At 29.7% G+C, this 101,838-nt stretch carries 99 protein-coding genes, 1 other RNA gene, 1 riboswitch and 1 other annotated feature; of the genes, 19 read left to right on the top strand and 81 right to left on the bottom strand.

Annotation, left to right across the window (positions count from 1 at the left end):
- Positions 1-106: 106 nt before the first annotated feature.
- Entirely contained in the window at positions 107-556 is a 450-nt protein-coding gene (gene dtd, locus B5F09_RS05005) for a D-aminoacyl-tRNA deacylase (RefSeq protein WP_087300986.1), read from the bottom strand.
- Between the two features lie 76 nt (positions 557-632).
- Here dtd and B5F09_RS05000 point away from each other — a divergent pair, with 76 nt between their 5' ends.
- A complete protein-coding gene (locus B5F09_RS05000) occupies positions 633-1,904 on the top strand; it encodes a replication-associated recombination protein A (RefSeq protein ID WP_087372216.1) in 1,272 nt (423 codons plus the stop codon).
- Positions 1,905-1,917: 13 nt separating this feature from the next.
- On the opposite strand, the gene B5F09_RS04995 is transcribed toward B5F09_RS05000, so the two are convergent.
- From B5F09_RS04995 to rny, 12 genes are all read right to left on the bottom strand, one after another.
- Positions 1,918-2,736 (bottom strand): MBL fold metallo-hydrolase, encoded by an 819-nt coding sequence (locus tag B5F09_RS04995; protein ID WP_087372213.1) that lies wholly within the window; start codon positions 2,734-2,736, stop codon positions 1,918-1,920.
- A complete protein-coding gene (gene miaA, locus B5F09_RS04990) occupies positions 2,723-3,658 on the bottom strand; it encodes a tRNA (adenosine(37)-N6)-dimethylallyltransferase MiaA (RefSeq protein ID WP_087372210.1) in 936 nt (311 codons plus the stop codon). The genes B5F09_RS04995 and miaA overlap by 14 nt, the downstream gene beginning before the upstream one ends.
- A complete protein-coding gene (gene mutL, locus B5F09_RS04985; protein WP_087372207.1) occupies positions 3,658-5,511 on the bottom strand; it encodes a DNA mismatch repair endonuclease MutL in 1,854 nt (617 codons plus the stop codon). The genes miaA and mutL overlap by 1 nt, the downstream gene beginning before the upstream one ends.
- Positions 5,512-5,515: 4 nt before the next feature.
- The gene (mutS, locus tag B5F09_RS04980) at positions 5,516-8,029 is read right to left on the bottom strand and encodes a DNA mismatch repair protein MutS (RefSeq protein WP_087372203.1); all 2,514 of its coding nucleotides are present in this window, start codon (positions 8,027-8,029) and stop codon (positions 5,516-5,518) included.
- Between the two features lie 75 nt (positions 8,030-8,104).
- A complete protein-coding gene (gene cotE, locus B5F09_RS04975; RefSeq protein ID WP_087301004.1) occupies positions 8,105-8,599 on the bottom strand; it encodes an outer spore coat protein CotE in 495 nt (164 codons plus the stop codon).
- A gap of 104 nt (positions 8,600-8,703) precedes the next feature.
- Positions 8,704-10,218, bottom strand: coding sequence for an IMP dehydrogenase (locus B5F09_RS04970; RefSeq protein ID WP_087301007.1), 1,515 nt, complete (start codon positions 10,216-10,218; stop codon positions 8,704-8,706).
- Positions 10,219-10,291: 73 nt separating this feature from the next.
- Complete coding sequence (locus B5F09_RS04965) at positions 10,292-10,630, bottom strand: YlbF family regulator (protein WP_087301010.1); 339 nt, start codon at positions 10,628-10,630, stop codon at positions 10,292-10,294.
- Positions 10,611-12,056: a tRNA (N6-isopentenyl adenosine(37)-C2)-methylthiotransferase MiaB gene (miaB, locus tag B5F09_RS04960; RefSeq protein WP_087301013.1), complete on the bottom strand. Its 1,446-nt coding sequence runs from the start codon at positions 12,054-12,056 to the stop codon at positions 10,611-10,613. Before miaB ends, B5F09_RS04965 begins: the two co-directional genes overlap by 20 nt.
- A 138-nt stretch (positions 12,057-12,194) precedes the next feature.
- Complete coding sequence (locus B5F09_RS04955) at positions 12,195-12,440, bottom strand: hypothetical protein (RefSeq protein WP_087372200.1); 246 nt, start codon at positions 12,438-12,440, stop codon at positions 12,195-12,197.
- Positions 12,441-12,529: 89 nt separating this feature from the next.
- A complete protein-coding gene (locus B5F09_RS04950; protein WP_087301018.1) occupies positions 12,530-12,790 on the bottom strand; it encodes a stage V sporulation protein S in 261 nt (86 codons plus the stop codon).
- Between the two features lie 39 nt (positions 12,791-12,829).
- Complete coding sequence (locus B5F09_RS04945) at positions 12,830-13,609, bottom strand: TIGR00282 family metallophosphoesterase (RefSeq protein WP_087372198.1); 780 nt, start codon at positions 13,607-13,609, stop codon at positions 12,830-12,832.
- Between the two features lie 39 nt (positions 13,610-13,648).
- Positions 13,649-15,205, bottom strand: a complete 1,557-nt coding sequence (rny, locus tag B5F09_RS04940; RefSeq protein ID WP_087301024.1) for a ribonuclease Y — start codon at positions 15,203-15,205, stop codon at positions 13,649-13,651.
- 268 nt (positions 15,206-15,473) lie between these two features.
- Between rny and B5F09_RS04935 the strand changes: the two genes are divergently transcribed.
- The gene (locus tag B5F09_RS04935) at positions 15,474-17,648 is read left to right on the top strand and encodes a DNA topoisomerase III (RefSeq protein ID WP_087372195.1); all 2,175 of its coding nucleotides are present in this window, start codon (positions 15,474-15,476) and stop codon (positions 17,646-17,648) included.
- 15 nt (positions 17,649-17,663) lie between these two features.
- Here B5F09_RS04935 and B5F09_RS04930 read toward each other — a convergent pair whose 3' ends face one another.
- Positions 17,664-18,236 (bottom strand): DUF4352 domain-containing protein, encoded by a 573-nt coding sequence (locus B5F09_RS04930; protein WP_087301030.1) that lies wholly within the window; start codon positions 18,234-18,236, stop codon positions 17,664-17,666.
- A gap of 71 nt (positions 18,237-18,307) precedes the next feature.
- A complete protein-coding gene (locus B5F09_RS04925; protein ID WP_087372192.1) occupies positions 18,308-19,363 on the bottom strand; it encodes a protein kinase in 1,056 nt (351 codons plus the stop codon).
- Positions 19,364-19,420: 57 nt separating this feature from the next.
- Between B5F09_RS04925 and B5F09_RS04920 the strand changes: the two genes are divergently transcribed.
- Together B5F09_RS04920 and B5F09_RS04915 are read left to right on the top strand one after the other, a co-directional pair.
- On the top strand, positions 19,421-19,834 hold the full coding sequence (locus B5F09_RS04920) for a helix-turn-helix transcriptional regulator (RefSeq protein WP_087372188.1): 414 nt from the start codon (positions 19,421-19,423) through the stop codon (positions 19,832-19,834).
- A 31-nt stretch (positions 19,835-19,865) separates the two neighbouring features.
- Positions 19,866-20,453 carry a hypothetical protein gene (locus tag B5F09_RS04915; protein WP_087301039.1) on the top strand — a complete coding sequence of 196 codons (588 nt, stop codon included), beginning with the start codon at positions 19,866-19,868 and terminating at the stop codon, positions 20,451-20,453.
- 46 nt (positions 20,454-20,499) lie between these two features.
- Here B5F09_RS04915 and recA read toward each other — a convergent pair whose 3' ends face one another.
- Genes recA through B5F09_RS04895 form a run of 4 tightly spaced genes read right to left on the bottom strand, consistent with a single transcriptional unit; the run spans position 20,500 to position 23,640 of the window.
- Complete coding sequence (recA, locus tag B5F09_RS04910; RefSeq protein WP_087301042.1) at positions 20,500-21,558, bottom strand: recombinase RecA; 1,059 nt, start codon at positions 21,556-21,558, stop codon at positions 20,500-20,502.
- A 38-nt stretch (positions 21,559-21,596) separates the two neighbouring features.
- Positions 21,597-22,055, bottom strand: coding sequence for a CinA family protein (locus B5F09_RS04905; RefSeq protein WP_087372185.1), 459 nt, complete (start codon positions 22,053-22,055; stop codon positions 21,597-21,599).
- Positions 22,055-22,648: a CDP-diacylglycerol--glycerol-3-phosphate 3-phosphatidyltransferase gene (gene pgsA / locus B5F09_RS04900; RefSeq protein ID WP_087301048.1), complete on the bottom strand. Its 594-nt coding sequence runs from the start codon at positions 22,646-22,648 to the stop codon at positions 22,055-22,057. Before pgsA ends, B5F09_RS04905 begins: the two co-directional genes overlap by 1 nt.
- Positions 22,648-23,640 (bottom strand): RodZ family helix-turn-helix domain-containing protein, encoded by a 993-nt coding sequence (locus B5F09_RS04895; protein WP_087372182.1) that lies wholly within the window; start codon positions 23,638-23,640, stop codon positions 22,648-22,650. Before B5F09_RS04895 ends, pgsA begins: the two co-directional genes overlap by 1 nt.
- A 396-nt stretch (positions 23,641-24,036) precedes the next feature.
- Between B5F09_RS04895 and fucO the strand changes: the two genes are divergently transcribed.
- Entirely contained in the window at positions 24,037-25,182 is a 1,146-nt protein-coding gene (fucO, locus tag B5F09_RS04890; protein WP_087301053.1) for a lactaldehyde reductase, read from the top strand.
- A gap of 127 nt (positions 25,183-25,309) precedes the next feature.
- Here fucO and B5F09_RS04885 read toward each other — a convergent pair whose 3' ends face one another.
- From B5F09_RS04885 to gpsB, 5 genes are all read right to left on the bottom strand, one after another.
- Entirely contained in the window at positions 25,310-26,686 is a 1,377-nt protein-coding gene (locus B5F09_RS04885; protein ID WP_087372179.1) for an MATE family efflux transporter, read from the bottom strand.
- Positions 26,687-26,719: 33 nt separating this feature from the next.
- Complete coding sequence (locus B5F09_RS04880; RefSeq protein WP_087301059.1) at positions 26,720-27,172, bottom strand: MarR family winged helix-turn-helix transcriptional regulator; 453 nt, start codon at positions 27,170-27,172, stop codon at positions 26,720-26,722.
- Positions 27,173-27,301: 129 nt separating this feature from the next.
- Positions 27,302-27,856, bottom strand: coding sequence for a TetR/AcrR family transcriptional regulator C-terminal domain-containing protein (locus tag B5F09_RS04875; RefSeq protein ID WP_087301061.1), 555 nt, complete (start codon positions 27,854-27,856; stop codon positions 27,302-27,304).
- 86 nt (positions 27,857-27,942) lie between these two features.
- Positions 27,943-28,268: RNase P RNA component class B (gene rnpB, locus B5F09_RS04870), an RNA gene on the bottom strand.
- 104 nt (positions 28,269-28,372) lie between these two features.
- Positions 28,373-28,705, bottom strand: a complete 333-nt coding sequence (gene gpsB / locus B5F09_RS04865) for a cell division regulator GpsB (protein ID WP_239404252.1) — start codon at positions 28,703-28,705, stop codon at positions 28,373-28,375.
- A 195-nt stretch (positions 28,706-28,900) separates the two neighbouring features.
- Here gpsB and recU point away from each other — a divergent pair, with 195 nt between their 5' ends.
- Together recU and B5F09_RS04855 are read left to right on the top strand one after the other, a co-directional pair.
- A complete protein-coding gene (gene recU / locus B5F09_RS04860) occupies positions 28,901-29,500 on the top strand; it encodes a Holliday junction resolvase RecU (RefSeq protein WP_087301066.1) in 600 nt (199 codons plus the stop codon).
- A complete protein-coding gene (locus B5F09_RS04855) occupies positions 29,490-32,159 on the top strand; it encodes a transglycosylase domain-containing protein (RefSeq protein ID WP_087372175.1) in 2,670 nt (889 codons plus the stop codon). Before recU ends, B5F09_RS04855 begins: the two co-directional genes overlap by 11 nt.
- Positions 32,160-32,222: 63 nt before the next feature.
- On the opposite strand, the gene nth is transcribed toward B5F09_RS04855, so the two are convergent.
- The 6 genes from nth to spoIVA all read right to left on the bottom strand — a co-directional run bounded on the left by nth (position 32,223) and on the right by spoIVA (position 36,712).
- Positions 32,223-32,879, bottom strand: coding sequence for an endonuclease III (gene nth, locus B5F09_RS04850; protein ID WP_087301076.1), 657 nt, complete (start codon positions 32,877-32,879; stop codon positions 32,223-32,225).
- Entirely contained in the window at positions 32,872-33,462 is a 591-nt protein-coding gene (locus B5F09_RS04845) for a DnaD domain-containing protein (RefSeq protein WP_087372219.1), read from the bottom strand. The genes nth and B5F09_RS04845 overlap by 8 nt, the downstream gene beginning before the upstream one ends.
- A gap of 4 nt (positions 33,463-33,466) precedes the next feature.
- Positions 33,467-33,961, bottom strand: coding sequence for a hypothetical protein (locus tag B5F09_RS04840; protein ID WP_239404250.1), 495 nt, complete (start codon positions 33,959-33,961; stop codon positions 33,467-33,469).
- Between the two features lie 77 nt (positions 33,962-34,038).
- Positions 34,039-34,746 carry a zinc metallopeptidase gene (locus B5F09_RS04835; RefSeq protein WP_087301081.1) on the bottom strand — a complete coding sequence of 236 codons (708 nt, stop codon included), beginning with the start codon at positions 34,744-34,746 and terminating at the stop codon, positions 34,039-34,041.
- A gap of 73 nt (positions 34,747-34,819) precedes the next feature.
- Positions 34,820-35,092 (bottom strand): HU family DNA-binding protein, encoded by a 273-nt coding sequence (locus B5F09_RS04830; RefSeq protein ID WP_087301084.1) that lies wholly within the window; start codon positions 35,090-35,092, stop codon positions 34,820-34,822.
- Between the two features lie 144 nt (positions 35,093-35,236).
- The gene (gene spoIVA, locus B5F09_RS04825) at positions 35,237-36,712 is read right to left on the bottom strand and encodes a stage IV sporulation protein A (RefSeq protein WP_087301087.1); all 1,476 of its coding nucleotides are present in this window, start codon (positions 36,710-36,712) and stop codon (positions 35,237-35,239) included.
- 129 nt (positions 36,713-36,841) lie between these two features.
- Here spoIVA and rbr point away from each other — a divergent pair, with 129 nt between their 5' ends.
- The 4 genes from rbr (at position 36,842) to B5F09_RS04805 (ending at position 39,545) form a co-directional block, all read left to right on the top strand.
- A complete protein-coding gene (gene rbr, locus B5F09_RS04820) occupies positions 36,842-37,519 on the top strand; it encodes a rubrerythrin (protein WP_087301090.1) in 678 nt (225 codons plus the stop codon).
- A 126-nt stretch (positions 37,520-37,645) separates the two neighbouring features.
- Positions 37,646-38,467 (top strand): MurR/RpiR family transcriptional regulator, encoded by an 822-nt coding sequence (locus B5F09_RS04815; RefSeq protein WP_087372173.1) that lies wholly within the window; start codon positions 37,646-37,648, stop codon positions 38,465-38,467.
- A 143-nt stretch (positions 38,468-38,610) separates the two neighbouring features.
- On the top strand, positions 38,611-38,874 hold the full coding sequence (locus B5F09_RS04810) for a SemiSWEET transporter (RefSeq protein WP_204215224.1): 264 nt from the start codon (positions 38,611-38,613) through the stop codon (positions 38,872-38,874).
- Between the two features lie 320 nt (positions 38,875-39,194).
- Positions 39,195-39,545 carry a hypothetical protein gene (locus B5F09_RS04805; protein ID WP_087372170.1) on the top strand — a complete coding sequence of 117 codons (351 nt, stop codon included), beginning with the start codon at positions 39,195-39,197 and terminating at the stop codon, positions 39,543-39,545.
- Positions 39,546-39,726: 181 nt separating this feature from the next.
- Here the strand turns inward: B5F09_RS04805 and B5F09_RS04800 are convergent, their stop codons facing one another.
- The 6 genes from B5F09_RS04800 to B5F09_RS04775 all read right to left on the bottom strand — a co-directional run bounded on the left by B5F09_RS04800 (position 39,727) and on the right by B5F09_RS04775 (position 48,670).
- On the bottom strand, positions 39,727-41,958 hold the full coding sequence (locus B5F09_RS04800) for an alpha-galactosidase (RefSeq protein ID WP_087372167.1): 2,232 nt from the start codon (positions 41,956-41,958) through the stop codon (positions 39,727-39,729).
- Positions 41,959-41,995: 37 nt separating this feature from the next.
- Positions 41,996-42,898, bottom strand: coding sequence for an ROK family protein (locus B5F09_RS04795; protein WP_087372163.1), 903 nt, complete (start codon positions 42,896-42,898; stop codon positions 41,996-41,998).
- Between the two features lie 134 nt (positions 42,899-43,032).
- Positions 43,033-44,463 (bottom strand): pyruvate kinase, encoded by a 1,431-nt coding sequence (pyk, locus tag B5F09_RS04790; protein ID WP_087372160.1) that lies wholly within the window; start codon positions 44,461-44,463, stop codon positions 43,033-43,035.
- A 415-nt stretch (positions 44,464-44,878) separates the two neighbouring features.
- Positions 44,879-46,159, bottom strand: a complete 1,281-nt coding sequence (locus B5F09_RS04785; RefSeq protein ID WP_087372157.1) for a galactokinase family protein — start codon at positions 46,157-46,159, stop codon at positions 44,879-44,881.
- Positions 46,159-47,172, bottom strand: coding sequence for an aldose epimerase family protein (locus B5F09_RS04780; protein WP_087302216.1), 1,014 nt, complete (start codon positions 47,170-47,172; stop codon positions 46,159-46,161). Before B5F09_RS04780 ends, B5F09_RS04785 begins: the two co-directional genes overlap by 1 nt.
- Position 47,173: 1 nt before the next feature.
- Positions 47,174-48,670, bottom strand: a complete 1,497-nt coding sequence (locus B5F09_RS04775) for a UDP-glucose--hexose-1-phosphate uridylyltransferase (protein ID WP_087302266.1) — start codon at positions 48,668-48,670, stop codon at positions 47,174-47,176.
- A gap of 317 nt (positions 48,671-48,987) precedes the next feature.
- Between B5F09_RS04775 and B5F09_RS04770 the strand changes: the two genes are divergently transcribed.
- The 3 genes from B5F09_RS04770 to B5F09_RS04760 all read left to right on the top strand — a co-directional run bounded on the left by B5F09_RS04770 (position 48,988) and on the right by B5F09_RS04760 (position 52,378).
- Positions 48,988-50,004, top strand: coding sequence for a LacI family DNA-binding transcriptional regulator (locus tag B5F09_RS04770; protein ID WP_087302218.1), 1,017 nt, complete (start codon positions 48,988-48,990; stop codon positions 50,002-50,004).
- A gap of 194 nt (positions 50,005-50,198) precedes the next feature.
- Positions 50,199-50,762, top strand: a complete 564-nt coding sequence (gene ahpC, locus B5F09_RS04765; protein WP_087302221.1) for an alkyl hydroperoxide reductase subunit C — start codon at positions 50,199-50,201, stop codon at positions 50,760-50,762.
- Positions 50,762-52,378, top strand: a complete 1,617-nt coding sequence (locus tag B5F09_RS04760; protein WP_087372153.1) for an FAD-dependent oxidoreductase — start codon at positions 50,762-50,764, stop codon at positions 52,376-52,378. Before ahpC ends, B5F09_RS04760 begins: the two co-directional genes overlap by 1 nt.
- 24 nt (positions 52,379-52,402) lie before the next feature.
- Here B5F09_RS04760 and B5F09_RS04755 read toward each other — a convergent pair whose 3' ends face one another.
- The 3 genes from B5F09_RS04755 to B5F09_RS04745 all read right to left on the bottom strand — a co-directional run bounded on the left by B5F09_RS04755 (position 52,403) and on the right by B5F09_RS04745 (position 55,845).
- Positions 52,403-54,394 carry a penicillin-binding transpeptidase domain-containing protein gene (locus B5F09_RS04755; protein ID WP_087372150.1) on the bottom strand — a complete coding sequence of 664 codons (1,992 nt, stop codon included), beginning with the start codon at positions 54,392-54,394 and terminating at the stop codon, positions 52,403-52,405.
- Positions 54,395-54,472: 78 nt separating this feature from the next.
- Positions 54,473-55,396: a DUF1848 domain-containing protein gene (locus B5F09_RS04750; protein WP_087372147.1), complete on the bottom strand. Its 924-nt coding sequence runs from the start codon at positions 55,394-55,396 to the stop codon at positions 54,473-54,475.
- Entirely contained in the window at positions 55,396-55,845 is a 450-nt protein-coding gene (locus tag B5F09_RS04745) for a methylated-DNA--[protein]-cysteine S-methyltransferase (RefSeq protein WP_087302229.1), read from the bottom strand. Before B5F09_RS04745 ends, B5F09_RS04750 begins: the two co-directional genes overlap by 1 nt.
- 106 nt (positions 55,846-55,951) lie before the next feature.
- On the opposite strand from B5F09_RS04745, the gene B5F09_RS04740 reads away from it, so the two are divergent.
- From B5F09_RS04740 to B5F09_RS04730, 3 genes are all read left to right on the top strand, one after another.
- Complete coding sequence (locus B5F09_RS04740) at positions 55,952-56,701, top strand: threonine/serine exporter ThrE family protein (protein ID WP_087372143.1); 750 nt, start codon at positions 55,952-55,954, stop codon at positions 56,699-56,701.
- A 1-nt stretch (position 56,702) separates the two neighbouring features.
- Positions 56,703-57,146 carry a threonine/serine exporter family protein gene (locus tag B5F09_RS04735; protein WP_087302233.1) on the top strand — a complete coding sequence of 148 codons (444 nt, stop codon included), beginning with the start codon at positions 56,703-56,705 and terminating at the stop codon, positions 57,144-57,146.
- A gap of 84 nt (positions 57,147-57,230) precedes the next feature.
- On the top strand, positions 57,231-58,379 hold the full coding sequence (locus tag B5F09_RS04730) for a nucleotidyltransferase (protein ID WP_087372140.1): 1,149 nt from the start codon (positions 57,231-57,233) through the stop codon (positions 58,377-58,379).
- 2 nt (positions 58,380-58,381) lie between these two features.
- Here the strand turns inward: B5F09_RS04730 and B5F09_RS04725 are convergent, their stop codons facing one another.
- From B5F09_RS04725 to B5F09_RS04705, 5 genes are all read right to left on the bottom strand, one after another.
- Complete coding sequence (locus B5F09_RS04725; protein WP_087372137.1) at positions 58,382-59,944, bottom strand: hypothetical protein; 1,563 nt, start codon at positions 59,942-59,944, stop codon at positions 58,382-58,384.
- Between the two features lie 42 nt (positions 59,945-59,986).
- Entirely contained in the window at positions 59,987-62,377 is a 2,391-nt protein-coding gene (pheT, locus tag B5F09_RS04720; RefSeq protein WP_087372134.1) for a phenylalanine--tRNA ligase subunit beta, read from the bottom strand.
- Positions 62,378-62,381: 4 nt separating this feature from the next.
- Positions 62,382-63,419: a phenylalanine--tRNA ligase subunit alpha gene (gene pheS, locus B5F09_RS04715; protein ID WP_087302242.1), complete on the bottom strand. Its 1,038-nt coding sequence runs from the start codon at positions 63,417-63,419 to the stop codon at positions 62,382-62,384.
- Between the two features lie 34 nt (positions 63,420-63,453).
- Positions 63,454-63,653 (bottom strand) — a binding site (T-box leader).
- A 63-nt stretch (positions 63,654-63,716) separates the two neighbouring features.
- A complete protein-coding gene (locus B5F09_RS04710) occupies positions 63,717-64,436 on the bottom strand; it encodes an RNA methyltransferase (protein WP_087372129.1) in 720 nt (239 codons plus the stop codon).
- A complete protein-coding gene (locus B5F09_RS04705; protein WP_087372127.1) occupies positions 64,433-65,098 on the bottom strand; it encodes a M48 family metallopeptidase in 666 nt (221 codons plus the stop codon). Before B5F09_RS04705 ends, B5F09_RS04710 begins: the two co-directional genes overlap by 4 nt.
- A 56-nt stretch (positions 65,099-65,154) precedes the next feature.
- Between B5F09_RS04705 and sspI the strand changes: the two genes are divergently transcribed.
- The gene (gene sspI, locus B5F09_RS04700; RefSeq protein WP_087302248.1) at positions 65,155-65,355 is read left to right on the top strand and encodes a small acid-soluble spore protein SspI; all 201 of its coding nucleotides are present in this window, start codon (positions 65,155-65,157) and stop codon (positions 65,353-65,355) included.
- A gap of 11 nt (positions 65,356-65,366) precedes the next feature.
- Here sspI and B5F09_RS04695 read toward each other — a convergent pair whose 3' ends face one another.
- The 26 genes from B5F09_RS04695 to B5F09_RS04570 all read right to left on the bottom strand — a co-directional run bounded on the left by B5F09_RS04695 (position 65,367) and on the right by B5F09_RS04570 (position 93,009).
- A complete protein-coding gene (locus tag B5F09_RS04695) occupies positions 65,367-65,804 on the bottom strand; it encodes a hypothetical protein (RefSeq protein ID WP_087302250.1) in 438 nt (145 codons plus the stop codon).
- Positions 65,797-66,648: a hypothetical protein gene (locus B5F09_RS04690; RefSeq protein WP_087372124.1), complete on the bottom strand. Its 852-nt coding sequence runs from the start codon at positions 66,646-66,648 to the stop codon at positions 65,797-65,799. The genes B5F09_RS04695 and B5F09_RS04690 overlap by 8 nt, the downstream gene beginning before the upstream one ends.
- 121 nt (positions 66,649-66,769) lie before the next feature.
- Positions 66,770-68,206, bottom strand: coding sequence for a pyruvate kinase (gene pyk / locus B5F09_RS04685; RefSeq protein ID WP_087302254.1), 1,437 nt, complete (start codon positions 68,204-68,206; stop codon positions 66,770-66,772).
- Positions 68,207-68,245: 39 nt separating this feature from the next.
- Positions 68,246-69,205 carry a 6-phosphofructokinase gene (gene pfkA, locus B5F09_RS04680; protein ID WP_087302256.1) on the bottom strand — a complete coding sequence of 320 codons (960 nt, stop codon included), beginning with the start codon at positions 69,203-69,205 and terminating at the stop codon, positions 68,246-68,248.
- An 86-nt stretch (positions 69,206-69,291) separates the two neighbouring features.
- Complete coding sequence (locus B5F09_RS04675; protein WP_087302258.1) at positions 69,292-70,200, bottom strand: ATP-binding protein; 909 nt, start codon at positions 70,198-70,200, stop codon at positions 69,292-69,294.
- Between the two features lie 9 nt (positions 70,201-70,209).
- Entirely contained in the window at positions 70,210-71,457 is a 1,248-nt protein-coding gene (locus B5F09_RS04670) for a DnaD domain protein (protein ID WP_087372121.1), read from the bottom strand.
- Positions 71,450-72,028 (bottom strand): dephospho-CoA kinase, encoded by a 579-nt coding sequence (gene coaE, locus B5F09_RS04665; RefSeq protein WP_087302262.1) that lies wholly within the window; start codon positions 72,026-72,028, stop codon positions 71,450-71,452. The genes B5F09_RS04670 and coaE overlap by 8 nt, the downstream gene beginning before the upstream one ends.
- Positions 72,029-72,090: 62 nt before the next feature.
- Positions 72,091-72,903 carry a DNA-formamidopyrimidine glycosylase gene (mutM, locus tag B5F09_RS04660; protein WP_087372118.1) on the bottom strand — a complete coding sequence of 271 codons (813 nt, stop codon included), beginning with the start codon at positions 72,901-72,903 and terminating at the stop codon, positions 72,091-72,093.
- Positions 72,904-72,912: 9 nt separating this feature from the next.
- Entirely contained in the window at positions 72,913-75,525 is a 2,613-nt protein-coding gene (polA, locus tag B5F09_RS04655) for a DNA polymerase I (RefSeq protein ID WP_087372114.1), read from the bottom strand.
- Positions 75,526-75,540: 15 nt separating this feature from the next.
- Positions 75,541-78,594 carry a DNA polymerase III subunit alpha gene (gene dnaE / locus B5F09_RS04650; protein ID WP_087372110.1) on the bottom strand — a complete coding sequence of 1,018 codons (3,054 nt, stop codon included), beginning with the start codon at positions 78,592-78,594 and terminating at the stop codon, positions 75,541-75,543.
- 61 nt (positions 78,595-78,655) lie between these two features.
- On the bottom strand, positions 78,656-78,961 hold the full coding sequence (locus tag B5F09_RS04645; protein WP_087302143.1) for a hypothetical protein: 306 nt from the start codon (positions 78,959-78,961) through the stop codon (positions 78,656-78,658).
- 66 nt (positions 78,962-79,027) lie between these two features.
- Positions 79,028-79,273 carry a TIGR03905 family TSCPD domain-containing protein gene (locus B5F09_RS04640; RefSeq protein WP_087372107.1) on the bottom strand — a complete coding sequence of 82 codons (246 nt, stop codon included), beginning with the start codon at positions 79,271-79,273 and terminating at the stop codon, positions 79,028-79,030.
- Positions 79,274-79,288: 15 nt separating this feature from the next.
- Positions 79,289-80,605: a 23S rRNA (uracil(1939)-C(5))-methyltransferase RlmD gene (gene rlmD, locus B5F09_RS04635; protein ID WP_087372103.1), complete on the bottom strand. Its 1,317-nt coding sequence runs from the start codon at positions 80,603-80,605 to the stop codon at positions 79,289-79,291.
- Positions 80,606-80,638: 33 nt separating this feature from the next.
- Positions 80,639-81,919, bottom strand: coding sequence for an HlyC/CorC family transporter (locus tag B5F09_RS04630; protein WP_087302139.1), 1,281 nt, complete (start codon positions 81,917-81,919; stop codon positions 80,639-80,641).
- A gap of 108 nt (positions 81,920-82,027) precedes the next feature.
- Positions 82,028-83,932, bottom strand: a complete 1,905-nt coding sequence (locus tag B5F09_RS04625) for a penicillin-binding transpeptidase domain-containing protein (protein WP_087372100.1) — start codon at positions 83,930-83,932, stop codon at positions 82,028-82,030.
- A gap of 45 nt (positions 83,933-83,977) precedes the next feature.
- Positions 83,978-86,119, bottom strand: a complete 2,142-nt coding sequence (locus B5F09_RS04620; protein WP_087372097.1) for a penicillin-binding protein — start codon at positions 86,117-86,119, stop codon at positions 83,978-83,980.
- Positions 86,119-86,418 carry a hypothetical protein gene (locus B5F09_RS04615; RefSeq protein ID WP_087302133.1) on the bottom strand — a complete coding sequence of 100 codons (300 nt, stop codon included), beginning with the start codon at positions 86,416-86,418 and terminating at the stop codon, positions 86,119-86,121. The genes B5F09_RS04620 and B5F09_RS04615 overlap by 1 nt, the downstream gene beginning before the upstream one ends.
- A complete protein-coding gene (rsmH, locus tag B5F09_RS04610) occupies positions 86,408-87,352 on the bottom strand; it encodes a 16S rRNA (cytosine(1402)-N(4))-methyltransferase RsmH (RefSeq protein WP_087372094.1) in 945 nt (314 codons plus the stop codon). The genes B5F09_RS04615 and rsmH overlap by 11 nt, the downstream gene beginning before the upstream one ends.
- A gap of 9 nt (positions 87,353-87,361) precedes the next feature.
- A complete protein-coding gene (gene mraZ / locus B5F09_RS04605) occupies positions 87,362-87,799 on the bottom strand; it encodes a division/cell wall cluster transcriptional repressor MraZ (RefSeq protein ID WP_087372090.1) in 438 nt (145 codons plus the stop codon).
- Between the two features lie 215 nt (positions 87,800-88,014).
- A complete protein-coding gene (gene rpmF, locus B5F09_RS04600; protein WP_087302127.1) occupies positions 88,015-88,182 on the bottom strand; it encodes a 50S ribosomal protein L32 in 168 nt (55 codons plus the stop codon).
- 12 nt (positions 88,183-88,194) lie between these two features.
- A complete protein-coding gene (locus tag B5F09_RS04595) occupies positions 88,195-88,713 on the bottom strand; it encodes a DUF177 domain-containing protein (RefSeq protein WP_087302125.1) in 519 nt (172 codons plus the stop codon).
- A gap of 92 nt (positions 88,714-88,805) precedes the next feature.
- Positions 88,806-89,048 (bottom strand): stage VI sporulation protein F, encoded by a 243-nt coding sequence (locus B5F09_RS04590; RefSeq protein WP_087302123.1) that lies wholly within the window; start codon positions 89,046-89,048, stop codon positions 88,806-88,808.
- A gap of 39 nt (positions 89,049-89,087) precedes the next feature.
- Complete coding sequence (locus B5F09_RS04585; protein ID WP_087302121.1) at positions 89,088-90,092, bottom strand: NAD(P)H-dependent glycerol-3-phosphate dehydrogenase; 1,005 nt, start codon at positions 90,090-90,092, stop codon at positions 89,088-89,090.
- A gap of 16 nt (positions 90,093-90,108) precedes the next feature.
- Positions 90,109-91,413 carry a ribosome biogenesis GTPase Der gene (gene der, locus B5F09_RS04580; RefSeq protein ID WP_087302119.1) on the bottom strand — a complete coding sequence of 435 codons (1,305 nt, stop codon included), beginning with the start codon at positions 91,411-91,413 and terminating at the stop codon, positions 90,109-90,111.
- 1 nt (position 91,414) lies between these two features.
- A complete protein-coding gene (cmk, locus tag B5F09_RS04575) occupies positions 91,415-92,083 on the bottom strand; it encodes a (d)CMP kinase (RefSeq protein WP_087372088.1) in 669 nt (222 codons plus the stop codon).
- Between the two features lie 47 nt (positions 92,084-92,130).
- Positions 92,131-93,009: a hypothetical protein gene (locus tag B5F09_RS04570; protein ID WP_087372083.1), complete on the bottom strand. Its 879-nt coding sequence runs from the start codon at positions 93,007-93,009 to the stop codon at positions 92,131-92,133.
- Positions 93,010-93,120: 111 nt separating this feature from the next.
- Between B5F09_RS04570 and B5F09_RS04565 the strand changes: the two genes are divergently transcribed.
- Positions 93,121-93,300 carry a ferredoxin gene (locus B5F09_RS04565; protein WP_087302113.1) on the top strand — a complete coding sequence of 60 codons (180 nt, stop codon included), beginning with the start codon at positions 93,121-93,123 and terminating at the stop codon, positions 93,298-93,300.
- Positions 93,301-93,680: 380 nt separating this feature from the next.
- On the opposite strand, the gene B5F09_RS04560 is transcribed toward B5F09_RS04565, so the two are convergent.
- The 11 genes from B5F09_RS04560 to B5F09_RS04510 all read right to left on the bottom strand — a co-directional run.
- A complete protein-coding gene (locus tag B5F09_RS04560) occupies positions 93,681-94,040 on the bottom strand; it encodes a methylglyoxal synthase (protein WP_087372081.1) in 360 nt (119 codons plus the stop codon).
- Position 94,041: 1 nt separating this feature from the next.
- Positions 94,042-94,686 carry a Gx transporter family protein gene (locus B5F09_RS04555; RefSeq protein ID WP_087372078.1) on the bottom strand — a complete coding sequence of 215 codons (645 nt, stop codon included), beginning with the start codon at positions 94,684-94,686 and terminating at the stop codon, positions 94,042-94,044.
- Between the two features lie 65 nt (positions 94,687-94,751).
- Positions 94,752-94,864, bottom strand: a riboswitch (FMN riboswitch).
- Between the two features lie 72 nt (positions 94,865-94,936).
- Positions 94,937-95,485: a zinc-ribbon domain-containing protein gene (locus B5F09_RS04550; RefSeq protein WP_158095225.1), complete on the bottom strand. Its 549-nt coding sequence runs from the start codon at positions 95,483-95,485 to the stop codon at positions 94,937-94,939.
- Positions 95,486-95,577: 92 nt separating this feature from the next.
- Complete coding sequence (locus B5F09_RS04545) at positions 95,578-96,795, bottom strand: S1C family serine protease (protein ID WP_087372075.1); 1,218 nt, start codon at positions 96,793-96,795, stop codon at positions 95,578-95,580.
- Between the two features lie 102 nt (positions 96,796-96,897).
- Positions 96,898-98,121, bottom strand: a complete 1,224-nt coding sequence (locus tag B5F09_RS04540) for a cell wall metabolism sensor histidine kinase WalK (protein ID WP_087372071.1) — start codon at positions 98,119-98,121, stop codon at positions 96,898-96,900.
- A complete protein-coding gene (locus B5F09_RS04535; protein ID WP_087302100.1) occupies positions 98,114-98,788 on the bottom strand; it encodes a response regulator transcription factor in 675 nt (224 codons plus the stop codon). Before B5F09_RS04535 ends, B5F09_RS04540 begins: the two co-directional genes overlap by 8 nt.
- Positions 98,781-99,737, bottom strand: a complete 957-nt coding sequence (locus B5F09_RS04530; RefSeq protein WP_087302098.1) for a PhoH family protein — start codon at positions 99,735-99,737, stop codon at positions 98,781-98,783. Before B5F09_RS04530 ends, B5F09_RS04535 begins: the two co-directional genes overlap by 8 nt.
- Positions 99,738-100,658: a sporulation protein YqfD gene (locus tag B5F09_RS04525; RefSeq protein ID WP_087372067.1), complete on the bottom strand. Its 921-nt coding sequence runs from the start codon at positions 100,656-100,658 to the stop codon at positions 99,738-99,740.
- Positions 100,655-100,846, bottom strand: a complete 192-nt coding sequence (locus B5F09_RS04520; RefSeq protein WP_087302094.1) for a YabP/YqfC family sporulation protein — start codon at positions 100,844-100,846, stop codon at positions 100,655-100,657. Before B5F09_RS04520 ends, B5F09_RS04525 begins: the two co-directional genes overlap by 4 nt.
- Before the next feature lie 128 nt (positions 100,847-100,974).
- Positions 100,975-101,160, bottom strand: coding sequence for a 30S ribosomal protein S21 (rpsU, locus tag B5F09_RS04515; RefSeq protein ID WP_087302092.1), 186 nt, complete (start codon positions 101,158-101,160; stop codon positions 100,975-100,977).
- Positions 101,161-101,323: 163 nt separating this feature from the next.
- Positions 101,324-101,838: N-acetylneuraminate synthase family protein (locus B5F09_RS04510; RefSeq protein WP_239404247.1), on the bottom strand; the 515-nt coding region annotated here is incomplete at its 5' end.

Here is a 101,838-nt window from a genome sequence, read left to right as displayed (position 1 = left end):
TTTACTTTTTTCGCTCGGCCCTTCCTTTGAACCTCGCTCCTTCTCTCGAGTGCCCTATTAATCTACCACATCCTCTCTCCTTTGTAAATACCTTTTTTTACTTTTTTTAAAAAATTTCTTTACTATCTAAAATAATTGTTACTGGACCATCATTTACTAGTGATACTTCCATCATTGCTCCAAACACTCCAGTCTCTACCATTACACCTTTTTCTTTTAACTGTTGATTAAAGTATTCATATAAAGGTTTAGAAATATCTGGTTTTGCCGCTTCAATAAAACTTGGTCTCCGTCCCTTTTTACAATTAGCATATAGTGTAAATTGTGAAATTGATAAAATACTTCCCTTTACATCTAATAATGACAAATTCAACTTATCATTTTCATCTTCAAAAATACGTAAATTAATTAATTTATCAACCATCTTATCTACAATCATTTTATTATCACTATCAGTAATACCAACTAAAACCATAAAACCTTTGTCAATACTACCAACTACTTCATTATTTATTTTTACATTACTTGAACTTACCTTTTGAATAACTAATCTCATTTAATACACCTATCTTTCAATATCTAAAAATGCTATAATTATTATAACTGATTTTTAAAGTGAAAGGAAGATACTAATGTCTACTACTCTTGCAAATAAAATGAGACCAAAAAAATTATCTGATATCATTGGACAACAACACTTAGTAGGACCAAAATCAATCCTTACTAAATTTGTTGAAAAAAAACATCCTTTTTCAATTATCCTTTATGGTTCACCAGGATGTGGTAAAACTACTATCGCAATGTGTCTAGCCAATGATTTAAATATCCCATACCGTTTATTTAATGCTTCAACTGGCAATAAAAAAGAAATGGATGCGATAATTGCCGAAGCAAAACTTTCAAATGGTTTATTTGTAATTATTGATGAGGTCCACCGTTTAAATAAAGCTAGACAAGACGACTTGCTTTCCCATGTTGAAAGCGGCTTAATTACTATTGCTGGCTGTACAACAAGTAATCCATATCATTCAATCAATCCAGCAATTAGATCTCGCTGTCATATTCTTGAAGTCAAACCATTAACAACAAATGACATTATTGATGGATTAAAGCAAGCACTATCATCATCTGAAGGCTTTAATAATGAATATACCATCGAAGACTCTGTTTTAACTAAAATTGCTAAAGCAAGCAGTGGTGATATTCGTTTTGCATATAACTGTTTAGAAATCTGTTCTATCATTTGTGATAATAATCATATTGATGAAAATGTTTTAGAAGCAGCCATGATCAAAACTAATGTAATTTATGACCATGATGAAGATAACTATTATGATACTTTAAGTGGTTTACAAAAATCAATTCGTGGTAGTGATCCTAACGGTGCTATGTTTTATCTAGCTAAATTAATTGAAACTGGTGATTTTGAATCATTACAAAGACGATTAATGACAATCGCCTATGAAGATATTGGCTTAGCTAATCCTAATGCTTGTATGAGAACCGTAATCGCCTTACAAGCAGCTAAAACAATCGGTTTTCCAGAAGCACGAATTCCATTAGCTAGTGTTATTATTGATCTATGCTTATCACCAAAATCTAAATCAAGCGAAGCTGCAATTGATAGTGCAATCAGCGCTACTAGAGTACAATCATATCGAACTCCAGAATATTTAAGAATGACTCCTGTTGGTTTACAAGAAGATGAAAAATATGATTATAATCGACCTGAATTATGGGAATATATCCAATATCTTCCAAATGAACTAGCAAATCAACAATTCTATGTTCCTTGGATGACTAGTAAATATGAAAAAGCGTTAGCTGAAAATTATCGTCGTATTTTAAAACATGGTCGTACTAATAATATTAAAAAACTCAATCAAAGCAAAAAAGCTGGCTAAATTCCAGCTTTTTCTATTCAATTTCCATACCACTATGAATCAATACTAACTGTTCACCCATAATTTCTTTCATTATTGCAAACGCTTCTTTTCCGGTACAATGTCCGGTATAAAATACTGCGGGTACTTTAGTTAAGATATTAGCAGTTTCTTTAATCATCGTAATTTCATCTTGATCATATGGTATTTTTTTGATCATATGAAAACCACTAATAATTTTATCTGGATACTTTTTAAAAATCTGATCATACCGTTTTAATATATTAACAATACCATTATGAGCACAACCGGAAAATAAATACGAACAATTATTTTCATTTACAACTAAACACTGTTCATGATCAAAATCATCTTGAATCAAAACACCATTTTCTATTTTTTTCAATCTTTGATTAGTCTGTGGCCAAAATTTACGATCAGTAATATTTGAAAATATAGTTAATTCATCATCAATATTAAGCAAATCATCAATGTAAACTATATTTGACAACAATAAAATCTTTTTATCAATTCCAATATAAGCCGGCCCATTTTCACGAATACTATAATAATCATTCACAGCATTTTTTTGGATATAAATAGTCGCATTAGGATTAATTTTAACAAATGATAAAATACCACCACTATGATCGTAATGACCATGACTTAAAACTACAATATCCACTTGTTTTAAATCAATCCCCAATTGTGTCGCATTTTTTATAAAAGCATCACTAGCTCCAGTGTCCATTAATATCTTATGCTTTTTAGTTTCAATATAAAAACTTAAGCCATGTTCATATAAACAATTGCTACTTCCAGGAGTATCTTCAATTAAATTAATTATTTTCATTTTTAATACCCTGTTTTTTTAAATACCCTTTAACTTCATCAACAGTACTATCAAAATCATCAAGATTAACAGTAAACCAGTTCACTGGCACCTGATTATTAAACCAGGTATATTGTCTTTTAGCATAATTACGCGAATGTTTCTTTATTAATTCGATAGTTTCTTGTAAAGTTTGCTTTTTATCATAATAAGCAAACCATTCTTTATACCCTATTGCTTTCATGCTCTGTAAATCACTTGAATAATTTTTTTCCATCAATGATTCAATTTCTTTTAATAAACCTTGTTCCATCATTAAATCAACACGTTCATTGATTCTTTGATACAACAATTCACGATCTAATGTTAGCCCAATAAATTTAGCATCATAGATCATTTCGTGTTTTTGTTTAGCTAAAGTTTCACTCTTTTTAACTCCAGTACTTTCATAAATAGCAATTGCTCGCAATACTCTTTGACGGTTATTTGGATGCAATTCTTTAGCACTCAGTTCATCAATTTCTAATAAGTATTGATATAATTGTTCATTTGTATAATCTTGATATTTTTTTACATATTCTTGATGTTCAATTTGGCTATCACTAAACTGATAATCATAAAGAGCTGCTTTAATATATAGTCCTGTTCCTCCAACTATAATTGGCAGTTTATTACGCATAGTTATTTCTTTGATTTTCTTTCTAACTTCATCTTGAAAATCTTTAACACTATAACTTTCATCAGGATTTTTAATATCGATCAAATGATGAACTACCCCATCCATTTCCTGCTTTGTTACCTTAGCTGTACCAATATCCATTGTTTTATAGATTTGCATTGAATCGCCACTAATTACTTCGCCATTAAAATACTTAGCCAAAGCTACACCCATTTTAGTTTTTCCTACTCCCGTTGGTCCAACAACAACTATTACTTTATCCATTACGCTACCCGTTTAAACAATTTTTCAATTTCATAACTAGAATAATAAACTAAAGTAGGGCGACCATGAGGACAAACATAAGGGTTATCACAACGCATTAAATTATCAATAATATTTTGCATTCCTTCATTTGATAAATGGGTATTACCTTTTAATGACGCTTTACAACTCAATGTGGCAATCGCATGATCTTGTAATTTAACAACATCGACTTTATTATCTTTTAAAACCTGATCAACCATGTCTTCAATAAAAACCTGTTCATCAATATTTTGCATCCATAGTGGTAGTTGTTTAATTACATATCCACAATTACCAAAAACTTCTAGATTAATTCCAACCTGGCTCAACAATTGTTTTCGCTCTTCAATAATCAAAAATTCACTTAATGGATATTCTAATGTAATCGGTACTAATAAATCACGCATTGATAAATTTAAATGCTGATACTTATCTAAAAAATATTCGTAATTAATTCGTTCTTGTGCTGCATGTTGATCAACTAAATACATACCAGTTTCATCTTCACAAATAATATATGTACCATGTACCTGTCCTTTTACAAGTAGTTTCTTTTTCATTAATTTTTCACGAGATTCAACCTTAGTTTCAACTACTTGCTTATCAGGTACAATATATTCGATATTTTGTTCTTGAACTAAATTATAATTATTTTCTTTATCCACAACTTCATTTTCAATATTATCAAAAGTTTCGTTATTTTTATCATCTACATGATTAATATTTTCATTGTCTGTACTTTTTAAAATCGGGTCGATTTCATCTTCTACATCATAGTTAAATTCAAAAGCTGGCTGTTCAATATTTACTTTTGGTTTTTTATAATCAGCTACTGCATTATAAGTTAAATTAACATTTGCAAGCGCCTCGCTTATTCCTTGATATATTAATTCTTTTAATTTCATTTCTTTTGAAAACCGTACTTCTAATTTAGAAGGATGAACATTTACATCTACTAAATAAGGATCGATTTCAATATTAAGAATTGTAATCGGATAGCGTTTTTCAGCCAAATAACGTGAATAAGCATTTTTAATACTATCAATACTAACCTTATTTCTAACTACTCGTGAATTAACCATTGTAATCATATGATTCCTACTAGCACGATTTACATCAATTTTAGAAATAAATCCAGTTATATGAAATTCATCATCACCAAAATCAACCGGAATCATCGCTTTAGCAACATTCAATCCATAAATATTGGAAATTACTTCTAATAAATTACCATTACCATTAGTCTTATAGATTGTTCGTCCATTATGAACTAATAAAAAAGCAATATCTGGATGTGATAAAGATAACCGCTCTAAATAAGTTTGAATATTAGCAAATTCTGAATTCGTAGAACGTACATATTTTAAACGAGCTGGAACATTTTGAAATAATTTTTCAACTTTGATATTAGTTCCTTTTTTACTATCACTTTCTTTATTTTCAATATATTTACCATATTCATAAACCACACTAGTCCCTATTTGACCAGTACTAGTCTTTAATTCAAAATGACTAATAGAGGCAATTGATGGAATAGCCTCGCCACGAAATCCTAATGTTTGGATACAAAACAAATCCTGATCATCTTTGATTTTACTAGTTGCATGACGACTAAAACAAAGCAAAGCATCTTCTTTGTCCATTCCATCACCATTATCAATAACTTGAATTAATTTTAAGCCACCTTCTTCAATAATTACATCGATCTTGCTGCTATTGGCATCGATACTATTTTCAACTAATTCCTTAACAACATTCGCAGGTCGTTCGATTACTTCACCCGCTGCTATTTTATTAGCTAAAATATCATCAAGTTGTCTTATTTTTTGCATTTAATCACCTGCTTTCATTCAATTTCTTTAACTCGATTAAAGTCGATAAAGCATCAATCGGTGATAATGTCATTGGATCAATTCCATCAAGATATTTTTCTACCACACTAGGTGAATTTACTGGAACTTCTTTTAATGAATCATCACTCAAATGATTTTCAATATTGTTCTCTTCTAACGCTTCTAATAATACATTTGCCCGGTTTAAAACTTCATCTGGCAATTTTGCTAGCTTAGCAACATTTACACCATATGATTTATTAGAACGTCCTGGTTTAATACGATATAAAAAGACTAAATCATCATTTTCAATCGAAGCACTAGCATGGACATTTTTTATTCCTAAATTCTTATCTTCTAAGAATGTTAATTCATGATAATGCGTTGAAAATAATGTAATGCATTTAATTTTAGTTGCAATATATTCAATCATTGCTTGAGCGATAGCCATTCCATCAAATGTAGCAGTTCCTCGTCCAATTTCATCAAAAATAATCAATGAATTTTCAGTAGCAAAACGTAAAGCATTATTCGCTTCTAACATTTCAACCATAAAAGTTGATTGTCCAGATACTAAATCATCACTAGCACCAATTCTAGTAAAAATCTGATCAAAAATTGGTAAATTAGCCTGACTACAAGGAACAAAACATCCAATTTGGGCCATTAAAGCAATCAAAGCAATTGAACGCATATATGTTGATTTACCACCCATATTTGGTCCAGTAATCATTAAAACAGGATTTTTACTATCAATGTCGACATCATTTGCAACATAACTACCTTCACTCATAACCCGTTCAATAACCCCATGACGTCCATCAGTAACATTAAATATCTTTTCATGATTAAAAATAGGTCTTACATAACTATTTTCACTAGAAATCATTGCAAGTGATTGGAAAACATCAATTCGAGCAATTACTTTTGCAACATCCTGGATTAGATGAACATCTTTTTTTATTGTATTTCTAATTTGTGTAAAGATTGCATATTCTAGTTTAACCATTTTATCCTGAGCGTTTAATAACTTTGATTCCATCTCTTTTAATTCCGGTGTAACAAAACGTTCTGCGTTGGCTAAACTTTGTTTACGAGTATAGTTAAATTCATCTTTTACTAATGATAAATTTGCTTTAGTCACTTCTATGTAATAACCAAAAACACGATTATATCCTACTTTTAACCCTTTAATTCCAGTACGATCACGCTCTTTTTGTTCAAATTCAACAAGCCATTGTTTACCATGATTACGAATGTAACGAAGTTCATCTAACTCCTCATTAAATCCTTCTTTAATGATATTACCTTCTTTTACAGTTAATGGCGGATTATCAATGATTGCCTGGTCAATCAAATTAATAATATGATTTAAATCTATTAAATGATTAGCTAAATCATTTGTAAGCGGCTCATCTAATGATAATAGTTGATTTTTTAACTCCGGAATTACTTTTAAAGAAGCACTGATCCATTTCAAATCACGAGCATTTATATTACCAAAAGCAATTCGAGAAGATAAGCGCTCTAAATCATAAATATCTTTTAAAATCTCTTTGATACTTTCTCTTTGAATAAAATAATTAGTAAAAATTTCAACTACATCTAAACGTTGTTCAATTTGCTGTTGATTTAAAAGTGGTCTTTCAATCCATTGTTTAAGCATTCTTGAACCCATGGCTGTCTTAGTATGGTCTAATAACCAGTATAAACTACCATATTTATCATTACTTTTAGAGCCTGTTGTTAATTCTAATGCTTTTTTGGTATATTGATCCATTACTACATAGTCTTCATTTTTTATTTCTTCAATGATTTGTAAATGCTCTAATTCTCTTTTTTGAGTATCTAATAAATAGTTCAATAATAAAGATGCTGTTTTAATTTGTTTTAAATCATTTATCTTAGAAAAAATCTTATCATATTTTTCATTATATTTATCATGAGGAAATGGGGAATTTAAAATATTGTCAAAATTACGAATTTGATCAGGTAAAGTCACTAGCTCTTTAACTGCCATTGTTTCTAATTGATTCATCAATAACTTTTCTTTCTTTTCAATATTTACAACACTAAATTCTCCAGTTGTAATATCACAAAAAGCTAAAGTATAATTAAAATCAAATTCTTCTAAAGCGGCAATATAATTATTTCGATTATTTGTTAATGATTCATCAAAAATTGTACCAGGTGTAATTATTTGAACAACACCACGTTCAACGATCCCTCTTTTACCTGGTTCTGTTAATTGTTCAACGATAGCGACACGATGTCCATTATCTACTAATTTTTGAATATATCCACTTGCGGAATGAAAAGGTACCCCACACATTGGTACTCTTTCTTTAGCACCCGCATTTTTACCAGTTAATGCTATTTGTAATTCTTTGGAAACTAAAATAGCGTCATCAAAAAACATTTCATAAAAATCCCCCAATCGAAACATAACGATTGAATCTTGATTTTCTTCTTTAATAGATAAATACTGCATCATCATTGGACTATATTTTTGTTTCATAAATCAACCTCATTTCTAAAAAAATCATTTTCTATTATAACACAAGAATTATTAAAAGAAAAAAGGCTTACGCCTTTATTTAATAAAATTTTCATCAATCGTTATATTATCAAATTCATCCCACGATTCCATTTCATTTTTTGTTTCAACCCTAATAGTAGTTTTACCAACTACACTTAATGAAATCTCTTTTTCAACTTCAATGACGACTTTATCTTCTAAACAATTAACACCTATACATTTAGGTTCTTGATTACATGTAGCAATCAATTCATCTTGATCATTAAAACTGCGCTGTTCTTTTTTTACTAGATCAAGTTCATTTAAATAACTTACTGTTTGTTTTAAAATATTACTATCATCACGATAGTTATACCACAAGTGAACATCAAAGGTTCCTAAGACTACTGGTTTATCATCTCTAAAAGTTGCATTATAGCGATGATTAGTAATCCAGCAGCCTAAAACCTTATCAAAATTACTAATTTCAAAAGGATATTTATTAATAGTCCTTTTCTTTCCCTTAGCAATTACTGCTTGGGTAATAATCTCACGAATATTATTTGCCATGTTCTCACCTAATTTAATATATGTAAGGTAAGTGAAAAAATGTACTAAAAAGTGGAATATTTATTAGATTTGTCTAATTTAAAAGGTACTTCTAAGAAGTACCTTTAATTTTGATGACCATTTGAAGATGTTGAATCTTTTAAGACAACATCATGTGCTCCACCTTCAACGATACTTGTTGAAGATACAAGAGTAATTTTAGCTTTTTTCTGTAATTCAGGAATTGTTAAAGCACCACAATTACACATTGTTGATTTGATTTTACTTAAAGTTAAACCAACATTATCTTTTAAGCTACCTGCATATGGTACATATGAATCAACACCTTCTTCAAAAGAAAGTTTAGCATCTCCACCCAAGTCATAACGTTGCCAGTTACGAGCACGAGCAGAACCTTCTCCCCAGTATTCTTTCATATATTGACCATTAATACTTACTTTATTAGTTGGAGATTCATCGAATCTAGAGAAATAACGACCTAACATGATAAAATCAGAACCCATAGCCAAAGCTAAAGTCATATGATAATCGTGAACAATACCTCCATCAGAACAGATTGGTACATAAATACCAGTTTCTTTAAAGTATTCATCACGAGCTTTAGCAACTTCAATTGTCGCTGTTGCTTGGCCACGACCAATTCCTTTTTGTTCACGAGTGATACAAATTGATCCACCACCGATACCAACTTTGACAAAATCTGCACCAGCTTCAGCTAAAAATCTAAATCCTTCAGCATCAACAACATTTCCAGCTCCAACTTTTACACTGTCACCATAATGTTCTCTAATCCAATCAATAGTAATTTTTTGCCATTCAGTAAATCCTTCCGATGAATCGATACATAAAACATCTGCACCAGCTTCAATTAAAGCCGGAACACGCTTAGCAAAGTCACGAGTATTAATACCAGCACCAACTACATAACGTTTAGATGCATCTAATAATTCATTAGGATTTGATTTTTTAGTTTCATAATCTTTTCTAAAAACAAAATATGCTAATTTTTGATCATCATCAATAATTGGCAAAGCATTTAACTTATTGTCCCAAATTAAATCATTAGCTTCTTTTAAACTAATGCCTGTATGACCACAAATTAGTTTATCAAACGGAGTCATAAATTCAGACACTTTTGTATCTAAAGACATTCTAGATACTCGATAATCACGACCTGTAACAATACCTAATAATTTACCATTAGCACTGGCATCATCAGTTACTGCCATTGTTGAATGTCCTGTTTTTTCCTTTAAAGCGATAACATCAGCTAACGTATCGTTAACACTTAAGTTAGAATCACTTGGTACAAAACCAGCTTTATATGTTTTTGCACGTTTAACCATTGCTGCTTGACTTTCGATTGTTTGCGATCCATAGATAAATGAAACGCCTCCTTCGCGTGCTAAAGCAACAGCCATATTATCATCAGAAACAGCTTGCATAATTGCTGAAACTAATGGAATATTAAGTGATAATGCAGGTTCTTCACCTTTTTTAAATTTAACTAATGGTGTCTTTAAACTAACATTTTTAGGTTGACACTCTGTAGAAGAATATCCTGGTACTAATAGATATTCGTTAAATGTACGTGATGGTTCATCAAAAAAATATGCCATTTTCTATCTCCTTTTCTTTGTTTTTATTTAATATTTCATAAATTATAATTAGAAATAATTATGAAGTCAAGACCTATTTCAACAATTCTCTATTAATATATGCATTTATCGTTTGTAATAAATTATTTACTTCATCTTTTAAATATAAGTAATTAACTACTAAGGGATGATTTTCAAATTCATCTTTGAGCTGTTGATATTTTTTTATCGTATCAACAACATTACTATCCTGCTTTGCTTTTTGATTAACTATTTTTTTTTGATATGCTTTCATCTTATTTTCCAAAGCTTTTATTTCTTCATTATTACTTATTAAATCTTCATATTTTTGATATTCTTTAATAACATCCAAATTCAATAAATAATCATTTAGTTCTTTTGCATATTCAAAACTATGATTCAACAGCCTCACCCTTTAAAGCCCATGTTTTAGCTTCGGTAATTTTAACTTTAATTATCTTACCAATATCATCAGGGTTTCCTTTAAAATTAACTAATTTTTGATGACTTGTATAACCTGTCAACATTGTTTCATCACGTTTTGAAGTTCCATCAACTAAAACATCGACTACTTTATTTAAGAAACGTTGATTTTGTTTATACGCTTTTTCAGTAACAATTTCATTTAAGCGATATAAACGTTGATCTTTTTCTTCACTTGGAATATTATCAGCCATCTTAGCCGCTGGAGTTCCTTCACGAGGTGAATATACAAAAGTATAAGCTAAATCATATTCACACTCTTGATATAAAGATAATGTATCTAAAAACTGTTCATGAGTTTCATTAGGGAAACCAACAATAATATCAGTTGTGATGGTACAATCAGGAATATATTTTTTAATTTTGTAAAATAAATCTAAATACTGTTCACGAGTATACCGACGTCCCATTTGTTTTAAAACCTGGTTGTTACCAGATTGTACTGGTAAATGAATAGCAGGCATAATATTATCATACTTAGCAATGATTTTGATCATATCTTCACTAAAATCCCATGGATGACTAGTTGTAAATCTAATTCGATCAATTCCAGTTTTAGCAACATCTTCTAAAAGATTCGCAAAACTATAATCATCACCAAGATCTTTACCATAACTATTAACATTTTGACCTAATAAAGTTATTTCTTTATAACCTTGTTTGATCAAATCTTTTACTTCTTCAATAATATCACTAGCTAATCTTGAACGTTCTTTACCTCTAGTATATGGTACAATACAGTATGTACAAAACTTATTGCAGCCATACATAATATTTACCCATGCTTTATATTTATTAGCTCTTTTAACAGGAGTATTTTCTATTACATCGCCTTCTTTAGACCAAACTTCAACGACCATTTCTTTACTATACATAGCCTCTTTTAATAGTTCAGGTAAACGATGAATATTATGAGTTCCAAAAATCAAATCAACGTGCGGATGTTTCTCTAAAATTCTTTTAATAACAACTTCTTCTTGAGCCATGCAGCCACACATTCCAAAAATTAAATCAGGATTAGTCTTTTTTAAATTTTTTACATATCCAACTTTACCAAAAACCTTTTCTTCAGCATTTTCACGAATTGCACATGTATTTAAAATAATAACATCAGCTTCTTTAATATCTTCAGCTGGTTTATATGACATACTCTCTAAAATTCCCGATAAAGTCTCGCTATCACGCTCGTTTGCTTGACATCCATATGTTTGAATATAATATTTTTTCCCTACTCCGGCTTTAATCATATCAGCAGGAATATGATAAGCATCATCATATCTATTTACTCGATCATGACTCCTTTTTTTAGCTTCATTAAGTGAAGGTCCTTTAAAATAACTACTATAATCTTTCATTTGTTCACCACTTTTCCTAATTATTATATACATAATTATAACATTCCAACACTAATATCTGTATACATTTGACTATTCTAGTTGGTTTTTATTAATTTGTCTAGAAAAAAATAAGGACTTGCGTCCTTATTTGCTTAATTAACCAAAGAATCCATCTGGTTGAATAGAGAAATATAAAACTGCTCCTTCTTTAGTTTTCTTAAAAACACTTTTACAATGTCCAGCAGCTTCTTCAGGTGAAAGTTCAGTTTCACATTCTACTTCTGCTTTAATACCTGTTTTTTTAATGAATTTACATTTTACTTTATCATCTTCATATCCATCAAAAAAATCAATTAATTTTTGTGTTTGTGCTGTTTGCATTAATAATTTACATTTTGCCATACAAATTTCCTCCTATATCACTTCTTACATTATAACTCATGCACCAAAAAAAATAAAGCCCTTTCAACTAAGTACATTTAATTTTTATACTACCTTAATTCTAAGGTCAATCTTAATGCTGTTATCTCTTTATCATCGACAATTAAATCATGAAAAGAAGGGATACAGATAATCTCATTACCTGTAGGAATAATATAACCCCTAGCAATAGCAATTGCTTTTACAGCTTGATTTAACGCTGCGGCACCAATTACTTGAATTTGTAATTTTGAACTATTTCTTATCATACTTGCAATAGCGCCAGCAACATTATTCGGACATGATGATGATGATACTTTTATTGTTTCCATATTTTTCCTCCTAAAAGAATATATGAAAACAATTTTTAATTATGACAAATATGGATGATCTTGATTGATTAAAATTCGTTCTATTTTAATAGGACTATTATTTTCAAAAGTCATCACAACACCAGATAACTGGCCACTGCTTTTAGCAACAATAAACGGTGCCGATGACCCTTTTAATCTTTTTACAATAGAATCCAAATCACAACCAATAGCACTCATATACGGTCCTGTCATTCCAGCATCACTAATAAATGCTAGTTTACCATCAATTATTTTTTCATCAGCTGTTTGAACATGAGTATGGGTCCCAAGTACTGCACTAGCTTTATCTTTTACATAATGGGCAAAAGCAATTTTTTCACTTGTAGCCTCTCCATGAAAATCAATAATATGAATATCTTGTTTTAAATCTAAATATTCATCGATTGCTTCAAAAGGATTACTATAACGACTATCCATAAAAGCTACTCCTAAAACATTAGTAACTCGGATTTTTTTACCTTTTACATCAAAAACTCTTGTTTTAACACCTGGTAAAACTTTAGGCTGATTAATCGGAACGACTAGTTTATCAGCTTCATCAATATAATCATATAACTCTTTTTTATCAAAAGTATGATTTCCCATAGTCATTGCCTGAATACCACAAAATGATAATTCATCATAATGACGTTTTAATAGTCCTTTACCATGACTAGTATTTTCTACATTTGCAATTACAAAATCAATTTTTAAATCATTAACTAAGCGATGTAAATAATCATTAATCATATCTCGGCCAATTGAACCAAAAATATCGCCAATAAATAATATCTTCATTTTTCTTCCTTTCATAAAAAAGATAGGCAATGCCTATCCTTATTTTGCAATTTCACTTGCCCTAACTTCCCTAATGACTGTAACTTTAATATGTCCAGGATAAGTAAGTTCTTCTTCAATTTTATTTTTAATATCACGAGCAATTTTATGTGACATTAAATCATCTACTTTATCTGGCTTAACCACGATTCGTACTTCACGTCCAGCCTGGATAGCAAAGACACGATCAACACCTTCAAAACTTTTAGCCATTTCTTCTAATTTTTCAAGACGTTGAATATAATTTTCAATTGTTTCACTTCTACTTCCTGGTCTAGCAGCACTTAAAGTATCAGCTGCAGCAACCAAAACTGAAATAACACTAGTAGCTGGTACATCACCATGATGTGATTCAATAGCATTAACAACAGTAGCATTTTCACCATGCTTTTTAGCAAATTTAGCTCCTAATTCTACGTGGCTACCTTCCATTTCATGATCCATTGCTTTTCCTAAATCATGAAGTAACCCTGCTCTACGAGCCAATTGTTGGTTTAAACCTAATTCAGCTGCCATGATTCCTGCTAAGTGAGCAACCTCTAGCGAATGCTGCAAAGCGTTTTGACCATAGCTTGTACGATATTTAAGTTTACCAATCATCTTGACAATGTCTTTATCAATTCTTGAAATTCCTAACTCAAATATAGCATCTTCACCAGTTTTTCTAATTACTTCGTCTAATTCATTCTTAGTTTTTTGAACAACTTCTTCAATTCGTCCTGGTTGAATTCGTCCATCTCTAATCAAAGTTTCTAATGATAAACGAGCAATCTCTCGTCTTACTGGATCAAAACAAGAAATTGTAATTGCTTCTGGAGTATCATCAATTATTAAATCAACTCCAGTACATTGTTCAATCGCTTTAATATTTCGTCCCTCGCGACCAATAATTCGCCCTTTCATTTCCTCACTTGGTAAAGCTACTACCGAAACAGTTCTTTCTACTGTTTCTTCTTGAGCATAACGGTTTATCGCATTAGCAATAATATCTCGAGCAAGCAAACTTGCTTTTGATTTAGCTTCCTCTTCACGATCTTTTATGTAAGCCGTCATTTCTGTAGCTGTCTGCTGTTCAACCTGCTTAAATAATTCCTGCTTAGCTTCTTTAGCTGACATGGCAGCAATCTTTTCAAGTTCAACAACTTTGGCATCAATTTTTTCTTTCAATTGGTCTTCTAGTTTACCTAGTCTTGCTTCCCGTTCATCTAATTGTACTACTCTTTGCGCTAAAACATCTTCTTTTCCTTGAATAGCAATATCACGTCGATCAATTGTTTTTTCACGTTGTAAAAGTTTATTTTCATATTCATTAATCTCTTCTCTTTGCTCTTTAGCTTCTTTTTCTGCCTGAAGCTTTAATTCATAAACTTCGGTTTTGGCATCTAAAATAGCCTCTTTAACAAGGGTATCTGCCTTAGCAGTTGCATCATCTATAATTTTCGCAGCACTTACGTTAGCTTTAGAAATTTTTAGTTTATTAATTAAATAACTAACAAAAAAACCTATAGCTACAGCTAGAACATAGGTAAAGATAGAAACGACAATATTTCCTGACATATTTCGTCCTCCTCTTTTTACTATGTAATATATTATTATGAATCTATTTAAATTCATTGTGCGACAAGCACAATAACATTGTATAATATTTTGACATCTTTTACAATGAAAAGTGTTTGTCATAAATTTATTTTATCAATATATTATTTAGTTTATAACAACTGTAAATAGTATTTTTCTATCAAATATAATACTGAAATAGATTATAATTAGTTTTGCTATTAAAAAAGGATAATGCTAAAATAAACAAGAAATGAGGGATATAAAAATGACAAAAACACTTGTATTAGCTGAAAAACCATCGGTAGGAAAAGACATTGCTCGTGTATTACAATGTCACAAAAATATCAATGGCGGTTTAGAAGGAAATAAATATATCGTTACCTGGGCTCTTGGTCATCTTGTAACCTTAGCTGATCCAGAAATGTACGACCATAAATATCAAAAATGGAACTTAGATGATCTGCCAATTATGCCTGAAAGAATGAAATTAGTTGTTATCAAAAACACCGCCAAACAATTTAATGCAATAAAAAATCTTCTTAATCGAAATGACATCAAAGACATTATCATTGCAACTGATGCAGGACGTGAAGGAGAGTTGGTTGCTCGCTGGATTATTAATAAAGCCCATGTAAAAAAACCAATGAAACGTCTTTGGATATCATCAGTTACTGATAAAGCAATTAAAGATGGTTTTAAAAATTTAAAAAATGCTCGTGATTATGAGCCGTTATATCAAAGCGGCTACAGTCGTAGCGTAGCTGACTGGCTAGTCGGTATTAATGCTACCAGAGCTTTGACATGCAAATACAATGCCCAATTAGCTTGTGGTCGAGTTCAAACACCTACTTTAGCGATTATTGATAAAAGAGAAACAGAAATCAAAAATTTTCAACCCAAAAATTATTATGGCATTGAAATTTTAAGTAATAACATCTACTGGTCATGGCTTTCAAACAAAAATGAAAAACATATATTCAATCAAAATAAAATAGATAATATTATTGAACAATTACAAAATAGTAAATTGAAAATTACAAATATTACTACTAATAATCAAAAATCATATGCCCCTTTGCTTTATGATTTAACAGAATTACAACGTGACGCTAATAAAATATATGGATTTTCAGCCAAAGAAACATTATCAATCATGCAAAGCTTATATGAATATCATAAAGTGCTAACATATCCACGAACTGATTCTCGTTATTTGACTGAAGATATTGTACCTACTTTAAAAGAACGACTTATTGCAAGTAAAGGTGGCTATTTTGATGATGTTATCGATCAAATATTAGCCAATCCGATTAAAAAACAAAATCATTTTGTCAACAACAAAAAAGTAAGTGACCATCATGCAATTATTCCAACCGAACAGCCCGTCATGTTAGGAGCATTTAGTGATAGCGAATTTAAAATTTATGATTTAGTATTAAAACGATTTTTAGCAGTACTATTGCCACCATATATATACAAAAAAACAACGATCAAAGCTAAAGTCAACCAGGAAACATTTACTACTTCTGGAAAAATTGAAATCCAAAGCGGTTGGCAACAAATTTACAATCATGATAACACTGAACAGTTTGAACAAGTACTTCCACTGATGAAAGAAAACGATCAATATGTTGTTAGTGAAATTAAAAAAACCTGTGGTCAAACTACGCCGCCAGCATATTTTAACGAAGCTACACTTTTATCAGCAATGGAAAATCCGGTTCACTATACCAATAATAAATCTAAACAGCTAAATAGTACTTTAATTAACACTGGTGGGCTAGGTACTGTTGCTACTAGAGCTGACATTATTGATAAATTATTTAATACTTTTTTGATTGAAAAAAGAAATAATGAAATTCACGTTACCAATAAAGGAAAACAACTATTACAGTTAGTTCCACAAGATTTAAAAGAACCAGAATTAACAGCTAAATGGGAACTCCAACTCGCTAAAATTGCTAAAAAACAACAAAAGCCCGACCAATTCATTAATGAAATACGACAATACACAAAAAAAATAATTAATGAAATCAATAGCAGTCAGGCAACATTTAAACATGACAACCTAACAACTAAAAAATGTCCTGAATGTAATCATTTTATGTTAGAAGTTAATGGTAAAAAAGGTAAATTATTAGTTTGTTCCAATCCTGATTGCAAGCACAAAGAAACTGTATCAATCATTACCAATGCTCGCTGTCCTAACTGTCATAAAAAATTAGAGTTAGTTGGTAAAAAAGAAAAACAATTATTTGTTTGTAAAACTTGCGGTTATCGCCAATCAATGAATGCTTTTAAAAAAGAAAGAGCAACAAAAGGTAATGAAGCTCGTAAAAGTGATATCAAAAAATACTTGCAACAACAAAAAAAGCAGCAGACTAACATTGAAGATTCGCCTTTTGCTGCCTTATTAAATATTAAAGATGAGTTAAAATAGTACTACTATTTTAACTTATCTTGCAAGTGAAATAACATCCTTTTCACTTCCCCAAACTCCTGTTTGCACTTGTAATTCAGTTTTCATATCATTAGCAATAGTTTCTGGAACATCAAAAATTAATCTTCCTTGCAAAGTCACTTCAGGATTTATTTCCTGATATATAATTGAGCTATCTCCCAGATAAATTGCCCCATTATCATCAGTAGAATATTCATTACCGTTATTTAATAGTTTAAAGAAACTATCAGAGACTGTCAAAGCTTCTGTTTCATGATTAGTTATTGAAATATCAATAATTAAATATGTATCATTAGCTTCACTTTTTAAATATTCATCACCGACACTCTTAGTAATTTCAACACCGTTAATTAAATAATCAACTTTGCCCACTGTTACAGTTTCACCAATGCTATGATTTTCTTTTTCTTGAGTGCTTTCATTTGTTGTAGATTTATTTTCTGTTTTATTACTACTAGAATCCTCACTACTAGAACCAGCCGCTATAGCAACAATTCCAACAATCAAAACAATACATAAAATCTTTTTTATTAATGAAAGTTCTTTAAATTTAGTAAATATTTTCATCTATAATCCTCCCTCATTAAGGATTATAGCTTATTTAGATAATTTATCGGTATGCTAGTAGCAGACATTAATTAAATACTATTGATACATCCAACAATAAAGGCTTCTAAAAATATCCAGGCTGTCGCTGTAACAACAATCCCAATAACTCGTACAAGTTTCGATTTAGATTTTGCTAAAAAGCAACGATTCCAGATTTCTAAATAATTACCAGCAAATAAAATTATAGTCATTAAAACAATAAAAACTAATATTCGATTAAGCCATAAATCAAAACCAGTTAAAACTTTATTATCAACCGTCATTTCACTAATCATAGAAACTAAAAAAATTAATATATAACCAGCTAATGCTAGTATTTTTTTAATCAATGAATTAGTTTTAAATCCTGGTAAATTTATTAAATAATACTTTAATTTAAAACTTTTATCTTCTAAATTCAAATCCACTAACATCATCGAAACACTTTCATAACGCTGTTTGGGATCAATATTGATAGCTTTATTTATCACCTTACTTTCAAAGCCATCATATATTTTTTCATTTGGCAGCTTTTTAGTTAAAATAAAATTTAATAAAACTCCTAAAGCATAAATATCACTTTGCTGATTAGTTTGTCTAAAACCAAACTGTTCAGGAGCAGCGTAACCTACACTACCTAATATATAAGTATCTTTATTTTTATCACCTTGGTAATTTCGAGAGATATCAAAATCAAATAAATGTACTTTTGAACCATCGTAAAAAATATTACTTGGCTTGATATCACGATGAATTACTGGTGGTTTTAAATTATGAAGCTCTTTAACAATATTACATATTTGTTTAAATATTAATAAGGATTCTTGCTTATTTATTTTATTATTAAGTACATATTCTTCTAAGGTACTAGCATTAATATATTCTTCTATTACTACTATTTTATTACCAATTTCTTGAAGCTGGTAAATTTTAGGAATTTGTTTAATTTGATTTTTTGCTAATTGATAATAAACTTCCTTATTATATGCAGGTATTTCTCGTTTTAGATATAGTAAATGATCTATTTTATTTCTAACCAATACCAATCGTTTATTTTCATTTTCTTTTATTATTTCTAATTCATGATAGAGATTTCTTATATCCATTTTTTTCTCCTTGCATTATTAAATAGACCAAGCTAAGATATATTATAGGTGATTATGATGATTTCAACAACTCAATTATTAGATATAATCAAAAGTGATGAAAATCTGACTTTAGAACAATTACTTCTACAAGTTCCAGAAATAGATTTTGTTACTTATTTAGAAACATTGTTATTAAAAAAAGATGTTTCTAAAAGTGAATTAATAAAAATGACTAATTTACATCGAACATATTCTTATCAAATTTTTAATGGACAAAAAAAGCCTAGTCGTAGTAAAATAATTCAAATTGCTTTAGCATTGCAACTAGATATTCGTGAAACTAATAACTTATTATCGTTGTCTGATAATGGTTATTTATATCCCAAGGTTAGATATGATGCAATTATTTTATATGCATTAGAGCATAAAAAATCAATTATCGATACTAATCTTATTTTGGATATGTATAAATTACCAATTTTAGAGTAGTTTACGAATTTAATATTTTAGGAGGATATATATGACTAATAAAGAAAAATTATGGAACGTTATAAATCAAGAAGATACTTTAAATTCATTAAAAACAGCATTTGAAAATCGAATCAAACCTGTTTCTGACGAATTTAAAAAAGTTATTGATAAATGTTTAAATACTAAATTACAGCAAGATACTAGACTGATTATATGTGGTGAACCAATATATTCAAAATGGGGAGATTTTGTTGGCTATGACATTCAACTACAAGAAATGGATTTTGCTACTCAGATAGCTCAAGCTAATTTAATTTTAAGCGATACTTCTGATTATAAAAAATATTTTACTTTATCTCCAGAAAAATTTATTACTGATTTTCTAAAAAAATACATCTTACAACACACAAGTGATGCAATTGAGTTTGATGAAGAATTACCTGAAATATGTTCATGGGCTAAAGATTGTAAATATTGGGATGAACTCGCTTATACTTTGATTTGTGAAAGAATCCAGCAGAATATTGAATTTAAACTTGCTAGCAAATTTGAACCCTGCGAAGAAATGAACACTATAACTTTAAAACAAAACAATGAAGAATTAATTAGTTTTGGAGTATATTTTGATATATGCTAAAAATGGAAAGAGAGTTAATTACAACTTCTCTTTCCATTTTTTATAACTATTTTTTTGTTTTCTTATCAGTTTCTTCAACGTCATTTTCTAAAGTAGCAACAATTGCCTGAGTAATTTCTTCCATAATATCAGGATGTGTATTTAAAAAGTTTTTAGCATTTTCACGACCCTGACCAATTTTTTCGCCCTTATAGGCGTACCAGGCACCACTTTTTTCGACAATATCATGTTCTACTGCTAAATCTAACACTTCACCATCACGAGAGATACCTTTTCCATAAATAATATCAACTTGCGTAGATTTAAATGGTGGAGCAACTTTGTTTTTAACTACTTTAATATTAACTTTATTACCAACTATATCACTACCAGACTTTATAGCTTCACTACGACGAATTTCTACTCTAACTGATGAATAGAATTTCAATGCACGACCACCAGTAGTTGTTTCTGGATTTCCAAACATAACTCCAATTTTTTCTCTCAATTGGTTAATAAAAATAATTGTACATTCAGATTTATTTAACTCTGCAGCAATTTTACGTAATGCTTTAGACATTAAACGTGCCTGCAATCCCATTTGAGCATCACCCATTTCCCCATCTAATTCAACTTGAGGAACTAATGCAGCAACTGAGTCAACTACAACTAAATCAATCGCTCCAGAACGTACTAATGTTTCCGCAATTTCTAATCCTTGTTCACCAGAATCTGGCTGTGATAAAATCAATTCATCAATATTTACCCCTAAATTTTGAGCATATACAGGATCAATGGCATGTTCTGCATCAATAAAAGCAGCACGACCACCTTGTTTTTGACATTCAGCAATAGCATGAAGTGTCAATGTTGTCTTACCACTAGATTCCGGTCCGTATATTTCAATAATTCTCCCTTTAGGATATCCACCAATACCCAAAGCTAAATCTAAAGTTAATGAACCAGTAGGAATGACATCAACACTAACAGCAGCACGATCACCTAACTTCATTACTGATCCTTTTCCATATTTCTTTTCAATTGCTTTAATTGCATCTTCTAAAGCTTGGGCTTTTTTAGCTTCTTCTTTACTAGCTTTAGTTTCTTTTGTCTTTGCTTCTGCCATCTTTTTTCCCTCCTACTATATATATACTCCCAAAAATCTTAATTTACTTTTATCTTCTTTGTTAATTTTCTAATAACAAAATCAATTGCCTGCTTTTGAATTTCCTGGCGACTACCTTTTAAATTCAATTCATAAACATTAATACCATGATAATAGATACCAATATAGACTAAACCAACCGGTTTACCTTCCATGGCATCAGGTCCAGCATTGCCAGTAAACGAAATGCAAATATCGCTATCTAAAATCTGTTTTCCATTAATACACATTAAAGAAGCGATTTCTTTACTTACAACGCCATATTTTTGAATTATATCATGAGAAATTCCTAACAGTCTTTCCTTTGTAACACTTTGATATGTTACTAAACTACCCTTATAAACCTTAGAAATGCCAGGAATACTTCCTAGCATTGCGGCAAAGTTACCTACTGTAAAACTTTCTACACTAGATATACTTATATTATTGTCAATTAAAAATTTTGCTAATTCTTTCATCACATAGTCTCCATAAGCATTTCACGATTTTTCATAAAATAATCAATTCCACTAATTACAGATACTACCGTTGCTATCCAAGCAAAAATAGTTGCTACATCAATATTTAAAGCACTAAATGGAAAATTATTTAATAATAACATACAAATTGCAATTATTTGCGTTACAGTCTTAAGCTTTCCTAATTTACTAGCAGCAACTACTACTTGTTTACTAGCTGCAGACATCTTAATTGCATCAACAATAGTATCCCGAGATATCATAATAATCGGGATAATAATATTTATTACCTGGTTACTTGCTAATAATAGAAAGATAGTATTTATTAATAACTTATCAGCAATTGGGTCAACAAACTTACCAAATGTCGTAACCAGATCTTCTCGACGAGCAATTTGCCCATCTAAATAATCTGTAAACGAAGCGACAATAAAAATCACTAAAATAACTAAATTAACTAATGAAATATCTGTATTTAAAACATGAAAATTTGCTACTTCAATGCCAAAATCGGCATATGGAAACATATAAATGATAATTAATACCGGTACCAGTAAAATTCTGGTAATCGTGAGTCGATTTGGCAAATTCATTATTGCACCTTCGTTAAGACAAGAGTTTTCTTACCCCCATCGTATTCACTTGGATCAATTTCAATTTGCGTATCATTTATATAGAAACGATGCCCATAAAATGCCCCCATTGTCAATTCAAGAGTTTGGAATTCATCTTTATTAAATTCTAACTCTACTACTTCTGGCGTAGCATCTAATGAATTACTTGTATTTGCATCATTATAAATTCCAGTTCTAAAACCATCATATTCACTACCATTATAATCTAATTGACACCATGAACGCCCAACAAATTCAACTCTGAATTTAACAGTTGGTTGACTTTCATCTACACTAAAACTGTAATTTAATTCACCATTTTTAGTAATAGTAACTGCTGGTGTCTGCTCAGCTGGTTCTTGGTCAGCTGGATTATTATTGTTTTCTGTATCATTTTGTTCATCAGTATTTTGATTAGCTGCTTCGTTATTTCCTTCTACTGTAGGTGTATTATTGTTATTAAAATCACTACTATCATCTGATTTACTTGCAATAATTGTATACCAGACAACAAATACTAATGCTATGCAAATAACTCCTACTAACGCATATTTAAGATATCGTAATAAATAACGATCTTCGTAAACTCGTTTATTAGAAATCGGTTTCTTTGGTTTTATTTTTTTCAAATCTTTGAACGAATCACTAACCTTTTCAGAAATAGTAATGTTCTTTTTATTTTCATCAGCTAAACGTTTAGCCAAATCCTCTTGTCGTATTTCTTCTAATTGTATTTCTTGAGTTAATGCTTCAAAATCTGCATCAAGCTCTTTTTCTTCTAAACCTAAATATTTAGCGATTTTTCTTAAATACATTTTAAGATATAATTCATCACCTTTAAATGTATCAAAATTTCCAGATTCTATATCTTTCAAGACAGCCACTGAAATAAATGTTCCTTTAGCTAGTTCTTCAAGGGTAATCCCTCTAGCCTCACGTTCTTTTTTAACACGTTCGCTAATGTTTTCCATGAGCTATCCTCCTTTTTATTTTAAAAAAACGTCTTTAATAAACAAATAAATTATATCATAATTCTTACTTATGACAATAACCTAATCACATTTATTTTATGAAAGATTTATTTTAATATACATCTTTATTACTATTTTATTTTACCTTATAAATATAAACTTTTGATGTACTAATAACAAGTTTTTTTAGAAAAATTTTTTTATTATCTAAAAATAATATTTTTAACTATTTTCTTAAAAAAATATATAAACCACAAAAATTTGTTAAAAACATAAGTCATTAACAAATTTAAGTATTTAGTTAAATGTTACAAACGCTTACATTTGTAACTTGTTTTTATTTTCACAAGAATGATAAAATATAGACAGTTAAAACAAAGGAGGAGACTTAAAAATATGGCAAACAGATTTGTATTAAACGAAACAAGTTATCATGGAAAAGGAGCAATTAATGAAATTCCTAACGAAGCAAAAGCAAGAGGATTTAAAAAAGCATTAGTTTGTTCAGATCCTGATTTAATTAAATTTGGTGTTACCAAAAAAGTTACTGATTTATTAGATGAAGCTGGATTAGCTTATGAAGTTTATTCAGATATTAAAGCAAATCCAACAATCGAAAATGTACAACACGGAGTAGAAGCATTACACAACGCTAAAGCTGATTACATTATTGCAATCGGTGGAGGATCTTCAATGGATACTGCAAAAGCTGTTGGTATTATTGATAGAAACCCAGAATTTAGTGATGTTAGAAGCTTAGAAGGTGTTGCAGATACTAAAAACCCATGTACTCCTATCTTCGCAGTACCTACTACTGCAGGAACAGCTGCTGAAGTTACTATCAACTACGTAATCACAGATGCTCAAAAAGATAGAAAAATGGTTTGTGTAGATGTTCATGATATTCCAGTAGTTGCTTTTGTTGATCCAGATATGATGTCAACTATGCCAAAAGGTTTAACAGCAGCAACAGGTATGGATGCTTTAACTCATGCTATTGAAGGTTATATTACTAAAGGTGCTTGGGAATTATCTGATATGTTCCATTTAAAAGCAATTGAAATTATTTCTAGATCATTAAGAGGTGCTGTAGATAATACTCCTGAAGGTAGAGAAGGTATGGCTTTAGGACAATATGTTGCAGGTATGGGATTCTCTAATGTAGGTTTAGGTTTAGTTCACTCAATGGCTCACCCACTTGGAGCTTTATATGATACTCCTCATGGTGTAGCAAACGCAATTATCTTACCAACAGTTATGGAATATAATGCTGAATATACTGGTGAAAAATATAAAGATATCGCAGAAGCTATGGGTGTTGATACAACTGGTATGTCACAAGAAGAATACCGAAAAGCCGCTGTTGATGCAGTTAAAAAATTATCTCAAGATGTTGGTATCCCAACTGACTTAAAAGATATCGTAAAAGTTGAAGACTTAGATTTCTTAAGTGAATCTGCTCTAGCTGATGCTTGTTGTCCAGGTAACCCAAGAGACACTAGTGTTGAAGAAATCAAAGAATTATATAAATCATTATTATAACAATAAAACAGAATTTAATAAAAATCCCACCTCCGTAGATTGGTGGGGTTTTTATTATAACAAAGCTGGTCTAAATGCAAAAAATAAGTGATAGCTTTTTTAACTATCACTTTATTTATAAAATCAGTTATTTACTTTCATTCATCTTTTTCATCATATTTTTAAATTCAAAATAGAACATTATTGTAGTAGTTAACACCGCAATAGTATCTGCAATTGGTTCAGCTAAAAATACTGCGAAAACTTGATCTTCAATAAATAATGGTAAAATATAAATAAGTGGAATTAAAACAATAATTTTTCTAAATATTGCCAAAAATGCACTTTTTTTAGAATTACCAAAAGCAATGAATGATTGTTGACAAGAAACTTGAATTCCCATCAATAATACTCCTGCCATATAAATTCTTAATGCCCATTTTGTAATTTCCATTAATTGTGGATCACTTGTAAAAATAGAAACAAATAATGATGGTACTAACATTACTAAAGCCCATAATATAGATGAATAAGTAAAACAAGAAATAGTTTGCAATTTGAAAGCTTCTTTAACTCTACTAGCATTATTAGCACCATAGTTATAACTAATAATTGGTTGACCACCTTGAGTTAATCCTTGTAATGGTAACATCGCAAATTGCATAATACTTGATAAAATAGTCATCGCACCAACAGCTAAGTCGCCACCATATTTTAATAATGATGAGTTAAAGCATAACACTAAAATACTTTCTGTTGCTTGCATTACAAACGGAGCGATTCCTAATGCAATACATGGTGCTAAAATATGCATATCTATTTTTAAGTTTTCTTTTTTCAATTTTAAAATTGTATTTTTACCTGATAAAAACCAGATTGCCCAAACAGCACTTAAAGCTTGAGATAATACGGTAGCAACAGCTGCACCTTTTACTCCCATATCAAAACCAAAAATCAAAATTGGATCTAAGATAATATTAGTTACCGCACCAATAATAACTGTAAGCATACTAATTTTTGAAAAACCTTGTGCCGAAATAAATGAATTTAAACCTAATGTTAATTGAACAAATATTGTTCCTATTGCATAAATAGTAATATATTCAAGAGCATAAGGAATAGTATTCTTACTAGCTCCAAAAAGATATAACAACGGTTCTTTAAAAACTAATACAATTGCTGTTAATAAAATTGCAACAATAACTAACGCTGTAAAACAATTTCCTAATATTTTTTCTGCTGTTGAATTATCTTTTTTTCCCATATAGATACTAGCTCTAGGAGCACCACCCATACCTAATAAATAAGCAAAAGCAGAAACAATCATAATAATCGGAAAACAAACCCCAACACCTGTTAAAGCAGCAGAACCAATGTTTGGTATATGACCAATATACATACGATCAACCATATTATATAAAGCATTTACTACTTGTGAGGTAATTGCTGGAACTGCTAAAATAAATAATAAATGTTTAACTGGCTCTTTTCCAAGATCGACCTCTTTAGACATTTTTAATTTCATAAAACATACCCACCTTTCAACAATAAATCCTAATTATTTAAATTCAGATTCATCATTTTTACTTTTAAACGCATTTGCAATATCAATCATCGTTTCTTCCATAATTTTTATTCTTTCTTCTGGAATATCATCTAAAATTTCTGTATTAATTTTCTCTATTTCTAATTGTAATACTTTACTTACCTCATCTGCTTTATCAGTTAAATAAAGATGCACTACTCTTTTATCTTCACTATCTCTTTTACATTCAATTAGCTCTTTTTTTACTAGTGCATCAATGCTTCTACTTATTAATCCTTTAGAAACGCCAAGCAATACAACCAGCTGGCTACTAGTAGTAATAAAGTGATTATTTGATAGTAAAATTAAAATAGAAATTTCATTGGGCGATAAATTAATATCTTTCAAGCGTTTATTTAGCTCATTAGCATAATATCTTCTTATTTGAGTAAAATAGTTCAACATTGTTTCTAAATTTGTTGTCATATGTCACCACCTAATTTAGTTTACTTGTATATAATTTACTTGTAAACCTTTTCATAGTATAGTCTTGATTAAATAAAAAGTCAATCCATAATTAAAAATAAAAAGCAACAGTTTTCTGTTGCTCAAATATTATGAATTTACTATTAAAATAAATGGTTCTAATCGTTTTGGCAAAGCTTCAATTAATAAACTAACAATTTTTTCAATACTAATTGGCATATCATTTAATACCCAATCAACAGTCATATCAATCGATCCCTTGCAATACATTTTTAATAAAAAGTCTAAATCATCATCAACACTATGATTAAGATTCTTTTCAATTATCCCTTTATAAAACTCATAAATACAGTTAAAATCATAATTTACTAAATTATTATAATCATTAGACTTAAATGCTTCTTTAAAAAAAGAATGTTCGCTGTTAATAAAAGCAAACTTTAATTGTAAAGCTTCTTGTAAAGAACATCCGTTACCCATTTGACGAAATGATTGTAACACTAGTTTTTCAAAATACCAGTTAACTAGATCATATTTATCTTTAAAATAGCGATAAAAAGTTTGTCTAGTCATTCCACTTCTAGTTACAATATCAGTAACAGCAATTTTATCTAAAGGAACAACTTTAATTAAGTCTTTGATTGCTTGTGCAAAAATATATTTTGTTTCATCATGTCTGTCCATTTTACATACCTCTTTATTCTATTATAAACTAGTAGTAAAATTTAGACAAATAAAAAAAAGCTGAAAAATCAGCTAATTAAGACTCACTTTGTAAGCCAAGTTCTGTTTTTCAAACGATTATTTATCTATGCTTTAAGCATCCGTCTTTTAGTTCATTTCCCTCAAGACGATTCCCCTACCAAATTTGGGTTTCTTCCTTGCAGAGTTTACCTCTTTTCAGCTAGTTTTTCAACTAGAATTGTTTCTGTGGCACTTTATAGCTTATCAACCATGCAATAAAATTGTTTAGGTCTTAGGCTTGTCGTTAGCTCACGCTACCGTAACTTATTTATTCGTTACGTACAAACACTACAAGCATCGCAGCTTGTGGAAGCCTGGACTTTCCTCTGTATTACAGCAATCGTTTTCTATGAGTCACTACTATTTTACATATTTTTTTTAATAAAACAAGTTTTAAAATGATAAATATTAAAAAAGCTAAATAAATCATGATGATCATTTAGCCTTCTATTTCTTCTATTTTTTTCCAAAAACAGCTTTTTCTAATAAAGATAATCTTTTTAAAATATCAACATTAGTAGATAAATTTTCTTCCATTGCATGGATATTATCATCTTGTAATGTTTTTTCGCGTTCAAGTTTTGCAATTTTTACTTTTTGTTCACTTATTCTTCTTTCTAATTGATCAATTCGATCATAAGAAGCATTTAACATTGCTGCAAAAGCCTCATAGTCTTTTACAACTAAATCTAGAAAATGATCAACCTCTTCAGCATTATATCCTTTAAAATCCACTTTAAATTCTTTATCAACAATTTTTTTAGGACTTAGTACTACTTTTCTTTCCAAGTCTATCAACTCCTTTATCATATTATATATTATATTGAAACAAAAAAATCTTTTAAATGCAAGTAGGTAATCGATTATTAACATATTCTTTGATATTTCTCATAAATTAACAATGTTTTATAATCTTAGAAGATATTATGATATTTTTACAGATATATGGTATAATAGCCTAGTAAAGTAATAGAAGGAGAAACTATGGTTAATTATCCAAATTTGAAAAAAACAACTGTTCATCAAACTAAATTAATTGATGGTAAGCTAAATACCCGCCATCGGGGTATGAATTTAGAAGAAGATTTGAATATGACTAATAAATATTATTTAGCTAATGGAATTGCAAATATTCATAAAAAGCCAACTCCTATTCAAATTGTTAAGGTAGATTATCCTAAAAGATCAGCAGCACGAATAGTTGAAGCTTATTTTAAAACCCCTTCAACAACTGATTATAATGGAATCTATAAAGGAAGGTATCTTGATTTTGAAGCAAAAGAAACGAAACGAATGAATTTTCCTTTTACAAATATTAGTGTCCATCAAATTGAACATTTGAAAAGTATAATTAAACATCAAGGAATTGCTTTTGTTATTATTGCTTTTACACATCTAAATGAGGTATACTTAATTGATGCTTCTTATGTAATTGAAGCATATTATCGCGCTGATCAAAAATCAATGTCCTATCAGACAATTAAAGAAAAAGGACATTTAATTGAAAGTGGCTATAATCCACGATTAAATTATTTAAAGATTATTGATCAATACTATTTAGGAGGTCTCGAAAATGACAGATAGCCTTACAAGAACTAAGAAAAAAAACAAAAAGAAAAGCCAACTTAACTGGAAAAAAGTTCTCGTATCACTAATAATTGTCTTTATAATTATTTGTTTAGGTATGGGGTGTTTCTTTGCCTGGTCAGTTTATAAAGAAACTGAAGACTTTTCAGCTGAACGTTTACTTTCGGGAGAAGCAAGTAAAATTTATGATGCCAACGGTGAATTAATGTATACTTATGGTAGTGATGAAAATGGTAAACGTGAAAACGTCACATATGAAGAATTACCACAAGTATTAATTGATGCGGTTGTATCAGCTGAAGACTCTAGATTTTTTGAACACGATGGTTTTGATTTACCACGTATTGCAAAAACATTTATTACAAACTTAGCCTCATTAAGAATTACAGGTGGTGGTTCTACTATCACTCAACAAGTAATTAAGCAATCATATTTTCCTGATGCTGAAAGAACTTATACCCGTAAGTTAAGCGAAGTAATTCTTGCTATTCAGGCTACTAAAGAAATAAGTAAAGAAGAAATTATCACTTTATATTTAAACAAGATTTATTTTGGTCGTAGTACTAGTTCAATTGGAGTAGCAGCAGCTAGTAAATATTATTTCAATAAAGATGTTTCTCAACTAACTTTACCAGAAGCTGCTTTATTAGCTGGAACATTAAACTCACCTTCTCGCTATGATCCATACTACAACCTTGAAGCTGCAACTTCTCGTCGTAATGTAGTTTTAAATTTAATGGTTCAACATGGCTATATTACTCAAGAAGAATGCGATCTTGCAAAACAAGTTAAAGTTGAAAATATGTTATCTCAAAGCAGTACAACTTCTGATAGTTCACTAGCAGCTTATGTTGATTTAGTAACCGAAGAAGTAATTGAAAAAACAGGTATGAATCCTGCAGAAACACAAATGAATATTTATACATATTGTAATCAGGATTTACAAAGAATGGCTACACAAATGGCTAATGGTGAAACTTATGATTACACTGATGAAGATTTACAAATGGCCGGTAGTGTTCAATCAACTCAAGATGGTCGTATTGTTGCTGTAATTGGTGGTCGTAACTATAAATCTGGTGACTTAAATAAAGCAACTGTAAAACAACAGCCTGGTTCATCAATGAAACCAATTTTAGATTATGGTTTAGCTTATAAATATTTAGATTGGTGTACTGGTCATACTGTCGAAGATAAAGAAACTACTTTTAATTCTCATGGCAGCAATTCATGGACACCTAAAAACTGGGATGGAAGCTTCCATGGTTCAATGACTATTTCTGAGGCATTAGTAAATTCATGGAATATTCCAGCCATTTCAACATTTGAACAAGTTTTAGATAGTGCTAGTGAAGATGCCGTTATTGAAGATATGAAATCATTAGGAATTGATATGTCATATGAAGAAGAAAATGGTATTCAATTGCCATATGCAATTGGTGGATGGGCCAAAGGTGTTAGTCCAGTAGAATTAGCAGGTGCCTATGCTACAGTTGCTAATAATGGTATATATATTGAATCACATACTATTAATTATGTAGAAATCGTTGATAAAAATGAAACTGTTAATGTTGATCAAGACATTCAAGATAATGCTACTCAAAGCCTTGGTGAAGATGTATCATTTATGATTAGAGAGACAATGCTAAGTTATTCAAGCAGTGGTTCTGGAAGCTATGCTTATTTATCTGGTATTGATAATGTCGGAGCTAAAACTGGTACTTCAAATACTGAAAGTGGTGCTAGTAAAGACTTATGGATGACAGCTTATACTCCTGATTATACATGCTCAGTTTGGATGGGATTTGAATCTCAAGCATTAAAAGAGGGTAAAAACACTAGTAGATATCGTGCTTATCCTGGTAAAGTTGTTGGAGATTTATTAGAATATTTAGAAGATAACACTACTGAAAAGAAATCATATCCAGATCAACCTGACAGTGTTGAACAAATTCAAATTGTCGCTGGAGTATATCCTTATCAAAGTCCAAGCTCTAGTACTCCTGCAAGCAGTGTAATTACATGCTGGGCAAAAAAAGGAAAAGGTCCTACATCAACCGCCGCTGAAGCAACAATTAATAATTTAAATTCATTTGAAGCCACACTTAATAGCAGTGGAACAATAAATGTATCTTTTGGAGCTTATGATACTTCATCAGGTACTACTTATGGAACTGTGGTCTATGTTGTAGAAGTATATGATGAATCAAATCAATTAGTTCATACTGAAACATTATCAAATAATACGGGAACTATTAATTATAAACCTACTGGTAATGTTCGAGTTGTCGGTTATTATAAATATGCTGAATTAGAAGTAACTTCTAATAAAGTAGAAAGAACTATCAACGTTAATACTTCACAACTAGATGATGTTAGTTATACAATAACAAGTAATGGTAGCACCGTTTCTAATGGATCTACTATTTCTGGTACATCAATTGCTATAAATGTACACGCTCAAAATGAAAGTAATACTATTACAATTCAATTTTTGAGTTCTACAGGAGAATCTATTCTTGATCCAATTACTTTTACAGGTAGTGCTACTAGAGAATTTACTTTAGATTCTGGTTTCACTTATACAGTAAGAGTAACTGAAAGTAATGGTACAAATAGTGTTAATCGATCTACTACATTTACAGTAAGTGGATAATATAAAACCTCTAAAGAATATTCTTTAGAGGTTTTTAAGTAAGAAATAATTGTTTTGTTACAATTATTTTTTTATATTATCAAGATATTTCTTTTTTATTGGATCTTTACACATATCCGATAGTTTACATTCATTGCAATTAGGATTAGTAGCTTTACAAAAATAACGACCAAAGAAAATAAATTGGTGGTGAGCTTTATTCCAGTAATTTCGAGGAATAGAACGACACAATTTCTTTTCAACTGTTAATACACTATCATCTTTTTTAGCAAAACCTAACCGTTTCGAAATTCTTTCAACATGTGTATCGACTGCAAAAGCTGGAATATCAAAAGCAACTGAACGAACTACATTTGCTGTCTTTCGTCCAACTCCAGGTAGACTTTCCAACTGCTTTTGATCACTTGGTACCTTTCCATCAAACTTTTCAATTAATGTCTTTGCCATCGCTAAAAGATTTTTAGCCTTATTGCGGTATAAACCAATTGTTTTTATATCTTCTTGTAATACACTCAAATTGGCATTTGCCATTGTATAAACATCTGGATATTTCTTAAATAAAGATTCCGTTAGCTGATTGACTTTTTTATCAGTAGTTTGTGCCGAAAGCATTACGGCAACTAATAATTGAAAATCTGTTTCATGATTCAATTCACAATAAGCATCAGGAAACAATTCATTAAAATATTCTAATACTCTATTTGTCTTTTCTTTATTCATCTTCCCACCACTTATATTCACTTATTGGTACACTTCGTTGTGGTTCTTCACTTTCAACATAACGGGGTTTAACCCCATTTTTAGCCCAATTATGAAGTATCCCTTCTATATATCTAAAATTTAATACTTGGCTTTTAACAGCCTCTTTTAAAGCTTTAACGATCATTTCATCATCATAATTACTCTCTTTCCATTCTCTTAAAATATTCAATTCAATAGGTGATAATGCCCGTCCGAACTGTTCTTCGAAAATAGAAACTAAACTGATTGGTTCTTCTGGTTCCTCTTCATTTTTTTCCAGTAACAATCTTTCTTCTAAATGATTTAAACTAATTGCTCCAGAACGATTATAAATAAACTTTTTACTTAATAAACTTTGTAAAACCTTATTTAAATCATGAGTTGATAATAAAGAGTAATTCTGTAACATCGCCGGTGTTATCAAGCGAACACTAGCTTCTTTTAAAGCATATATTAATAACAAAATATGACACTCATTTCCATCAAGCCCTAATTCCTTTGCTTTTAAAACAAGCAATCGTTCAAAATTAATACATTTACTTGAAACCAAACTCTTTAACATACTACTAACCATTATCAATACGATATGCTTTTACAAAATCGCCAGTATCAATTCCATAAAAAGCATAAATCAATGAATCCTTTCCTTGATACATCAAACTATAAACAAAAATTTCATTTTCATAGCCAATGGTAACTTTATCAGGTTCAACATTATATCTATTGATAAAATCGTCAATACATACTTGCTGATCCACTACATCTTCACTATAAGATTTAATAAATTTAGCTTTATCATCAAAAACTGCATATTGTTTTTTATCATCTTTTGTTGCATGAATAATATAATAGCTTTTATCACTATCATAACGATCAAAATATTCAACATCACTATACTCATTAGCTTGAACAATTTGATTTTCAACCCGCTTAATAGCATTTTGATTTTGCGAATATGGTAAGTGCACCCATAACATAAAATAACTAACAAAAATAAATAGTAAAATTAAAAAAACAATAAATATATTAAAACGATTTTTTCGTAAAAATTTCAAAATCACACCAACTTTCTTCGTTTATCATTATACTATCAATTTACTCAAGATAAAAGAAAAAATCTCAAATGAATTTTGAGATTTTAATCACGATCATTTCCAGCTACAATCAATACAATTCTAAGTAATGATAATACAGTTGAAAGCATTGCCGCTACATAAGTAAATGCTGCTGCCGACAGCATTGATCTAGCACCGCTATATTCATCAGTAGTTAAGTAATTTGCTTTTAGAATTCCTAAAGCTCTTGATGAAGCATCAAATTCTACCGGCAAAGTAATTATCTGAAATAATAAGATACCAGACATTAAAATAACTCCCAGCCAAGCAATATTACTATTTCCAAAAATTAAACCAACAATTACTGCAATCCATCCTAGATATTGTCCCACATTACATAGTGGTAAAATCCCATTTCTAATAACTAATGGTTTATATCCCACTAAATGTTGAATCGCATGACCACATTCATGACTTGCAACAGCTAATGCAGCTATTGAAGTACCATCATAAATGCCTCGTGATAAATTAATTGTTCGATTACGAGGATTATAATGATCTGATAGCTTTCCACCAACAGCATTGATTCTAACATCTTGCAAACCATTACGATCCAAAATTTCTCTAGCTACCATCGCCCCAGTCATATGGCGACTGTTAGGAATTTTAGAATATTTACTGTAAGCACTATTAACTTTTATTTGAGCATAAATCATTATCAAAGAGCCAATGATTACTAATAAATAACCTATTAAGTAAGCTCTGCTCATTGGGAAATAATAAAATGGCATATTCTCACTCTCCTTTTAGTATTATTATACACTATATTGTTAACTGATTATGAAGAAAATAAAATGCAATGAATTAATTCATTGCATCTTTCAAACGGCTGCTAGGTTTAAATGTAACTGTTTTACTAGCAGGAATTACCATTTCTTCTTGAGTTTTTGGCGAGATTCCTTTACGAGCCTTACGATCATTAACTTTAAATGTACCAAATCCAGAGATTAATACTTTATCTCCTTCGATGACACTACGTGAAATTGTATTAAAAACAGTGTCGACTAAAAGTTCTGCATCTTTTTTAGTTAAGTTTCTTTCTTTAGATACTGTTTCAACTAATTCTCTTTTATTCATAACTACCTCCAAAAATCTAATACCACGAAAGTATAACATTAAAAAGTGCCGATTTCAAGCTATTTTAGAAGCAATATTTACCTTTTTGAACATTACCATAATTTACCATTTTTACGGCTTAATTTCACGGTTTTTTATTAATCCTTATAAAACAATAGCAATAACATTACTTTTACCCTTGTTTACAATTTTTGATAAAATATCATGGATTCTCATACTTGCATTTTCAGGAATAGCATTTAATTTAAAATACATACCTTCTTCGATCAAATCACCTAACTTTCTACCAAACACATCACAATTGAAAATTGCCTGTTTATCATCACCATTAGAATTTAAATAATCAATGAAGGCTTCTGCCTGTTCTTTCGATCCAATAATTGGTTCAAAAGTACTTTCAATATCAACTTTGATCATATAAGTTGTTCCCGCTTTAGAAACCAACTTAATTCCAAATCGTGGTCCTTGTTTAATTAACTCTGGTTCACTGAGTTCAATTTCATCCAATTTTGGAATCGCATAACCATAACCAGTCTGTTTAACCATCCTAATAGCACTCGAAAAACCTTCATATTCATTTTTAATATCAACTAGTTCTTGAATAAAAGTTAAAAACGTTGCTTGATCAAATCCTTTATCACCAATTATTTCTTCTAATATTTCATTATAGAGCCCACTTCTTTCTTCAATTTTCAAAGTTGCACTCGATGTTGTAGTATCAATTCCCGTTAAATAAGCTTTATCAACAAAATCATATTCACTTATAGTATCGCCAATTCGTTCAACATCTTTAAATTTCTTAATTGACTGTAATGATTCTTTTAAAGAATTATCTAACGTTTGTTTTAACCAGTGATTATTTGATAACATTGCTAACCATTTTGGTACTTCTATCCGTACTTCACTAATTTTAAATTCATATAATGCTTCTTTTAATAAAGATACAATCTGTGGTTCTTCCATTCTAGTAACATCCATAGTTAAGATTGGAACATCATATTTTGCCGTTAAACGATTATATTCTTGTCGACACGCTACACTATTAATATCTCGACTATTAATAATGACAATAAATGGTTTATCTATTTCTAATAATTCTTCAATAATATCATCGGTTGCCTCATTATAATTAGCACCTGGAATATCACATATACTACCATCACTAGTTATAACTATTCCAATAGTAGAATGATCTTGAATTACCTTTTTAGTTCCTATTTTAGCCGCTTGATCAAAAGGAATTGATTCTAAATACCAAGGGGTTTTTACATACCTGATTCCCTGTTCATCCTGATATCCTTTAGCACCATCAATAACATAACCGACACAATCAACAAGCCTTACCTTCACTTTAAAGTTTTCATCCATAACCATTTCAATAGCCTGATTTGGAATAAACTTCGGCTCTACAGTCATTATCATTTTTCCTTTGCCTGATTGGGGCAGTTCATCAATAGCTCTTAACTTAGCATCTTTATCTTCGATATATGGAATGACCGCCATTTCCATAAACCGCTTGATAAAAGAAGATTTCCCGCTTCGTACCGGTCCCACCACCCCTAGATATATGTCGCCATCGCATCTTTTAGCGATATCATGTAAAATATTTTTTGTTTCCATGTTAAACTCCTCTCTTCGTATTATTTATATGAGTTATTTATTCATTTAGAACTTATTGCTTGCTTTTTAAAATATTAGGTATATAATTAAATAGTAATCATTACTATTTAAGAAATTTGGAGGATAAAAATGAAATACGTATGTAAAATTTGTGGCTTTATTTATGATGAAGCAACACAAGAAAAAAAATGGAATGAATTAGATGAAAACTGGGTTTGCCCTGTTTGTAAAGCACCTAAAAGTAAATTTGAAGCTGTTAATGAAAACAGTGGTAATAAATATGCTGGGACTAAAACAGAAAAAAATCTAATGGAAGCATTTGCTGGTGAATCAATGGCACGTAACAAATACACTTATTTTGCTAAAGCTGCTCGTGAAGAAGGATACGAACAAATCGCAGCTATTTTTGAAGAAACTGCTAACCAGGAAAAACAACATGCAAAGATGTGGTTCAATGAATTCCATGGTATTGGAAGTACTGACGAAAATTTAGAAACTGCTGCTCAAGGTGAAAATGATGAGTGGACAGATATGTATGTAAGAATGGCTAAAGAAGCTCGTGAAGAAGGATTTGAAGAATTAGCAGTTAAATTTGAATATGTTGCTAAAGTTGAAAAATCTCATGAAAGACGTTATTTAAAATTATTAGAAGCATTTAAAAATGGTACTACTTTTAAAGGTGATGCTCCTAAAGGATGGAAATGTCGTCAATGTGGTTTTATTTATGAAGGTCAAGAAGCACCTGAAAATTGTCCAGTATGTGGATATCCAAAAGCATATTTTGAAAGAATGTGTGAAAATTATTAATAATAAAATACGAAGAGTAGATGATAGTTATCTATTCTTCTTTTTTGTACCTGAAAATATTTTTGATAATTTAATTTTTATTAAATAAAGCATCCTGGTATGTTAAAATTATAAATAGGTGATATCATGGAACTTATTAAAAAATTACAGCAAAAAGTAAATTTTACCGAAAGGGAAGTAGTAATTGCCGATTACATTTTAAATCACTGTGAAGAAGTTCTTAAAATGACAACAAGACAATTAGCTAATGGAACATATACAAGTGCAACTATTATTGTACGTTTTGTTCGTAAATTAGGTTATCAGGGATTTAATGATTTTAAAATTCATTTATTAACTGATTTAAAAGAAAATAGTTATCAGGAAATTGAAGTAGAGAAAAAAGAAAGTCTGATATCTATTGTTAATAAGGTTTCTTCATTACATGAAAAAGTACTACTAGAAACAAAAAATAGATTATCTATTGATGATTTAGAAAAAATTCAGCAAGCTATAAAAAATGTTGATCAAATAAATATTTTTGCACTAGATGCAAATGCATCAATTGGTGAATATGTTTCTCATAATATTATGCAAGCTGGTAAATTATCAAATGTTTATCAATCAATAGATAAAATATTATTATATGAGTTTTTAATTGAAAAATCAGTAATCATTGTTATTTCTAGAATGGGCAAAAATAAAAATATGTTAAAAGCGATTCAAAACTTACGAAAAAAAGGACACTTTGTTATTTTAATTACATCTAATAAAGATTCTCCGTTTGTAAAAAATGTGGATGTATGTCTATTATGCACCTATAAAGAAAATATTATTGAATTACGTGATTCTCTTTTCCACACTTCAGTTTCATATATTTTTGATATTCTTATTTCAATAATCATCAAAAACAACTATGATACTGCCATTAATTTATATCAGCTCCATGATCAATTATATGAATATTAGTTTACAGTGTTTCATCTTTTAAAGTAATTTTCTTTAAAAGTATGTAGCACTGTTTTTTTTGTATTCTAATTTCCTTTTTTTAACTTAATTTTTATCTATAATACTCTTGTAAGAAGATTTATAAATAAAAAGGAGGCATGAATATGATTCAATTTATTGGTCCAATAGGAGCACTACTTACAACAATTTCATTTATCCCACAAGTCTTGCAAGTTTTAAAAACAAAAGATGTTTCTGGAATATCTTTAGGAATGTATATTATTTTTGTCCTTGGCGTTATATTATGGACTGCATATGGTCTTATCCTTCATGATATAACAATTATTTTATCAAATGGAATAACAACTTTGCTGGCAGGAATTATTTTATATTATAAATATAAAGAATCATATTCTTCAAAAAAATAAAATAAAAATATAACTTAAAAAAGCATATCTAACTTAAATTTTTTTCTTAACATAGTGGTATTCTTTATATACATGTATAGATAATCTATATATGAGTTGATATAAACAGATTGCAAATATATAATGTAATTAGAAAATGTTTTCAAAACATCAAAAATTATATTACTGTTAATAGGTATTTATTTCATTGACATAAAGTTAGTCCATTAGATAAAAAATTACTTTACTAATAATAAAAAAGCCCTACTACAGTTTTTAAAATACTCCGACATAATATCAAAATATGAAAAAAGTAAATTACATGTAAGGATAAGATTTTTATGGAAAAATTTATTAATTTATTAAAGAATAGATATTTTAAGTGTATTTTGATAGTTATTATTGCAATCCTATGTTTAAAGTTATATACAAATTATTTATTTGAAAGCTTAAATAATGAAACACCTAGAGAAGCTATTGTTGAATTTATATATGATGAAACACATAGTTGGAAATCTTTCTTTATAGAAATAGAAGAGTCTAAAAATATTGATAAAACAGATGAAAATAGTTTTTACTATAATATAAAATATAATGGCTGGTATTCTATACCTGGAGACTTAGGTGGAACAATAGAAGTGAAGAAAATAAATAATCAGTATTACGTTATTAAATACATAGGATATTGTTAGACTATTTAGTAAACTAGATAAAAGTAGTTTTTAAAATCTAATGGCAACTTAATGTATCCTATCAAATAGACACCTTAAATATCTAAATACAGACACAAGATATTAATATCATGTTTGTATAATAATCTGTACTTTTAAACAAAAATCACTATTAGGCCAGAATTTATCTGGCCTAATAGCTTTATTTAGCTTTTAAAAGATAGATTTTAGAATAATAATCACCATTAGTACCATCATATACTTCATGATTTTCACCACAAGAATGGTCACTATTAATTAAACCGACATTCATTAGTTCATCACCAAAATGATCACTTTCTAATCTAGATACATGATAACAATAATCAGGATTTAACCCTTGTAATCGTAAACGACGATAACCTTGATTAACCTCTAATAAGATTCGATAATAGCCAACAATAGCAGTTTTTTGATCTTTAGAAACAACCATCCAGGCTGTTTCATTTCCGTTACCATCAAACGGACTTAATAAGCGATAAAAAGTTCCAAACTGAATGATCTCACGATATTCTTTCATAAAAGTAATTTGTTCAACGATTTTCTTTTTTTCATCATCATTTAATTTATTTAAATCCAACTCATAACCAAAAGTTCCAAAATAGGCCACATTAGCCCGAGTTTCAAGTGAAGTATTTCTAAATACTTGATGATTAGGTATTGCTGATACATGAGCTCCCATACTTGAAACAGGATATACTAATGATGTTCCATATTGAATTTTTAAACGTTCAATTGCATCGGTATCGTCACTAGTCCATGTTTGTGGTGCATAATATAACATTCCCGGATCAAACCTTGCCCCACCGCTAGCACATGATTCAAATAAAATATCTGGAAAACGTTTAGTTAAATGTTCATATAATGAATAAACACCTAAAATATATTCATGCATTACTTGCCCTTGCTGATAGCTTTGATGACTAGACGAATATACTTCAGACATACAGCGATTCATATCCCATTTTATATAGCTGACGTTCCCTTGTTCTATCATTTTAACCATCATTTGATAAATGTATTCAATAACATCAGGATTAGAAAAATCTAAAACATATTGATTACGACCATGGCTCATATTGCGCTTAGGAGTTGCTAAGACCCACTCCGGATGGCTTCGATATAAATCTGAATCTTTATTGACCATCTCTGGTTCAAACCATAGACCAAACTTTAATCCTAAATCATTAATTTTTTTACTAAGATTAGCTATTCCATTTGGTAATTTATCTAAATTAACATACCAATCCCCTAAACCTGTATGATCATTATTTCTTTTACCAAACCAGCCATCATCTAATACAAATAATTCAATTCCTAATTCACTAGCAGTTTTTGCGATAGCTAATATTTTTTCTTCATCAAAATCAAAATACGTTCCTTCCCAATTATTTACTAATATCGGCCTTGCCAAGTTACGATATTTACCGCGAACTAATCGATTCTGGTATAAATAATGGTATGTCTGTGACATTTTATTTAGCCCTTGATCACTATATACCATTACTACCTCTGGGGTTTGGAAATGCATATTAGGATCTAGATTCCATTTAAAACAATGTGGATGAATTCCCATCATTACTCTAGAACAATTATAAGTATCCACTTCTACCTGGGCTAGAAAATTGCCACTATAAACAAAACTAAACCCTAAAACTTCCCCACTAAATTCATCAGCATTCTTTCTTTTTAAAGCAATGAAAGGATTAAAATTACTACTTGAACATCCTCTCAATGAATAAATCGATTGAATTCCATGTTCTAATTTTCTTTCTTTTACATATCGTTCACGTGACCAGGCCCCTGTGAGTTCTAACATTATATAATCACTATCTGGTAAGTCTAATGATAAACTCATAGCTCTATTTAACACTAATTTTTGTTGTCCGTTATTTTCAATATATGCATTACGAGTAATAACTGGCATATTTTCATAGATAGTATAATTTAAAACAATTTTTGTATTAATTACTTGATCAACTAAGGTAATTGACAACGTAGTCACTTCATTTTCTTCTTCACTGTAAGTTGCCGGTAAATTTTCTAACTTAGGTTTTTGATTAAAAATTAAATGACTGTGATAAGTAAAATTTAAAATCCGACTACCATTTTCTTGAATAATATCAATTGCCATTTGACGCATATCCCCACTACCATATACTGGATATTCTTGCTTTATATGTTCTAATGAAAATGTTGAATCATTTTCAAAACTGCAAACTGCCATCGGCCGATGATACATTTCTAACAAATGATCAAAATTTTCACGATCTTTTATCGCTTTACCATAATACAATTGACCTAATTGATTATTTTTTAAAATTTTAATAATATAACTTACTTCTTGATTATAAAGATGAAAAGTTTTACTTTTTTCATGAAATACTATTGGCATAAATTACCTCCGATTATTTAATAAAAGACTAGTAAAACTAGTCTTTAAAAGTATTAATATGTTGATAAAAAGCTCCTATCAAATTAGCATCATTTAAATATTTACATGCTACAACTACCGGTCTAGAAATTGGTGAATTAAATTCTAATCCAGTTTGATACATTTCTTCAATGTGTTTTTCAGTTAATTCTAATAATAATGGTTGTGCTGAAATACCACCACCAATTGCAATTTTTTCTGGATCAAATAAAGCTTGTAAATTATAAATTTGTACCGCTAAACGATTACAAAATTTGTCTAATCCCGCTAACACATCAGGATTACCATTATTAGCCATTTCGAAAATTTCTTTTCCATTAAAAACCTGATCAGTATGCGTTGCTTCTTGAACAGTTTGTAAAAGTCCTGCGATACCATTTAAAGAACACCAGGTATTAGCAAAATTATTACCATCATCTCCATTAGTTCTCATCCATGAAAATTCCCCAGAAGAAAAATGTTTACCAATGTGCACTTTACCATTTTGAACAATACAACCACCAATACCAGTTCCAAGAATAATTACAGCAGCATCATCTACATCTTTTAAACAACCAAATCCTACTTCAGCATTAGCAGCACATTTAGCATCATTACCAATTGTAATTGGAAGCGGACAACGTTTTTGTAATATTTCGACAATATTCATATCTTTGATATATTCATAGGCACCACCAGTATAAGCAAAACCTTTATCAGGATCAATTGCTCCAGGCATTGAAATTGCCATTCCAACAATATTATCTTTATATTTATCATATAAATCACCAATTATAGAAACAAATTGATCAATTCCATCTTTTGGTGCTGGAGCATTACCTTTTTCTAAAAATTCCCCTTCTTTATTAACGATAGCGTACTTAATTGAACTACCACCAATATCTAATGTTAAATAATTCATAAAATCTCCTTTCATAACCACTACTATTATAAGTATATCGTATCAATTAAGAAAATAAAAGCATTGACTTTTAACAAACCACAAAAAAAAGACTGTAATTTGATTCTTAAATCAAATCCAGTCTTTAATAATTATTATTTTACCCTAATCAATTCTAAATAACTAGTATCACCACTAATACCTGGTTTTCCTCCAGTAACTAGAATTAATTCACCAGATTGAACCCCATTTTCTTTAGCTAAAATTTCAGCATAGTCCATCATAGTTGCACGAGTTTGCATATATTTACATTTTACTGGTAATACCCCCCAGTTAATCGCAAGTGATCTAGTTGTTTTCTCTTCAGGAGTTGCTGCAATAATTAAAGCTTCGGGACGATAACGTGACATCTTACGAGCAGTAAAACCACTTTCTGTAAATGCAATAATAGCAGCTACGTTAAATTTTGAAGCAATTTCAGCTACCGACATACAAATTGCTTCCGATGTATCTTGTGGTGCAGTTCTAACTGCTTGACGATGTAATGAATCATAATCTAAACTTTTTTCAGTTGTTAAAGCAATTTTATTCATAGTCATTACAGCTTCTTGAGGATATAAACCTGAAGCTGATTCCCCAGATAACATGATTGCATCAGTTCCATCAAAAATAGCATTAGCAACGTCACTTACTTCAGCACGAGTTGGACGTGGATTTTGTTGCATGCTTTCTAACATTTGAGTAGCAGTAATAACTAATTTACCACTGTCTTTACATTTTTTAATAATTTCTTTTTGAATTAATGGTACATCTTCAGCAGGTACTTCAACCCCTAAGTCCCCACGTGCTACCATGATTCCATCAGCAACCTTTAAAATCTCATCCATATTTTCGACACCTTCCTGGTTTTCGATTTTAGCGATTACTTGAATATCAGGACGTCCGTTTTCAATTAATAATTTTTTTACATCAATTACATCTTGAGCACGTCTAACAAATGATGCAGCAATAAAGTTAAATGGTTGAGTGCATCCAAATGTAATATCTGCAATATCTTTTTCAGATAAATATTCAAAACCTAATTTGATTCCAGGAACGTTAATTCCTCGTTTATCTTTTACAACTCCATTATTAGCACATACACAAACAATATCTTTACCTTCAACATGGTCAACTAATAATTCAACTTGACCATCATTAACTAAAATGAAACCACCAGGTTTAACATCTTTATATAATTCTTTGTATGTGATTGTAAAACGATCACTTGTTCCTTCAATATCTTCAGGTGTAATGACAGAAACTTGTCCCTTTTTAAATTCTGTTTGTCCCCCAACAAAGTTACCAGTTCTAATTTCTGGTCCTTTTGTATCTAACAAGATAGCAACTTTACTTCCTAATTCATTATTAATTTCTGTAATCAATTCAATTTTCTTTAAATGTTCTTCATGACTACCATGAGAAAAATTTAATCTCATTACATTCATCCCAGCTTTTACTAATTTAGATAACATTTTTTTATTATCCGAAGCTGGTCCAATAGTACAGATTATCTTTGTTTTGCTTACTTCATTATTTTTCAACATACTTATATTACCGTCCTTCTTCTCAATTTCGTACATTTCTATTATATCCCATTACCGCCTTTGTTGCGATATTTTTTGTTAACTTTTTATGGAAAAAATCAAATATTTTTCCCATATCAAGCTATAAAATTAAATTTAAATCAATTTTAAATTAAAATATAGTTAACAAATAATTCTATTTACCAATTTATCAATAAATTCAATTTCATTAATAAATTTATCTAAACAATCAAAACATCTTCTTTCTTTATATTTTCGCCATTTTTTCCAATTATAACCATTAACATATATAATCTAATTCATTAGTTCTAGATTTAACGAATCTTATCACAAAAACAAATGAATTCTAAAAATTATTTTTTCCTTTATAAAACATATTTAAAAAGGTAATGAAAATTCATTACCTTAAAGACTATTAATAAATAACTTTTTTACCACCATATTTACGTACTTTTAAAATATGGCAAGAATCTTTACCAAAAACTTTTTCAATTTCTGTTTTATACGTATCAACATAACTGTCTTTTACAAATGCTTGAATTGTTCCAGCAAAACCACCACCATGAACACGACAAACACCATTATCACCTAAGATTTTTTCAGACATTGCTAAACCAATAGAAACGCTTTGATTGAAAACATCACTATTTGCATAAACATTTTGTAAGAATTTATATGAACTATCACCAGAAGCTTTAATTAAACGTTTAAATTCATCAAAATCGCCAGCATTTAATGCTGCTACTTGTAAGTCAACTCGTTTATTTTCTGTAAATAAATGAATTGCTCTCAATACAGCACGGTCATTACCGATTTCACGAACTTTAGCGATATTATCAAAAAATTCTTGTTCATCAACTTCTCGTAAAAATTCTTTATTAAAGTAATTAGCGATTTTTTTCATTTCTGCTGGAATAGCTGCATACTCATCAGTTAAATCAGCATGCGATCCTTTAGTATCAACGATACATAAACTATGTTCAAACTTAGAAAAATCAACATCAACTTTTCTTACAACTGGTTTATCAATATCTTTAAAATCAATATTGATTAAGCTACCTACTGAACTAGCACATTGATCCATCAAACCACATGGTTTACCAAAATAAACATTTTCAGCATATTGTCCAATTTGCGCAATTAAAACTGGATCTACTGTCATATCATTATATAATCCTGATAAAATTGTTCCAATAATTGTTTCAAAGGCAGCTGAAGAAGAAAGACCAGCTCCCATGATAACATCACTTGTAATAAAAGCATTAAATCCACCAATTTGATAATTTAATTCTTTTAATTTAGCTAAAACACCACGAACTAAAGCTTCAGAAGATCCAGCTTCTTCTTGTTTAACTGCTAGATCATTTACATCAATAGCTTTAATATCAAAATCATCAGATAAAATTTTAATTTCTCGTTCAGTTTTACCAACAACTGCAATAGCATCTAAATTTATTGCTGCAGCTAATACACAACCATGTTGATGGTCAGTATGATTACCGCCAACTTCACTTCTACCTGGAGCACTATAAATTTCAACTTCATTATCACCATATAATGAAATATATTTTTCAACAGCAGCTACATAGCGATTACGTTGATATTCTAATAAACTTTCATCGACATATAAATCATTTAATAATTCATCATATTTATTATTTTTTAAATCATTGATTAATTCTGTTGCTTTTTTCATTATTTTATTACTTCAAATGTATATGATGTACTTTCATCATATACTTCTCCTTTCTTTAAAATTGTAGTTGGGTTTTCTTCAATATTAATTGCATCAGGAAGATTTTGAGTTTCAATACACATTGCATATCTTCTAGGATAAGCAATACCATATTTACCAACTCTACCGTCTAAATAGTTAGCACTATAAATTTGTGCTCCTGGTAAAGTTGTACTAACTGTCAATTTTCTTCCGGTTTTTTCATGATATAGTACCACTTGATCATGATCTTGATTAAAAATAAATGGATGATCATAACCAGCACCTAATTTTAATTGTTCATCATCACTATCAATTTGATCACCAATTCTTCTTAGTGTACTAAAATCAAAAGCACTATCTTTAGTAGCGTTGAATTTTCCTGTTGGTAAACCATCACCATCAACACAAGCATATTTATCACTATGAACTAGTAATAAATGATCATAAATATCTTCTTTAGCGCCAGATAAATTGAAATATGAATGATTTGTAATATTAATAATTGTATCTTGATCACTAGTTGCATGATAACGAACTGTTAACGTTTTATCTTCTAAAGTATAATATGCTTTAAAAGATAAATTACCAGGATAACCTTCTTCGCCATCTTTAGATAAATAACTAAATTCAATAGTTTTATCATCAATTATATTGTAATCAAATACTTGATAAGAAAATCCTTTAATACCACCATGTAAGCAGTTAGGACCATTATTTATTGGTAAATGATATGTTGTACCATTTAAAGTAAAAACTCCTTTACCAATTCGATTAGCTGTCCGACCAACTAAAGCTCCTAAATAAGCATCTTTGGTTTGATAATCAGAAAAGTTATCATATCCTAATACTACATCGTCAATATTTCCAGATTTATCATTCATCATAACTTTAACAATTGTACAACCATAGTTAGATACAACGATCTCTAAATTATCATTTTTCATTTGAATTAAATCTATTTGATCATCTATTTTTTCAATTACTTTTATCATTTTATTCTCCTTTCAAAACCATTTCTACAAAGCTGGTTAAAGCATCAATTCCTTGCTGGTCCATTTTAAACACTCCAGCATCTTCTAATACGGTAACAAATTTAATTGCTACTGCTTCTTTTAAAATATCTGTAACATTATCTTCAGTAATAGTAAATTCATCTAATAATTTTAAATACCAGTCATAATGTTTTTCTAATTGTGGATAATCCTTAATATTGATCTTATTTAATAAACAATCACTTAATAGTTGTAATTCATCTTTTAAACGGGCTGGTAAGATTGCTAATCCCATAACTTCAATTAAACCAATATTTTCTTTTTTAATATGATGAGATTCTTGATGTGGATGGAAGATACCATCTGGATACTGATCACTTGTTCTATTATTTCTTAATACTAAATCAATTTGATATTTATCACCTTTTTTACGAGCAATTGGTGTAATGGTATTATGAGGAGTATCACCAGTATGACTAATAATATCAAGTACTGGAGCATTATAATTGCGCCATGCTTCTAATATTTTATTTGAAAGAGCTATTAACTCATCTTTACTTTCTGATGTTAATCTAATTGTTGAAAGCGGCCATTTAATTACTTCAATTATTGTATTTTCATAATCATCTGAAGTTAATGTTTTTAAGACTTCAGCTCTTTGTATTGGGAACTCATAGTTACCACCTTGATAATGATCATGACTTAAAATAGAACCACCAACAATTGGTAAATCAGCATTTGAGCCAATCATATAATGTGGGAAAATATCTAAAAAAGAAAATAAGTTTTCAAAAGTTTCCTGATTGATTACCATTGGTTTATGTTCTTTATTTAAAACAATACAATGTTCATTGTAATAAACATAAGGTGAATATTGTAAATAGTAATTACCATTTTTTAAAGTTAATGGAATAATTCGGTGATTTTGACGAGCTGCTCGATTTAAATCACCACTAAAACCTACGTTTTCTTTACATAATAAACATTTTGGATACCCGGTAGATTTCACTGTTTTAGCTTTAGCGATTTCTTTAGGATCTTTCTCTGGTTTAGATAAATTTATAGAAATTTCTATATCACCATATTTTACATATTTTTTCCAAATAATATTTTTATCTGTTCTGCTTTTACGAATATAATTTGAAGCAATTGATAATTTATAATAATAATCAGTTGCATGTTTTGGACTTAAAGCATATTTTTCTTTAAATGTTTCAATAACCGTATGTGGTCTTGGCATAATACAATTCATGATTCTTGTATCAAACAAATCACGAACAGTAACTGTATCTTCAATTAATTCTTTTGCTACTGCATAATCAAGCATATTTTCTAAAATTGGAGTTGCTAGAGGTAAAGGTTCATTTACGTCTTCATATTTAAAATCACTTTCTTTAAACAAATCTAATAAAAGATTTACTGAATAATCCATCTCATCTTCAGTAATCATTTTCTTTTCAAGTGCAAATTGAATTAATCTGTTAATTTCATAGTTAATTGATATCATGTTTTTCCTCCCTTTTTCATTTATATTGTAATCCAATAATAAGATAATGTCAATTATTTTTACTAAATTATTAGTAAATATTTACTTGATATATTGACTAAACTTTACCCTTGGTTTATAATGAAATTGTGATATATTTTTAACATATTTATTTAGCTTCAAAATTTACACTCTTTCAAAAACAAATCAAATCACAATATTACATATTTTTTAATAAAATCCCTTAATTACTGAATAATTTCTTTCATCTAAACTTTCATAAATACTAAAAATAGGGTATAATAACCTTTGAATCAAGGAGGAAAATGATGGCCACTATTAAAGACGTTGCAAATTTGGCTAATGTTTCTAGTGCGACAGTTTCACGTATTTTAAACAATGATAAGACCTTATCTGTCCCAGAAGAAACTAAACAAGCTGTTTTAAATGCTGCCAAAAAGTTAAATTATACTAAAAAAAGAAAAGCAAATAAAGGTGACTTTACTCTTGGTATCGTTCAATGGTATTCTTTGCAACAAGAAATTGATGATCCTTACTATTTACAAATCCGTCAAGGAATCGAAAATTTTTGTTTGCAAAATAATATAAATGTTATCCGTACTTTTAAAACGGATTTAAATTATTTAGATGCTTTAAAAAATGTTGACGGTCTTGTCTGCATTGGAAAATTCAGTAATGATGAAATCGTCAAATTTAAGAAAATATCTAATAAAATTGTATTCTTGGATATGGTTAGTTCACATCGTAATGATACAACCATTACTTTAGATTTTGAAGCTGCTATTAAAGAAGCAATGGATTATCTTCAATTATCTAATCATCAAAAAATTGGTTTTTTAGGTGGAAAAGAACTTCTTGATGATAATACTATTTATCCTGATCCAAGAAAAGAAGTATTTATCAAATACTGTAATGATCATAACATTACTTATGAAACATATTTATATGAAGATGCTTTTACTACTGAATCTGGTTATACAATGATGGTGGAAATGATTAGTAAAAAAGATTTGCCAACAGCAATTTTCTGTGCTAGTGATCCTATTGCAATTGGCGCTTTAAGAGCTTTATTGGAACATAACATTAAAGTACCTGAAGATATTTCACTAATCGGTTTTGATGATATCAAAGCTGCAAGTTTTACTAATCCCCCACTAACAACGGTTTATGCTCCAGCGACTTTGATGGGAGAATATGGAGCTAGTATTGTTTATCATATTTTAAGCAAATACAGTTCTCCAGCACCAATGAAAATTGTTCTTCCATGTACACTAATTGAACGTGAATCATGTAAAGTTATAAAAAACAAGGCTGTAAATAAGTAGTTAATACTACTAAAATAGCCTTGTTTTATTTTTGAAAAATTTTCGTTATATAGTTCAATATTCGTTGAACTTTTTTTATTATTTAGTTTATAAAAAAATAAAAAGTGCATAATATTTGTGTTAGTTATTACCGCGTGTTAAAATTAAGGTAGTTAGAAAAGTCTAACAATTATTTAAAGAAAAGGAGAATAATTATGTCATTAATAGGAAAAGAAATAACAGATTTTGAGGCTCAAGCCTTTCATGAAAATGAATTTAAAACAGTAAAAAAAGAAGATTTATTAGGAAAATGGAATGTTTTATTTTTCTATCCAGCTGATTTTACATTTGTATGTCCAACTGAATTAGAAGATTTAGCAAATAAATACGAAGATTTCAAAAAAATCAATTGTGAAATTTATTCAGTATCATGCGATACACACTTTGTCCATAAAGCTTGGCACGATACTTCTAAAACAATCAAAAAAATTACATACCCAATGTTAGCTGATCCAACTGCTAAATTAGCTAAAGATCTAGATGTATATATTGAAGCTGATGGAATGGCTGAAAGAGGAAGTTTTATTATCAATCCTGAAGGTAAAATTGTAATGTATGAAGTAATTGCTGGTAATGTAGGTCGTAATGCCGAAGAATTATTCCGTCGCGTACAAGCTAGTCAATTTGTTTATGAACATGGTGACGAAGTTTGCCCTGCAAAATGGAAACCTGGCGAAGAAACACTTAAACCATCATTAGATTTAGTAGGACTGATTTAATGACTAATAATCTTTATGATGCAATTATAGTAGGTGGCGGTCCAGCTGGACTGTCAGCTGCTATTTATTTAGCACGAGCTAAATTTTCAGTATTAGTTATTGAAAAAGAAAAAATTGGTGGTCAAATTACAATTACTTCAGAAGTTGTTAATTATCCAGGAATTTTAAAAACAAGTGGTAAAGAATTAACTGAACAAATGTACCAACAAGCACGTAATTTTGGGGCAGAGTTTTTAATTGCTAATGTAACAAAACTAGATTTAAAACAGCCAGTAAAGGTGATAAATACTGATAAAGGCGAATTTAAAGCAGCTGGCATTGTATTAGCTACTGGTAGTCATCCACGTAAAATCGGGTTCCCTGGTGAAAAAGAATTTCAAGGTCGCGGTGTGGCTTATTGTGCTACTTGTGATGGTGAATTTTTTACAGATAAAGATATTTTTGTTATTGGCGGTGGTTTTGCAGCTGCTGAAGAAGCGGTATTTTTAACTAAATATGGACGAAAAGTTACTATCATTGTCCGTGAAGATGATTTTACATGCGCTAAACAAGTAAGCGATCAAGCTAAACAGCATCCTAAAATTGATATTCATTATAATAGTGAAATTGTTGCTGTCAATGGAACAAATCAGCTTCAACAAGCAACATTTAAAAATAATAAAACTGGAGAAACCTGGCAATATCAAGCCCCTGATAATGATACATTTGGTGTTTTCGTATTTGCCGGTTATCAACCAGCAACATCGTTATTCCAAGATCAAGTAGAACTAAACGAAACTGGAAATTTAATAGTTGATGAAAACCAAAAAACTTCTTGTCCTGGTGTATACGGAGCTGGTGACGTATGTGTCAAAGACTTAAGACAAGTAGTTACTGCTGTAAGTGATGGAGCCAAAGCAGCAACATCATTAGAAAAATATATCCCTACAATCGTTCAAGAACACAATTTAAAACCAAAAAAGATTGAACTTAAAAATGATACTTCTACTACTAATAACGATAATAGTGATGTTGACGAAAATAATTACTTTATTTCATCACAAATCAAAGCACAGTTAAAACCAATTTTTGATAAATTAGAAAGAAACTTAATTCTAAAATGCTATGATGATGGTAGTAAGTTAGCAAATGAAATGAAAGGTTTTTTAGAAGAATTTGTAACTTTAAGTGATAAATTATCATATACAGTTGTTTCATCTTCATCTATTGCTGCAATTAGTTTTTATGATCAAGATGATAATTATTTAAATATTGCTTATCATGGTATACCAGGTGGACACGAATTTAATTCTTTTGTAATAGCTGTTTATAACACTGCCGGAGCTAAACAACCGTTACAACAAGACATATTAAAGCAAATCCAAAGTATTGAAAAACCAATTGATATTAAAGTAATTGTCTCGCTTTCATGTACAATGTGTCCTGAAGTAGTAATGGCTACACAACGCATTGCAATTGAAAACAAAAACGTTGAAGCACAGATGTTTGATTTAGCACATTTTCCAAATCTAAAAGAACAATATAATATCATGTCTGTTCCATGCATGGTTATCAATGATAAAGATGTTTATTTTGGAAAAAAAGACATCAGTCAAATTGTTGAAATTTTAAAATAAAAAGAATGTGAGAGCACATTCTTTTTATTTATATAAATAACTATTTAATGGTGCTTGCATATGATCAACTACATAGCCACTACCACCACGATCTTTAACATTTTCAACCATTGTTGTAATTAAGATTGGATTATCACTATTAGTTGTCATTACTGTAAACCATCCTAATTCTGTTCCAGTAGTATCATCTTGAGAAGCTTTAATTTCAGCAGTTCCTGTTTTACCTGCTAATTCAATATCATTATGATAAATAGCATGTCCAGTTCCATTACTATCACTAATTACCCCAATTAAATCATCTTTAATTGTATTAGCTGTATCCTTTGTAAACGCATTTTCAACCCACATTTGATCTGGTTTTTCATTCATAATTAAATATGGTTGAATGATATCACCTTCATTTACAAAAGCACTATAAATAGCAGCTAATTGAACTGGGTTCATTAACAATTCTCCTTGACCATAACCACTATCAGCTAATTGCTGGTCATCAAAATCACTATCTTTATTTTGATATTGTGAAGCATTTAATGATAATTCAAATGGTATTTTAGAACCAATTTCTAAACGATCATAACCACTAATTAAATCATCTTTGCCAATATTAGTTGCTGCTTTAGCAAAATAAACATTATCAGAATAAATTAAAGCATTTCTTAAATTATTAGGTGTTGGCGCATGTAAAGTTGTAACATAATAATTACCCCAGCTAGAATCTTTTTGCCATCTATCTTCTGCCTTTAAATCTTTATCAGGATCGATTGCTCCAGAATCAAGACCAATTGCTGCTGTAATTGGTTTCATACTTGAACCCGGTACAAAAGTTGAACGATAACGATTAGTTAAAGGTTTACTAGCATTATCATTTAATGCTTGCCATTGCTCGTTGTCAAATCCTAAAATAAAATCATTACTAGAAAATGATGGTGTCGATACTAATGCCAGGATTTCGCCTGTTTTAGGATTCATAGCAACTGAAGCACTTTGATCATTTTGATACTCATTATATAATGATTGTTGCAATGTAACATCGATGGTTAAAGTAATATCTTTACCATCTTCAACATCTTTACTAGCAACAGTTTTTACTAACTCGTTATCCTCATCTACAATTCTTATTTCATGACCATTACTGCCTTTTAAATCAGCTTCATAAGCTGCTTCAATGCCACTTCGTCCAATTAATGAACTTTCATCATAGCCTTCACCCTTATGTTTTTCTAAATCTTCAGCATTTACTTGTTGCAAGTATCCCGTTAAATGTGAAGTAGCTTCGCCATAAGGATAATAACGAACTGTAGTAGTATTTACTTTCACTCCTGGTATTGCAATTAATTGATTAACTAGTGCTTGTCCTGAACTGTCTTTTGCAAACTCTTTTAAAGGAACAAAAGAATCATCTTTGATCCATGAAGCACTCATTTCATCTTTTATTTCAGCGCTTGACATATTTAATAAAGAACCAATTCTTTCATAATCAGCCTCACCATTTAATTTTCCTGGAACCAATCCAGCTTCATAAGCTTCACCTTGTGTAGCTAATTCATTGCCATTTCGATCAAGAATTCGTCCACGGGTAGCACTTTCACTGCTTACTCGAACACGATAATCAGATTCAAGTCCTTCTAAAATCAATGCCTCATTATATGCTAGCTTTCCATCAGTTACTTTAACTTGATTATTAGAAGTTACTTTTCCAGCAACAGTATTCATAGTTAAGCTATAATCAACAACATCATCTTCAACACTATTGATTTTTAATGAAAAATCCTGTGCTTCAATACCCTCATAAATGTTTGTATATCTTTCTTCAAAGACATCTTTATCAACTTTAGGATCATCGCTTAACATATCATACATTTTTGAATAATCTTTATCTTCAAGTAATGCAAAATAATCCTCTACATAATCATCAGCATTTTTACCGCCAGTGAAAATAAAAAATACAGTCACAATGATTAAGCATATTACTACAACCCCTGCGATTATTAAATTTCTTTTATTTCTTAAAAGCATACCTTATCCCCTTTCTATCGAAAATATTATAACATAGCATGTGATAATAACCTACCTATTCCACTATATTTTATAAATTTATAAGCTATCAAATTGTAGTTGTCTTTCTTGATTAGAGCAAACTTTCCGTTTTACTACTTTATCTTCATCAGTTAAATGACCAATTAATAAGGGACTATTTTCATCATGAAGTCCAATGTTTTTATAAATCTGATTACTAGTACAAGCATAACAATACTTACAACCATGTATACAGCTATTATAAGCTCCTATATCAATACTAGCTAAACAGTGACAATGTTTACGATTAGTATTTGTTTTTATATTTAAAGTAGTTTTTAATAATGATTCAAGATATTCTTTATCAATACAGCTGCCATGATTAATTCCAAACTGTTCCAAATGATATTTTTCACTACAAGTTTGGATTTTTATTTGATATTTTTTAGCAATCTTTCCAAATTGTTGAGCGATTTTTAAAACATCATCTTCATCAATTTCATCAAATTTGCCAGCTATATTTTTATAAATATCAATAAAACTAATAATTACAATATCAGTATATTTTGCTAAAATCCGACACATTTTTTCAAACATTTGATAATGAAATTCTGTGGTATAGCGCTTATTTAATAAGATTGGATCATAACGCCAGATTACCCGCTTTTTACCAATCATCTTACTTAACGAAACAAATGTTTTCATAATTTCTAATTTAGCTCTTAAATTAGGTTCAATATCCTGATCATACGGTGTTATTGTAACCATAAAATAATATTGATATCCCATTTGTTTTATTGTTTTTAAATATGGCATGATTGGTTTAGGATCTTTGGTTAAAAAACAAATACAGTCAACTACATCAGGACTAATATCAACATGACTAACTAATTGATTATTATATGGATTACGAACGAGAACATAACCTTCTTTAAGCCGATTAAACAACCATTTTGGATACATAGCACAAATATCACAGCGACCTGATACTTGTAATAACATTATTGTTTCTCCAAATCTAATAACATTTGCTTCATTTCTAAACCACCATAATAACCCGTTAAACTGCCATTACTGCCGATTACACGATGACAGGGTATTACTATCATGATCCGATTTTTATTATTAGCCATCCCTACAGCTCGAGAAGCCTTTTTATTTCCGATTGCCATAGCTATATTTTGATATGTGGCAGTTTTACCATAGGGAATTTTTAATAACTGATTCCAAACTTTTAATTGAAATTCACTACCTTCCATGGCTAAAGGCAAAGTAAAACTTGTTCGCTGCTTATTAAAATATTCCTGTAATTGTTTAGCTGCTTCTTGAATCAAAGGGGTATTTTCTTCTATATATTGATATTCATCTTTAGGAGTAATTGCATAAATTTTTTGTTCTTTTTCAATTATCAGCAGATCAATTAAAAAATGATACCAGTAACCTTTCAACATATTATCACCTCAAAAAAATTATAACATAATTTAATAATATTAATCATTCTAAACTATCATTAATCAATTATTCATGATATACTTTTCAAGGTTGAGGTGACTACTTATGGAAGAACAAAAACTAATCAATGTAATTGGTGAAATTGGCAGATTATTAATTAAATATGGGGCTGAAATATACCGCGTAGAAGAATCATTAATCAGAATGTGTCAAAGTTATGGTTATGATAATGTCGAAGTTTTTGCCCTACCATCATATTTTACTTTAAGTGTTCTAATTAATGATAATCAGACTTACACTTTATCAAAAAGAAGCCGTCATAATCGAATTAATTTAGAAAAAATTTATGAATTAAATAACCTGGTTCGTTTCGCTTGTCAAAACAAACCAGCAATAGATTATCTCCAATCAGAAATAAAACGTATTAATTCAATCAAAACAAATTATTTGCTAGTATTTTTAGGCTACGGTATTGGAACTGGTTTCTTTGCTACATTTTTTGGTGGTGGTCTTAATGAAACACTAGTAGCAATAATAATCGGCTTTATTTTGTATTTTTTTATTTTGTTAATGGAATATTTAGATATCAACAATCTAGTCAGTACCTTATTATCAAGTATGCTACTTACTGCTATTGCTTTAATTGCCTATCATTTAGGAATCGTTGCTAACTCTCAGGCAATTATCATTGGCTGTTTAATGATTTTAACACCAGGGGTAGCCATTACTAACAGTTTAAGAGATATCATGGGTGGTGATTACATTTCAGGAACTGCAAGAATGCTTGAAGCATTATTAATTGCTGCTTTTATTGCTATTGGTGCTGGTTCAGTAATGATGATTTTAGGAGGTTAATATGGCAGAAATAATTCAATGTATTAGCGCTTTTTTTGCATGTATCGGATTTGCCTTCATCTTTAGAATTCATCACCATTTACGCTTTGCTTTTATTGCTTCGTTTGGTGGTGCATTAGGATGGGGTGTTTATTTGCTTAGTAAAAATTATACCGAAGATATCTTGGCTTATTTTATCGCCATGACTGTAGTAGCATTATTTTCAGAAATCATAGCTCGTATTTGTAAAGCTCCAGCAACAGTATTTTTAATCATTGGCTGTTTCCCTTTAGTGCCAGGACGCGGTATATATGAAACAATGCTTTATTGTATTCAAGGAAACAGTGAACTATTTTTAGATAGCTTTTTAAATACGATTGGTATTTCTACTAGTTTAGCTTTAGCTATTTTAATAGTTTCTACTATTTTTAAAGTAATAAAAAAATTATCTCAAAAAGCGAGCTAAATGCTCGTCTTTTATTACTTAATTAAAAGTAATAAACAATTATTATTCATTGTGTTATACTTTAACAAAGGATTAGGTGAGAAAATGAAAATACTAGGTCTTATAGTTGAATACAATCCATTCCATCAAGGACATTTATATCATTTAAATCAAGCTAAAGAGCTCGTAAAACCTGATGTAACTATTGCCATTATGTCTAGCCACTTTGTTCAACGTGGTGAGCCAGCTATTAGTGATAAATGGACCAGAGCTAATGTAGCCATTAAAAATGGTATTGATATTGTAGTGGAGTTACCATTTATTTATAGTGTTCAAAGTGCTGATTATTTTGCATATGGTGCTATTGATTTATTAAATAAAATTGGAGTCAATAATATTGTCTTTGGTAGTGAAAATGGTGATATTGATGTATTTAAAGATATTGCTATTACAATTAAAAATAATCAAGAAGAATATGATGATCTTGTAAAAAAACAAATGAAACTTGGCTTACGTTATCCAGATGCCTGTAATCAGGCCTTGTCAACATTAATGCATAAAACTATTACAACCCCTAATGATCTTTTAGGTTTATCTTATGTAAAAGAAGTTATCAATAATGATTATCCTATTAATCTTCATTGTATTAAAAGAACAAATGACTTTCATAGTTTAAAAATAGAAACTATTAGTTCGGCTAGTGCTATAAGAAATGCTTTAAGAAATAATCTTGATATTTCTAATCAGTTTTGTAATTATAATGATTACCAAGAATTCTATTTCTTTGAAGATTTTTTTCCATATTTACGTTATAAAATTCTTACTTCTTCTAAACAAGAACTAAAAAATATTCATCTAGTTGATGAAGGAATTGAAAATCTGCTTCAAGAAAAAATAGCCACTGCTAATAATATGGAACAATTCGTATCAAGCCTGACTTCAAAACGATATACTCGTTCTAGAATTCAACGAATGTTAATTCATATTCTTATGAATAATGATAAAGAAACAATTAAACAAGCCATGGATATTAACTATCTTCGAATTTTAAAAATGAATAAAACTGGTCAAAATTATCTAAATAAAATCAAAAAAAGCTGTCAATATCTATTGGTTACTAATTATTCAAACTATTTTCATCCTGGCTTAGAAATAGAGTTTAAAGCAACTAAGCTTTTATCATGTTTATCAAAACAGCCACAAACACTAATTGAAAAGGAATACAAAAGTATCCCTATTATAAAATCGGAGTAAAATTACTCCGATTTTTCAATATCTATATCCGCAATAATTTCATGATCAAATGATAATGATTTAACAATTGCTACAGCATTACCAACAGTACAGATTCCCTCTTTAATTAAATAATCAAAAACAATATCATTATTCTTCTTTAAATCATTAAAGCAATATTTATCAGCATTAGCAAAATTATAAGCTAAAGTAATATCATGCGTCGAAACAATTGTCATGGCATTTTGTTTAAATAAATATTTTAAAATAGCATTGGCAATTACTAATCGTTCTTTTTCATTAGTTCCTTTCAATATTTCATCAATCAAAATTAAAGAACATTTATTTTTAGCTAAATCTGTTATTTCATTTAATCTTCGAATTTCCTGAACATAGAAGCTATATCCATTTTGTAAATCATCTTTCATATGAATCGATGTAATTAATTCATATGGATAATAAACAAACTTCTCACTAAAAGATGTATTCAATGCTTTTGATAACAATAAATTTGCTCCTAACATCTTTAAAAAAGTTGATTTACCAGAAGCATTACTACCAGTAATTATTGTATTATTATTTAAAACAACTGAATTTTTAACTGGTTTATCAATTAAAATATGATATCCATTTACTATTTCAATCATTTTTTCATCAGTTACTTCAGGAATACAAGTATCATATAATGATCTAATCAATTTTATAGTAATACATGTATCTAATAAACCAATCCATTCATATAAAGTTATAACATTATTTTCAATAACATCAATATGCTTTTGTAAACAAGCTGTTTGAATTACATCTACTAAAAAAATTGAACGAATCAAACTAGAAATACCAATAAAATCAACACTTTCAATCATATTAAAATAGTATATGACTCTTATCATTGATTTTAAAGAATGAATAGCCTGATTAATTGATGCATGCTGTTCTTTAGGAAAAAGATCGTTTTTCATCAATTTTTCACTAGCAGATAACATTCCTTTAATACTTCCCACTTGTAATCCAAGCTGTTCATATTTACCATTAAATTGAAAAGTAAGTAAAATACAAATAATTGATAATAAAAGTGGTATATAAAAGAAATCAAGATTAAAAATTGTATAAATTATACTTAATATATTAATGATTAGTAAACTAATAAATAGATATTTGAATTTAAATGGATATTTTAAAAGTTTTGATTTAATCGATAATATTGGAATATATTCTTTGTTTAAACGATTTAAAATATATAATGCGTTTTTTAACTTCTCTTCATCATTTAAATTTTCAATGATTATTTCCTGCATTTTAAAATCATTTTTATTCTTAAAAAATCGACTATACAAATACTCATTACCTATTTCACTAATAGTATGATTGATCTTATTTAAAACCAGATTCATTTCACAATCATCAAAGGTAGCCTCATCAATCGCTTTTTCTTGATTTAGCTGCATATATTCCTTTGTAAGTTCATGATCAACCCCTACTATTTCTATTTGATATTGATTAAATAAATAATTTTTCATTAATCCATTTTTAATAATTGCAATTAAAACAATCACTGCAATAACTACTACAATTATAACAACCATAAATAACCCCATAATATTTAAGAGGTATATTAAATATACCTCTTATCCTCTAAGTACTGCATTAAATTCTTTTTCAACTGCCACTAAAATATTTTCCATAGCTTTATTAACAGTAGCTTCGTCTAAAGTTCCTTTTGGATCTTGGAAAACTAAATTAATTGCTACAGATTTTTTACCAGCTTCAATATGTTCACCTTCATAAACATCAAAAATATTAGTTTCTTTTACTAACTGTTTACTTGCCTGAATAATTTTACGACATACATCATATGAAGGCACTTCTTTATCCATAACTAAAGCAATATCTCTAGTAACTGAAGGATACATTGGAATATCTTTAAATTTAATTTTACTTGTTTTTAAATTTAATAATGCTGTTAAGTTCAATTCTACAACATATACATCTTTAACACCATATTTCTTTTCCATTAATGGATGAATATTACCAATTACCCCTACAATTTCTTTACCAATCATAATATATGCACTTCTACCTGGATGATAGCATTGATTATCAGTTTCAACAGGTGTTAGTTTATATCTTGAACCTTCAATTCCTAAATTTTTAAAGATTGTTTCTACAAATCCTTTAACTAAATAATAATCAGCTTGATAAGAAATTTGTCTAAATGCTAATCCATTATATTCACCACAGCAAGCAATTGCTAGATTTTGTAACTCAGTATCTTTTGAATATGTTGTTGATAATTCAAATAAATTTACATCTTTAATATTATGTGACTGATTATAATTAATCACTTGTAATAAAGATCCAATAATTGATTTACGAGTTACACTACGTTCTTCACCTAAAGGCATAGCTAATCTAATAGTTTCATTTTTATGGAAAATATTAAAATCATCAACATCTGCTGGTGAAGTTAATGTATAAGTTAATGTTTCATGTAATCCTTGATCTTTTAATAAATTACGTAAATAATGCTTTTTAGCTTGTTGATCAGTTCTTTTACCAACTGTCATTGACATTTCTGGTAAGGTAGCTGGAATTTTGTCATATCCATAAATACGAGCTACTTCTTCAATTAAATCAGCAGTCATTGTAATATCATTACGATATGTTGGTACTAAAACATTAAATTTATTGTCTTCAAGTGTGTACTCAAATTTTAATGAACTGAAAATATTAGCAATTTCATCAGTAGTAATATTAGTACCTAATAAACCATTTACTTGATCAGTAGTAATATCAACATAATGATCAGTAATATTTAATTCAGTTGTAACAGATTTATATACTTCTTTAGCATCAGCTAATTCAACTAATAAGTCAGCACATCTTTCTAAAACATTTAATGAATTAGCAGTGTTTAAAGCACCTTTAATATAATGTTGTGAAGCATCTGTCAATAAATTTAAACGACGTGCTGTTTCTCTTAAAGCTGCGCCATTAAATGTTGCTGCTTCAATAACAATATTTACAGTATTTTCATCGATTTTAGTGCTATTAGAACCCATAACACCAGCAATACATCCAATACCATCATCAATAGATACAATAATGTCGTTAGGTTCAATTTTATACTCTTCACCATCTAACATTACTTCTTTACAATCAAATCCTGTTTTAACAACAAATTGTTTTTTAGTTAATTTATCATAATCATACATATGGATTGGTTGTCCAGTTTCCAACATAACAAAGTTAGAAATATCAACGATGTTATTAATTGGTTTAATACCGCTAGCAATTAAAGCATTTTGTAACCAGGCGGGTGATTCTTTAGTAGTAACGCCTTTTACTAATTTAGCACCAAAGAATGGACATAAATCAGTTTCTACTTTTACTTGAATATCAGAATCTTTATTACCAATTGATTTAATTTCTGGTAAATTAACATCACGATTTAAAATAGCAGCTACTTCATAAGCTAATGAAGTGATTGCCATACAGTCTGCTCGATTAGGTGTTAATCCAATTTCTAAAATAGTATCTTTTAAACCAATATATGCTAATGGATCTTCACCAACTGGAGCATCACTATCTAATACATGGATTCCTTCTTTATCTTCTGGTTTTAATAATCTTTGATCAAGTCCTAATTCGGCAATTGAACAAATCATCCCATTTGATTCTTGTCCACGAATTTTACTTTCTTTAATTACAAAACCATCACCTAAATCACAACCAGGGTTAGCAACAATTACTTTTTGACCAGCAGCTACATTTGGTGCTCCACAAACAATTTGTTTAACTTCACCAGGACGAACTTCTACTTGGCATACTTTTAAATGATCACTATCTGGATGTAATTGACATTCTTTAACATAACCAATAGTCATGTTATTACCACGTGCTAATTGATGAAGTCCTTCAACTTCTAAACCAACAGCTGTAATTTTATCAGCTAATTCTTGAGGATCTTGATCATCAACTTTCACATATCTATTTAATAAATTTAAACTAATATCCATTATTCTACTCCTTTCTACCAAATTGATTTAAGAATCTAATATCATCATTATAGAAGTAACGAATATTATCAATACCATATTTAAGCATCGCTACTCGTTCAATTCCAATTCCAAAGGCAAAACCTTGATATTCTGTAGAATCGAAACCACACATTTCAAGTACTTTTGGATTAACCATTCCAGCACCTAAAATTTCAATCCAGCCAGTATGCTTACACATTGAACATCCCTTACCACCGCAGTTATGACATGAAATATCTACCTCAACTGATGGTTCGGTAAATGGGAAATATGATGGTCTGAATCTAATTTCTCTTTTTTCACCAAAAAGTTTACGAGCAAATACTTGTAAAGTTCCTTTTAAATCAGCCATAGTAATATTTTTGTCTACTACTAAACCTTCACATTGCATAAATTGATGAGAGTGAGTAGCATCGTCATCATCACGACGATAAGTTTTACCAGGACAAATTACCTTGATTGGTCCTTTTCCTTTAGCTGCTAATAAAGTATGCGCCTGAACTGGTGAAGTATGAGTACGCATCAAGTTATTTTCATCAATATAGAAAGTATCTTGCATATCACGAGCAGGATGATCTTTTGGTAAATTCATTAACTCAAAGTTAAAATAATCTGTTTCTACTTCAGGACCTTCGGCAATTTGATAACCCATTCCTAAAAATAGTTCTTCAAGCTCAGTTACAATCGCTGATAAAGGATGAATTGTTCCTTGGTCTAATTTGTAACCAGGTAATGTAATATCAATTTTTTCTTGATTGATCTTATCTAAGATAGCTTGATTTTCTAACGCTGCTTTCTTTTCTTCTACCGCTTTTGATAACTCTTGTTTTACTAAATTTGACGTTTGACCGAATACTTTTCTTTCTTCAGGAGCCATATTTTTCATTGATTTCATAGCTTCTTGAATCGGCCCTTTTTTACCTAAATAAAATACACGAATATCATTTAATTCTTTTAAAGATTGACATGCTTCCAATTTAGCTAATGCTTCTTCTTTAATCATCAATAATTTATTTTCCATGTTTTCCCTCCTAAAAATATAAAAAATCGTTCCTAATAGGAACGATTATCTCGCGGTACCATCCTAATTCATAGTTAAAAACTATGCTCTTAATTAGCTGTAACGTAGCCGACCCGGCGGTGATTAGCCGCACTCCAAGGTGAATTCAATAATGCCGCTGTTAGAAGATTTTCACCAGCTATCTTCCTCTCTAAAACAGTTTTCTTATTTACTAGTCCTTATCAACGTGTTATCGTTATACCTTGATATTATAACTTGTTTACAACTTTTTGACAATAATTTTCTATTAGTTTTCTATCAATTACTAAAATGATACATTAAAATGCTTCCAGCAATTGCCACATTTAAAGACTCAATTGTTTGAATAGGAATATAACCAATATAATCACATTTATCTAAAATATTTTGATTCATACCATTACCTTCATTACCAACAATAAAAGCCATTTTTTCAGTTTTTTCAATTAAACTAATATCTTGACCATTTTCTAAAGCACTACCGACAACAACAACACCATTTGCTTGTAACTTTTCAATTATTTCAGTTAAATCACCATAAATACAGCTAATATGAAAATTAGCCCCTTGCATTGCTCGTAATAATTTATCATTATATAAATCAACGCAATTTTTAGATAAAATAACCTGATCAATTCCAAATGCTAAAGCACTACGAATCAGTGTACCAATATTACCAGGATCTTGTAAATCATCAAGAATTAAATATCTTTTTTTCATCATCAACTCATTATTCGAATCAATTTTACATTTAGCCATAATATTAGTTGGTGATTTTGTAAAAGCTAATTTAGCCATTACCTCTTCACTTACTTCAATTACCTCAAGGTTACTTTTTAATGGCTTAGTAGTAATTATACATTCTACTTGATTGGCTTTTAAAGCTTCATTTACTAAATGTTCCCCTTCTATTAAATAATAACCAAATTGATTTCGATATTTTTTTTGCTTTAATTTAATAAGGGTTTTAATTGTATTATTGTTAGTAGACGTAATCATATCCCTATCTCCTTTAACTTTTTTTCACATTGTTTATAGTTAGGTAATCTTTTTTTGATTTCCTGATAAAACTGTTTTGAATGATTAGGTTGTAAAAAATGACATAACTCGTGAACAATTACATAATCTATCAATTCATAATTTAAATGCACCAAAGCCAGATTAAAACTAACTTTGTTGATTTTAGGATAACAAGCGCCCCAGCGAGATTTATATTTTTTTATTTCAACTGCTGGCATTGGTAAAATAAATGCTTGCTTTAAATATTCTTGGATCCTTTTTTCAATATACTGTTTTAAAATTGTTTTTAGCGTTATTTCAATAGTTGTTTGAATCTGACGATGATAAACATATATTTTATCATCATGAAAAACCGTCTTACGATTATTTAAATCATAACTAATAATTTGATAGCGCTGGTTAAAAATATAAACAAAACCGCCATTAGAATAATCATATTTAATTAAATAATTATCGATTTGTTTTAAAACAGCATCCTGGTTATCCTTAATTAACTGCTCAATTTCATTAATAGAAAAATACGGTCCACTATTAACAATGATTTTTCCAGCAACAACTTTTAAATAACAGCGTTTTATTTGTTTAATATTTAATTGATACTCAAATACTTGTCCGTTTAATTCAATTTTTCTAATTTCCATAATAACTCGTATAAAACCTCTTAATCACCCTATAATATTATACGAGGAGTGATTAAATGAATATTCGAAATGCTTTATTAAATAAGCTTCATAATAGTACCCCTAAGGAATTAAAAGAAATAATTGATGGTGGTATTGCTTCTAAAGAAGAAACAATTTTACCTGGCTTAGGTGTATTATTTGAAGAATATTATAATTCATTAAATAAAATGCAAAAAGATGATATGATTCAAACTCTTTGCAATTTATTAAAATAGACTCAACGAGTCTATTTTTTCCTTTCTTTAATTATTTCTTTTATTGAACGGGCAAACATAAATAGCATTAATAAAACAAAGTTAATTTTAAACAATTGATTAAAATCAATCAATAGTAAAATAATTAAAATAACTACTGGTATTATACTACCAACTGGAATTGTTGCTTTATTGCCAATAAATAAATTACCATGATGTTTACTTTTACTTTTTATAACATCAACAATTATTTTATAAATTTCAAATAACAAATAATTTAAGATCCATAACAATAAAAAATAAACAGTAGTATAAAAATTATCAACAAAAGTTTTATTAAGTGCCCCTAAAAAAGTTATTCGATAATAATCCATTAAGCTATAAATAAAACTAATACACGTAATTACAAAAGTAGCAACGGCATTACGAATCAAATAAAAAACTATAAAATCTTTTTTTATTTTATCCATAATAATCACCCGCCTCTTGAACATTTAAATCAATTGCAAAAGCATATTGATTATCATCACCATTACTCAAAATAACAACTACACTTAATTTTTCATTCTTTAAATCAATATCATCATCTTCTAAGTTATATGTACCATAATCATCATTATTTATTAATTCTTTAGTAGTTCCACTGATTTTATGGAAAACAACATAATTATCATTATCCTTAGGATCTCCTTTTTTATCCTTTAGATAACGGTATTCTAATGAAACATCTGAGTAATCTTTAAAAACATTATCATTCGATGTTTTTAAAGAACCAAGACGAATCATAGACTTTGAGATTGCCGCATTTTCAATTCGATACTCACTATTTGAACCTTCTAAACGATCTAATGGTGTAATATCTAATTTTAACTTAGTAAGCTCTTGATTATTAGCTTCTACAGTTAAAGTAGCTGTTTTGATAGTATCTAAATTAATACCATCTGTTTTACTAGAATAATTATTGAAAGAATAAATTAAATTATTTTGATCATAATTATCAAGCGTAAATTCATGATTGAATTTCTTTTCATCTGATGACAATTCTAATTTAATTGTAGGTGTCTGTTGTGAAAGAATACTGCTATCTGTAAATAAAATTCGCCCATCATTTAAATAAAAATTATCTTGATCACAGTAAACCTCAACATTTTCCATTGTTACGAAATCATTTGAACCAGATAATATATAATCATAATATACTATTTCGCCAAACGTTTGAAATTTAAAACTGTCATACATAAAAAATAAAGTTGTCGAAACAATAATTGCAAATACAATACTTACAATTAAATGTTGCATATATTTCTTTTTCATATCTATCACCGCCTACATTATAACCTATTTTATCTTAGATAGAAAGAAAAAACAAATTACCTGATTCGACACAAAAAAAGCAACTACTTTCGTAAAAACGATTTCATTGCTCTAATTTAAATTATTTTACTGTGATTAATTCTAAGTAGCTAGTAGTTCCACCAACACCTGGAGTACCAGCAGTAATTAAAATTTGTTCACCTGGTTCAACACCATTTTCTTTTGCTAAGATTTGTGCATATTCAATTTGTGCTACACGATCACGCATTTGTTTACATACAACACCTTTTACACCCCAGTTTAAAGCTAATGAACGAGTAACTGGTTCATATGGAGTAGCAGCAATAACCATTGATTCTGGACGATAACGTGATACACGTTTTGCTGTAGAACCACTTTCAGTATAAACGATGATGGCAGCAACACTGAATTTAGAAGCGATTTCAGCTACTGACATACAGATTGCTTCAGATGGGTCTTCTGGAGCTGTTCTAATTGCTTTTCTTAATAATGCATCATAATCTAAAGTTTCTTCAGTTTTTAATGCAATTTTTGTCATTGTCATTACAGCTTCTTCTGGATATTTACCTTGTGCAGATTCACCTGATAACATAATTGCATCAGTTCCATCAAAAATAGCGTTAGCAACGTCACTTACTTCAGCACGAGTTGGACGTGGGTTTTCTTGCATACTGTCTAACATTTGAGTAGCAGTAATTACTACTTTACCAACAGCACGACATTTTTTAATGATTTCTTTTTGGATTAATGGTACATCTTCAGCAGGTACTTCAACACCTAAGTCCCCACGAGCTACCATGATTCCATCAGCTACTTTTAAGATTTCATCCATGTTTTCTACACCTTCGCTGTTTTCGATTTTAGCGATGATTTGAATTTCAGGATGTCCGTTTTCAATTAATAATTTTTTAACATCTAATACGTCTTGAGCACGTCTAACAAATGATGCAGCGATAAAGTTTACACCTTGTTCGCATCCAAAAGTAATATCAGCAATATCTTTTTCAGATAAATAATCAAATCCAAGTTTAATTCCAGGAACGTTAATTCCACGTTTATTTTTAACAATACCATCGTTAGCACATACACAAACGATATCTTCACCTTCAACATGGTCAACTAATAATTCAACTTGACCATCATTTACTAAAATGAAACCACCAGGTTTAACATCTTTGTATAATTCTTTATAAGTAATTGTAAAACGATCACTTGTTCCTTCAATATCTTCTGTTGTAATCACAGAAACTTGACCTTTTTTAAATTCTGTTTGTCCCCCAACAAAATTTCCAGTTCTAATTTCTGGTCCTTTTGTATCTAATAAAATTGCAATATTTTTGCTTAATTCTTTTCCAAGTTTACGAGCAGTTTTAATTCTTCCACCATGTTCTTCAAAATCACCATGAGAAAAATTTAATCTCATAACATTCATCCCTGCTAAGATTAATTTACGTAACATTTTTTCATCTTCACTAGCAGGTCCAATCGTACATACAATTCTTGTTTTCTTTTTTCTTTCTTTCAATGCAAATACCATATCCTATTTCCTCACCTTACATTTAATTTTAAATTTATATTAACGAAGCTTCATTGCATCTTCGTAAATACCATAATCAGTTGTCCGTTTATGTGACAATACATCTTCGATTTTTAAACCTTTGATTTCACCATGAACTTCACTAACACAAAGCCCACCTTTACCAGCTTCTAATAATTCAACTGCATAAACACCCATTCTAGAAGCTAAAACGCGATCGCGTGCTGAAGGACGTCCCCCTCTTTGCATATGTCCTAAAACATTTGCTCGTGTTTCAAATCCAGTTTCGGCTTCGACTTTTTTAGCCAATTCATGAACATCAGTAATATGTTCAGTAATTACTACAATAGCATGTTTTTTATCAGATGCTTTAGAAGCTTTTAATCTTTCGATAACTTTTGCCTCATCAAATCCAATTTCACTAGTGATAACCATTTCTGCGCCTGCTGCAATACCAGCATTGATTGCAAGGTCCCCACAACGACGTCCCATTACTTCAAGAATCGTACAGCGTTGATGAGAACCAGATGTATCTCTTAAGCGGTCTAATGCATCAACAATTGTATTTAATGCTGTATCAAATCCAATTGTATAATCTGTATCCGGAATATCATTATCAATAGTTCCTGGTATTCCAATACAGTTAACTCCCATTTCAGTAAGTTTTAAAGCACCATTGTAGCTACCATCGCCACCAATAACTACTAAAGCTTCCATTCCTACTTTTTTCATTTGCTCAATAGCAGCTTTTCTTACTTCAGGATCTTTAAATTCAGGAAAACGTGCTGATTTTAACATAGTTCCTCCTAAATTAATAATATTACGAGTACTATGTCGATCAAATTTAATAAAATCTCCTTCATGTAATCCTTTATATCCTAAACGAACACCGTAGACTTCAATTCCTTTATTCAAGCATGTTCTTGCAACCGCACGAACAGCAGCGTTCATTCCAGGAGCATCTCCACCGGAAGTTAATACACCAATACATTTAACCATTATCTTTCCTCCTCTACTACATATTAATTTCCAAGACATTTTAACACAAAAATTATGATGTTTCCATATATTTTTACATTATTATCTTACCTTAAATCCCTCCCTTTTAATTCAACCGGTTTGCTAATCGCTTTCATTCTAGAAATCAATCGTTCAACATTTTCTTTATCGCCAGTTTTTAAAGAATAAATCTTTTTTAACCGTTCTAATGAATACTCACTTGTAAAAAATGTTGCCTTTTGATTTTGTAAACGATAGGCGATAACTGCCGATAATATTTCATCTCGAGACCAAGGGGTAACGTTTTCACCACCAACATCATCGATTACTAAATAATCAAGATTTTTCATTAATTCAATTGAATTATTTATTCCCTCATTTCCAAATGAGGCTTTAATATCCATAAGAAACGTTGGAAAATGAATAAAACCACATTTATACCCCTTAGTTACTAAGCAGCGAATTAAAAATCCCATCAATGTACTTTTACCACAACCACCTTGACCATATAAATAAATACCTTTATTTTCAGGATTTTTAATATAATCACTTAATATTTTAACAACTGCTTTACCATTACTTTCAGGATCTTTTATGATCGTCAAATCACTAGGTTTAGTAAGTAATATTTTATCACTAATATTTTTCAATAAAATATCACTTAATATCTTTTGATCAGCATAATATGACTGACCAAAATGACATGGCTGTAACGATAAACTAATTTCTCCATTATAATAATTAAAACAGCGTACCATTCCTTTAGAAATTTTTGGACAAGATTGCAATGATTTACAGCCAATACAGCTATCTAAATCTTCTTTATAATCTAGAAATTCAATCCAGTTTTCTTCAATGTCCCGACGAGTTAGATTGAATTCCTGTAAAACTTTAATAATATTATTATCTTTCATCAAGTCATTAATACTATTTTCTTTATTTTTCTTAAAACTTTCATCACTAGCAAATAAATTAAGATTCTGGATATTTCTCATCTTGCCCTCCTATTCAAATTGACTTAAAAATTCATCTAATTCATTTTCATCAACACTATCATTATCAATTATTGTATCTGATGATTCATTTTCTGGTTCTACATAATTACCTTTACGATATTTAATATACACTTTTGCCTCATCCATTGCTTCTTTTACTGTATTGATCTTTTTTCTTTTCCATTGAGAAGCTCTTGATTGCATAAAGGCTCTTGATAAAGCATTATCACATTGTGACAATGTTAATTCAATTAAAACATTCATCACACCAGGTTCTAAATACAAAGAAGTCATGATTGACTCAACCGTTTGTAAATCACGCTTTAATGGTTCACGACCACCTTGTTTATCTTTTAACAACTGATATGGATTAACACTTTCTAAATAATGAATATGTTGATTCAATGCGTCATTACTAGAATTACTTTTATAAGTAACAGACTGGCGATGATAAATTTCTTTAAATGTTTCTGGTACTTTTAAATCATAGTAATTACGACATTTTTGAATTAGTTCTTTTTGAATTATTTTATCATCGACAATTGACTCTTTAACAAGAGATAACATATCTAACGCATTAATTCGATACATTGTTCCTAATTGTTTAATTAATTCCTGATCATCTTTGGTAATTGATGATGTTTTTATTTGATAATCAGCTAAGCCTTGGTAAAATAATTCCATATCATAGTCACTATCAACCTTACCATATTCAATACCAAAATAATCTTTTTCAACTAATACCTTATCATTATTATCCATTAAATTAATATCAAAAACATCAGTAAATTTAGCTGTAACTTCCTGAAATCCATCTAAATGATATGCCGATGACTTAAAACATAATTTAGTTCGATTAAATTCTTCTTTACCTAAACGTTTTAATAATAATGGTCCTAAAATAGCATGGTTAAAAAATTTAGCTGGTGTTAATGGACTTTTCAGTGAATAACAATAAATCCGTTTATTATCATCATCTTTAACATATTTAGCAATTAAGCCAATTGCTTCAAGCTTTAAGCTTGCTTCTTTTATTTCAATTAATGAAAAACCAGTAAGCTTACTTAAACGCTGATGCAAACTAGCAGCTTTTGTTAATGATAACTGATCCAATTCGCTATAAAGTGTTAAATATAAACTACATGCCTGATTTCCAATCAATGGCTGATATAAAAGATTAATAGTTTTTAAATGGATTGAATCTAACGGATAAGTAGCATTGACAGTATATAAATCAGATATCATTAATTCATTCATTACTATTTCCTTCCAGCATTAAGTCAATTTGTTGATATAAATTTTCTAAACTTTTATTATTATCTAAAACAATATCAGCCAATCGTTTTTTATCTTCAATATTCATTTGATTACTAATTATAATTTTAGCATATTTTTCATCAATATTATCACGTTTCATCAATCTTTTTACTTCTTCTTGATAATTTAAATATACTACAATAATTTTATCACAAAGATACTCTAAATTACTTTCAAATAATAAAGGAATATCTAAGAAAATTATTTTTAAGTTTTGATTATTATGGATCGTTTCTTTGATTTTATTTATAACATAAGGATGAATAATATTTTCAAGATCTTTTTTAGCTATTGGATCATTAAAAACAATTCTTCCCAAAGCTTTTCGATCAATTGTATCACCATGTAAATCAAATCGTTTTTTTACACGATCAATACAATCTTCATCAATAGTCAAAGCATCATATGCTAGTTTATCACTATCAACAACTAAATAACCTTTTTCTCTAAGATAATTTGTTACAGTACTTTTACCAGTAGCAATACTACCGGTTATTCCATAAACCTTCATTTCTATCTACTCCTTTATTATCGCTAATCTCCTATAAAACATAGGTGCCTGCAATTAATCTTTTAACGTCTTCTTTTTTGACAATGAGGACAATAATAAGTACCTCGTCCTTTAATTTTAATCTTGCTGATAGGACCGTTACAAATCGGACAAATTTTTTGCATATGAGCTTTTAATTTAACTTGAAATAATCCATCTATGCCATTAGCCGAAAAAGAATGGATAGTCGTTCCGCCTTGTTTGATGGCCTCATTTAAGATTTTACATGATACATCAATTAATTCTTGAACACTCTTTTTAGTTAAATTAGATGCTGGAGTATTAGGATCTAGACCCATTGCAAAACAAATTTCATTAGCATATATATTTCCTATTCCCGCAATAATATTTTGTTCCAAAAGAACATGTTTAATTGGTAATTTACTTTTATGTATTTTTTCATATAATTCATTACAAGTTGCATCAAACGGTTCTGGCCCCAGTTTTGAAAGTGGTAATTCATTTCGATAATTTTGTAAACTTACTAATTTAATACGACCAAATTTACGAGTATCGTTATATCTTAGCTGCTTACCATTATCAAGATTAAAAATAATATGATCATGTTTATTTACAGGTTCATTTCTATCGACGTAATGATATTTTCCTTCCATACGAAGATGAGATACAAAGGCAATGTTATCAAGTTTAAAAACTAAATATTTACCAACTCGATCAATATCATTAATTGTCTGATTTATACAGCTATTAACAAATGTTTCAACATCATCTTCAATAATTTTAGGGTAAATTACATCAATTGATTCTATTTTTTTATTTAAAACAAAATTCTTTAACGTATTTCTTACAGTTTCAACTTCTGGTAATTCCGGCATATTTATCTCCTATTTAAGTTCATACCAATTAACAGCATAACTTCCTTCTGATTTTAATTCTACATTCATCTTAATAGCACTGCTCATTCCCTTAGATACTACTTCCATTACTTCTTGTAATTCATCGTGATAAACATCAAAAATCAATTCATCGTGAACTTGTAAAATCATCTTCGATTTTAAATTATGCTTTTGTAATAAATGATCCACTTTAATCATTGCTAGTTTAATAATGTCAGCAGCTGAGCCTTGAATTGGCGTATTCATCGCTAAACGTTTTCCTAATTCCTGACGCATATAATTTTTTTCATTAATTTCACGAATAAAACGTTTACGATTCAACATTGTCGTTACATAACCATGTTCTTTACAAAAAGCAATATTATTATCCATATAGGTCTTTATTTCTGGATAATTTTCAAAATAACTTTTAATAAATTCACGAGCCTGCGCTACACTTACTCCAATTTGTTCAGCTAAACCAAAATCAGACATACCATAAATAATTCCAAAGTTAACAGCTTTAGCGTTTCGACGCATTGTACTATCAACTTGATCTTCTGGTACATTAAAAACTTCACTAGCAGTGTGGCGATGGATATCTTTATCTTCATTAAATGCTTTGATCAATGATTTAACATTAGCTAAATGAGCCAATACTCTAAGTTCGATTTGTGAATAATCAAAAGATACTAAATAATCATTTTCAGGTATAAACGCTTTACGAATCAATTTTCCTTCTGGAGTTTTAACAGGAATATTTTGTAAATTAGGATCAGTTGAAGACAATCTTCCTGTTTGCGTCAACGCCTGATTATAGATAGTATGAATTTTACCATCAACAAATACTTGATCTTGCAAACCAACTATATATGTTGAATATAATTTAGTTAATGTTCGATATTTTAAAACTTTATCAACGATTGGATGGAATTCTTTGATTTTATTTAAAATTTCTACTGAAGTCGAATAACCAGTTTTAGTCTTTTTACCATTTGGCAAGCCTAAATCAACAAACAATACTTCACCTAACTGTTTTGGTGAGGCAATATTGAATTCTTTACCAGCTAACTGATGAATTTCTTGTTCTAAAATTTTAATTTCACTACCAAATTGTTGTTGTAATTGTTTTAAAACATCTAAATCAATTTTAGCTCCTTGATATTCCATCTTAGCTAAAATTTTAGCAACAGGCATTTCAACATCTTTATATAATTCATATTGATTTTCATGTTTTAGTTTTTCAATTGCTTTATCTTTTAAACAATAAATTGCTTTAGCCTGTTTAATTAAATGATCAGCAACTTTACTTGTTTCGGGAACTTTCTTTTTAGCCCCTTTTCCATATACTTCTTCATCATAATAGACATCATAATATTCATAGTATTCACAAACACTACGAATTTCATCTTTTAAACTTGGATTTAAGATATATGATGCTAACTGTAAATCAAAAACATAATTATTAATTTCTAAACCATGCCATTTAGCAGCATTGATACATTTTTTAATATCATAGCCATATTTTTCAATTTCATTAGAAGCAATAAAATCTTTAAAATTAGCACAATTCAATGCATCTTCAATACCAATATAATAAGCTTCACTATCATTATAAACTGCAAATCCAACTATCATGGAGCGATGATAATTACTATCATAAACCCCAACGACTAAAGCACTATCACGCTTGATAACTGGTAAATTTTTTACTATTTCAACTGGAACTTCTTTAATTGGATTTGCTTCTTCATTATTCATAGACATTCTTTTTAACAATGAATTCATACCATAATGACGATAAAAATCAGCTAATTCATTATAATCATGTCCATTGTAACGATAATCTTCTAGATTAATTTCTATTGGTACATCTTTGATAATTGTTGCAATTTTTTTCGATAACAACCCTTGATCAATATTATTACGGATTTTTTCACCCATCTTACCTTTTAATTCATCAAGATGATCATTTAAATTTTCAACAGTATGATATTGTTTTAATAACTTTAAAGCAGTTTTTTCACCAACACCAGGAATACCAGGAATATTATCAGATTTATCTCCCATCAAACCTTTTAAATCACGCATTTGATCAGGAATTAAACCATACATCTCTTTAAATTTAGCCGGTGTAATTTTTTCTAATTCACCAACTCCTTTTTTAGTTAAATAAACACTTATTTCATCAGTCACTAATTGCAACATATCTTTATCACTTGTAACAATGCTGACTTTAAAACGGTTTTTACTTGCAAGAGTAGCAATCGTTCCAATAACATCATCACCTTCATAGCCTTCAACTTCCTGGTATTTAATACCATGAGCAGTTAAATATTCTCTAATCATTGAAAACTGACATACAAGTTCATCTGGCGTAGCACTTCTAGTTCCCTTATAAACTTCAAACAAATCATTTCTAAATGTCTTTTTTCCATAGTCAAAAGCTACTACTAGATATTCAGGATTTCCTTTTAAAACACTTTCAAGCATATTAGCAAAACCAAAAACAGCATTAGTTGGAATTCCATCTTTATTCATCATTAAATTTCCCATTGCTGCCGTTGCATAATAAGCCCGATACAACAATGAATTACCATCTATTAATACTAATTCTTTCATCTATATATTCCTTTCTTAGCGTATATTTCTAGCTTGATTAATTACTAATGATAATTTATCACGATAATTAACTCTACCTTCGATTAAATAAATATTACCACGTACTAAAACCTTTTTTAAAGCCTGGAAATTAGAAGCAAAAACAACTCCATCAACTGTTCCGGTTTCATCACTTCCATCAACAAAACACATTTCTTGTCCTTTTTTATCAACAATTACTTTTACTCGGGTAACATTTAAGACCAATCGAACGTTTTGATTAATATATCTATTTAATTGATTTACGTCAACAATTTTAACATCTAAATTTTGTTTTATCAAAGCAATTGGATGCATCGATAAATAAACACCCAAAACCATTTTTTCTTCTTCTAAAACTTTCATTTTATTATCTTTGACAATTGTCAAAATTGGCGGTTCATCAATACCAATCGTATTTTTCAACTCGGCGTATTCCATGATTTTATGTAAATTTTCTTTGATGGTCATTCGATTTAATTTAAACTCATCAAATGCTCCAGCCATAATTAGACTTTCTAACATTTTACTATTAACCTTGCTTGCTTCCATTCGGGAAATAAAATCAAAAATATCTTTAAACAAACCTTTATTTCTTTGTTCAACAATCGCTTGATATCCAGCATAACCAACATTTTTTATCGCCATTAATGAATAACGAATATTACCATCTTCTACTTTAAAACGATTAGTTGAATAATTAATTGATGGCGGCAAAATTTTAATGCCATACTTTTTAGCTTCCTGGATACAATTAATTTTATTAGAATCACTACTTTGGCCATTTGATAACAAGGCACTAAAAAATTCTAATGGATAGTTAGCTTTCAAATAAGCTAAATAATAAGCAACATAACCATAAGCAACTGAGTGGGCTTTATTAAAACCATAATCAGCAAATTTTTCAATTAAATTATATATTTCTTCAACCTCATCTTGACTAAAACCATTAGCTAAACCACCTTCAATAAATTCATTGCGCATTGAATGCATCAAACTCGCCGTTTTTTTCGACATTGCTTTACGCAAGATATCTGCTTTAGCAAGCGAAAACCCAGCAACTCTTTGGGCAACTTGCATTATCTGTTCCTGGTATATCATAATTCCATATGTAGATTGTAAAATTGGTTTTAAACAAGGTAATGGATAAGTAACTGGTTCTTTACCAGTTTTACGAGCAATATATAATGGAATATTAGCCATTGGTCCGGGACGATATAATGCTATTGCAGCAATCATATCATCTAAACAATCGCATTTCATTTTAACAAGCAAATTTTTCATTCCTGATGACTCTAATTGGAAAATCCCAAATGTTTCACCGCGACTTATCATTTGATAAGTTTTTTGATCATTAAAATCAATCTCATTAATATTTATTTTAATATTATAATTCTTTTCAATATCTTTGATTATATGATCAATCATCGTTAAATTCTTCAAACCTAAAAAGTCCATTTTCAATAAACCAGCATCTTCAATATAATCTTTAGAATACTGAGTAACAACACCATCATTTGGTCCTTTAACTAAGGGCACGATCTGATTTAACGGTTCATTTGATAAAACCACACCAGCAGCATGGGTCGAAATATTACGTGGTAATTTTTCAACAATAAAAACTGAAGGCATGATCTTAGATAAGGCCTGATCTTTATTAACCATATTTTGAAAATTATAAGATGTTTCATAAACTTCTCTTGCCGATTTTCGATTCTTAGAATCAGTCGGGATATTTTTAGCCAATAATTCTAAACGTGGCAATGGCACTTTTAATACTTTACCTAGATCTTTAATAGCCACCTTTGGTCCATAGGTTGAAAATGTAACAATTTGAGCCACATGTTGATGACCATATTTTTGAGCTACATATTCAACTACTTCATCACGACGATCATCTTGAAAATCAATATCAATATCCGGCATACTAATTCTTTCTTCATTTAAAAAACGTTCAAATAATAAATCATATTTTAAAGGATCAATATTAGTAATACCTAAAACATAAGCTACTAAACTACCAGCAGCAGAGCCCCGGCCTGGACCAACTATTATTTTATTTTTTTTAGCGTAACGCACATAATCAAAAACAATTAAAAAATAATCATCAAATCCCATTTTATTGATTACCTGTAACTCTTTGTTTAAACGTTCAAAATATTTATGTGGTACTTCACTACCTTTAAAACGTTTTTTTAAACCTACAAAGCATAATTGTTTTAAATATTCACTAGCCTTACCATTATTAGGAACTGGATATTTAGGCAAATACATGCAATCAGTAGGAATTGTTGCATTACATAAACTAATAATTCTATTAGTATTTTCAATATATTTTAAATCAAACATACTATTCATTTCATAACTAGATTTTAAATATAATTGATCTGTTAATACTTGATGATTTAATTCTAATGTTGTTTGTCTTGAAGAAGCTTGTAGTAAATCTAAAGTATAAGCTTCATCAGGTGTTAAATAACGTACTTCATTGGTTACACATATTTCAACATTTTCTATTGTCGCTAGTGCGATTAATTTTTCATTTAGTTTTTGTTGTAAAGCTAAATGATGATTTTGAATCCCAATAAAAAAGTTTTTAAAAGACTTTTTAAATAACTCTATATATTGGAGGGCTTGAGAATCTAGTTCTTTTAAAACAAGACGTTCAATAATTCCTTCTTTACAAGCTGAAATAACAAAAAGATGCTCTTGATGCATCGCTAAATATGATAATGGAATAGCTTTTTTATCACTTAGACAAATTTCACTAGTAATTCTTACCAAATCAAAGTATCCAGCAGTATCTTTAGCTAATAATAACAATGGATAAACTTCACTTTCAATTAAAACACTAGCTTCAATTCCAAATATTGGTTTAATTCCATATTTTTTAGCAGCTTTAAAAAACTCTATTGCCCCATACATATTGTCTTTATCAGTTAAAGCTAGTGCCTCAAAATGGAGATCACTAGCTTTCTTAACCAACTCATCAATCAATATAGTACTATTTTGAAAACTATATGAACTATAAACTTGTAAATGTCCTAGCATCATCTCCACATCCTTTCATACTGTTTCTATTATACCACTAAATAAGCTATTTAAAAAGATATTACAAAATTGCCCGAAACGAAAACAATATGATCATTATTGCTAAATAAAGACACAAACATAAATATAAGGTATTAAAAATATCCCAAGCCGGACAATTTAATAACCAGATTCGATAGGCATAAAGAATTAAAATATAGTAATGATATTGTACTTGTAAGACACAAAATTTCTTTTGCCAGCCAATAATAACAATTGATAATATTACTGCTAATAAATGAAAAGGAATAATCCACATTGGACATAATACTTGCATCAATAAGATTATTCCACAAATTAATTGTAATTTTTTTATTTTAATCAACATATAATCACCTATGATATTATATGTTAATTTAGCGATAAAATGAAAAGAAGTGGAAATCGCTTTCCACTATCTTGCGTTTTCTTTTAAAGCTTTAGCTAATTGATCAGGACAGCTTGTTGGTTTACTATTACAGCGAATCCCTTCTAAACGATCTATTACATCATCAACCTTCATACCTTTGGCCAATGCTGCTACACCTTGAGTATTTCCTGAACATCCCCCTACAAATTTAACACTATTTACAATGCCATCTTCAACATCAATAATAATTTGTCTTGAACATACCCCATGTGGCTGATATTTAATTTCCATTTACTTTTCCTCCTTCTATCTTGCTTTACGAACTAATTTTACAATCGTTGTCAAATAAGTATTATGACAAGATGTATCTAAACCAGCGATTCGTTCAATATCATAACTTTTATCCAACTCAGCAATATCTTTAGCTAATGATGAATGTGATTGACTAATATAAATAACTGTATTAAAACGTGCTATTTTAATTGTATTAATAATTCTTTCACTAATTTTTGTTCGATCACCATGAATAATTAAAGTATCATAAATTTTCTTTTTAGCGTGAGTTACTATTCTTTCATCTACTTTTCCAGCGATAAATTTAACATTATCACGATTTAAATACTTAACATTTAATTTAGCATCTTCAATATGATATTTCTTTTCATCAATTGCAATAATTTCTTCCTGGTCTAAATTTAACTCTAAAAATCCTGCTTTACAATTAATTGAAATTATTTTCTGGCTATCTTTAACCATTGTTTTAACAATTTGATTTTCTTTCCACATCATATCAATATTTTCAGGTAATTTAGTTTTAATACCTACTAAATATTTTTTATCATCATGATACATTTCTAAACGTGATGACCCATATAACTTTGAATAACCAGTTTCATCAAACTCTTGATACTTAGATGTATTTACTGACATAAATATTCCAGCAACATACGGTAATTGACTGATCTGTTTAACTGTTTGATCACTTAAACCATCACGACCAGTAATGAAAACTAATTGAATTTTATCTTCAACTAATTTTACTTTTAAAAATCTAAGTCCTGTTTTAAATTTATCATTATAAACTCGACAATCTTCATTTGTAAGAATTGTTTCCAAATCATTCAAACATTGATTAATCAAAGGATGGTGTTTTAAACAGCGATTCATAACTGTTAAATACTTACTTTCACGTTGATAAATACCAAATGTGATTTTATCTTTAAATCGAACAACTGGTAAATTAACACTAGTAATATAACCAGTTTGTTTATCAGCTTTGATCACATCTTTAAAAACAGTTTTTGATAAATCATATTCACTATATTTTCTAATTGATTCTCGAACTGCTTCTTTTTTTTCTTTTAACTGTGATAAATAAGTCATATGCATCATATTGCAGCCTTGACAATTATCATATAGAAAACATTGTGGTTTAACTCGGTTTTTAGCCGGTTTTAAAATTTTCACTAATTTTCCTTCACTATATCCTCTATTTCTTTTAACAATATCTACAACAACTTCTTCTCCTGGTAATGCTCCAGGTACAAATACGATCTTACGATCTAAATAACCAATTCCTTCTCCATTGATCCCAACTTTTTTTATTTCAATATTTTTATTCATCCTACACATCTCCTTTAAAAAAGGAAAGCTATCTTAGCGATGCTCTCCTTCTTCCTCTTCTTCTAAAATAGTAACTTTTAATTGAGCAATCCTATTTTTATGCATTTTTACAATTCTAAATAAGACATTATCGATTTGGACTTCTTCATCAATTTCTGGCACTCCCGAAACTTCACCAAGAACTAAGCCACCAATCGATTCAAAATCCTCAGAATCAAAATCCGTTCCTACTTTATCATTAACTTCATTTAAATTCAAGCTACCATCAATTAAAAATTCATTTTCACTTAATTTAATTATCATATCGTCGTCTTCATCATCATATTCATCATCAATTTCACCAACAATTTCTTCGACGATATCTTCAAAAGTTACAATCCCGCTCATAACTCCATATTCATCTAAAACAATCGCTAATGAAACATGTTCTTTACGCATAGCGGCAAAAACATCGCCAACTTCATTAAATTCATAAACAACAAATGTATCACGCATGTAATCTTTAACTTCAAATTCATCTGGATCAATATTAAAGAATAATAAATCCTTTACATTTAATACCCCAACAATTTCATCAAAGCTTTCACTATGTACCGGATATCTAGAAAATTGTCCACGTTTATATATTTCCATTAATTCTTGATAACTACAATCATCAGGAATACTATCAACATTGATTCTCGGTGTCATAATCTCCTTGATTTCGGTTTCACCAAATTCAAAAACATTATGAATCATCTCTTTTTCTTCTTCTTCCAATACCCCTTCTTCATGACCAACAGTTACAATTGTTTTGAGATCTTCTTCAGTCATTGTCGGTCCATTATCCTTATTACCACCTAATAGTTTAATTATAAATCCAGTAATAATATTCAATAAAAAAACTACTGGTGTAAATATAAAACAAATGAATGAAACAAATCCCGACATAAACAGAGCTATTCGATCAGCATTTTTAGTAGCAAATGTTTTAGGTGTTATTTCTCCAAATACCAAAATCAACAAAGTAACTACCCCTGATGCTGCAGCAACTAATGAAGCTGAGTTACCAAAGATTGAAATAACAATTGAAGTAGTCAATGAAGACGCTCCAATATTAACTAAGTTATTACCAACTAAAATCGAACTATACAAACGATCTGTATTTGATAAAAGTTTTTCTACTTTTTTAGCTCGACGATCCCCTTCTTCAGCCAAATTACGCATCCTGATTTTATTTGCTGATAAAAACGCTGTTTCTGTACACGAGAAAAAACTAGATAAACATATTAAAATAATAAATACAACAATATTAACTATCTGACTCGGGTCCACAATTAATCATATCTCCTTATAAATAACATTGATATTATAATATTATAAACACTATAAAATGTCAAATTGTCCCCAAATTACAAAGCAAAAAAGCAGTTTCCTGCTTTTTTACTTTCCTAACATAATAACAATAGTTGATCCTGCTTCAACAGATTCCCCAACTCGTGGTAACTGATCAATTACTTTATCACCTTCACCAATAAATTCAAATTTTAATTTAGGATTGCTGACTTCACTTTTAGATTTACCAACATAATTTTCTACCTTGATTGATTCAACATCCATATAAGTATATGTTTTTTCTTTTTGTTTACTTACTTTTTCAATTCCCATACTTGGTAAAATATCCACTAGCATTTTACGAGCAATTGGAGCCACTGTCGTTCCACCATATTGAACACAGTTTTTGGGATTATCCATTGCCACATATAAAACAATCTGAGGATCATCGATTGGCGCAATCCCAATAAAAGAAAGAATATATCCTCCATCGACATAACTACCATTAACTGCTTTTTGAGCTGTTCCTGTTTTACCACCAATACGATAACCATCAATATAGGCATTTCTACCGCCACCATCACTAACTACTGATTCTAAAGCATCGCATACTTTTTTTGATGTTTCTTCACTAATGACCTGTCTTAAAGGTTGCAGCTGTTGCTGATAGACAATATCATTTGAATAATTATTGATTACACTATCTACAATATAGGGCTGATACAAAGTTCCGCCATTTACACATGCACAAACCGCTCGAACTAATTGCATTGGCGTTACTGAAATCCCTTGGCCAAATGCAACGGTAGCTTGTTCTAATTCGTTAAAATTTTCGTAATCAAACATTATCCCCTTAGATTCTCCTGGCAAATCAACACCAGTTTTTTCTGTCAAACCAAATTTCTGGACATATTCATATAATTTATCTTTTCCTAATCTTCTACCTATTTCAACAAATCCAGGATTGGAAGAGTTTTGAAGCACTTCTCTAAAAGTCTGCAAGCCATGTCCACCTTTTTTCCATGATTTAATTCTAGCTCCACCTACTATTTCATAGCCTTGATCATAATAAGTATCCTTATCCATATCAAACAAATTTTCATTTAATGCCGATGAAAATGTAATAATCTTAAATGTAGAACCTGGTTCATAAGATTTCCAAATTGGTATATTTTGATTATAAACATCAGGATCAGCATTTTGATAATCATTTGGATCAAAATCCGGCTTACAAGCCATTGCTAAAATTTTACCAGTATTAGGATCCATTGCTAATGCCCAGATACCATCTGGATTATAAGTATCATAAGCATTATCTAACTCTCGCTCTACAATATCTTGAATATCGCCATCAATTGTAAGTTGAATATTAAAACCGCTAGTAGGAGCATTATAAACACTAGGATATAAAGAAATTGGATTACTTTTAGCATCCATGAAATAATCAATACTTCCATTACTGCCATCTAAATAAGAGTCATATTTCAACTCCAAACCAAGCAATCCCTGATTATCAATTCCAACAAATCCTAGCGTTTGTGCTAAATAACTTCCATTTGGATAATAACGTTTAGAATCTTTAATTAAATATACTCCTGGTAATTTTAAGCGATCGATTCTAGCAGCAGTTTCATCATCTAGCTGGCGTCCTTCAGGCTGGATTCTTTGAATTGAAACATTTTTACTTATCTTCTCTTCAATTACTTTAACATCAACATTTAAAATATCTGCTAATTTATTAGCCGTTGCCACGACATCTTTAATTTGACTAGGGACAACAACTAATGAAGCTGTCGTTAAATTAGTAGCTAAAACATTATTATCCCCATCTAATATTAATCCCCTATTAGCCTCAACAGGAAAACTTCTTTGCCACAAATCAACTGCTCGATTATAGATATTTACCCGATCAACAATTTGAATATAACCAATTTTTATAATAATTGCTACAACAATAATTATTGTAATGATCTTAACAATTTTTATTTTCTTTTTTGTTAGTTCATAAATCATTTAACCACCTAGTTAAATATATGAAAAAAGTAAGGCCCATAGACCTTACTGTAAAGCAATAGTTATTGTATCACCAGCATGAACCAATGTTCCTTCTGGTAAACTTTGAGCAGCCACCTGGCCACTATCTCCTTGAATAGTAATATTCAAACCAGATAATGAAGCATAAGTGGAAATATCTTTTCGTGACCAGCCAACAAAATTAGGTAATGTAATATCCGTTGACTCAGTCTTTAAAAAGACACGATCATTTTTGGTTACTTTAGTTTTAGCTTCAGGATATTGTTCTAAAACTGTACTACCATTACCAATCAATTGAACATTGATTGATTTAGATTCTAATTTAGATTTAACAAAACTTGCACTTTGATTAATAAATGAATCTAACTTATAATCTCCATCACTACTACTAGTAGTTTCTGGGGCATTATATGATGATACAATTGATAACGCTGTTGGCATAACGTTTTGAATAACGTTAGCTTGATGTTGAGTTGTATCATTATCAGGCCCTTGGAAAACAATATTTACAATAATTTGTGGATCTTCATATGGAGCCATTCCCATAAATGATTTTGTATAACTAGTAGTTGAATAAGCTCCATTTTCTACTAATTGACCAGTACCAGTTTTACCAATCATTTGAACACCATTTGTTAATGCAAATTTTTTACCAGTTCCTGTTTCATCACTAACTACCCCTTTTAATAAATCTCTAATTTGTTGTACTGTTTGTGATGAAAAGATTTGTTTTGAATAATTAGTTTTTGTGGCATATGTAACTTCATTAGTTTCTGTATCAACGATTCTTTCTACTAAATATGGATCAACTGTTTTTCCATCATTTGCAAAAGCACTATATGCTTTTAAAAGCTGTAATGATGTAACTGTTGAACCTTGTCCAAACCCTGTAGTTAAATAGGCAGCACGACTGCTATCAGTTTTATATAACGCAACTCCAGCAGCTGCATCGAAACCATCAACTGTACTTGATTGGAAAAATCCTAAATCTTCATACACCTGTTCGACATCTTCACGATTTGTATAACCTCTTTCTAATAAGTTACAAATAGCAACATTACTAGAACGATAAAATCCTTCATTATAAGTAATAGTTCCCCAACCGGCACCATTATTATGGTCACGAATTGGTCGACTTGCCCCATAATCATATTGCCCTGATTCATATGTTGCTTCACCACTATACAAACCACTTTCTATTGAACTAGCATAAACAAATGTTTTAAATACTGATCCACATTCATAAGCAGTATCGAATAAAAAGTTTTTATAATCACTAATATTACGTTCATTAGGATTAAATGATGGATAAGTAGAAGTAGCTAAAATTTTTCCAGTTTTAGCTTCCATAATTGTACATGAAGCCTTGCTGGCACCAGCTGCCGCTGCTTCGTTAGCAAGCTGATAATCTAATTCTCTTTGTAAAGAACTATTAATAGTTAAATAAATATCTTGGCCATTAACAGCATCTTTTTCTTCTAAGATGCCATCTGGTAAAACATATCCTTTAGAATCCATCTGATAAACTTTATAGCCATTTTCACCAGCTAAAGTATCATCATAAATAGCTTCTAAACCCATTTCACCAACTAATTGTTTAACACTATCTTTTTCAGATGATTTAGCATAACCAATAATATAACTACAAAAATCACCATAAGGATAGTTACGAGTATTACTATCTTCAAATTCTAAACCTGGCAGCCCAGTATCTTCAATTTGTTTTTTGACACTAGCACTTAAGTTATTGCCATAATTTCCAAATTCAACTTGGTATGCTCCAGCGGCTGCCTTTTCTTGCATTTGCTGTGCCATTGTTGTTGGATCCATTCCGATAATAGGACCAATAGCATTTGCAGTAGCTACAATATCTTCAACATAAGCTGCTTTATCGCTAAAATTGATTCGACTGCTTGAAAGTACTGCAATTAATTTATATTTTTTTACATTAGTTGCTACTATTTCGTTATCACTAGTGAAAATTTCACCACGATCAGCATATTCTACCGTCTCTGCTTTGCCTCTTGATTGTGCAAAAGCGGCAATATCATTATCACTAATTAAATGTTTACCTGTTAATCCTAGATAAACAATATTAGCGACTAAAGAAAAAATAACTAATGCAAAGATAACATAAGCAATCTTTGCACTCTTAAACTGATTCATTATTCATTTACCGATGCTGCATTAGAGGCGGCTACAGCATCATTACTATATGTATACCCTTTTTGGCTAGCAACTGCATTTAATCTAGAAAAAGATGCTAACTCTTGTTTTTGCATTTCTAAACTATCAATGTCATTTTGTGCTTTTTGAATATCGCTTTGTAAAACCTGAATATCACGATTATATTTTGATTCCATTGATTTAACACCAATAATTCCAAAAACAAAAATAACCATTGTTATTATTAAAAATCTTTGTGAAAAAGCTTCAAATTTAGTTCTTCTTTTTTTATGCTTCATTTTCGACCACCCTTTCAATTATTCTAAGTTTCGCTGAATGAGCCCGATGATTAACAGCCAGTTCAGCTTTACTTGCGACGATTGGTTTTTTATTTACCAATTTAAACTTTGGCTGTAAATAATCCGGGATTACCGGTAACCCCGCCGGCACATCTTTTAATTTAGTCACGTCGTTAAATGTATATTTACAAATCTTATCTTCTAAACTATGGAAAGTAATTACTGCAATTCTTCCATTAACGTTTAAGATATCTAACGCATCTTTTAATGCTTTATCAAATACATTTAACTCATCATTTACTGCAATTCTCAGTGCCTGAAAAGTTTTTTTAGCTGGATGTCCTTTTTTACGTAACACTGAAGCTGGTAAAGCGTCTTTAATAACCTCAACAAGTTCAAATGTTGTTTCAATCGGTTTAATCTTTCGCTTTTGTTCAATCTTACGTGCTATTTGTTTAGCAAACTTTTCATCAGCATATTTGTATAAAATTTCTACTATTTGTTCATAGGACCACGTATTAACTATTTTATATGCATCTAAATCATTAGATTTATCCATACGCATATCCAAACGAGCATCATGATTATAACTAAAACCTCGTTCTCCAGTGTCAAATTGTGGTGATGATACACCCAAATCAAAAATTATTCCATCAACTTTAGTGACATTTTCACTAGCTAGCATCTCTTTTAAATTCACAAAATTAGAATAAAAAATCGTAAAATTATCACCAATTGCTTCTAATCGCGATTTAGCTGCATCAATAGCCATTTGATCTTGATCAAAACAATATAGATGTCCCGAAGTAAGCTGTTTTAAAATTGCCATACTGTGTCCGGCTCCACCTAAAGTGCAATCAACGTAAATCCCATCTTCTTTTATATTTAAGCCTTCTACTGCTTCGTTCAATAATACTGTTACATGATCAAACATTTTTCTCTCCTATAAATCAAAATCAAAATCATCTAAAGATTCACAAATATCATCAAAACTATCTTTTTTACTATCATAATAACTATCCCACCGATCTTTGTTCCAGATTTCCACATGATCACCAGCTCCGATAATCATACATTCTTTTTCTAAATTAGCTTCTTTACGCAAAAATGATGAGATATTAACTCTACCAAGTTTATCAAAAACAAGTTCGTCAGCCATTGAAGTTACAATCCTGACATAATCACGAGCTTGTCTTTTAGTAGTGGGCAATTTATGAAGTTTTTCATAATATTCATTCCATCCATCAATTGTGTATAACGCTAGACAGCCATCAAGTCCACGGGTAATAACAACACTATCCCCACATTGTTCTCTTAATTTTGAGGGAATAATAAGACGCCCTTTGGCGTCGATGTTATGCTTAAATTGCCCCATAAACATTATTTATCACCCACTTCTTAACACTCTCTAACACGATTTAACACTTCTTACCACTTATTATATACTGTATTTAATCTTTTGTATAGCATTTTTGTGATTTTTGTTATTAATGAAAAAAACGGCTAATCATCAAAAATAGCCGTTTTTTTCACATAAATTTCTATTATAAACAAAAAACACTATCAATAAATGATAGTGTCCGCTAAAAACAAATTTTATAAAACTTTTTGACCTTTATAAGTACCGCAGTGTTTACAAACACGATGTGATAATTTGTATTCACCGCACTCAGGACATACAACTACAGCTGGTGCTGAAAGTTTGTCATGAGTTCTTCTCTTATTTCTTCTTGTACTTGAAACTCTTCTAAATGGTACTGCCATCAGTATAACCTCCTATTTATCTTTAAAATAATCTTTCAACTTAGCTAACCTAGGATCAATGTAATCTTCATCATTGGTATCACTAGCACTGTTATCTAATATTCTCCAACCTTTTCCTTCAGATTTAATATTAGCGTCGTCTTTAACTACACGCATTGGTACTTCTAACATAATGTTTTCAAATACCACCGGTGTAAGATCGACAATATCTTTTTTTACCTCATGAACATCCTCTAAGGGATCAGGTTTTTCAAAAGCAAACACCTCGGTTGAATTAATTTCAAAAGGATACTCAACATCTTCTAATGTAAGTGCACAAGGAAGAATCATCGTTCCTTTAATATTAAGATCAACATAAAGGCGTCTATCATTTGAATCAAGATTTCCGGTTCCTGAAACAATAATGTCCTTCAAGTCATTAATTTGAGTATACTGGTCAAACACCTCTGAAGGAAAAGTAATTCCTTCTTCAAAATCAAATTTTCCGTGATGCTTAACAATCCATTGTAAATTGTATTTCAAAATAATCACCTTTCCATAACCGCAATGACAATTATATATAAAATAATACCATAAGTCAACACAAAAAATATTTGTTTTTATCGTTTATTTTAATACATTGTCTAAACCATTCGATCAATATCTCGAGGAACTTTATTATTCTTGATCATTGATACTAATTTATCAACTTTACTTGGACTAATCGACTTATTTGTCACTTTAGCAACACTTAAAATAAATTCACGAATATCATTTTCATTATTTAAATCTTTAGTTTGCAAATCATTAGCCAGTTTTAAAATTTCCCCTTTATTGACGTTAGTCTTTTTTACTACTTTATCTAAAAAAATATCTTCATCTTTCATATTATCACCACTATATAATATGAAAATAATTAAATAACGTTACCCTTCGATTTTTAATTCCCGACGCATTAATTGTTGTATTTCCCGTTTAGGTTCATGATTGTTGTATAAAACATTATAAATCGCATTAATTATCGGTAATTCAATATCAGGATATTTCTTAGCATCTTCATAAATAACACGACAAGTTCTAATTCCTTCACAAGTCTTTTTATTATTTTTCATAAAAGAACGAGCATCATTATTTTTGCCAATTTCCAAACCAGCTTGAAAATTTCGAGAATGAATTGATGAACATGTGACGATCAAATCTCCTACACCTGTTAATCCCATGTATGTTTCTAAACGACCGCCTTTTTTAGTTCCATAACGAACCATTTCAGCCAAACCACGAGTAATTAATGCTGCTTTAGTATTATCACCATATCCTAAACCACTTAAAACGCCAGCAGCTACAGCAATAACATTTTTTATTGCTACCCCATATTCAGCTCCTACTTCATCGTTTAAACGATAAACTCTAAAATAATCATTAGAGAATAACATTTGCACATCACGGGCCATTTCATCATCTAGCGAAACAGCACATACAGTTGTTAACATTCTAATTACAACTTCTTCAGCGTGGCTAGGCCCAATCAAAGAAACTACTGGATTAATTAAGCTTTCATCTAAAACACTACGAATTGTATCAGACATCCGCATGTTTGTTCCTAAGTCAAACCCCTTAGCTGCATTTATAACTGTTATTTTCTTTTTAATATATGGTTTAACTTTTTCTAATGTTTCTTTTACATATTGAGTAGGAATAGTTATTAATAAATAATCCATGTCCTTTAATGCTTCTTCTAAATTATTTGTAGCCTGAATTTCATTTTCTAAATATACATCTTTAAAAAACGCTTGATTTTGATGATTAAGATTTATGTCATCGATTTGGCTTTGTTCGATTCCATACATCATAATTTCATTTTGATTATCAACTAAAACTCTACTTAAGGCAGTTGCCCAGCTACCTGTCCCTAATACTGCAATTTTACTCATTTTCTCACTTCCTTACTTAATCCCGTTTACGACAAATAATATGTATTGGTGTTCCTTCAAAACCAAATGATTCTCTTAAGCGATTTTCTAAATATCGTTTATAACTAAAATGCATATATTGAGGATCATTTACAAACAATACAAATGTTGGCGGACAAATACTTACTTGATTAGCATAAAATATTTTTAAACGTCCCCCATTAAAAGTAGTAGTTGGATTAATTGCTTGAGCATCTACTAAAACATCGTTTAAAACACTTGTTTGAACACGTTTATGTGAATTTAAATAAGCTTCTTGTATTAATGGGAATAACTGATTTACACGCTGATGAGTTTTAGCAGAGATAAAAATAATTCTTGCATAATCTAGATATTTAAATTGACTGCGCAATTCTTTTTCCATCTTATTCATTGTTTTATCATCTTTGGTAACTAAATCCCATTTATTAACAACCAAGATGACACCTTTACCAGCTTCATGAGCATATCCAGCAACATGTTTATCCTGGTCAATGATACCAACATCAGCATCAACAACTACAATAATAACGTCACTTTTTTCAATTGCTGACATTGCTCTAATAATTGAATATTTTTCAATATTTTCATAAACTTTTCCTTTTTTTCTCATTCCCGCAGTATCGACAACTCGATATTTTTGACCATCTTTTTCAAAAACCGTATCGATTGCATCACGAGTAGTTCCAGCAACATCAGAAACAATTACTCTTTCTTCACCTAAAATAGCATTAGTAAGTGAAGATTTCCCAACATTAGGACGACCAATAATTGAAAAACGAATTTCATCATCATCAAATTCATCTTCTGTAAAATCCAGCTGTTTAATAATTTCATCTAATAAATCACCGATTCCAATTCCATGACTTCCAGAAACTGGTATTGGATCACCAATTCCTAAATTATAAAATTCATAAATATTATCTTTATAAGATTCATCATCTATTTTATTAACAGCTAATAAAACTGGCTTTCTTGATTTCTGTAATAATCGAGCAACATATTCATCTTCACGAGTAATACCTTCACGACCATTGACAACAAAAACAATCAAATCAGCTTCTTCAATAGCAATTTCTGCCTGCATTTTAATTTGGGCAGTAAAAGAAGCATTTTCTAATTCGATTCCACCGGTATCAATAACTCGAAATTCTTTAGTTAACCATGATGCCGTAGCATAAATACGATCTCGAGTTACCCCAGCAACATCTTCAACTATGGAAATTCTTTCACCAACAATTCGATTAAAAATCGTTGATTTTCCAACATTAGCTCTTCCGACAATAGCAACAATTCCAGCCATTTTATCCCTCCTTTTGTTTTTGAATAACTAATTCCATCACTTTATCTACGACTTCTTCTAAACTTAAATCAGAAGTATCGATTTCAATTGCATCATCTGCTTTTTTTAATGGTGATATTTTACGATGCATATCTTGATAATCGCGCTGTTCAATTTCTTTTTGGATAGTATCTAAATCAGCTTCTAAGCCACGTTGTAAATTTTCTAAATAACGTCTTTTAGCTCTAGTTTTACTACTAGCAACTTGATATATTTTCAACTGTGCATCTGGTAAAACAACTGTCCCAATATCACGACCATCTAAAATCACACCGCCTTGACTAGCCATTTGTCTTTGTTGTAAAACCAAAAAGTTTCTAACTTCCTGATAAGCGGAAACAACACTTGCAGCCATTGAGATACGATCATGGCGAATTTTAGCACTAACATCTTCCTGGTTTAAAAAAACCTGATTAGCACTATTCATTTCTATTTTTATGTTATCAAGTGCTTGAGTCACAGCATTTTCATCATGTAAATCAACATTATTTTCTAAACAATAATATCCTACACATCGATACATCGCACCGGTATCAATATACACATAATCAAGTTTTTTAGCAACAATTTTCGCAATTGTACTTTTTCCAGCTGCACTTGGTCCATCAATTGCAATTGAAATCTTTTTCATATAATAAAAACCTCCATTTCTTTAAAAAAACTAAGGTGGTCCTTAGTTTAAAAGAATATCTGGTACCCTATCATACCACATAAACCAACAAATACAATAACTAAAAAGATAATAATATAGTTTAAAATTGTCGCTACTCGATCACCTTTATCATTATTATTTTCTTCTATTTCTTCGCTTTCTTCATCTAAATCTGTTTCAACAGTTTCCTCTTTAATTATTCGCTGGCTTGTTGTCATTTCTTTTTGTTTTAAAACTTTTTCCACTTCACGTTGATCTTTTTCTTTTATTTGTTTTAACATTTCTTCTAAAGATTTAGTCTGTTCTAAAACCGGTTCTGTTACTTCATCTAGTTCTTCGTTTTCTTCCTCATCTTCAAAAACGTTTTCTTCTTCCATGATCAACTTTGCTTTTTTAGCATCTTCTTCTGGTGACATACTAGCTAAACGTTCCATCAAAGTCATCTTCTTCTTTTCTGATTTATCACTAATTTCATCAATTAGCTCCTCATCATCACCATTTACAAAAAATCCCTTTGAAAATTGTGAAGTACTAACATTATCGAATTTATTTAAACGTACTACTTGTTTTTCTGGTTCTCGAATTTTATTTAAAATATCCATTCTGGTATTATAATGCGCTGCTTTTCCTACACTAACTTTGGCACTGCGCAAAGCACGATCAATTTCTTCACTACTTTCTCGTTGCATTTGTTCAAAAGTTTTAGCTTCTGTTAAAGTATCTTCAATATCAGGTTCTTTTCTTTCACTACGAAAAGCCCGATTAACTGATAATAAAAAATCATCATCTTCATCTACTGAATTACTATTATTAACATTATCGTCGGTACCTTCGCGGTTTATTCCAACTTCTTCTTTTATTCCTTCTCTTAATTCGCGATATTTATTTACACGTGAATTATTCACTTAAAATCACCCTTTCGTCGTACATTATAACATACTTTTTTAGTAATTTATTTATAAATATTGGAAATTACACTATTTTGAGTTATAATAGATAAAGAAGGAGGAATTATAATGGCTAAAATTACAGTAAGTGATGCTTGCATCGGTTGTGGTGCTTGCACTGGTATCGCACCTGATATTTTTGAAATCAATGACGAAGGATTAGCTCATGTTGTTGGTGAAGGAGATATCGATAGCGCTAAAGAAGCTGCAGAATGCTGCCCTGTAGAAGCAATTTCTGTAGAAGAATAATTTAGTTTTAAGATCCATAGGTTGTGCTTATGGATTTTTTTATTGTTAGTTATGTAATAAGTTAAAAAATAATTTTAATAACACCGGTAAAACAACTAAGCCTAAAAAGTAATCTAATTTGGTAATTTGATCTAATTTTTCTTTACATAATATCTGTCCTATAAAGATACTTAACATTGAAAATGAATAATTTATCTTCAATGTCATATCCATTGCAAAACCAATAAAAACAAAAATATAATATAAAAACTTTTAAATCTCCTTTTTCAACATCCCCCATAATCCTTCACCCCAACAATTCAAATAAAAATCTATCTATATATATTGTATCATAGTTATTTACATATTAAAAAAAATCACAGCAAACGCTGTGACTTACTTTATAAACTTTTTAATAAAATCAATGCCGTTGCTTTATTAGATGCTAGTGGAATATAATGAACATCACATAGACGCATTAAAGCACTGATATCCGGTTCGTGAGGTTGAGCAGTAAGTGGATCACGGAAAAAGAAAACCATATCCATCTTACCAGTAGCAATCATACTACCAATTTGCTGATCTCCTCCATATGGACCTGATAAAAACCGGTGAACAGTTAAGTTAGTATTTTCCATTATTTTTTTACCTGTTGTACCAGTTCCATATAAATTATGTTTAGCAAATAATTCTTCATTATCCTTAACAAATTCTATCATTTCTTCCTTTTTCTTATCATGAGCAATCAACGCTATATTCATCTTATGCCTCCTTAAACTTATCCTCAATCGGTCTTACTATATAATAAACAATAGCAGAAATAATTCCTTTAATAAAGTTAAATGGGAAATAAATGATAAAAATAGCTTGACCATATGGTGATAAGAAATTCAATATTCCAGGAACAGCAATACTTGTGCCATATTGTTGATTAAAGGCTTCGATATCTACAGCAAATGGTAATTCTGTAAACCAGGTTGGTTTTTGCATTAAATATGTTGGTGTAACAAAAAGATAATTTAAAATAAACATCACCATTGCAAAAGCAAACATTGTTATTACCATATTAATTACATATGTTGTTAAATTATTTTTAAGCTTGATATGTTTTGATAAAAAATAATAAACACAACAAATTGTCAATGATGCAATTAATGCCGTAATTTGACCTATTGCAATTGGTCCAACAGGACCTTTAAACAAAATAGAAATAAAGAATTTACACACACATACAAATAAAGCCGTTTTAAACCCTAACATTGAAATAGCCATTAATACAACCACTTCAGATAAATCAAGATTTAACCACGGCGCAAAAGGATAGGGAATCTCTAATAAACCTAAAATCATCCCTAATGCAGCTAATACAGCTGCCAATACAATTTTTCTTGTCTTAGTTCTTTCCATAGTAATTTCTCCTTAAAATAAAAAATATCATGAAATTACTAATCTCCATGACAAAAAGGCATATTAAATGTCGTTCTTTCATCCAGACTTTACTGTCGGTATAGGAATTGCACCTATTCAGCTTGCGCTCGCGGACTTTACCGCCGGTCGGGAATTGCACCCTGCCCTGAAGACTTTCTTTTCTAAAAAACTATATCATAACTTAAAAGCCAATGCAAATAATATGCACTAAAAAACTAGCATCGACATGCTAGTTATGTTTTTTATTATTAATATAAACAAGCAAAGTTCCAATTATCAACCCTGCAACGGCAACGATCATCAAATAAGCACCGATACCTAAATTAGCCATACCGCTTAAAGCACTATTTATATCTGACAATTCAACAATTAAATATACTAATGTAACGATTGCCGCACATAAAGCCGCAAGATCTTGAGCCACGTATGCTAAAACACTAGTTGCTCCAGCTAAAATAATAAATATAATAGCATCTTTCCCAGCGTCCATTAAACTAACACTATAATATCCCATTGAAATAAATGGTAAGAAACAAGCTATTACTGTTAAAATTGTTGATCCAAAAGTAATAATTTCTAACATATTGAATTTTTTACCAGATACTTCAATTTCTTTTTTCTTCATATTTTCTGCTATATCATCTAATTTGTTTTGCGCATTTTCTAAATGCTGATTCATTGCTTGACCAGTACTATTACCATTTTCGATTGGTTGTCCACAATCTGGACAAAATTTTGTCCCATCTGCTACTTCTTTCCCACAGTTTTTACAATACATAATAAACCCTCCATTTATCAAATAAAATTTTATCTTATTATATGATAAAAAATAACAAAAGAAAAGAGCTTTGTTTTTCACAAAGCCCATTACTATTGTTCTGCTAAAGTAACTTTTACGGTCATTTCATCACCATTACGATTAATTACTAATGTAACTGTATCTCCTGGCTGCTTAGAATATAATTCTGATAAGAAGCTTCGATAAGTTGTAATTTCAACATCATCTAATTTTACAATGACATCACCTTGTTGGACTCCAGCTTTACTTGCAGGTCCACCTGAAGTAACTTGAGAAACATAGATACCATCAGATAAATTAGTATCAATACGATAATAACGTAATTGATAGCTTGAATAATCTGATAACGAGAAACCAGAAATTCCAATAAATGGACGAGTTACTTTTCCGTTACTTATAATTTGTTCTACTGATGTAATTACATCATTAATTGGTAAAGCAAATCCCATTCCTTCTACTGAAGTATCTGCTAATTTCATTGAAGTAATACCTACTAATTCGCCAGCTGCATTAACTAATGCACCACCACTATTACCCGGATTGATTGCTGCATCAGTTTGAATAACATTCATATCCCAGTCATCTTGACCATCATCATTTAAATCGACTGAAACTGTTCGATCAGTTCCACTAACAATACCTTGAGTTACTGTTCCAGCGTATTCAATTCCAAGAGGACTACCGATTGCTAAAACAGTTTCGCCAGTTTCTAGTTTACTAGAATCACCACAATCAATAGCAGTCATTTCAAAATCAGCTGTTAATTGCAATACAGCAATATCACTATAAGTATCACCACCAACAACATTAGCTGTAACTGATTCACCGTTTGCAAAAACTACTTGAACTTCACTAGCATCACTAACAACGTGTTCATTAGTAATTATATAAGCACTATTACCATTTACACGATAGACAACGCCACTTCCACTGCCGCTAGCAGCACCATTTGAATAGACAACTACTCCTACAACACTGTCAGCAACATTATTGATTACATTAGTAAGGGAACTTTTAACATCATAATTTACTGTTTCTACCTTAGTATTGGAATTTGATGAACCTCCACTACCATTAGAATCATCCATCACTACTGTAAACAAAAAGATATTCATTCCTAAAGAAGCAGTTACTAAAACAATAATTACCGCTCTAAATAAACCTGTTGCATTAGGTCTTTCTTTTTTTCCTTTATCACTTTTGTTTCTTCTAAAACTAAATTTACCTTTTTTCTTTTCATCATTTTGAGCTGTTTCTTCAAATTCATTCATTGGATTATTTTCTTCCATTTTTACCACTCCTTCATTCGACACAATTATAATATAAAAGTAATTTGTTCAAATTATTTTTATATTGTGTGAAAATTTGGACTATCTGTAAAATATTTACATCTACTTCAATATTGGCAAAGTAACTGTAAAAGTAGTTCCAATTCCTGGGGTGCTGTCAACATCAATCATCCCTTCGCATAATTCAACCATCTTTTTTACAATACTTAAACCTAATCCTGTACCATACTTATTATTTCGTGACTGTTCTACTTGATAAAAGCGATCAAAAATAAAAGGAATATTTTCTTTAGCTATTCCAATTCCTTCATCTTGAACAATAATTACAAAATTCTTTTCATCATTAGTACATTTAATCGAAATAACACCTGAATTTGAATATTTAATAGCGTTAGAAACTAAATTATTTAAAATTGTTTTTATTGCTGTATAATCGAGCATTAATTCTTTAGTTGCTTTTTTGGTTTGATAGACTAATGATAAATGCTTATCTTTAGCTAACGGTTCAAACAACTCTACAGTTTCTTTAACTAAATAATCAATATTAACCATCGAAGGATTTAAAGTAGCTTCTAGCCTTTCTAAACGCGATAATTCTAATATATCATCTAAAATATTTTTCATCCGATAGCTTTCTTTTAATAGTATACCCATAAACTCATTAAAAGTATCCTTATTTTTTATCCCTTCTTTTTGTAATATTTCGACACTTCCAATAATAGCACTCATCGGTGTTTTTAATTCATGAGAAACATCAGAAAGAAACTGTTTTTGCATTTTTTCTAATTCTTTTACTTGAGAAACATCGGTAAATAAAATAATCGTTCCATCAAAGACAACCTCATCTCGAAATATTGGCGTCGCTTCAACGTGATAATAACGATCATCGATAGCAATCGCTGCTGTAAATTTTCTTTCAAAAACATAACTTTGATCAACAACATTTAATAGTTGTCCTTTAAAAATATCTTTATAATATTTACCTCGTAAATGCTTAATATTAAAAGCACTACGAAATCTTTGATTAGTAAAAATTATAGTACCTTCCTTATTAACAAAAATCATCGGCAAGTTCATTGTTTTGATCAATGAATTTAAAATCTTATAGTTAAAATCCTTTTCTCCTTCAACCTCATGAATTTCATTTTCTTTTTCACGACGGTAAAATTTAATTTGCCGCTTATAATCCCGGTCGATACTATAAATAATTATTAATACTAACACTGTATAACATATTAAATAAATAACACTATGTTCAATATCAACTGCTATTAAAACTAAAACTACTAAAAATCCTAATAGCAAATTCAGATAATTTTTATTCATCTTTTTTCACCAGTTTATAACCAACTCCCCGAACCGATTTGAATCGAGCTTGACTTTCTTTTAGTTTAGTCTTTAATTTAAAGACATGAATATCCACTAATCTAGTATCACCATCATAATTGAAATTCCATATTTTCATTAACAATTCTTGTCTTGATAATACTTCTTCTTTATTATCAATAAACATTTGTAATAAATCATATTCAACTTTAGTTAGATTAATTAAATCATCGCCTACATAAACTTCATGTTTAGCTAAATCCATCTTAATATCTAAATACTTAATGATACCTTTAAAATGCTTATGATAGCGTCGTAAATGAGCTTCAATTCGAGCAATTAGAATATTTGCCTGGAAAGGCTTCATTAAATAATCATCAGCACCAGACTCTAATCCTTTGATAATATCATCTTGATCACTACGTGCTGTTAATATGATCATCGGTTTAATATAACCATTATCACGACATTCTTTAATTATTTCCACCCCATCTTTATAAGGCAGCATCCAATCTACTAAAATTAAATCATAATCATTATTTAATATTTGATCACAAGCATCTTTACCATCATATAAACTATCTACTTGATATCCTTTATTATTTAATTCATGACAAAGAATCTTATTAATTGAAATATCATCTTCAATAATTAATAACTTATTCATATTTTCCTTCATACCTTTCAATAATTCTTTGAACAACTGGATGTCTAACTACATCTAATGCTGTTAATTCAACAAATGATATTCCTTTAACACCCTTTAAAATTCTTAACGCTTTGATTAATCCAGATTCTACCCCTCTAGGTAAATCAATTTGCGTAACATCACCAGTAATAATCATTTTAGAATTAAATCCAAGTCGAGTTAAAAACATCTTCATTTGATTATCGGTAGTATTTTGAGCTTCATCTAAAATAACATAAGCATCTTCTAAAGTTCTTCCACGCATATAGGCTAATGGTGCAATTTCAATTACCCCTTTTTCAATTAATCTTTCTGTTTGTTCAACCCCTAACATATCATGCAAAGCATCATATAATGGTCGTAAATATGGATCAACTTTTTCTTTTAAATCACCTGGTAAAAAACCAAGATTCTCACCTGCTTCTACAGCTGGACGAGTTAACACAATCTTTTTAACAACATTGTTTTTTAATGCATCTACTGCAAAAACTACAGCTAAATAAGTTTTACCAGTCCCGGCTGGTCCAATTCCAAAGACCACATCATTATTTTTTAAAGCAAAATAATAATCTTTTTGACCAAGTGTCTTTGGATAAATCATTTTTCCACTAGCCGTTTTAGTTATTCTAATATTATATAATTCATTTATATGTTTTAAATTATCCTGCTCTACTAATTTAAGAGCATAAACAACATCACGACGACTGATAGTTATTTTTTTACTTACCAATTCAATTAATGTTTGAATAACTTTTTTTGCTTTATCAAAATTAGTAGCATTATCGCCTGTTAATAAAAGTTCATCACCACGTAAAGTAATGCTTATACCAAATGTATCTTCTATTAATTTTAGATTTTCATCATGATTACCGCTTATATTATTAAGCTGTGAAATACTAAATTCTTCTAATTTGATTTGTTCAGTCATTTAACTCTCCTCTTTAATAGCAATATCTTCGATTAAAACATATTGCATTTTTAACACTCTTTTGTTATCAATTATATCATAAGATAAAACTTTTTCTCTATCTATTTTATCAATCGAACCAAGTTTAGCACGAATTGTATATAAAAGATAGCTAAAAGCCTCTCCTTCATCCATTTTTTTAGCATCAATTTCCCCTTGATAAGTTACATACGTATATGCCATTACTTTTCCTTTAGTAGCAATGATTTTATTTTCTCCATTTGTAGAAGTAATCGTATTAGACACTAAAAGATCGCCTTTTTTTACAAACTGATTAACCTGTACTACAATATTACCACTACTAACATCAATACTTTGAATTACCCCATCCTTGCTTGCATAAATATTTTGAAAGTTATTTTCGACTTCTTTAGCTCCAACACTATTTGTATATTTTACAAATAACACTCCGCCTTCTTGATAAATATTCAAATAGTCTATTTTTCCTTTAAAACTAGCTTTTAAATCATCATATATCTCATTTAATTCCTGATATGATTTTTTTAAATCACCAGCATTAATATTATTTTCTTTTAAAACTTCTTCAACTAACTTAGTGTTACTAGGACTATTCCCGGTTATTTCTACTTTAAAAATAAAACGATTACAAATTAGTAATGTCAAAGCAAAACTAATTACACCTATAATATTTATTTTTTTACAAAACAATACGACTAAATAATATAAAATACCAATGCTTTTAATAATTTGCATATTATATTTTCGAGCTAAAAAGCGTTGATAGATGGGTAGATAAAATCGATATGTATTATCATCGATTTTAGTTAACTGAAAGACTATTAAATGATCTTTTTTAAAAGAGTTAAGTAAAGAAATAATATCATCACTGGCTACTTCGTATAAATCATATCCAAATTTCATATAAACTTAACAGATTCGATCTTTCCGCAAACTACAATTTCCTGTTCGCTATAATATCTAATTTCTAAATTCTTACCAGTGATGGATACCATGCTTTGAGGCATTTTAATTTCTATTTTATCATTTTGTAAATAAAGGATATTTTCATAATATTTGATATTTAGATAGTCATTTTCAAGATAAATCATCTAATCACCATAATAAGTATATGAAAAACTTTGTAGTAAATGTCTTTAAGATAAATTAAAGTACAAATTTGTTTAAAAAAATCTTTATAGAGCAAACAAAAAAGGGCTTTAATAAGCCCCTGATATTTTTATCTTCTACCTTTTTTGTTGTTTTTTCTTGCTGCTTCAGATTTTAATTTTCTTTTTAAACCTGGTTTTACATAAAACTCTCTTTTTCGAGCTTCTGCAAGGGTTCCTGTTCTAGAAACTTGTCTTTTAAAACGACGTAAAGCATCATCTAAAGATTCATTTTCTCTTACTACAGTTTTTGCCATCGAACTATTCCCCCCTTTAACTCTAAACTACGTTCCTATTATATATACATTTTCAAATAATTGCAAGAAAAATAAAGAAAAATATCATCATTTTAATCTATAATCTTTTATAAAACCGACGATAGTAACTAAATCTGCTAAAATAATAACCTTATTTGATTATTTATTTAAATTTTTTACCTACGATAGTTGCAATTTGTGATACCTGTTTTAATAAATTTTCATATTTTTCTGGTCTTAATGATTGTGGTCCATCACATAATGCTTTTTCTGGATTGTTATGCACTTCTACCATTAATCCATCGGCTCCCGCTGCTATCGCTGCTTTTGCCATTGGTTCTACTAACCACCATTTTCCTCCAGCATGACTTGGATCGATTACTATTGGTAAATGAGTTAATTTCTTTACTACTGGGATTGCCTGTAAATCCAATGTGTTTCTAGTATAGCTTTCGAATGTTCTGATCCCTCTTTCACATAAGATGACATTTGGATTTCCACTTGCCATTATATATTCTGCTGACATGATCCATTCTTCAAATGTTGCACTCAAACCTCTTTTTAATAAGATTGGCTTTTTAGTCCCAGCTCCGACTTTTTTCAATAAATCGAAGTTTTGCATATTTCTTGCCCCTATCTGGATCAAATCAACTTTTTCATTGAATTCATCTAAATATG

Source organism: Erysipelatoclostridium sp. An173 (assembly GCF_002160495.1).
GTDB classification, from domain to species: Bacteria; Bacillota_I; Bacilli_A; order Erysipelotrichales; family Coprobacillaceae; genus Thomasclavelia; species Thomasclavelia merdavium.
This window is presented reverse-complemented; position numbering and strand designations above follow the sequence as displayed.

Coding starts and splice junctions, on each gene's coding strand:
- dtd (WP_087300986.1), bottom strand. CDS start 556: ATGAGATTAGTTATTCAAAAGGTAAGTTCAAGTAATGTAAAAATAAAT.
- B5F09_RS05000 (WP_087372216.1), top strand. CDS start 633: ATGTCTACTACTCTTGCAAATAAAATGAGACCAAAAAAATTATCTGAT.
- B5F09_RS04995 (WP_087372213.1), bottom strand. CDS start 2,736: ATGAAAATAATTAATTTAATTGAAGATACTCCTGGAAGTAGCAATTGT.
- miaA (WP_087372210.1), bottom strand. CDS start 3,658: ATGGATAAAGTAATAGTTGTTGTTGGACCAACGGGAGTAGGAAAAACT.
- mutL (WP_087372207.1), bottom strand. CDS start 5,511: ATGCAAAAAATAAGACAACTTGATGATATTTTAGCTAATAAAATAGCA.
- mutS (WP_087372203.1), bottom strand. CDS start 8,029: ATGAAACAAAAATATAGTCCAATGATGATGCAGTATTTATCTATTAAA.
- cotE (WP_087301004.1), bottom strand. CDS start 8,599: ATGGCAAATAATATTCGTGAGATTATTACCCAAGCAGTAATTGCTAAG.
- B5F09_RS04970 (WP_087301007.1), bottom strand. CDS start 10,218: ATGGCATATTTTTTTGATGAACCATCACGTACATTTAACGAATATCTA.
- miaB (WP_087301013.1), bottom strand. CDS start 12,056: ATGAAAGATTATAGTAGTTATTTTAAAGGACCTTCACTTAATGAAGCT.
- B5F09_RS04955 (WP_087372200.1), bottom strand. CDS start 12,440: ATGGCAAAATGTAAATTATTAATGCAAACAGCACAAACACAAAAATTA.
- B5F09_RS04950 (WP_087301018.1), bottom strand. CDS start 12,790: ATGGAAACAATAAAAGTATCATCATCATCATGTCCGAATAATGTTGCT.
- B5F09_RS04945 (WP_087372198.1), bottom strand. CDS start 13,609: ATGAAGATATTATTTATTGGCGATATTTTTGGTTCAATTGGCCGAGAT.
- rny (WP_087301024.1), bottom strand. CDS start 15,205: ATGTCAGGAAATATTGTCGTTTCTATCTTTACCTATGTTCTAGCTGTA.
- B5F09_RS04935 (WP_087372195.1), top strand. CDS start 15,474: ATGACAAAAACACTTGTATTAGCTGAAAAACCATCGGTAGGAAAAGAC.
- B5F09_RS04930 (WP_087301030.1), bottom strand. CDS start 18,236: ATGAAAATATTTACTAAATTTAAAGAACTTTCATTAATAAAAAAGATT.
- B5F09_RS04925 (WP_087372192.1), bottom strand. CDS start 19,363: ATGGATATAAGAAATCTCTATCATGAATTAGAAATAATAAAAGAAAAT.
- B5F09_RS04920 (WP_087372188.1), top strand. CDS start 19,421: ATGATTTCAACAACTCAATTATTAGATATAATCAAAAGTGATGAAAAT.
- B5F09_RS04915 (WP_087301039.1), top strand. CDS start 19,866: ATGACTAATAAAGAAAAATTATGGAACGTTATAAATCAAGAAGATACT.
- recA (WP_087301042.1), bottom strand. CDS start 21,558: ATGGCAGAAGCAAAGACAAAAGAAACTAAAGCTAGTAAAGAAGAAGCT.
- B5F09_RS04905 (WP_087372185.1), bottom strand. CDS start 22,055: ATGAAAGAATTAGCAAAATTTTTAATTGACAATAATATAAGTATATCT.
- pgsA (WP_087301048.1), bottom strand. CDS start 22,648: ATGAATTTGCCAAATCGACTCACGATTACCAGAATTTTACTGGTACCG.
- B5F09_RS04895 (WP_087372182.1), bottom strand. CDS start 23,640: ATGGAAAACATTAGCGAACGTGTTAAAAAAGAACGTGAGGCTAGAGGG.
- fucO (WP_087301053.1), top strand. CDS start 24,037: ATGGCAAACAGATTTGTATTAAACGAAACAAGTTATCATGGAAAAGGA.
- B5F09_RS04885 (WP_087372179.1), bottom strand. CDS start 26,686: ATGAAATTAAAAATGTCTAAAGAGGTCGATCTTGGAAAAGAGCCAGTT.
- B5F09_RS04880 (WP_087301059.1), bottom strand. CDS start 27,172: ATGACAACAAATTTAGAAACAATGTTGAACTATTTTACTCAAATAAGA.
- B5F09_RS04875 (WP_087301061.1), bottom strand. CDS start 27,856: ATGGACAGACATGATGAAACAAAATATATTTTTGCACAAGCAATCAAA.
- recU (WP_087301066.1), top strand. CDS start 28,901: ATGGTTAATTATCCAAATTTGAAAAAAACAACTGTTCATCAAACTAAA.
- B5F09_RS04855 (WP_087372175.1), top strand. CDS start 29,490: ATGACAGATAGCCTTACAAGAACTAAGAAAAAAAACAAAAAGAAAAGC.
- nth (WP_087301076.1), bottom strand. CDS start 32,879: ATGAATAAAGAAAAGACAAATAGAGTATTAGAATATTTTAATGAATTG.
- B5F09_RS04845 (WP_087372219.1), bottom strand. CDS start 33,462: ATGTTAAAGAGTTTGGTTTCAAGTAAATGTATTAATTTTGAACGATTG.
- B5F09_RS04835 (WP_087301081.1), bottom strand. CDS start 34,746: ATGCCATTTTATTATTTCCCAATGAGCAGAGCTTACTTAATAGGTTAT.
- B5F09_RS04830 (WP_087301084.1), bottom strand. CDS start 35,092: ATGAATAAAAGAGAATTAGTTGAAACAGTATCTAAAGAAAGAAACTTA.
- spoIVA (WP_087301087.1), bottom strand. CDS start 36,712: ATGGAAACAAAAAATATTTTACATGATATCGCTAAAAGATGCGATGGC.
- rbr (WP_087301090.1), top strand. CDS start 36,842: ATGAAATACGTATGTAAAATTTGTGGCTTTATTTATGATGAAGCAACA.
- B5F09_RS04815 (WP_087372173.1), top strand. CDS start 37,646: ATGGAACTTATTAAAAAATTACAGCAAAAAGTAAATTTTACCGAAAGG.
- B5F09_RS04810 (WP_204215224.1), top strand. CDS start 38,611: ATGATTCAATTTATTGGTCCAATAGGAGCACTACTTACAACAATTTCA.
- B5F09_RS04805 (WP_087372170.1), top strand. CDS start 39,195: ATGGAAAAATTTATTAATTTATTAAAGAATAGATATTTTAAGTGTATT.
- B5F09_RS04800 (WP_087372167.1), bottom strand. CDS start 41,958: ATGCCAATAGTATTTCATGAAAAAAGTAAAACTTTTCATCTTTATAAT.
- B5F09_RS04795 (WP_087372163.1), bottom strand. CDS start 42,898: ATGAATTATTTAACATTAGATATTGGTGGTAGTTCAATTAAGTACGCT.
- pyk (WP_087372160.1), bottom strand. CDS start 44,463: ATGTTGAAAAATAATGAAGTAAGCAAAACAAAGATAATCTGTACTATT.
- B5F09_RS04785 (WP_087372157.1), bottom strand. CDS start 46,159: ATGAAAAAAGCAACAGAATTAATCAATGATTTAAAAAATAATAAATAT.
- B5F09_RS04780 (WP_087302216.1), bottom strand. CDS start 47,172: ATGATAAAAGTAATTGAAAAAATAGATGATCAAATAGATTTAATTCAA.
- B5F09_RS04770 (WP_087302218.1), top strand. CDS start 48,988: ATGGCCACTATTAAAGACGTTGCAAATTTGGCTAATGTTTCTAGTGCG.
- ahpC (WP_087302221.1), top strand. CDS start 50,199: ATGTCATTAATAGGAAAAGAAATAACAGATTTTGAGGCTCAAGCCTTT.
- B5F09_RS04760 (WP_087372153.1), top strand. CDS start 50,762: ATGACTAATAATCTTTATGATGCAATTATAGTAGGTGGCGGTCCAGCT.
- B5F09_RS04755 (WP_087372150.1), bottom strand. CDS start 54,394: ATGCTTTTAAGAAATAAAAGAAATTTAATAATCGCAGGGGTTGTAGTA.
- B5F09_RS04750 (WP_087372147.1), bottom strand. CDS start 55,396: ATGTTATTACAAGTATCAGGTCGCTGTGATATTTGTGCTATGTATCCA.
- B5F09_RS04745 (WP_087302229.1), bottom strand. CDS start 55,845: ATGTTGAAAGGTTACTGGTATCATTTTTTAATTGATCTGCTGATAATT.
- B5F09_RS04740 (WP_087372143.1), top strand. CDS start 55,952: ATGGAAGAACAAAAACTAATCAATGTAATTGGTGAAATTGGCAGATTA.
- B5F09_RS04735 (WP_087302233.1), top strand. CDS start 56,703: ATGGCAGAAATAATTCAATGTATTAGCGCTTTTTTTGCATGTATCGGA.
- B5F09_RS04730 (WP_087372140.1), top strand. CDS start 57,231: ATGAAAATACTAGGTCTTATAGTTGAATACAATCCATTCCATCAAGGA.
- B5F09_RS04725 (WP_087372137.1), bottom strand. CDS start 59,944: ATGGTTGTTATAATTGTAGTAGTTATTGCAGTGATTGTTTTAATTGCA.
- pheT (WP_087372134.1), bottom strand. CDS start 62,377: ATGGATATTAGTTTAAATTTATTAAATAGATATGTGAAAGTTGATGAT.
- pheS (WP_087302242.1), bottom strand. CDS start 63,419: ATGGAAAATAAATTATTGATGATTAAAGAAGAAGCATTAGCTAAATTG.
- B5F09_RS04710 (WP_087372129.1), bottom strand. CDS start 64,436: ATGATTACGTCTACTAACAATAATACAATTAAAACCCTTATTAAATTA.
- B5F09_RS04705 (WP_087372127.1), bottom strand. CDS start 65,098: ATGGAAATTAGAAAAATTGAATTAAACGGACAAGTATTTGAGTATCAA.
- sspI (WP_087302248.1), top strand. CDS start 65,155: ATGAATATTCGAAATGCTTTATTAAATAAGCTTCATAATAGTACCCCT.
- B5F09_RS04695 (WP_087302250.1), bottom strand. CDS start 65,804: ATGGATAAAATAAAAAAAGATTTTATAGTTTTTTATTTGATTCGTAAT.
- B5F09_RS04690 (WP_087372124.1), bottom strand. CDS start 66,648: ATGAAAAAGAAATATATGCAACATTTAATTGTAAGTATTGTATTTGCA.
- pyk (WP_087302254.1), bottom strand. CDS start 68,206: ATGGTATTTGCATTGAAAGAAAGAAAAAAGAAAACAAGAATTGTATGT.
- pfkA (WP_087302256.1), bottom strand. CDS start 69,205: ATGGTTAAATGTATTGGTGTATTAACTTCCGGTGGAGATGCTCCTGGA.
- B5F09_RS04675 (WP_087302258.1), bottom strand. CDS start 70,200: ATGAGAAATATCCAGAATCTTAATTTATTTGCTAGTGATGAAAGTTTT.
- B5F09_RS04670 (WP_087372121.1), bottom strand. CDS start 71,457: ATGAATGAATTAATGATATCTGATTTATATACTGTCAATGCTACTTAT.
- coaE (WP_087302262.1), bottom strand. CDS start 72,028: ATGAAGGTTTATGGAATAACCGGTAGTATTGCTACTGGTAAAAGTACT.
- mutM (WP_087372118.1), bottom strand. CDS start 72,903: ATGCCGGAATTACCAGAAGTTGAAACTGTAAGAAATACGTTAAAGAAT.
- polA (WP_087372114.1), bottom strand. CDS start 75,525: ATGAAAGAATTAGTATTAATAGATGGTAATTCATTGTTGTATCGGGCT.
- dnaE (WP_087372110.1), bottom strand. CDS start 78,594: ATGCTAGGACATTTACAAGTTTATAGTTCATATAGTTTTCAAAATAGT.
- B5F09_RS04645 (WP_087302143.1), bottom strand. CDS start 78,961: ATGTTGATTAAAATAAAAAAATTACAATTAATTTGTGGAATAATCTTA.
- B5F09_RS04640 (WP_087372107.1), bottom strand. CDS start 79,273: ATGGAAATTAAATATCAGCCACATGGGGTATGTTCAAGACAAATTATT.
- rlmD (WP_087372103.1), bottom strand. CDS start 80,605: ATGAATAAAAATATTGAAATAAAAAAAGTTGGGATCAATGGAGAAGGA.
- B5F09_RS04625 (WP_087372100.1), bottom strand. CDS start 83,932: ATGATTTATGAACTAACAAAAAAGAAAATAAAAATTGTTAAGATCATT.
- B5F09_RS04620 (WP_087372097.1), bottom strand. CDS start 86,119: ATGAATCAGTTTAAGAGTGCAAAGATTGCTTATGTTATCTTTGCATTA.
- B5F09_RS04615 (WP_087302133.1), bottom strand. CDS start 86,418: ATGAAGCATAAAAAAAGAAGAACTAAATTTGAAGCTTTTTCACAAAGA.
- rsmH (WP_087372094.1), bottom strand. CDS start 87,352: ATGTTTGATCATGTAACAGTATTATTGAACGAAGCAGTAGAAGGCTTA.
- mraZ (WP_087372090.1), bottom strand. CDS start 87,799: ATGTTTATGGGGCAATTTAAGCATAACATCGACGCCAAAGGGCGTCTT.
- rpmF (WP_087302127.1), bottom strand. CDS start 88,182: ATGGCAGTACCATTTAGAAGAGTTTCAAGTACAAGAAGAAATAAGAGA.
- B5F09_RS04590 (WP_087302123.1), bottom strand. CDS start 89,048: ATGAAAGATGAAGATATTTTTTTAGATAAAGTAGTAAAAAAGACTAAC.
- B5F09_RS04585 (WP_087302121.1), bottom strand. CDS start 90,092: ATGAGTAAAATTGCAGTATTAGGGACAGGTAGCTGGGCAACTGCCTTA.
- der (WP_087302119.1), bottom strand. CDS start 91,413: ATGGCTGGAATTGTTGCTATTGTCGGAAGAGCTAATGTTGGAAAATCA.
- cmk (WP_087372088.1), bottom strand. CDS start 92,083: ATGAAAAAGATTTCAATTGCAATTGATGGACCAAGTGCAGCTGGAAAA.
- B5F09_RS04565 (WP_087302113.1), top strand. CDS start 93,121: ATGGCTAAAATTACAGTAAGTGATGCTTGCATCGGTTGTGGTGCTTGC.
- B5F09_RS04560 (WP_087372081.1), bottom strand. CDS start 94,040: ATGAATATAGCGTTGATTGCTCATGATAAGAAAAAGGAAGAAATGATA.
- B5F09_RS04555 (WP_087372078.1), bottom strand. CDS start 94,686: ATGGAAAGAACTAAGACAAGAAAAATTGTATTGGCAGCTGTATTAGCT.
- B5F09_RS04550 (WP_158095225.1), bottom strand. CDS start 95,485: ATGTATTGTAAAAACTGTGGGAAAGAAGTAGCAGATGGGACAAAATTT.
- B5F09_RS04545 (WP_087372075.1), bottom strand. CDS start 96,795: ATGGAAGAAAATAATCCAATGAATGAATTTGAAGAAACAGCTCAAAAT.
- B5F09_RS04540 (WP_087372071.1), bottom strand. CDS start 98,121: ATGAATAAAAATTATCTGAATTTGCTATTAGGATTTTTAGTAGTTTTA.
- B5F09_RS04535 (WP_087302100.1), bottom strand. CDS start 98,788: ATGAATAAGTTATTAATTATTGAAGATGATATTTCAATTAATAAGATT.
- B5F09_RS04530 (WP_087302098.1), bottom strand. CDS start 99,737: ATGACTGAACAAATCAAATTAGAAGAATTTAGTATTTCACAGCTTAAT.
- B5F09_RS04525 (WP_087372067.1), bottom strand. CDS start 100,658: ATGAAATTTGGATATGATTTATACGAAGTAGCCAGTGATGATATTATT.
- B5F09_RS04520 (WP_087302094.1), bottom strand. CDS start 100,846: ATGATTTATCTTGAAAATGACTATCTAAATATCAAATATTATGAAAAT.
- rpsU (WP_087302092.1), bottom strand. CDS start 101,160: ATGGCAAAAACTGTAGTAAGAGAAAATGAATCTTTAGATGATGCTTTA.